The 115,343-nt window shown below is 67.9% G+C and carries 98 protein-coding genes, 1 tRNA gene and 1 pseudogene (2 of these 100 cut by a window edge); 58 read left to right on the forward strand and 42 right to left on the reverse strand.

Annotated features, from left to right (window positions below; translation table 11 throughout):
* Positions 1–1,043: the start of an AAA family ATPase gene (locus G6N26_RS24015; protein ID WP_169925511.1), read on the reverse strand. The gene continues 1,075 nt to the left of window position 1, outside the view; the window shows 1,043 of its 2,118 coding nt (coding positions 1–1,043); its start codon is at positions 1,041–1,043; the stop codon falls past the left edge of the window.
* A gap of 87 nt (positions 1,044–1,130) precedes the next feature.
* Between G6N26_RS24015 and G6N26_RS24020 the strand changes: the two genes are divergently transcribed.
* The 7 genes from G6N26_RS24020 (at position 1,131) to G6N26_RS24050 (ending at position 6,941) form a co-directional block, all read left to right on the forward strand.
* Positions 1,131–1,694, forward strand: coding sequence for an LOG family protein (locus G6N26_RS24020; RefSeq protein ID WP_083016849.1), 564 nt, complete (start codon positions 1,131–1,133; stop codon positions 1,692–1,694).
* Between the two features lie 83 nt (positions 1,695–1,777).
* Complete coding sequence (gene fadD6 / locus G6N26_RS24025; RefSeq protein ID WP_067169445.1) at positions 1,778–3,556, forward strand: long-chain-acyl-CoA synthetase FadD6; 1,779 nt, start codon at positions 1,778–1,780, stop codon at positions 3,554–3,556.
* 186 nt (positions 3,557–3,742) lie between these two features.
* Positions 3,743–4,609 carry a dihydropteroate synthase gene (folP, locus tag G6N26_RS24030; protein WP_083017057.1) on the forward strand — a complete coding sequence of 289 codons (867 nt, stop codon included), beginning with the start codon at positions 3,743–3,745 and terminating at the stop codon, positions 4,607–4,609.
* A complete protein-coding gene (locus G6N26_RS24035; protein WP_083016848.1) occupies positions 4,606–5,604 on the forward strand; it encodes a glucosyl-3-phosphoglycerate synthase in 999 nt (332 codons plus the stop codon). The genes folP and G6N26_RS24035 overlap by 4 nt, the downstream gene beginning before the upstream one ends.
* A 59-nt stretch (positions 5,605–5,663) precedes the next feature.
* A complete protein-coding gene (locus tag G6N26_RS24040) occupies positions 5,664–6,023 on the forward strand; it encodes a DivIVA domain-containing protein (protein WP_067169440.1) in 360 nt (119 codons plus the stop codon).
* Positions 6,020–6,601, forward strand: a complete 582-nt coding sequence (tag, locus tag G6N26_RS24045) for a DNA-3-methyladenine glycosylase I (RefSeq protein WP_083016846.1) — start codon at positions 6,020–6,022, stop codon at positions 6,599–6,601. The genes G6N26_RS24040 and tag overlap by 4 nt, the downstream gene beginning before the upstream one ends.
* A gap of 166 nt (positions 6,602–6,767) precedes the next feature.
* Positions 6,768–6,941: a DUF3117 domain-containing protein gene (locus G6N26_RS24050; protein WP_003878471.1), complete on the forward strand. Its 174-nt coding sequence runs from the start codon at positions 6,768–6,770 to the stop codon at positions 6,939–6,941.
* A 29-nt stretch (positions 6,942–6,970) separates the two neighbouring features.
* On the opposite strand, the gene glgA is transcribed toward G6N26_RS24050, so the two are convergent.
* Positions 6,971–8,143 carry a glycogen synthase gene (glgA, locus tag G6N26_RS24055; protein ID WP_067169467.1) on the reverse strand — a complete coding sequence of 391 codons (1,173 nt, stop codon included), beginning with the start codon at positions 8,141–8,143 and terminating at the stop codon, positions 6,971–6,973.
* Positions 8,144–8,299: 156 nt separating this feature from the next.
* Here glgA and glgC point away from each other — a divergent pair, with 156 nt between their 5' ends.
* Complete coding sequence (gene glgC / locus G6N26_RS24060; protein WP_067169434.1) at positions 8,300–9,514, forward strand: glucose-1-phosphate adenylyltransferase; 1,215 nt, start codon at positions 8,300–8,302, stop codon at positions 9,512–9,514.
* Positions 9,515–9,592: 78 nt separating this feature from the next.
* Here the strand turns inward: glgC and G6N26_RS24065 are convergent, their stop codons facing one another.
* From G6N26_RS24065 to G6N26_RS24090, 6 genes are all read right to left on the reverse strand, one after another.
* Complete coding sequence (locus G6N26_RS24065) at positions 9,593–11,275, reverse strand: CocE/NonD family hydrolase (protein ID WP_083016843.1); 1,683 nt, start codon at positions 11,273–11,275, stop codon at positions 9,593–9,595.
* Between the two features lie 23 nt (positions 11,276–11,298).
* Positions 11,299–11,973: a methyltransferase family protein gene (locus tag G6N26_RS24070; RefSeq protein ID WP_083016840.1), complete on the reverse strand. Its 675-nt coding sequence runs from the start codon at positions 11,971–11,973 to the stop codon at positions 11,299–11,301.
* Between the two features lie 7 nt (positions 11,974–11,980).
* Positions 11,981–13,624, reverse strand: a complete 1,644-nt coding sequence (locus G6N26_RS24075) for an ABC transporter permease (protein WP_139799108.1) — start codon at positions 13,622–13,624, stop codon at positions 11,981–11,983.
* A complete protein-coding gene (locus tag G6N26_RS24080) occupies positions 13,621–14,589 on the reverse strand; it encodes an ABC transporter ATP-binding protein (RefSeq protein WP_083016832.1) in 969 nt (322 codons plus the stop codon). Before G6N26_RS24080 ends, G6N26_RS24075 begins: the two co-directional genes overlap by 4 nt.
* Complete coding sequence (locus G6N26_RS24085; RefSeq protein WP_083017056.1) at positions 14,579–15,217, reverse strand: TetR/AcrR family transcriptional regulator; 639 nt, start codon at positions 15,215–15,217, stop codon at positions 14,579–14,581. Before G6N26_RS24085 ends, G6N26_RS24080 begins: the two co-directional genes overlap by 11 nt.
* Positions 15,218–15,290: 73 nt before the next feature.
* The gene (locus tag G6N26_RS24090) at positions 15,291–15,959 is read right to left on the reverse strand and encodes an O-methyltransferase (protein WP_067169418.1); all 669 of its coding nucleotides are present in this window, start codon (positions 15,957–15,959) and stop codon (positions 15,291–15,293) included.
* 201 nt (positions 15,960–16,160) lie between these two features.
* On the opposite strand from G6N26_RS24090, the gene sigE reads away from it, so the two are divergent.
* The 4 genes from sigE to tatB all read left to right on the forward strand — a co-directional run bounded on the left by sigE (position 16,161) and on the right by tatB (position 19,547).
* A complete protein-coding gene (gene sigE, locus G6N26_RS24095; RefSeq protein ID WP_067169415.1) occupies positions 16,161–16,916 on the forward strand; it encodes an RNA polymerase sigma factor SigE in 756 nt (251 codons plus the stop codon).
* Positions 16,917–17,059: 143 nt separating this feature from the next.
* On the forward strand, positions 17,060–17,455 hold the full coding sequence (gene rseA / locus G6N26_RS24100) for an anti-sigma E factor RseA (RefSeq protein ID WP_179960262.1): 396 nt from the start codon (positions 17,060–17,062) through the stop codon (positions 17,453–17,455).
* Positions 17,456–17,612: 157 nt separating this feature from the next.
* Positions 17,613–19,127: a serine protease HtrA gene (gene htrA, locus G6N26_RS24105; RefSeq protein WP_083016828.1), complete on the forward strand. Its 1,515-nt coding sequence runs from the start codon at positions 17,613–17,615 to the stop codon at positions 19,125–19,127.
* A complete protein-coding gene (gene tatB / locus G6N26_RS24110; RefSeq protein ID WP_067169407.1) occupies positions 19,128–19,547 on the forward strand; it encodes a Sec-independent protein translocase protein TatB in 420 nt (139 codons plus the stop codon).
* Positions 19,548–19,562: 15 nt separating this feature from the next.
* On the opposite strand, the gene G6N26_RS24115 is transcribed toward tatB, so the two are convergent.
* The 5 genes from G6N26_RS24115 to G6N26_RS24135 all read right to left on the reverse strand — a co-directional run bounded on the left by G6N26_RS24115 (position 19,563) and on the right by G6N26_RS24135 (position 24,786).
* A complete protein-coding gene (locus tag G6N26_RS24115; protein WP_120312682.1) occupies positions 19,563–20,717 on the reverse strand; it encodes an Mrp/NBP35 family ATP-binding protein in 1,155 nt (384 codons plus the stop codon).
* Positions 20,718–20,829: 112 nt separating this feature from the next.
* Positions 20,830–22,179 (reverse strand): lytic transglycosylase domain-containing protein, encoded by a 1,350-nt coding sequence (locus tag G6N26_RS24120; RefSeq protein WP_179960263.1) that lies wholly within the window; start codon positions 22,177–22,179, stop codon positions 20,830–20,832.
* A gap of 105 nt (positions 22,180–22,284) precedes the next feature.
* The gene (locus G6N26_RS24125) at positions 22,285–22,827 is read right to left on the reverse strand and encodes a DUF1003 domain-containing protein (RefSeq protein WP_067169404.1); all 543 of its coding nucleotides are present in this window, start codon (positions 22,825–22,827) and stop codon (positions 22,285–22,287) included.
* A complete protein-coding gene (locus tag G6N26_RS24130; RefSeq protein WP_067169402.1) occupies positions 22,824–24,131 on the reverse strand; it encodes a magnesium transporter MgtE N-terminal domain-containing protein in 1,308 nt (435 codons plus the stop codon). Before G6N26_RS24130 ends, G6N26_RS24125 begins: the two co-directional genes overlap by 4 nt.
* A gap of 58 nt (positions 24,132–24,189) precedes the next feature.
* Positions 24,190–24,786: a DUF4190 domain-containing protein gene (locus G6N26_RS24135; protein ID WP_179960264.1), complete on the reverse strand. Its 597-nt coding sequence runs from the start codon at positions 24,784–24,786 to the stop codon at positions 24,190–24,192.
* 172 nt (positions 24,787–24,958) lie between these two features.
* On the opposite strand from G6N26_RS24135, the gene G6N26_RS24140 reads away from it, so the two are divergent.
* From G6N26_RS24140 to G6N26_RS24165, 6 genes are read left to right on the forward strand one after another with little or no spacing between them, the layout of a single operon-like run.
* A complete protein-coding gene (locus tag G6N26_RS24140; protein WP_067169456.1) occupies positions 24,959–25,486 on the forward strand; it encodes a YflT domain-containing protein in 528 nt (175 codons plus the stop codon).
* Positions 25,487–25,509: 23 nt separating this feature from the next.
* Complete coding sequence (locus G6N26_RS24145) at positions 25,510–26,922, forward strand: extracellular solute-binding protein (protein WP_083020598.1); 1,413 nt, start codon at positions 25,510–25,512, stop codon at positions 26,920–26,922.
* A complete protein-coding gene (locus G6N26_RS24150) occupies positions 26,919–27,833 on the forward strand; it encodes a carbohydrate ABC transporter permease (protein ID WP_083020600.1) in 915 nt (304 codons plus the stop codon). The genes G6N26_RS24145 and G6N26_RS24150 overlap by 4 nt, the downstream gene beginning before the upstream one ends.
* The gene (locus tag G6N26_RS24155; protein WP_083020603.1) at positions 27,823–28,662 is read left to right on the forward strand and encodes a carbohydrate ABC transporter permease; all 840 of its coding nucleotides are present in this window, start codon (positions 27,823–27,825) and stop codon (positions 28,660–28,662) included. The genes G6N26_RS24150 and G6N26_RS24155 overlap by 11 nt, the downstream gene beginning before the upstream one ends.
* 4 nt (positions 28,663–28,666) lie before the next feature.
* Positions 28,667–29,845: an ABC transporter ATP-binding protein gene (locus G6N26_RS24160; RefSeq protein ID WP_083020605.1), complete on the forward strand. Its 1,179-nt coding sequence runs from the start codon at positions 28,667–28,669 to the stop codon at positions 29,843–29,845.
* Positions 29,842–30,435, forward strand: coding sequence for a suppressor of fused domain protein (locus G6N26_RS24165; protein ID WP_083020607.1), 594 nt, complete (start codon positions 29,842–29,844; stop codon positions 30,433–30,435). The genes G6N26_RS24160 and G6N26_RS24165 overlap by 4 nt, the downstream gene beginning before the upstream one ends.
* A gap of 79 nt (positions 30,436–30,514) precedes the next feature.
* Here the strand turns inward: G6N26_RS24165 and G6N26_RS24170 are convergent, their stop codons facing one another.
* The gene (locus G6N26_RS24170) at positions 30,515–31,717 is read right to left on the reverse strand and encodes an IS30 family transposase (protein ID WP_083020638.1); all 1,203 of its coding nucleotides are present in this window, start codon (positions 31,715–31,717) and stop codon (positions 30,515–30,517) included.
* A gap of 87 nt (positions 31,718–31,804) precedes the next feature.
* On the reverse strand, positions 31,805–32,905 hold the full coding sequence (gene corA, locus G6N26_RS24175; protein ID WP_083020537.1) for a magnesium/cobalt transporter CorA: 1,101 nt from the start codon (positions 32,903–32,905) through the stop codon (positions 31,805–31,807).
* Between the two features lie 189 nt (positions 32,906–33,094).
* Between corA and G6N26_RS24180 the strand changes: the two genes are divergently transcribed.
* The 3 genes from G6N26_RS24180 (at position 33,095) to G6N26_RS24190 (ending at position 36,226) form a co-directional block, all read left to right on the forward strand.
* On the forward strand, positions 33,095–34,084 hold the full coding sequence (locus G6N26_RS24180; protein ID WP_083020533.1) for a malate dehydrogenase: 990 nt from the start codon (positions 33,095–33,097) through the stop codon (positions 34,082–34,084).
* An 82-nt stretch (positions 34,085–34,166) separates the two neighbouring features.
* On the forward strand, positions 34,167–35,357 hold the full coding sequence (locus tag G6N26_RS24185) for an NAD(P)-dependent malic enzyme (RefSeq protein WP_067169379.1): 1,191 nt from the start codon (positions 34,167–34,169) through the stop codon (positions 35,355–35,357).
* Positions 35,354–36,226, forward strand: a complete 873-nt coding sequence (locus tag G6N26_RS24190) for a glycine betaine ABC transporter substrate-binding protein (protein WP_083020534.1) — start codon at positions 35,354–35,356, stop codon at positions 36,224–36,226. Before G6N26_RS24185 ends, G6N26_RS24190 begins: the two co-directional genes overlap by 4 nt.
* A gap of 9 nt (positions 36,227–36,235) precedes the next feature.
* Here the strand turns inward: G6N26_RS24190 and G6N26_RS24195 are convergent, their stop codons facing one another.
* The 4 genes from G6N26_RS24195 to G6N26_RS24210 all read right to left on the reverse strand — a co-directional run bounded on the left by G6N26_RS24195 (position 36,236) and on the right by G6N26_RS24210 (position 42,877).
* Positions 36,236–37,087 (reverse strand): SDR family NAD(P)-dependent oxidoreductase, encoded by an 852-nt coding sequence (locus tag G6N26_RS24195; RefSeq protein ID WP_083020535.1) that lies wholly within the window; start codon positions 37,085–37,087, stop codon positions 36,236–36,238.
* Positions 37,088–37,197: 110 nt separating this feature from the next.
* Positions 37,198–38,025, reverse strand: coding sequence for an SDR family NAD(P)-dependent oxidoreductase (locus G6N26_RS24200; RefSeq protein WP_067169371.1), 828 nt, complete (start codon positions 38,023–38,025; stop codon positions 37,198–37,200).
* 131 nt (positions 38,026–38,156) lie between these two features.
* Positions 38,157–41,900, reverse strand: coding sequence for a multifunctional oxoglutarate decarboxylase/oxoglutarate dehydrogenase thiamine pyrophosphate-binding subunit/dihydrolipoyllysine-residue succinyltransferase subunit (locus G6N26_RS24205; protein WP_095576725.1), 3,744 nt, complete (start codon positions 41,898–41,900; stop codon positions 38,157–38,159).
* 197 nt (positions 41,901–42,097) lie between these two features.
* Entirely contained in the window at positions 42,098–42,877 is a 780-nt protein-coding gene (locus G6N26_RS24210; protein ID WP_179960265.1) for a hypothetical protein, read from the reverse strand.
* A gap of 273 nt (positions 42,878–43,150) precedes the next feature.
* Between G6N26_RS24210 and G6N26_RS24215 the strand changes: the two genes are divergently transcribed.
* Positions 43,151–45,118 carry an MFS transporter gene (locus tag G6N26_RS24215; RefSeq protein WP_083020244.1) on the forward strand — a complete coding sequence of 656 codons (1,968 nt, stop codon included), beginning with the start codon at positions 43,151–43,153 and terminating at the stop codon, positions 45,116–45,118.
* Here G6N26_RS24215 and G6N26_RS24220 read toward each other — a convergent pair.
* Entirely contained in the window at positions 45,115–48,546 is a 3,432-nt protein-coding gene (locus G6N26_RS24220) for a TM0106 family RecB-like putative nuclease (protein WP_083020246.1), read from the reverse strand. The two genes, G6N26_RS24215 and G6N26_RS24220, sit on opposite strands and share 4 nt — an antisense overlap.
* A gap of 60 nt (positions 48,547–48,606) precedes the next feature.
* Positions 48,607–49,212 carry an LppP/LprE family lipoprotein gene (locus G6N26_RS24225; protein ID WP_067173930.1) on the reverse strand — a complete coding sequence of 202 codons (606 nt, stop codon included), beginning with the start codon at positions 49,210–49,212 and terminating at the stop codon, positions 48,607–48,609.
* Between the two features lie 132 nt (positions 49,213–49,344).
* Between G6N26_RS24225 and G6N26_RS24230 the strand changes: the two genes are divergently transcribed.
* On the forward strand, positions 49,345–51,051 hold the full coding sequence (locus tag G6N26_RS24230; protein WP_067173899.1) for a DEAD/DEAH box helicase: 1,707 nt from the start codon (positions 49,345–49,347) through the stop codon (positions 51,049–51,051).
* Positions 51,048–52,199, forward strand: coding sequence for an acyltransferase family protein (locus G6N26_RS24235; RefSeq protein WP_067173901.1), 1,152 nt, complete (start codon positions 51,048–51,050; stop codon positions 52,197–52,199). The genes G6N26_RS24230 and G6N26_RS24235 overlap by 4 nt, the downstream gene beginning before the upstream one ends.
* Before the next feature lie 5 nt (positions 52,200–52,204).
* Here G6N26_RS24235 and G6N26_RS24240 read toward each other — a convergent pair whose 3' ends face one another.
* The gene (locus tag G6N26_RS24240) at positions 52,205–52,786 is read right to left on the reverse strand and encodes a TetR/AcrR family transcriptional regulator (RefSeq protein ID WP_014941463.1); all 582 of its coding nucleotides are present in this window, start codon (positions 52,784–52,786) and stop codon (positions 52,205–52,207) included.
* Positions 52,786–54,027: a cytochrome P450 gene (locus G6N26_RS24245; RefSeq protein WP_163648873.1), complete on the reverse strand. Its 1,242-nt coding sequence runs from the start codon at positions 54,025–54,027 to the stop codon at positions 52,786–52,788. Before G6N26_RS24245 ends, G6N26_RS24240 begins: the two co-directional genes overlap by 1 nt.
* A gap of 234 nt (positions 54,028–54,261) precedes the next feature.
* On the opposite strand from G6N26_RS24245, the gene G6N26_RS24250 reads away from it, so the two are divergent.
* Complete coding sequence (locus tag G6N26_RS24250) at positions 54,262–55,245, forward strand: NAD(P)/FAD-dependent oxidoreductase (protein ID WP_067173907.1); 984 nt, start codon at positions 54,262–54,264, stop codon at positions 55,243–55,245.
* Positions 55,246–55,362: 117 nt separating this feature from the next.
* Here G6N26_RS24250 and G6N26_RS24255 read toward each other — a convergent pair whose 3' ends face one another.
* Entirely contained in the window at positions 55,363–56,730 is a 1,368-nt protein-coding gene (locus G6N26_RS24255; RefSeq protein ID WP_083020276.1) for an FAD-binding oxidoreductase, read from the reverse strand.
* 80 nt (positions 56,731–56,810) lie between these two features.
* Between G6N26_RS24255 and G6N26_RS24260 the strand changes: the two genes are divergently transcribed.
* From G6N26_RS24260 to G6N26_RS24270, 3 genes are read left to right on the forward strand one after another with little or no spacing between them, the layout of a single operon-like run.
* On the forward strand, positions 56,811–57,647 hold the full coding sequence (locus G6N26_RS24260) for a uracil-DNA glycosylase (protein WP_083020248.1): 837 nt from the start codon (positions 56,811–56,813) through the stop codon (positions 57,645–57,647).
* Positions 57,644–58,774, forward strand: coding sequence for an FAD-binding protein (locus tag G6N26_RS24265; RefSeq protein ID WP_067173915.1), 1,131 nt, complete (start codon positions 57,644–57,646; stop codon positions 58,772–58,774). Before G6N26_RS24260 ends, G6N26_RS24265 begins: the two co-directional genes overlap by 4 nt.
* A 45-nt stretch (positions 58,775–58,819) precedes the next feature.
* The gene (locus G6N26_RS24270) at positions 58,820–59,851 is read left to right on the forward strand and encodes an LLM class flavin-dependent oxidoreductase (protein WP_083020250.1); all 1,032 of its coding nucleotides are present in this window, start codon (positions 58,820–58,822) and stop codon (positions 59,849–59,851) included.
* Between the two features lie 8 nt (positions 59,852–59,859).
* On the opposite strand, the gene G6N26_RS24275 is transcribed toward G6N26_RS24270, so the two are convergent.
* Together G6N26_RS24275 and G6N26_RS24280 are read right to left on the reverse strand one after the other, a co-directional pair.
* Positions 59,860–63,792: a diguanylate cyclase domain-containing protein gene (locus G6N26_RS24275; protein ID WP_263643934.1), complete on the reverse strand. Its 3,933-nt coding sequence runs from the start codon at positions 63,790–63,792 to the stop codon at positions 59,860–59,862.
* A gap of 153 nt (positions 63,793–63,945) precedes the next feature.
* Positions 63,946–64,380, reverse strand: coding sequence for an HIT family protein (locus G6N26_RS24280; RefSeq protein ID WP_067173944.1), 435 nt, complete (start codon positions 64,378–64,380; stop codon positions 63,946–63,948).
* Positions 64,381–64,506: 126 nt separating this feature from the next.
* Between G6N26_RS24280 and G6N26_RS24285 the strand changes: the two genes are divergently transcribed.
* Positions 64,507–65,850: an amidase gene (locus tag G6N26_RS24285; protein ID WP_232067629.1), complete on the forward strand. Its 1,344-nt coding sequence runs from the start codon at positions 64,507–64,509 to the stop codon at positions 65,848–65,850.
* Between the two features lie 13 nt (positions 65,851–65,863).
* Here G6N26_RS24285 and G6N26_RS24290 read toward each other — a convergent pair whose 3' ends face one another.
* Complete coding sequence (locus G6N26_RS24290) at positions 65,864–66,361, reverse strand: DNA-deoxyinosine glycosylase (RefSeq protein WP_067173927.1); 498 nt, start codon at positions 66,359–66,361, stop codon at positions 65,864–65,866.
* A gap of 40 nt (positions 66,362–66,401) precedes the next feature.
* Here G6N26_RS24290 and G6N26_RS24295 point away from each other — a divergent pair, with 40 nt between their 5' ends.
* Positions 66,402–67,526, forward strand: coding sequence for an adenylate/guanylate cyclase domain-containing protein (locus G6N26_RS24295; protein ID WP_232067502.1), 1,125 nt, complete (start codon positions 66,402–66,404; stop codon positions 67,524–67,526).
* A 261-nt stretch (positions 67,527–67,787) separates the two neighbouring features.
* Positions 67,788–68,372: a hypothetical protein gene (locus tag G6N26_RS24300; protein WP_067164959.1), complete on the forward strand. Its 585-nt coding sequence runs from the start codon at positions 67,788–67,790 to the stop codon at positions 68,370–68,372.
* 74 nt (positions 68,373–68,446) lie between these two features.
* On the opposite strand, the gene G6N26_RS24305 is transcribed toward G6N26_RS24300, so the two are convergent.
* The 3 genes from G6N26_RS24305 to G6N26_RS24315 form a co-directional block, all read right to left on the reverse strand.
* On the reverse strand, positions 68,447–69,592 hold the full coding sequence (locus tag G6N26_RS24305; RefSeq protein ID WP_083020256.1) for a BTAD domain-containing putative transcriptional regulator: 1,146 nt from the start codon (positions 69,590–69,592) through the stop codon (positions 68,447–68,449).
* 124 nt (positions 69,593–69,716) lie between these two features.
* The gene (locus G6N26_RS24310) at positions 69,717–71,633 is read right to left on the reverse strand and encodes an ABC transporter ATP-binding protein (protein WP_083020258.1); all 1,917 of its coding nucleotides are present in this window, start codon (positions 71,631–71,633) and stop codon (positions 69,717–69,719) included.
* The gene (locus G6N26_RS24315) at positions 71,630–73,396 is read right to left on the reverse strand and encodes an ABC transporter ATP-binding protein (protein ID WP_083020260.1); all 1,767 of its coding nucleotides are present in this window, start codon (positions 73,394–73,396) and stop codon (positions 71,630–71,632) included. The genes G6N26_RS24310 and G6N26_RS24315 overlap by 4 nt, the downstream gene beginning before the upstream one ends.
* A gap of 181 nt (positions 73,397–73,577) precedes the next feature.
* Between G6N26_RS24315 and G6N26_RS24320 the strand changes: the two genes are divergently transcribed.
* Both G6N26_RS24320 and G6N26_RS24325 read left to right on the forward strand, forming a co-directional pair.
* Positions 73,578–74,135 (forward strand): DUF3558 domain-containing protein, encoded by a 558-nt coding sequence (locus tag G6N26_RS24320; RefSeq protein ID WP_067164947.1) that lies wholly within the window; start codon positions 73,578–73,580, stop codon positions 74,133–74,135.
* Positions 74,132–74,686, forward strand: a complete 555-nt coding sequence (locus G6N26_RS24325; RefSeq protein ID WP_067164943.1) for a DUF3558 domain-containing protein — start codon at positions 74,132–74,134, stop codon at positions 74,684–74,686. Before G6N26_RS24320 ends, G6N26_RS24325 begins: the two co-directional genes overlap by 4 nt.
* Before the next feature lie 112 nt (positions 74,687–74,798).
* Here G6N26_RS24325 and G6N26_RS24330 read toward each other — a convergent pair whose 3' ends face one another.
* Positions 74,799–75,302: a SixA phosphatase family protein gene (locus tag G6N26_RS24330; RefSeq protein WP_083020262.1), complete on the reverse strand. Its 504-nt coding sequence runs from the start codon at positions 75,300–75,302 to the stop codon at positions 74,799–74,801.
* A 1,235-nt stretch (positions 75,303–76,537) separates the two neighbouring features.
* Between G6N26_RS24330 and G6N26_RS24335 the strand changes: the two genes are divergently transcribed.
* The 3 genes from G6N26_RS24335 to G6N26_RS24345 all read left to right on the forward strand — a co-directional run bounded on the left by G6N26_RS24335 (position 76,538) and on the right by G6N26_RS24345 (position 81,648).
* Positions 76,538–77,689 carry a metallophosphoesterase family protein gene (locus G6N26_RS24335; protein WP_083020264.1) on the forward strand — a complete coding sequence of 384 codons (1,152 nt, stop codon included), beginning with the start codon at positions 76,538–76,540 and terminating at the stop codon, positions 77,687–77,689.
* Positions 77,686–80,307, forward strand: a complete 2,622-nt coding sequence (locus tag G6N26_RS24340) for an AAA family ATPase (protein ID WP_083020266.1) — start codon at positions 77,686–77,688, stop codon at positions 80,305–80,307. The genes G6N26_RS24335 and G6N26_RS24340 overlap by 4 nt, the downstream gene beginning before the upstream one ends.
* Positions 80,308–80,403: 96 nt before the next feature.
* Positions 80,404–81,648 carry an alpha/beta hydrolase gene (locus G6N26_RS24345; protein WP_083020268.1) on the forward strand — a complete coding sequence of 415 codons (1,245 nt, stop codon included), beginning with the start codon at positions 80,404–80,406 and terminating at the stop codon, positions 81,646–81,648.
* On the opposite strand, the gene G6N26_RS24350 is transcribed toward G6N26_RS24345, so the two are convergent.
* Genes G6N26_RS24350 through G6N26_RS24365 form a run of 4 tightly spaced genes read right to left on the reverse strand, consistent with a single transcriptional unit; the run spans position 81,635 to position 87,036 of the window.
* A complete protein-coding gene (locus tag G6N26_RS24350) occupies positions 81,635–83,269 on the reverse strand; it encodes an ABC transporter family substrate-binding protein (RefSeq protein ID WP_139799225.1) in 1,635 nt (544 codons plus the stop codon). The two genes, G6N26_RS24345 and G6N26_RS24350, sit on opposite strands and share 14 nt — an antisense overlap.
* Positions 83,270–83,303: 34 nt before the next feature.
* The gene (locus G6N26_RS24355; RefSeq protein ID WP_083020272.1) at positions 83,304–85,139 is read right to left on the reverse strand and encodes a dipeptide ABC transporter ATP-binding protein; all 1,836 of its coding nucleotides are present in this window, start codon (positions 85,137–85,139) and stop codon (positions 83,304–83,306) included.
* Positions 85,136–86,011 carry an ABC transporter permease gene (locus G6N26_RS24360; RefSeq protein WP_095578136.1) on the reverse strand — a complete coding sequence of 292 codons (876 nt, stop codon included), beginning with the start codon at positions 86,009–86,011 and terminating at the stop codon, positions 85,136–85,138. Before G6N26_RS24360 ends, G6N26_RS24355 begins: the two co-directional genes overlap by 4 nt.
* A 47-nt stretch (positions 86,012–86,058) precedes the next feature.
* The gene (locus G6N26_RS24365; protein ID WP_067176224.1) at positions 86,059–87,036 is read right to left on the reverse strand and encodes an ABC transporter permease; all 978 of its coding nucleotides are present in this window, start codon (positions 87,034–87,036) and stop codon (positions 86,059–86,061) included.
* Positions 87,037–87,248: 212 nt separating this feature from the next.
* Here G6N26_RS24365 and G6N26_RS24370 point away from each other — a divergent pair, with 212 nt between their 5' ends.
* The 5 genes and pseudogenes from G6N26_RS24370 to G6N26_RS24390 all read left to right on the forward strand — a co-directional run bounded on the left by G6N26_RS24370 (position 87,249) and on the right by G6N26_RS24390 (position 92,522).
* The gene (locus G6N26_RS24370; protein ID WP_083020274.1) at positions 87,249–87,740 is read left to right on the forward strand and encodes a beta-class carbonic anhydrase; all 492 of its coding nucleotides are present in this window, start codon (positions 87,249–87,251) and stop codon (positions 87,738–87,740) included.
* Positions 87,741–87,826: 86 nt separating this feature from the next.
* Positions 87,827–89,025 (forward strand): annotated as a pseudogene (locus G6N26_RS26635) (IS30 family transposase).
* Positions 89,026–89,198: 173 nt separating this feature from the next.
* Positions 89,199–90,128 carry a sulfate adenylyltransferase subunit CysD gene (cysD, locus tag G6N26_RS24380; RefSeq protein WP_083020339.1) on the forward strand — a complete coding sequence of 310 codons (930 nt, stop codon included), beginning with the start codon at positions 89,199–89,201 and terminating at the stop codon, positions 90,126–90,128.
* A complete protein-coding gene (cysC, locus tag G6N26_RS24385) occupies positions 90,128–91,978 on the forward strand; it encodes an adenylyl-sulfate kinase (protein WP_083020338.1) in 1,851 nt (616 codons plus the stop codon). Before cysD ends, cysC begins: the two co-directional genes overlap by 1 nt.
* 58 nt (positions 91,979–92,036) lie before the next feature.
* The gene (locus G6N26_RS24390) at positions 92,037–92,522 is read left to right on the forward strand and encodes an Rrf2 family transcriptional regulator (protein WP_067176214.1); all 486 of its coding nucleotides are present in this window, start codon (positions 92,037–92,039) and stop codon (positions 92,520–92,522) included.
* 17 nt (positions 92,523–92,539) lie between these two features.
* On the opposite strand, the gene G6N26_RS24395 is transcribed toward G6N26_RS24390, so the two are convergent.
* Positions 92,540–92,929, reverse strand: a complete 390-nt coding sequence (locus G6N26_RS24395; protein ID WP_083020337.1) for a VOC family protein — start codon at positions 92,927–92,929, stop codon at positions 92,540–92,542.
* Positions 92,930–92,975: 46 nt separating this feature from the next.
* Entirely contained in the window at positions 92,976–93,398 is a 423-nt protein-coding gene (locus tag G6N26_RS24400) for a VOC family protein (protein WP_067176247.1), read from the reverse strand.
* Positions 93,399–93,455: 57 nt separating this feature from the next.
* Here G6N26_RS24400 and G6N26_RS24405 point away from each other — a divergent pair, with 57 nt between their 5' ends.
* Together G6N26_RS24405 and G6N26_RS24410 are read left to right on the forward strand one after the other, a co-directional pair.
* Entirely contained in the window at positions 93,456–94,334 is an 879-nt protein-coding gene (locus G6N26_RS24405) for an LLM class flavin-dependent oxidoreductase (protein ID WP_083020336.1), read from the forward strand.
* A 56-nt stretch (positions 94,335–94,390) separates the two neighbouring features.
* Positions 94,391–95,257 carry a tetratricopeptide repeat protein gene (locus G6N26_RS24410; RefSeq protein ID WP_083020335.1) on the forward strand — a complete coding sequence of 289 codons (867 nt, stop codon included), beginning with the start codon at positions 94,391–94,393 and terminating at the stop codon, positions 95,255–95,257.
* 16 nt (positions 95,258–95,273) lie between these two features.
* Here the strand turns inward: G6N26_RS24410 and G6N26_RS24415 are convergent, their stop codons facing one another.
* Both G6N26_RS24415 and G6N26_RS24420 read right to left on the reverse strand, forming a co-directional pair.
* Complete coding sequence (locus tag G6N26_RS24415) at positions 95,274–96,992, reverse strand: potassium channel family protein (RefSeq protein ID WP_083020334.1); 1,719 nt, start codon at positions 96,990–96,992, stop codon at positions 95,274–95,276.
* A 194-nt stretch (positions 96,993–97,186) separates the two neighbouring features.
* Complete coding sequence (locus G6N26_RS24420) at positions 97,187–97,558, reverse strand: nuclear transport factor 2 family protein (RefSeq protein WP_067176198.1); 372 nt, start codon at positions 97,556–97,558, stop codon at positions 97,187–97,189.
* Positions 97,559–97,677: 119 nt separating this feature from the next.
* Between G6N26_RS24420 and G6N26_RS24425 the strand changes: the two genes are divergently transcribed.
* Complete coding sequence (locus G6N26_RS24425) at positions 97,678–98,157, forward strand: NUDIX domain-containing protein (protein ID WP_225323287.1); 480 nt, start codon at positions 97,678–97,680, stop codon at positions 98,155–98,157.
* A gap of 76 nt (positions 98,158–98,233) precedes the next feature.
* Positions 98,234–98,743, forward strand: a complete 510-nt coding sequence (locus tag G6N26_RS24430) for an Rv2253 family sensor-like surface protein (RefSeq protein ID WP_263643936.1) — start codon at positions 98,234–98,236, stop codon at positions 98,741–98,743.
* Between the two features lie 15 nt (positions 98,744–98,758).
* Here G6N26_RS24430 and G6N26_RS24435 read toward each other — a convergent pair whose 3' ends face one another.
* Positions 98,759–99,439 carry a glycoside hydrolase gene (locus tag G6N26_RS24435; protein WP_067176241.1) on the reverse strand — a complete coding sequence of 227 codons (681 nt, stop codon included), beginning with the start codon at positions 99,437–99,439 and terminating at the stop codon, positions 98,759–98,761.
* Between the two features lie 195 nt (positions 99,440–99,634).
* On the opposite strand from G6N26_RS24435, the gene G6N26_RS24440 reads away from it, so the two are divergent.
* Positions 99,635–99,994 carry a hypothetical protein gene (locus G6N26_RS24440; protein ID WP_067176191.1) on the forward strand — a complete coding sequence of 120 codons (360 nt, stop codon included), beginning with the start codon at positions 99,635–99,637 and terminating at the stop codon, positions 99,992–99,994.
* 81 nt (positions 99,995–100,075) lie between these two features.
* Here G6N26_RS24440 and G6N26_RS24445 read toward each other — a convergent pair whose 3' ends face one another.
* Both G6N26_RS24445 and G6N26_RS24450 read right to left on the reverse strand, forming a co-directional pair.
* The gene (locus G6N26_RS24445) at positions 100,076–101,266 is read right to left on the reverse strand and encodes a Fic family protein (protein ID WP_083020333.1); all 1,191 of its coding nucleotides are present in this window, start codon (positions 101,264–101,266) and stop codon (positions 100,076–100,078) included.
* Positions 101,267–101,542: 276 nt separating this feature from the next.
* Positions 101,543–101,615, reverse strand: a tRNA-Arg gene (locus G6N26_RS24450).
* 115 nt (positions 101,616–101,730) lie between these two features.
* Here G6N26_RS24450 and argS point away from each other — a divergent pair.
* The 12 genes from argS to G6N26_RS24510 form a co-directional block, all read left to right on the forward strand.
* Positions 101,731–103,383 carry an arginine--tRNA ligase gene (gene argS / locus G6N26_RS24455; RefSeq protein ID WP_083020332.1) on the forward strand — a complete coding sequence of 551 codons (1,653 nt, stop codon included), beginning with the start codon at positions 101,731–101,733 and terminating at the stop codon, positions 103,381–103,383.
* Positions 103,380–104,798, forward strand: coding sequence for a diaminopimelate decarboxylase (gene lysA / locus G6N26_RS24460; protein ID WP_067176177.1), 1,419 nt, complete (start codon positions 103,380–103,382; stop codon positions 104,796–104,798). The genes argS and lysA overlap by 4 nt, the downstream gene beginning before the upstream one ends.
* Before the next feature lie 3 nt (positions 104,799–104,801).
* Positions 104,802–106,127 carry a homoserine dehydrogenase gene (locus G6N26_RS24465; RefSeq protein WP_083020331.1) on the forward strand — a complete coding sequence of 442 codons (1,326 nt, stop codon included), beginning with the start codon at positions 104,802–104,804 and terminating at the stop codon, positions 106,125–106,127.
* On the forward strand, positions 106,124–107,206 hold the full coding sequence (gene thrC, locus G6N26_RS24470; RefSeq protein WP_083020330.1) for a threonine synthase: 1,083 nt from the start codon (positions 106,124–106,126) through the stop codon (positions 107,204–107,206). Before G6N26_RS24465 ends, thrC begins: the two co-directional genes overlap by 4 nt.
* Before the next feature lie 40 nt (positions 107,207–107,246).
* The gene (thrB, locus tag G6N26_RS24475) at positions 107,247–108,182 is read left to right on the forward strand and encodes a homoserine kinase (protein WP_083020342.1); all 936 of its coding nucleotides are present in this window, start codon (positions 107,247–107,249) and stop codon (positions 108,180–108,182) included.
* A 267-nt stretch (positions 108,183–108,449) separates the two neighbouring features.
* Positions 108,450–110,330 carry a transcription termination factor Rho gene (gene rho / locus G6N26_RS24480; RefSeq protein ID WP_083020329.1) on the forward strand — a complete coding sequence of 627 codons (1,881 nt, stop codon included), beginning with the start codon at positions 108,450–108,452 and terminating at the stop codon, positions 110,328–110,330.
* 182 nt (positions 110,331–110,512) lie between these two features.
* Complete coding sequence (gene rpmE / locus G6N26_RS24485) at positions 110,513–110,743, forward strand: 50S ribosomal protein L31 (protein ID WP_083020341.1); 231 nt, start codon at positions 110,513–110,515, stop codon at positions 110,741–110,743.
* Between the two features lie 98 nt (positions 110,744–110,841).
* Entirely contained in the window at positions 110,842–111,915 is a 1,074-nt protein-coding gene (gene prfA, locus G6N26_RS24490; protein WP_083020328.1) for a peptide chain release factor 1, read from the forward strand.
* Positions 111,916–111,943: 28 nt separating this feature from the next.
* A complete protein-coding gene (gene prmC, locus G6N26_RS24495; RefSeq protein WP_083020340.1) occupies positions 111,944–112,837 on the forward strand; it encodes a peptide chain release factor N(5)-glutamine methyltransferase in 894 nt (297 codons plus the stop codon).
* Positions 112,834–113,493: an L-threonylcarbamoyladenylate synthase gene (locus G6N26_RS24500; protein ID WP_083020327.1), complete on the forward strand. Its 660-nt coding sequence runs from the start codon at positions 112,834–112,836 to the stop codon at positions 113,491–113,493. The genes prmC and G6N26_RS24500 overlap by 4 nt, the downstream gene beginning before the upstream one ends.
* Before the next feature lie 26 nt (positions 113,494–113,519).
* Complete coding sequence (gene rfe / locus G6N26_RS24505; RefSeq protein WP_083020326.1) at positions 113,520–114,731, forward strand: UDP-N-acetylglucosamine--decaprenyl-phosphate N-acetylglucosaminephosphotransferase; 1,212 nt, start codon at positions 113,520–113,522, stop codon at positions 114,729–114,731.
* 216 nt (positions 114,732–114,947) lie between these two features.
* Positions 114,948–115,343 carry the 5' portion of an ATP synthase subunit I gene (locus G6N26_RS24510; protein WP_067174920.1) on the forward strand. Its footprint extends 99 nt past the window's final position, so the window shows 396 of its 495 coding nt (coding positions 1–396); its start codon is at positions 114,948–114,950; the stop codon falls past the right edge of the window.

Below are 115,343 nucleotides of genomic sequence, written 5' to 3' on the forward strand. Positions count from 1 at the left end.
TCGGCCAGCACCGCGTCGGCCTCGCGGCCGCGGCCCTGCCAGCCCAGCGCGTGCGCGAGCGTGAGCCGCGCCGCGAGGCCCCCGGAGCGCTCCAGCGCCGCGCGGGCCAGCCGCTCGCCCAGCGCCATGTCGCCCAGCCGCAGCGCCTGCTGCCCGGCGGCCACGACGTCGGCGGGCCGTTGGCGCACGTCGCTGTCCATCGCCAACGACATCAGCCGCAGCCGATCGCTGAGATGGTCGGACGGACGCTGCGACAGCAGCGTGACCAGCTCGGTGCGTCGTTGTCGTGCGTCGTCGGGGTCGAGCGCGGCCAGCGTTCGCTCGGCGAACAGCGGGTGGGCCGTATAGACGACCGGGTCCTCGGAGGTCCCGCCGCGCACCCGGGTCTCGGCGGCACCCCATTTCACCGCGTCGGCCACCGCGCCGTCGCCGGCCAGGACGGTCAGATCGGTGAGGGATAGCGGCTCGCAGACGGCGAGGTACTCCATCACCGACCGCGCCGGTGCGGGCAACTCGGCGAGGAAGGCGTCGACCTCCGCGGGCGGCGTGGTTCCGCCGGCCGGCTCGATATCGAGCCGGTCGAGCAGGCCGTCGCTCCACAGCGCGGCGATCGCATGGGGGGAGGAGTCGGCGCGGGCGGTGACGATCAGCCGCGCCGCTCCGGACCGCGCCAGCTGGTAGACCAGGGTGGCCGAGAGCACGTCCAGGTGTTGGGCGTCGTCGACGACGAGCAGCAGGTCATCGCCGCCCAGCGAGGCGCGCGCGGCCCGCAGCAGCGCCGCCGGCTTGCCGATGTCGGCGATCTGCACCAGGTGGCTGAAGGCCCCGAACGGGACCGCGCGTTCGGTCGGGGTGCCGGTGACCCAGCGGATGAGCGTGTCGGGGTGCTGACCGGCGAAGTGCTCGGCGGCCACGCGGGCCAAGGTGGATTTGCCGACACCGTCGGGCCCCAACACCGCCGCTCCCCGGCCCCCGTCGGCCAACGCCGCATCCAGCCGTTCTGAGGCCGTCGCGTGGTGGGGGACGTTCCATCGAATCGGCACTGCCGGATTTTATGGCGCATGGGTCGGTCGGCACGGCGAAAGCCCCAGATATGAGGGGCGATCACGGTTGGTCTACCTTTGGCGGATATGCCCGGGGAACGCGATTCGGCCCGCGAATGGGCGGTGTGTGTGTACTGCGCGTCTGGTCCGCAGCATCCCGAATTGCTCGGTGTCGCTGCAGAACTCGGTGAGGCGATCGCGGAGCGAGGCTGGACGCTGGTGTGGGGCGGTGGCCGTGTTTCGGCGATGGGCGCGGTGGCGAGCGCGGCGCGGGCGCGCGGCGGCCGGACCGTCGGTGTCATCCCTCAGATCTTGATGCGTCGCGAGATCGCCGACGCGGACGCCGACGAGTTGATCGTGAGCGACACCCTGCATGAGCGCAAGCAGATCATGGAGGACCGCGCCGACGCATTCATTGCGCTGCCGGGCGGCATCGGCACCCTCGACGAGTTGCTCGACACCTGGACGACGGCCTACCTCGGTCTGCACGACAAACCGATCGTGCTGCTCGATCCCGTGGGCCACTACGAGGGGCTGTGGACGTGGTTGTGCGGGTTGCTGGACAGCGGTTACGTCTCCCAGGTGGCGATGGACCGATTGGTGCTGGTCGACAAGGTGAGCGCCGCGCTGGACGCGTGCGCGCCCGGCTGAGGCCGCCGGCCGGTCCTAGAAGGTCCTAGCCCCTACTAGGCTGTCCGCCGAGCTTGACTTTCGAGACGAATCGAGGGGATCACGTGTCCGATCGTGACGGGGGAGCACGCACGGCGGTCAAACTGACCGACATCGCGTCCCGGGTGCCGGCCGTGCTGGCCGACCTGCCGGTGATCGCGCGAGGGATGCTGACCGGGCTGCTCGCCCAGCCGGGGTCGAAGAAATCGATCGGCACGGTGTTCCAGGAGCGCGCCGCCCGCTACGGCGACCGGGTCTTCTTGCGCTTCGGCGACCAGCAGCTGACCTACCGCGACGCCAACGCGGCCGCCAACCGATACGCCGCGGTGCTGGCCGCGCGCGGCGTCGGCCAGGGCGACGTCGTCGCCATCATGCTGCGCAACTCGCCCAACACCGTGCTGGCCATGCTGGCCGCGGTCAAGTGCGGCGCGGTCGCCGGCATGCTCAACTACCACCAGCGCGGCGAGGTGCTCGCGCACAGCCTCGGCCTGCTGGAAGCCAAGGTGCTCATCGCCGAGACCGATCTCGTCAGCGCCGTGGCCGAGTGCGGCGGCTCGGCCGGCACCCAGACGCTGACCGTCGAAGACCTGGAGCGGTTCGCCCTCAGCGCTCCGGCCACCAACCCGGCGTCCGCGTCGGCGGTCCGCGCCAGAGACACCGCGTTCTACATCTTCACCTCGGGCACAACCGGATTCCCGAAGGCGAGCATCATGACCCATCGCCGGTGGCTGGCGGCGCTGGCCGCGTTCGGGGGCATGGGGCTCCGGCTGAAAGCATCCGACACGCTGTACTGCTGCCTGCCGCTGTACCACAACAACGCGCTGACGGTCGCGCTGTCGTCGGTGATCACGTCAGGGGCGACGCTGGCACTGGGCCGCTCGTTCTCGGCGTCGAAGTTCTGGGACGAAGTGATCGCCAACGAGGCCACGGCGTTCATTTATATCGGCGAGGTGTGCCGCTACCTGCTCAATCAGCCCGCCAAGCCGACCGACCGCGCGCACAAGGTGCGACTGATCGCCGGCAACGGCCTGCGCCCGGAGATCTGGGACGAGTTCACCAAACGGTTCGGGATCGCGCGCGTCTGCGAGTTCTACGCCTCCAGCGAGGGCAACGCCGCGTTCATCAATATCTTCAACGTGCCGCGCTCCACCGGCATCTCGCCGACGCCGTTGGCCTACGTCGAGTACGACCCCGACACCGGCGCGCCGCTGCGCGGCGACGACGGGCGCGTGCGCCGGGTGCCGGCCGGGGAGCCGGGCCTGTTGCTCAGCCCGGTCAACCGGCTACAGCCCTTCGACGGCTACACCGACCCCGAATCGAGCGAAAAGAAGTTGGTGCGCAACGCCTTTCGTGAGGGCGACTGCTGGTTCAACACGGGCGACGTGATGAGCCCGCAGGGCCTGGCGCATGCCGCGTTCGTCGACCGGCTCGGTGACACCTTCCGCTGGAAGGGCGAAAACGTCGCCACCACGCAGGTCGAGGCGGCGCTGGCATCCGACGACTCCGTCGAGGACTGCACGGTCTTCGGGGTCGAGGTGCCGCGCACGGGCGGTCGCGCCGGGATGGCCGCGGTCAAGCTGCGCGACGGCGCCGAGTTCGACGGGAAGTCGCTGGCCCGTGCCGTCTACGAGCAGCTGCCCGGCTACGCGCTGCCGCTGTTCGTGCGGGTGGTCGAGTCGATCGAGCAGACCACGACCTTCAAGAGCCGCAAGGTGGAGTTGCGCGAGCAGGCCTACGGTTCCGACGTGGAGGATCCGCTGTACGTACTGGCCGGACGCGACGACGGCTATGTGCCGTTCTACGACGAGTACCCCGACGAGGTAGCCGAGGGTAAGCGCCCGTAGGGCCGACGCTGGTCGCCTGCGCCGACGGTGCGGCGAGCCGCGCACTCGGCGCCGAGTGTGCCGTTGGTCGCACACTCGCATCCCCGAGCCGCGGCCGACCCGGTGACCGGGCACCATATACGTGTGCAAGCGACATCGCCGGAGTCAGCCGGCCGCTCGACAGTGTCGGCGTCGGCCGGCCGATCGATGCTGTGCGGCCGCCCGGTCGCAGGCGATCGCGCGCTGATCATGGCGATCATCAACCGCACCCCGGACTCGTTCTACGACAAGGGCGCGACCTTCAGCGACGAGGCCGCCCGGTCGGCCGTGCGCCAAGCCGTGGCCGACGGCGCCGATGTCATCGACGTGGGCGGCGTCAAGGCCGGCCCGGGCCAAGAGGTCGACGCCGACACCGAGATCGCCCGGCTGGTGCCCTTCATCGAATGGCTCCGCGACGCCTATCCCGGCCAGGTGATCAGCGCCGATACCTGGCGATCCGAGGTCGCCAAGGTGGCCTGCGCCGCCGGGGCGGACCTGATCAACGACACCTGGGCCGGTGTCGACCCCGCCCTGCCGGAAGTCGCCGCGGAGTTCGGCGCGGGTCTGGTGTGTTCGCACACCGGCAACGCGCAGCCCCGCACCCGCCCCTTCCGCGTGAACTACGGAACCACCACGCGCGGCGTGGTCGACGACGTGATCGCCCAGGTCACCGCCGCCGCCGAGCGGGCGGTGGCGTGCGGTGTGGCCCGCGACCGGGTGCTGATCGACCCGACCCACGACTTCGGCAAGAACACCTTCCACGGGCTGCTGCTGTTGCGCCACGTCGGCGATCTCGTTAATACCGGGTGGCCCGTGCTCATGGCTTTGAGTAACAAGGACTTCGTCGGGGAGACTCTGGGTGTGGAATTGACCGAGCGGCTCGAGGGAACGCTGGCGGCCACCGCGCTGGCCGCGGCCGCCGGTGCGCGGATGTTCCGCGTGCACGAGGTCGCCGCCACCCGCCGGGTGCTGGAAATGGTGGCCTCCATCCAGGGGACACGCCCGCCGACCCGCACGGTGAGGGGGCTCGCATGACGATGTCGGACCTGGTCGCGGGTGACCTCGCCAGCGACGGGATGCTCGCCGCGAGGCCCGGGGACACCTGGCTGGCCGACCGCAGCTGGAGCCGTCCGAGCTGGACCGTCGCCGAACTGGAGGCGGCCAAGGCGGGGCGGACCGTTTCGGTGGTGCTGCCCGCGCTCGACGAGGAAGAAACCATCGAGTCGGTGATCGAAAGCATCTCGCCGCTGGTCGATGGGCTGGTCGACGAGCTGATCGTGTTGGACTCCGGCTCCACCGACGACACCGAGATCCGGGCCGTCGCCGCCGGCGCCCGCGTGGTCAGCCGCGAGCAGGCGCTGCCCGAGGTGCCGATACGGCCCGGCAAGGGCGAGGCGTTGTGGCGGTCGCTGGCGGCCACGCGCGGCGACATCGTCGTGTTCGTCGACTCCGACCTGGTCAACCCCCACCCGATGTTCGTGCCGTGGCTGGTCGGACCGCTGCTCACCGGCCCATCCTCCCGCGACGTGCACCTGGTCAAGAGCTTCTACCGGCGTCCCCTCAACGTCGCCGACGTGGGTGGCAGCGCGGGCGCCACCGGCGGGGGGCGGGTCACCGAGCTGGTCGCCCGGCCGTTGCTCGCGGCGCTGCGGCCCGAGTTGGGCGGGGTGCTGCAGCCGCTGGGCGGTGAATACGCGGCCACCCGCGAGTTGCTGACCTCGGTGCCGTTCGCCCCGGGCTACGGCGTGGAGATCGGGTTGCTGGTGGACACCTTCGACCGGCTGGGTCTGGACGCGATCGCCCAGGTCAACTTGGGGGTTCGGGCCCACCGCAACCGGCCGTTGGCTGAGCTGGGCGCGATGAGCCGTCAGGTCATCGCGACCCTGCTGTCGCGCTGCGGGATCCCGGATTCGGGGGTCGGCCTGACCCAGTTCGTCGCCGTCGGCCCCGACGGCGAGGGCTATACCCAGCAGACTTCGCCGGTGTCGCTGGCGGACCGGCCGCCGATGCAGGTGATCAGGCCCCGATAGCCGTCGCCACGGTCACGCTGGGCATCGCCGTGTCGGCGGCATAGGGCAATATCGATCCCGTGGCGTTGGTGTTGCTGTACCTGGTGGTGCTGGTGCTGGTGGCGATCGTCTTGTTCGGCGCGGCCAGCCTGTTGTTCGGTCGCGGTGAGCAGCTGCCGCCCCTGCCTCGGGGGACGACGGCAACGGTGCTGCCCGCCTACGGGGTGACCGGCTCCGACGTCGATGCCGTCAAGTTCACCCAGGTGCTGCGCGGATACAAGACCAGCGAGGTGGATTGGGTGCTGGATCGGCTCGCCCGCGAGCTGGAGGCCCTGCGCGGCCAGCTGGCCGCGGTGCACGCCGCGCCCGCCGCCGAACAGGACACCGAGGACGATTCGGCGGAACCCGGCGAGGGCGAGGATCGTCAGGACTCAATGTGAGCGAAGACGAGCTGGTGCGGTGCGGCTGGGCGTCCATTCGGCCCGGGCCGGACTTCGAGATGTACCGCGATTATCACGACCAGGAGTGGGGTCGCCCGCTGCGCGACGGGGTGGGCCTGTTCGAGCGGATGAGCCTGGAGGCCTTTCAGAGCGGCCTGTCGTGGCTGATCATCCTGCGCAAACGGGAAAATTTCCGGCGCGCGTTCGCCGGGTTCGACATCGAAACGGTCGCCGAGTACACCGACGACGACGTGCAGCGGCTGATGGCGGATCAGGGAATCGTGCGCAACCACGCCAAGATCGACGCGACGATCGCCAACGCGCGCGCGGCCGCGGAGCTGGGAACTCCGGCGGACCTGGCGGAGCTGCTGTGGTCGTTTGCGCCGTCGCCGCGGTCACGCCCGGCCGATACATCCCAAATTCCCTCGGCCACCGACGAATCGAAGGCCATGGCGCGTGAGCTCAAGCGGCGCGGGTTCCGCTTCGTCGGTCCGACAACCGCCTATGCGTTGATGCAGGCAACCGGCATGGTCGACGACCACATCCGTGGTTGCTGGGTGCCCGCGACCGCCCCCTGAGCACACAGTTGTGGGTCTTTGTACAAGGGGTGACCTCGATAGGGAACAATGGAGGGGTGATAAGTCAGTTCGATGCCGGGCATGGCTTGAAGTTCGCTGGCGGGGCGTGCTCGGCGCCGACCAGGTCCGCGCGGGCGGGCCAGCTCGAACCTGGAGGGAGCACTCGATGGCGGCGATGAAGCCCCGGACCGGAGACGGTCCTCTGGAAGCAACGAAGGAGGGGCGCGGCATCGTGATGCGGGTACCACTTGAAGGTGGAGGTCGACTGGTCGTCGAGCTGACGCCCGACGAAGCGGCTGCCCTCGGTGACGAACTCAAGGGCGTCACGAGCTCCAGCTAGGGCTTGCCGCCGAACAAGAGTCGGCGGTGCTACGCACACACCTTCCGATAGATCTCCAGGGTCTGCTCGGCGACGTGGGCCCACGAGAACTCCTCGACGCAGCGTTGGCGTCCTGCCTTGCCGTAGCGCTGCGCTTTTTCGCCGTCGGCGATGAGCTCGTTGACCGCCTCGGCCAATCCCGCCTGATAGCCCGCCACATCGGCGGGGTCGTAATGCACCAAAGTCCCGGTCAGCCCGTCGGCGACCACCTCCGGGATCCCGCCCACATCCGAGGCCACCACGGCGGCCCCGCAGGCCATTGCCTCCAAATTCACGATGCCCAATGGCTCATACACTGATGGACACACGAAAACCGATGCAGCCGACAGGATTTCGCGCAATTCACCGATGGGCAGCATTTCTCGGATCCAGAAGACACCGGTGCGGTCGCGGGCCAGGCGGGCGACCGCTTCCCGAATCTCCTCGGCGATCTCGGGGGTGTCGGGCGCCCCGGCGCACAGCAGCACCTGCGCCTCGGGGCTGAATCGGTGGGCGGCCGCCACCAGGTGCGCGAGCCCCTTCTGCCGGGTGATGCGACCCACGAACACCACCACGGGACGGGCCGGATCGACGCCGAGCGCGGCCAGCATCGACCCGGCCGGCGGTGGGGCCGCAGGGCTCCAGACGTCGGTGTCGACGCCGTTGCGGATGACGTGCACGGCACCGGGATCCAGCGCGGGGTAGACGCGCAGGATGTCCTCGCGCATGGCCGAGCTGACCGCGATGACCGCGTCGGCGGCCAGCACCGCGGTGTGTTCGACCCAGGTCGAGATCCGGTAGCCCCCGCCGAGTTGTTCGGCCTTCCACGGGCGCAGGGGTTCGAGCGAATGCGCGGTCAACACGTGCGGGACGTCATAGAGCAGCGCGGCCAGGTGCCCGGCCATGCCGGCGTACCAGGTGTGCGAATGCACGACGGTGGCCGCCGATGCCGCGTCGGCCATCGTCAGGTCGGCGGACAGCGTCGTCATCGCCGCGTTGGCGCCCTGCAACCGTGGGTCGGGCTGGTGCACGTGCACTCCCGCGACGCCCGGGCGGGGAGCGCCCATGCAATGCACGTCCACCGCGCACAGCCGGCGCAGCTGGCTGACGAGTTCGGTGACGTGGACTCCCGCCCCTCCGTAGACCTCTGGGGGGTATTCCCGAGTCATCATCGCCACCCGCATACCCGCACGGTAGTTCGGGGGCGACGGGGCGCGCGAGTCGGGCGGCACGGTCTGTTTGCGGGCACCGCCAAATACCTTGACGGACAGCCCTACAGAACGCGGGCAATAGCCCCGTCCCCCTGGCAGCGTCTCGCAACGGCCGATAGGTTTGACACCATGAGGGAAGCACCACACGTGCTGGGCATCGTCCTGGCCGGCGGTGAGGGCAAGCGGCTGTATCCGCTGACCGCGGATCGCGCCAAGCCCGCGGTTCCCTTCGGGGGCGCCTATCGGCTCATCGACTTCGTGCTGTCCAACCTCGTCAACGCCCGCTATTTACGGATCTGCGTTCTCACGCAGTACAAGTCGCATTCACTGGACCGTCACATTTCGCAGAACTGGCGGTTGTCCGGTCTAGCCGGTGAATACATCACGCCGGTGCCCGCGCAGCAGCGACTCGGTCCGCGCTGGTACACCGGTTCGGCGGACGCGATCTACCAGTCGCTCAATCTGATCTACGACGAAGACCCCGACTACATAGTTGTTTTCGGTGCCGACCACGTGTACCGGATGGATCCCGAGCAGATGGTCCGGTTCCACATCGACAGCGGGGCGGGCGCGACGGTCGCCGGCATCCGGGTGCCGCGCAACGAGGCCACCGCGTTCGGCTGCATCGACTCCGACGAGTCCGGTCGCATCCGCAAATTCGTGGAGAAGCCGCTCGATCCGCCCGGTACGCCGGATGACCCCGAGACGACGTTCGTGTCGATGGGCAATTACATCTTCACCACCAAGGTGCTCATCGACGCGATCCGCGCGGACGCCGACGACGACCATTCCGATCACGACATGGGCGGCGACATCATCCCGCGACTGGTCGATGACGGGATGGCCGCGGTGTACGACTTCAGCGACAACGAGGTGCCCGGCGCCACCGATCGTGACCGGGCCTACTGGCGGGACGTCGGAACGCTGGACGCGTTCTACGACGCGCACATGGACCTGGTGTCGGTGCACCCAGTGTTCAACCTGTACAACAAGCGCTGGCCGATCCGCGGCGAGTCGGAGAACCTGGCGCCGGCCAAGTTCGTCAACGGCGGGTCCGCGCAGGAGTCGGTGGTCGGCGCCGGCAGCATCATCTCGGCCGCCTCGGTGCGCAACTCGGTGCTGTCGTCCAACGTGGTGGTCGACGACGGCGCGATCGTCGAGGGCAGCGTGATCATGCCCGGCGCCCGGGTCGGCCGTGGCGCGGTGGTGCGCCACGCGATCCTGGACAAGAACGTCGTCGTGGGGCCGGGCGAGATGGTCGGAGTGGATCTGGAGAAGGACCGGGAGCGCTTCGCGATCAGCGCCGGCGGCGTGGTCGCGGTGGGCAAGGGCGTCTGGATCTAGGGCGCCGTCGCTCCGCGAGCAGACGCAAAAGCACCGAATTCTCCGGCGTGTCGGGTGCTTTTGTGTCAGCTCGGCGGCCTAGGGGATCTCCGGGACCAGCAGGTGCGCGCCGCGATCCGGGCCCCAATGCAGGGTGATGCGCCCCCGCGGTGAGCCCGGGTAGGCCGCCGGGAATTGGCCCGTCAGCGGGCTTCTCGCAGACAACCAGCGCCCGGCGACCACCAGGCGCAGTTGCTCGCCGGCGCGAAATAGCGTCGCCGACGGGCCGAGCGCGACGTTGACCTCGACCACCTCGCCGGCCGAGACTGGCCGAGGATCGGTGCCGGCGGAGACGGGTTCGGCCGGGCGGGAAAGCGCGGAATCCAGGCCGCGCAGCGCGACTCGCTGCCAGCCGGTGCTCACCCGGTCGCGACCGTAGCCATACGAGCCCTCGAATCCGACGAAACGGCCCCCGCGCCACTTCTCTACCCCGACGAACAGGTTCGCATCGTCGCAGCCGCTCAGCTCGACCCACAACCGGGCGGCCATCGGTCCCGTCAGCTCGATGTCGTCGGGCGCCGTCCAGGTGAAAGCCGCTGCGTGCGAACGTGTTCCGAAAGATACGCTGCCGGGGTGCGAGGGAGGTTCGGGGGCCAAAAACCCGCTGTTGACCAAATATAGTGGCCGCCAACGGGTTCGGGACAACGGCCAGTCGGCCTCTTCGCGTACCGCCGCGACGGTGTCGCGGTCCTCGCGTACCTCCAGGCGCACGCTGCGCGAGGGCGCCGCGCCGTCGAGCACACCGCGGAAGAACGTCAGCTGCTCGGCGAGCGCGGCCTCGGAATAGAAGGTGGCCCACTTGCCGCCCCGATGCGTGTAGAGCCGGGCGTGGCCGGACCCGCCGTGCGTGAACGCGCGGATGGAGCCGCGGCTGTGCAGGTTGTGGTCGGAGAAGCTCCCGCACACCAGCATGGGCACCGTGATCGAGGCCAGGTCCGGTGCCAGCGCGCGCCAGAACTCGTCACGCAGCGGGTGGACGTCCTGCATGCGTTCGAGGTCGTAGGTCTGCCGCGTCGCGCGTCGCACGTTTCGCGACCACATGCGGGTAAAGCCGCGCTCCCGGACGCCGCCGGGAAACGTCAGGTCGCGGTAGGCGTCGGTGAAGCCTTCCCACGGGCAGATCGCTCGCAGCGCCGGGGGCTGCAACGCCGCGACGGCGTACTGGCTGATGGCCAGGTAGGACACCCCGAGCATGACGACGTCGCCGTCGCACCAGGGTTGGCCGGCGAGCCACTCCACCAGGTCGTAGGTGTCTTCGGCCTCTTGCCGCGACAACAGGCTCCCGGTGCCGTCGGAGTGCCCGCAACCGCGTGAGTCGGCGTTGACCACGACGAAGCCCTGCGCGGTCCACCATGCCGGGTCGGGCGCCTCCCAACCGGTCAGCGCCGAGAAGGTCACCGGCCGCGGCTGGCGCAGCGCCCGGTACTGCGCGGAGAACGTCCCCTTGTCGCCGCGCCGCTGCGGCAGGTTGTCCTTGCCGTAGGGGTGGATGCTGAGGACGACCGGCCGTGCTGCGGTGCCGGCGGCACGAAACACGTTGATCCGCAACGTCGTTCCGTCGCGCGTGGCGACGGCGAGGTCACGCTCGACCTCGAGGTCGGCGGGCGGGTCGGACACGGTGACGGGTGGTCTGGCGATGCCGCGAATCCTGCTCAGCGCGTACCGCGGCCCGCCGGGCCGTCGCCACGGGCGGACCAGGGCCGGCGGCCGGTTGCGCGCCACGCCAATACCCTAGGCGCGGTGGGCTACCAGATGTAGGGAACCAACCGATAGCGCACGCGCTCGGCGTATTCGCGGTAGCCGGGCAATTCGTGAAAGAGAAGCTTTTCCTCGTCGAAAATGCGCAGCGTGAGCACGATGGTGCCGGGAATGACGAACAGCAGCCCCCAGTAGGAGCCCAGCGCCAAGGGGATACCGATCATCATGATCACGTTTCCGACGTACATCGGATGGCGCACGAATTTATAGAGGCCGCCGGACACCAGGGTCTGGTCCGCTTCGACGGTGACCGTGGCGCCCGCGTAGCTGTTCTGGACGATCACCAGCATGGCGATCCCGAGGCCCGTCGCCACCAGCACGTCACCGACCAGCGACAACCAGGGCGGCACCGACGACCAGCCGAAGCGATGATCGAGCGCGCTGAACACCATCGTCGCGAACAGCCCCAGGAACGAGCCGGTGATGATGAATTTCTGCGCGGTTCGGGGTTCGGCCCGCGGGCCCGCACGCATGCGCCGCTGCAGGGCCGCGGGGTTGGCCCGACTCAGGTAGATCGTGGGCACGATGGTCGCCAGCGTGAACACGGCGATGAAGACCCACGCCTGCCAGTAGTGCAGCGTGCCCGCCGGCAAGAGCAGGATCAAAACCCACGAGAGAATGCCCCCGAGCGATGTCGTCGTCACGCGGATCCCGGTTTTCATCACGCTCCTAGCAGCGTAGATCGCGGCGCCGAAAAGCCGAGGCACCCAGAACCACTAACCCTACGTCGAGGGCCAGTAGCCATAGCAAGGGCACGGCGGTGAAATCGGCGCCAATTCTCGGGATGTGCGCGAAGGGTTCCAGGTCGAGCAACCACTGCGGGAACTGGGCCAGCGACCCGATCAGGTACAGGGCGATAAAGCCGATCAGCACGCCCCAGGCCACCGGCGTGAACCTCGGCGCGACACCGAACACGCAGACCGTCACGGCCGACAACAGCCAGACGGCGGGCAATTGGACCGCCGCGCTTGAAACGACGGTCGCGAGTTTGCCGCCGACGTCGCCGGCCGCGATGCCGTAGACAACTCCGGCGACCACCCCGCTGGCCAGCATCGCCACCGCGGACCCGCCCAGCGCGGTCACCAAATGGCTTGCGAGCCAGCGGGTCCGCGACACCGCACCGGCCAACACCGTTTCCGCTCGCTGGGCGGACTCTTCCTGGTGCAACCGCAACGTGAGCGAGACGGCGAACGCGGCCGCCACCATGCCCATCATGGCGAATGCCACGGCGATGAAGGCCTGCTCGAGGGCGCTGGTGCCGCCCATTCGCGCGACGATGTCGCGGGCTGCGCCGCTGTCGCCCAGCTCGTCGCCGATCCCGTGCACCACACTGCCCACCAGCAGCCCGTACAGGCACAGTCCGACGGTCCACAGCAGCAGTGCGGCGCGGTCGAGCCGCCACGTCAGCCCGTATGCGGTGGCCAGCGTCGGCCTGGCGGTCCCGGGGCCGGGGCGCTCCGCGATGAGGCCGGCCCCGACATCGCGGCCGATGAGCAGCCGATACGCCAGGAGGGTCACTGCGGTCGCGGTCGCCAGGTGCAGCAGCAGCACCCACCAGCGATCACCCGCATACGGTTTGACCAGGAGCGACCATCCCAACGGAGACAGCCACGACAGCGTGCCCGACCCGGCGTCGCCGACCGCGCGCAGCGTGAATGCGGTTCCCAGGACGGCGAATGCGGCCCCGCGGGCGAACCTGGCGCTGGGCGACAGCTGCGCGGCGACCGCGGCGACCGCGGTGAACACCAGCCCGGAGCACGCCAGCGCCGCACCGAACGCCAGCGACCCGGCGGCCGGGACGTCGGTGCTCAGCAGGCCGGCGGCGCCGATCGCGCCGGTGCCGAGCGAGGCCCCGAAGGACAGCAGCAGCGCCGCGCTCAGGCTCGCGTAGCGGCCGATCGCGGTCGAGTCCACCAGTTCGGTCCGCCCGTTCTCCTCGTCGGCGCGGGTGTGCCGGATCACGGTGAGGATGACGGCCACCGCGATCAGCACGTGGAACATCCCGGCCTTCCAAATCCCCACGGCGCCAAGGCTGTCGCTGTAGACCTGCCCGTACAGCGCGCGCTGGGCCGGGCTGGCCATGATGGAGGCGGCGAACCCGGCCCGGCCGGCCGCGGTGGGGTAGATCTTTTCGATGCTGCCGACGTACACCGTGGCCAACGGCACCGACAGCAGAAACACCCACAGCGGCAACGAGACCCGGTCCCGGCGCAGGTAAAGCCGCAACATCGCGAGCGTGCCGGAGAAGTTCGAACGGCGCGGCGGCGCAGGCGATGCCGACGCGTAAGGCCGGTCCAGCGTGGTAGTGCTCATGACAACGACACCTTGTGCGCATCGCGCCCGTGCCGGCCGTCGCCGCCGGACGGGTCTCGGGATGTGTCATAGTGGCGCAAGAACAGCTCCTCGAGCGTGGGCGGTTGGCTGACGAGGCTGCTCACGCCGGCGTCGCCGAGCACGCGGATCAGCTCGCCCAGGCTTTCGCTATCGACCTGGGCGCAAAGCGTCTTGCCCTCGATGCTGATGTCCTCGACGCCTCTGATCCGGCTGAGATCGCCCGGATCGCCGATCATTTCGGCCCTGATCGAAGTTCGGCTCAGATGCCGCATGGAGTTCAGCGAGCCACTCTCGATGGTCTTGCCCGCCCGGATGATCGTCACCCGCTCGCACAACGCTTCCGTCTCGGCCAGGATATGGCTGGACAACAGCACCGTCGTGCCCCGGTCGCGGGCCTGCGCCACACATTGCTGAAATACGTTCTCCATCAGCGGGTCCAGGCCGCTGCTGGGCTCGTCCAGGAGCAGCAGCCTGGCATGGGACGAGAACGCCGAGATCAGCGAGACCTTCTGGCGGTTGCCTTTTGAATACGTGCGTGCCTTCTTGTGCGGGTCCAGGTCGAAGCGCTCGATCAGCTCCGCGCGGCGGCGCTTGTCGATGCCACCTCGCATGCGGGCCAGTAGATCGATGGTCTCGCCACCGGTCAGCGACGGCCATAGGGTCACATCGCCTGGGACATAGGCGATTTGACGATGCAGTGCGACGGATTGGGTCCAGGGATCGCCCCCCAGCAACCGCACGCTGCCGCTGTCGGCCTTCACCAGGCCCAACAGGATGCGGATGGTGGTGGACTTACCTGCGCCGTTGGGGCCGAGGAACCCGTGGACTTCCCCCTCCTGCACAGTGAGGTCGAGGCCATCCAGTGCCCGCACCGTGCCGAAATTCTTGGCGAGTCCCCGGATTTCGATCGGGGCGGCGGAGCCGACGGAATTTTCAGGTGCCATGGGATTCTCCTTGATCTTCGGCAGCCAGGAACGCGTCGTACATGGTCCGGTCGGTCAGCAATCCGTCGGTATAAACCTCGAGCGCGGGCAAGATCATGTCACGCGAGTAGTCGCGCAGTACCGCACGGAGATCCGTTGGCGTTTCGTGCATTTGCAGGTATAGGAGGAACCCGCCGCCTCCGGTGATCGCCAGATATTTGGTGCGGGCCTGGGGATCGCGGCTGGGCTTGATCGTGCCGGCGCGCACGCCCTCTTCCATGTATTCTTCCGCGTTGTCAATCATCCTGCGCCACAGCATGTTCGCCAGATCGCCACCGGCCTGCATGCTGCGTACCAGGAATGCCATCAGCGGTGCGTAGTCCTCGATCTCGGCCAATTGGGCGAACCAGGTGGCCGGGTCGTTGGATTGGAGCGCCTCGGACTTGGTGTTGCGGATCTCCTCGGCGATGTACTCCTCGCAGGCCTTCCGCAGGCCCTCCTTGGAGCCGAAGTGGTGGATTACCAGCGCGGCACTCACACCCGCCGCTTCGGCGATAGCGCGAAGCCCGACGCCGAACCCGTGCTCGCCGAACTGCTCGATGGCCGCATCGCGGATTCGGGCAGCGGCCGTCAGGTCGGCTGAACGCATGTTCAGCACACTAAACGCGCGTTCAGTCCGCGGTCAAGGATGACCCGCGTCAAGAATTCGTAAAAGTCTCGAATCAGTCGCGAACGGCGGCCAGGATGCCGTCGCCGAGGGGCACCAGGGCCGGGGTGAGCCGCTCATCCTCGGCGATGAGGCGGGCCGCCTCGCGCACCGCGGCCACCTCGGCGTCGCGGGCGGCCGGATCGCCGGCGCGGCCGCCCAGCGCGGCCCGGTGCACCACGATCACGCCGCCGGGGCGCAGCAACCGGATGCCCTCGACGACGTAGTCCGGCTGGTCGATCGGGTCGGCGTCGATGAACACCAGGTCATAGGACTCGTCGGCGAGCCGGGTGAGCACCTCCTGGGCGCGGCCCCCGATCAGCCGGCTGCGCGACGGGCCGATGCCGGCCTCGCTGAACGCCTGCTTGGCCAGCCGCAGGTATTCGGGCTCGATGTCGATTGTGGTCAAGACGCCGTCGTCGCTCATGCCCGACAGCAACCACAGGCCGCTGACACCCGCACCGGTACCCACCTCGGCGACGGCCTTGCCGCCGCTCAGCTTGGTCAGCATGCTCAACAACGCGCCGACGGCCGGCGTCACCGCGCCCGCGCCGATGTCCACGGCCCGCTCGCGGGCGGCCGCCAGCAGCGCGTCCTCCGATATCGATCCCTCGGCGTGGGCAAAGAGCGATTCGGCCCGGCTGGGCGCTGGTTGGCCAGGGGCTTCTGCGTCGGTGCCGTCCATGCCCGCAGCGTATTCCAATTCATCGGGCGAACCGACAGGCGCGCCTGAACTGCACACCGGCGACACGCCCAACCGGCCCGGCGCGTTTAGGGTCACCGCGCGATGGATATTTCCTGCACAGCGCAGGTAACGAAACGGTTTCTCAGGCTCAGCTCAGATTGTTCATATACCGCACATACGCCGGTACGCGACGGTGTCCGTATGGATCGCGGAACGCGTTGGACGGGGAATACCGAATGGCAGCTGCCTGTTGCCGTCAATGACGAAGTGCCACTGATTGGCGCACCCGATCCGGAGGAATTGATCATCACCACTCTGCTCAGCCCGTCCAGCATGTCGCACGCGCAAGAGCGCCCCACCGACGAGTGGGTGGAGACGTCGGATGCCCCGCAAGGGACCGCTGTTTTCGACGCGACCGGGGACAAGGCGGCCATGCCGTCGTGGGACGAGCTGGTGCGCCAGCACGCCGACCGGGTGTACCGCCTGGCGTACCGGCTTTCCGGCAATCAGCACGACGCCGAGGACCTCACCCAGGAGACCTTCATCCGGGTCTTCCGGTCCGTGCAGAACTACCAGCCGGGAACGTTCGAGGGGTGGCTGCACCGCATCACCACCAACCTCTTCCTCGACATGGTGCGCCGGCGCGCGCGCATCCGGATGGAGGCGCTGCCCGAGGACTACGAGCGGGTGCCTGCCGACGAACCCAACCCCGAGCAGATCTACCACGATTCACGGCTTGGGCCCGATTTGCAGGCCGCGCTGGATTCACTGCCGCCGGAATTTCGCGCGGCCGTCGTCTTGTGCGACATCGAAGGTCTGTCCTACGAGGAGATCGGGGCGACCCTGGGCGTCAAGCTCGGGACCGTCCGCAGCCGCATTCACCGCGGACGCCAGGCCCTGCGGGACTACCTGGCCGCCCACTCCGACCGGCAGGAGTTGCGCGCCCAATCGGCGTAAGTAGTGTCCGTCCCGTCTGTCTCGGCAGCGGAGCGATCAGGTAGATATTCAGCGGCTTTGCGCCCGTAGCTGCGGTATTGCGCACCGGCTCGCGCTACATTCGAGATGAGGTGGCAATAACAATGAGTGGCAAGGAGCTGGTGATGCCCGATCGAGGACATGTGTTCCGCCGCGCGTTCTCCTGGCTTCCCGCTCAGTTCGCCTCCCAGAGCGACGCGCCCGTCGGCGCGCCCCGCCAGTTCGGTTCCACCGAGCACCTGTCCGTCGAAGCAATCGCCGCGTTCGTCGACGGCGAGCTGCGGATGAACGCTCACCTGCGGGCCGCGCACCACCTGTCGATGTGCCCTCAGTGCGCGGCCGAGGTCGAGGATCAGAGCCGGACGCGTGCGGCGCTGCGCGACTCCCACCCCATCCGCATCCCCAGCACGCTGCTCGGCATGCTGGCCGACATTCCCTACGATTCGCGCGACGACGCGCCCGCGCCGGCGCCCGACCGGTTCGCCGACCGCGACGCCCGGGAGCGGCGCAAGCGTCGCTAGCGCCCGGGCCCGCTGCACAATCGCCCCACACGCGCGTTCATGTCGACCCACTGCGCGCCGTGGATACTAGGGTGGACACGGACAACGCCCGTGCCGCGTATATCGGCCGGTAAAGGCCCGTCTCGAGCGGTCAAGTAGAGGATCCAAAAGGGATAACGTGACGTCCGACCAAGGCTTCGACCGAAGCAATGACAGCGGCAACCGCCTGGCGCCGCGACCCGTCTCGCGTCCGCCGGTCGACCCCGTATCGCGTCGGGAGTTCAGTCGTCCCGACGGGCTGCGCGGATCGTTCGTGGCCGAGCGCGTCCGCCCGCAGAAGTACCGGGACCAGGCCGAATTCCGCCCGAGCGATCGTCCGGCCGACCCCGTCCTGCAGGAGGCGTTCCATCGGCCGGAGGGCAGCTCCGACTCGCTGCAGCGCCACCCCGTGGACGTCGGCGCGCTGGCCGCCGAGAGAAACGGCGGCGAGCCCGACGAGCTGGACGATCCCTGGCGGGACCCGGCGGCCGGGGCGGCCTTGGGAACGCCGGCGGTGGCGCCGTCGACCTCGCGCTCCGCCCTGGGCTACGGCGGCAGACTGGGCGTGCGCGACGTGCTGTTCGGCGGCCGGGTGTCCTACCTGGCGCTGCTCGTGTTGGCGCTGATCGCGTTGGTCATCGGCCTGATCGGCGGGGTGATCGGCCGCAAGACCGCCGAGGTCGCCGAGGCGTTCACCACCTCCAAGGTGACGCTGTCGACCAACGGGAACGGGGAAGGCCCGGCCGGACGCTTCACCAAGGTCGCGTCGGCGACCGCGAACGCCGTGGTGACCATCGAATCCAAGAGCGACCAGGAGGGCATGCAGGGCTCCGGCGTCGTCATCGACGGGCGCGGCTACATCGTCACCAACAACCACGTGATCTCCGAGGCGGCGAACAACCCCAGCCAGTTCAAGACCACCGTGGTGTTCAACGACGGCAAAGAGGTCCCGGCCAACCTGGTGGGCCGCGACCCCAAGACCGACCTGGCGGTCGTCAAGGTCGACAACGTCGACAACCTGAGCGTGGCGCGCCTGGGTGATTCCGACAAGGTGCGGGTGGGCGACGAGGTCCTCGCCGCGGGTGCGCCGCTGGGACTGCGCAGCACCGTGACGCACGGCATCATCAGCGCGCTGCACCGGCCGGTCCCGCTGTCCGGGGAGGGCTCGGACACCGACACGGTGATCGACGCCCTGCAGACCGACGCGTCGATCAACCACGGTAACTCCGGCGGCCCGCTGATCGACATGGATTCCCAGGTGATCGGCATCGACACCGCGGGTAAGTCGTTGTCCGACAGCGCAAGTGGGCTCGGTTTCGCGATCCCGATCAACGAGGCCAAGGAAGTTGCCCAGACCCTGATCCGGGACGGGAAGATCGTGCACCCGACGCTGGGGGTCAGCACCCGCTCGGTGAGCAACGCGATCGCCTCCGGCGCCCAGGTCGCCAACGTGAAGGCCGGAAGTCCGGCGCAGAAGGGCGGCATGCTGGAAAACGACGTCGTCGTCAAGGTGGGCAACCGCAAGGTCGCCGACTCCGACGAGTTCGTCGTCGCGGTGCGGCAGCTGACCATCGGTCAGGATTCCCCGATCGAGGTCGTCCGCGACGGCCGGCACGTCACCCTGACGGTGAAACCGGACCCGGACAGCGGCTAGATGTTCGCCAACGTCGGCTGGGGAGAGATGCTCGTCCTCGTCGTGGTCGGGTTGGTGGTCCTCGGCCCCGAGCGGCTCCCCGGCGCCATCCGGTGGTCGGCCAACGCGCTGCGGCAGGCGCGCGACTACCTGAGCGGTGTGACCAGCCAGCTGCGCGAGGATCTCGGGCCCGAGTTCGACGACCTGCGCGGCCCGCTCAGTGAATTGCAGAAGCTGCGGGGCATGACCCCCCGCGCCGCGCTGACCAAGCACTTGTTGGACGGCGATGACTCCTTCCTGACCGGGAACTTCGACAAGCCGGTGAACGGGGCCTCGCTTCAGACGCCGCCGCCCGCCCCGCCCACGCCGTCCAACGGGCAGACGCTCGGCGCAGAACAGCAGACGGGCGGCCGCACTCCGTTCGACACCGACGCGACCTGAACGCCGCGGCCGGGTTCAGCGGCCTTTCGGGTCGAGCCCCAGCGATACGCCGGCCAGCCCGCGCCGGCGCGCGGACAACGTGTCGGCCACGCCGCGCAGCGCCTTGCCCACCGGCGAATCGGGCGCGCTCAGCACCAGCGGAACGCCGGAGTCGCCCGCGGCCACCAGCTCGGGATCCAGCGGGATCTGGCCCAGCAGCGGCACATCGGCGCCGACCGCGCGGGACAACCGCTCGGCCACCTGCTCGCCGCCGCCCTCACCGAACACCTTCAGCGTGGAGCCGTCCGGCAGCGTGAGCCCGGACATGTTCTCCACGACGCCGGCCAGGCGTTGGCGGGTCTGCAGCGCGATGCTGCCGGCCCGCTCGGCGACCTCGGCCGCAGCCAGCTGTGGCGTCGTCACCACCAGAATCTCCGCGTTCGGGATCAGCTGAGCCACCGAGATGGCGATGTCGCCGGTCCCCGGCGGCAGATCGAGCAGCAGCACGTCCAGATCGCCCCAATAGACGTCGGCCAGGAACTGCTGCAGCGCGCGGTGCAGCATCGGCCCGCGCCACACCACCGGGGTGTTGCCCTCGGTGAACTGAGCGATCGAGATCACCCGCACCTCGTGAGCGATGGGTGGCAGGATCATCGACTCGACCTGGGTGGGGCGGTCGGTGGTGCCCATCATCCGGGGGATGGAATGGCCGTGGATGTCGGCGTCCAGCAGGCCGACGGACAGGCCACGCGCCGCCATCGCCGCGGCCAGGTTGACCGTGACGGTGGACTTGCCCACCCCGCCCTTCCCGGACGCGACCGCATAGACACGTGTCAGCGAATTCGGTTGTGCGAACGGGATAATCGGCTCGCGGGCGTCACCGCGCAACTGCTTGCGCAGCTCGGTGCGCTGTTCGTCGCTCATCACGTCCAGGGTGACCTTCACCGCGCCGGTGCCCGGGACGTCGGAGACCGCCTCGCTGACCCGTTCGCTGATCTCGTTCTTCTTCGGACAGCTGGCGGTAGTCAGGTAGATCGCGACGTGGACCGAGCCGTCGGGTTCGGTGTCGATGCTTTTGACCATCCCGAGATCGGTGATAGGACGCCGCAGTTCGGGGTCGATCACCTTTCCCAGTGAGGCGCGGATCGCCGCGCTCAGGTCGGCGGAATTAGAAGAGTCATGGCTGGACATCACCGCCGAGTGTAGGCGGCCTGCGAGGAGCAGTTCGGCGGTGACCCGCTCCGCCCGGCTTTGCCGCGCTTGCGATCGCCGCGGGGGCCGTTCGTCGGCCACCCGCCGCGGGTCAGCTGGCTTGGCCCGGCGCGGGCTTGTGCACCGCAGGCGCGTTCGGCGCCGCCGCTGGGCCGGCCGGCTTGGGCGACGGCACGGCTTGCGGCGCGGCGGCGGCCGGGGGCGCCGGCGGCGCGAGTGGCGCAGGAGGCGCGACAACGTCCGGGGGCGGCGGCGCGAACGGCGGGGGCGGCGCGAAGGGCGGCGGTGGCGCGAAGGGCGGCGGTGGCGCGAAGGGCGGCGGTGGCCCCGCGGGCGGTGAGCTTTGGGTGCCGATGCAAATCACGGTGCACCCGGGGAGCTGGGTGGGCGCCTGCTGAGGCGTCGGCGACATCCAGGGGAACATCGGCGGCGGGCTGACCATCGCGGGGCTGCTCAGGTCGATCAGCGGCACGCGCGCCAGCGGGTCGTCCAGCGGCAGGCCGTTGATGTTCATCGGCAGGTTCGGCCCGAGCCCTTCGGGATGCTCGAGGTGCGCGTCGCCCAGCGGCGGCGGCGGTCCGGTCATCGGCGGCAGGTCGACCGGGACGACGCCCGTGGCGTAGGCCGCCGCCCAGCCCAGCACGTTCTGCGCGTAGGGCATCGAGTTGTTGTAGCGCAGGATCGCGCCCAACACCTGCGACTGATCACGCAGGTTCAGCCCGCCGCTGCACAGGTACCGGGCGGCCGCGAGGGTGGAGTCGAAGATGTTCTGCGGGTCGGCGACGCCGTCGCCCTTACCGTCGGCGGCATAGCGCGCCCAGGTCCCCGGCAGGAACTGCATCGGTCCCATCGCCCGGGCGTAAGTGACGCGATTGCCGGCGCTGCTCTGGATGATGACTTCGTTGCCGGGCAGGGTGCCGTCCAGTGACGGGCCGTAGATCGGGGTGATCGCGGTACCGCGGGCATCGACCGCACCGCCGCCCGCGTGGCCCGATTCGATGCGCCCGATCCCGGCCAGCAGGTTCCAGCTGACGCCGCAGCCCGGGGCGGCGACGGCCATCTTCTGCTCCGCGTTGCGGTAGGCGGCCAGCGCGATGCTCGGAATGCCCAGTGCGCCACGCGCATTGACGATCATCGCCGGCGGCGGCGCGGACAGCGCGGGCTCGGCGACGTGAAAGGCGTTGGGGCTGTGTTCGATTGCGACGACGGCGGGCCCGGAGAGATCCGGGAAGGTGGGAGAGACCGCGGCCACCGGAGTGACGGCGGCATGGACCGACGGCAGGCGCGTCGGAAGTTCAGGTGCCGCCCCGCTGACGGCGCCCGCGAAGACCAGCGGAGTAATCATGGCGACGCCGAATATCGGCTTGCGCGTGTTCCGAAGTGCTCGCTGCCGCGCAGTTGCGGCGGCCGGGCTCGCACCCCGGCTTCCCCCTATGCGCACTCGACCGTCCTAGGTGTGAGCTGGGCGTACTTTCTGTTAGCTCGGTGAACCAGATCACCATACATAACTCTTGTGACTCGAGTGGCGCAATGGTCGAAGAGGTTCTCACCTGGATTTCTTAGCCGCGCGCTCCAGGTTTTCGCCCTGCTGGGTCGGCCCCGCGCCCAGCATGTCGGGCTGCAGATTGGCCAGCAGTTCGCGCAGGTCGTCCAGCTCGTGGCGCAGGTATTCGCGCGTCACCACCTCGCCGACGGCCAGCCGCAACGCGGCCAGCTCGCGGGCCAGGTATTCGGTGTCGGCCTTGGTCTGGGCGGCACGACGGCGGTCCTCCTCGAGGGCCACGCGGTCGCGGTTCTCTTGCCGGTTCTGCGCCAACAGGATCAGCGGCGCCGCGTAGGCGGCCTGCGTGGAGAACGCCAGGTTCAGCAGGATGAACGGGTAGGGATCCCAGCGCACTCTGAACGCGAACAGGTTCAACGCGATCCACACGAACACCACGATCGTCTGCAGCAGCAGGTAGCGGCCGGTGCCGAAGAACCGCGCGATCGATTCGGTGAACTGCCCGACGGTCTCGGGATCCAGCCGCGGCGAATACCGGCGCGATGTCCGCGGGGTGTACAGGCCTCGGGGAGCCGTGGATTTGCTCACGCGGAACCTCCCAATCCTTTGAACCGGCCGGCGGTGTCGAGTTCCTGCATGTCCACGCGCCAGTCGTGGGGGAGCAGGTGATCGAGTAGGTCGTCCACGGTGACCGCCCCCAACAGGTGGTTCTCGTCATCGACCACGGGACCGCACACCAGGTTGTAGGCGGCGAGATAGCGGGTGACCGCGACCAGCGGAGTCTCCGGTGTCAGGGTGAGCAATTCGCTGTCGACGATCCCGCCGACCAGCTCGGCCGGCGCCTCGCGCAACAGCCGCTGCAAGTGCACGCAGCCCAGGTAGCGGCCGGTCGGCGTCGCCGTCGGGGGTCGCGCCACGAACACCATGGACGACAGGGCGGTGCTGAGGTCCGGATCGCGGACCCGGGCCAGCGCCTCGGCGACCGACGTGTCCGGCGTGAGCACCACCGGGTCGGATGTCATCAGGCCGCCCGCGGTGTCCGGCGAATGCGTCAACAGCCGGCGCACCGGCGCGGACTCGTCGGGGTCCATCCGACGCAGCAGCATCTCGGCGTCGGTCGGGTTCAGCGCGCCGAGCAGGTCGGCGGCGTCGTCGGGATCCATCTCCTCGAGCACGTCGGCCGAACGCTCGGTGCCCAGCTGCGAGAGCACCTCGGCCTGATCCAGCTCCGGCAGCTCCTGCAGGATGTCGGCCAGCCGGTCGTCGTTGAGCGCCCTGAGCACCTCGTAGCGGCGCTTGGGCGGCAGCCCGCGGATCGCGTCCGCCACATCGACCGGCTTGCGGCCTTCGAACTGGCCCAGGAGCTGTGCCACCCCTTGCCCGGGCAAGGCCAGCGCCGACGGGGTCAACCCCTGCACGCTCTGCCAGTCCACGACGTGGACGGGACCGCGCCGACCCAACCGCCGGTGGGTACGCACGGCCACGCGGCTCACCATCCAGTCTCGCGTCCGGTTCTGCTCGATGCCCAGGTCGGTGACCACCACGTCGAGGCCGGCCAGCTCCGGCAGTTCGGGGTCGTTGACCTTGACCTGGGTGTCCAGCACCTGGCCCATCGCCAGGACCTCCCCGGGCCGCTGCACGAAGTGGCGCAGCGACACGTTCCCGGTGCTCAGCGTCACGGCGTTGGGCTCGATGGACGCGACCCGCAGGATGGGGATAAAGATGCTGCGCCGGGTCGCGAGGTCGACGACCAGGCCCAGGACGCGCGGCTGCTGGCGGACGATGCTGATGCTGATCACCACATCGCGGACCCGGCCGACGGATTCCCCGAGTGGACCCAGCACCAACATTCGCGCGAGCCGCGCGATGTACACCCTGTTGACCGATCCCATGGATGTAGAGCCTAGGCAGCCGCCGGCCCGATGGCAGACAACCCCGCGCGGGCAACCGCTAATGCGTGCCCAGCGCGAAAAGCACGACCACCAAAGTCACCACCAGAGTGGCGATTCCGATGACGATCCCGGCGACCGCCAAGCCGAAACCCTCCTGCCGGGTCCGCTTGATCTGATCCAGGGCGATCGCGCCCAGCACCATGGCCACGATTGAGCCGATGAAGCACAGCAGGCCGGTGAACGACGCGATCAGAGAGGCGATCGCCAGCGCGTTCGTCCCGGACACGGCGGCCTGACTGGGATAGCCACCCTGGTAGTCCGGCGGCGGGTAATAGCCGCCCGCATACCCGGGAGAACCGTACGGGGGCGGGCCGCCGTATGGCGGGGGCGCCATGGGGTAGGGCGGTCCGCCGTAACCGGGCGGTTGTTCGTACCCCGGCGGTGGGGGGACGGGCGGGGGATACGGCGGCGGATACCCGGCCGCGTAGTCGGTGGGGTAGCCCGGCGGCGGATACGCCGGGGGTGCCGGATCGGCGGCGGGCGGTTCCCAGGGAGCCGGCCGATCCTGCTGCTCAGAGGCCTCGCCGCCAGTGCGGGAGGAGTCGGCCTCGTCGTCGTGGCCGCTCTCGCCGAAGCCGCCGCCGGGAGCTGTCATGGTGTTCAACCTAACCCATGCGCAGCCGCCGGCCGCCGGTGCGAAACGCGAGCGCGCCACGGGCGCCCGGGATGCTTTCCTCGACCTGGTGCGCCGTGTTTTCGCAGGTGGCGAAAGGTCGCTGGATACCCTGAGATGAAACCATCCCCGAGGGGGAGGACAATGAACGGCGATGACTAATCCATTCCAGCCTGGGCAGGTTCCCGGCGCGACACCAGGAGGCGCGACGGGGCGTGGGCGCGCGGCGCCCGGACTGCCGACACCGCCCCGGGGCTGGCCAGTCGGGTCCTATCCCACCTACGCCGAGGCGCAGCGCGCCGTCGACTACCTTTCCGACCAACAGTTCCCGGTCCAGCAGGTGACCATCGTCGGGGTCGACCTGATGCAGGTGGAGCGGGTCACCGGCCGGTTGACGTGGCCCAAAGTGCTCGGCGGGGGCGTGCTGAGCGGGGCGTGGCTGGGCCTGTTCATCGGGCTGGTGTTGGGTTTCTTCAGCCCCAATCCGTGGGGCGCGCTGGTCACCGGCCTGGTCGCGGGCGTGTTCTTCGGTCTGATCACTTCGGCTGTTCCGTACTCGATGGCCCGTGGCACAAGGGATTTCAGTTCGACCATGCAGTTGGTGGCCGGACGCTACGACGTGCTCTGTGATCCGCAAAACGCAGAAAAGGCGCGAGACCTGTTGGCGCGCTTGGCGATCTGAGGCGCGCACGAGAGGTGTGATCTGTGGTGAGTCGTCGTGGGCGCGTACGCCGGGCAGGCGCAATCGCGCTGGCGACGCTCACCATCGCCACGGCGGTTCCGGCGTGCGCTTCGGGCACCCGCGGGCTGGTGCTCAGCTTCTATACGACGGCGGCCGACGGCGCGACGTTCACCGCGGTCGCGCAGGACTGTACCAAGCAATTCGGTGGCCGCTTCGCCATCCAACAGGTCAGTCTGCCCAGAGCCCCCGGCGAGCAGCGGCTGCAGTTGGCGCGCCGGTTGACCGGCCACGACCGCACGCTGGACGTGATGTCGCTCGACGTGGTGTGGACGGCGGAGTTCGCCGAGGCGGGCTGGGCGTTGCCGCTGTCCGACGACCCCGCGGGGCGTGCCGAACCCGACGCGACGGCCGATATCCTGCCGGGCCCGCTGTCGACGGCGCGCTGGGAAGGCAGGTTGTTCGCGGCCCCCGTCACAACGAACACCCAATTGCTTTGGTATCGGCCCGATTTGGTGCGTCAACCACCGCGCACCTGGGATGGGATGGTGCGCGAGGCCACCAGATTGCACGCCGCGGGGCGGCCCAGCTGGATCGCCGTGCAGGCCAATGAGGGCGAAGGCCTGGTGGTCTGGTTCAACACGCTGCTGGTCAGCGGAGGCGGACAGGTGCTCTCCGAGGACGGCCGCTACGTCACGCTGACCGATACGCCGGCGCACCGGGCCGCCACCGTCAATGCGTTGCGGATCCTCAAGTCCGTGGCGACGGCGCCGGGGGCCGATCCGTCCGTCACCCGCACCGACGAGGGCACCGCGCGGTTGGCGGTCGAACAGGGCAGGGCCGCGCTCGCGGTCAACTGGCCCTACGCGCTGGCATCGATGCTGGAGAACGCGGTCAAGGGTGGTGTGCCCTTCCTGCCGCTCAACCAGGATCCGCGGTTGGCCGGCAGCATCAACGACGTCGGGACGTTCGTGCCCTCTGACGAGCAATTCCGCATCGCCTATCAGGCCAGCCAGAAGGTCTTCGGCTTCGCGCCGTATCCCGGTGTGGCGCCGGGCCGTCCGGCCAAGGTGACCATCGGCGGGGCGAACCTGGCGGTGGCCAGCACCACCCGCCACCGCGCCGAGGCGTTCGAAGCCATCCGCTGCCTGCGCAGCCTGCAGCACCAGAAGTACGTGTCGATCGCCGGCGGCCTGCCTCCGGTGCGCACGTCGCTGTATTCCGACCCGCAGTTCCAGGCCAAGTACCCGATGTACACGATCATCCGCCGACAGCTCACCGATGCTGCGGTGCGTCCGGCCACGCCGGTCTATCAGGCGGTGGCCATCCGGTTGGCCGCGACGCTGAGCCCGATCACCAAGATCGACCCCGAGCGGACCGCCGACGAACTCAGCACCGAGGTGCAGAAGGCGATCGACGGGAAGGGGTTGTTGCCGTGACGGCCACTGCCCCCGTCGCACGACATTTGCGGGCCCGAAACCGGCTCTCCGAGAAGCGATTCGCTGCGTTGCTCGTCGCCCCGGCCGCGATTCTGATGCTCACGGTGACGGCCTATCCGATCGCCTACGCCGTGTGGCTGAGCTTGCAGCGCAATAACCTTGCCGTCCCCGACGACACCGCGTTCATCGGCCTGAGCAATTACGTGACGATCCTGGCCGATCGGTATTGGTGGACCGCGCTAGCGGTCACCCTGGGCATCACCGTCGTTTCGGTGACCCTCGAATTCGTCCTGGGCCTGGCGCTGGCGCTGGTAATGCACCGCACCCTCGTTGGAAAAGGCTTGGTGCGCACCGCGATCCTGATCCCGTACGGCATCGTCACGGTGGTCGCGTCGTACAGCTGGTACTACGCCTGGACGCCGGGGACGGGCTATCTGGCCAACCTGCTGCCGCATGGTAGTGCGCCCCTGACCGCCCAGATCCCGTCGCTGGCAATCGTTGTGATCGCCGAGGTCTGGAAGACGACGCCGTTCATGTCGCTGCTGCTGCTGGCCGGGCTCGCGCTGGTGCCGGAGGACCTGCTGAAGGCCGCCCAGGTCGACGGCGCCGGCCCCTGGCGCCGGTTGACCGGCGTCATCCTGCCGATCATCAAGCCGGCGGTGGTGGTCGCCCTGTTGTTCCGAACCCTGGACGCGTTCCGCATTTTCGACAACATCTACGTATTGACCAACGGCGCCAACAACACCGATTCGGTGTCGATCCTGGGCTACGACAACCTGTTCAAGGGCTTCAATGTCGGGCTCGGCTCGGCGATCAGCGTGCTGATCTTTTTGTGCGTGGGCCTCATCGCGTGGGTGTTCATCAAGGTCTTCGGCGCGGTGGCGCCCGGTGGTGACGTCGATGGCGGCTAACGGGCAGGACGCGCGGCGCACCGCGCTCTGGGCCGTCATCGACACGGTGGTCGTGGTGTACGCGCTGCTGCCGGTGCTGTGGATCTTCAGCCTCTCCCTGAAGCCGACATCAACGGTCAAGGACGGCAAGCTGATTCCGTCGTCGATATCCCTGGACAACTATCGCGGCATCTTTCGCGGCGACATCTTCAGCTCGGCACTGATCAACTCCGTCGGGATCGGGTTGATCACCACCGCGATCGCGGTGACTCTCGGGGCCATGGCGGGCTACGCGATCGCGCGTCTGAATTTTCCGGGCAAGCGAGCGTTGGTTGGCGCCACCCTGCTGATCACCATGTTTCCGGCGATTTCGTTGGTCACGCCGTTGTTCAACATCGAACGTTTCATCGGCCTGTTCGACACGTGGCCGGGATTGATCCTGCCCTACATCACGTTCGCGCTGCCGCTCGCGATCTACACGTTGTCGGCGTTCTTCCGCGAGATCCCCTGGGACTTGGAGCAGGCGGCCAAAATGGACGGCGCCACGCCGGCGCAGGCCTTCCGCAAGGTGATCGTCCCCCTGGCGGCGCCCGGCGTGGTGACCGCCGCGATCCTGGTGTTCATCTTCGCCTGGAACGATCTGCTGCTGGCGCTCACCCTGACCGCCACCAAGGCCGCCATCACCGCGCCGGTGGCGATCGTGAACTTCAGTGGCAGTTCACAGTTCGAGGAGCCGACCGGATCGATCGCTGCCGGCGCCGTGGTGATCACCGTCCCGATCATCGCTTTTGTTCTAATCTTCCAACGACGAATCGTCGCCGGGTTGACCTCCGGCGCTGTGAAGGGATGACGCGATGGCCGAGATTGTGCTGGACCATGTCAGCAAGATCTATCCCGACGGCGCGGTGGCGGTGCAGGACCTGAACATCACCATCGCCGACGGCGAATTCCTGATCCTGGTCGGCCCGTCGGGCTGCGGTAAGACCACGACGCTGAACATGATTGCCGGGCTTGAAGATATCTCCGCCGGTGAGCTGCGGATCGGCGGCGAGCGGGTGAACGAGAAAGCGCCCAAAGACCGCGATATCGCGATGGTGTTCCAGTCCTATGCGCTGTACCCGCACATGACGGTGCGGCAGAACATCGCGTTCCCGCTGACGCTCGCGAAGATGCCGAAGCCCGAGATCGCGCAGAAGGTCATCGAGACCGCCAAAACCCTTGACCTGACCGAGTTTCTGGACCGCAAGCCGTCGCAGCTGTCCGGGGGCCAGCGCCAGCGGGTGGCGATGGGCCGCGCGATCGTGCGTCATCCCAAGGCGTTTTTGATGGACGAGCCGTTGTCCAACCTGGATGCCAAACTGCGCGTTCAGATGCGCGGCGAGATCGCCAGGTTGCAAAAGAGGCTGGGCACGACGACCGTGTACGTCACCCACGATCAAACCGAAGCCATGACCCTGGGCGACCGGGTGGTGGTGATGCATTCGGGTGTCGCGCAGCAAATCGGCACCCCCGATGAGCTTTACGAACACCCGGCCAATTTGTTCGTCGCGGGCTTCATCGGCTCGCCGGCGATGAATTTCTTCCCCGCCACACTGACGCCCCTCGGGCTGACGCTGCCCTTCGGGGAGGTGATGCTGACCCCGGAAGTCCAGGACGTGATCGCCCAGCATCCCACCCCGGGCAACGTCATCGTGGGTGTGCGGCCCGAGCATCTGTCCGACGCCGCGTTGATCGACGGTTACCAGCGCATCAGGGCGCTGACCTTCGAGGTGAAGGTCGACCTGGTCGAATCGCTGGGCGCCGACAAGTACGTGTACTTCTCCACCGCGGCATGGGCCGCGCACTCGGCTCAACTGGACGACCTCGCCGCTGAGGGGGATGCGCACGAAAATCAGTTCGTGGCACGGGTTCCCGCCGAGTCCAAGGCGGTCATCGGGCAACCGATCGAGTTGGCGTTCGACACGACCCGACTGGTGGTCTTCGATGCCGACTCGGGGGCCAATCTGACGATACCGCCGTCGGGCCCGCAGTGACCCAAACGTTGGAACGCGTCCGCGCGCATGTACGCGCTCACTTCACCGACCTCGAACCCGATTCGGCGAGCGTGACATTTCTGGGCACAGAAACCATCGAAGTGCTGCGATTTCGCGACACACGCGGGTTGGTGCACTACGTCTCGCTGGGCTGCTCGCGCCACCCGATGACCGAACCGACCCTGGATATCGCCGACCCGGTGCGTGGCCCGCGTGCCGAAATCGTCCTGCGGCTACGCGATCCGGGCCCGATCACCGGAATCGCCCGCACGCTCGCGATCGTGGCCGCGACCCCAGCCGTCGAGGGCGCCGTGCTGAGCGCCGATGCGCTGATCGACCTCGGCTCCCCGCTGTGGGCGTCGCCGTCGCGGAAGGTGCCGTTCACCGCGGTGTTGCTGGGCCACAGCGAGATCACGGATCTACCGCTGGAACCGCCGCGCGACCCGGTGCGCTTCTTGTCGGCGACTCCGATCACCGCGACCGAAGCGGCGTGGGTGCGGCTGAAAGGCGCCGAGGCGATGCGGCAAGCGTGGGATAACGACGGCGTCGACGTGCTGAACACCAATCGTCCTGCCGCACAGCCCAGCTGACGCCCCGTCGCGTCGCCGAGCGTGCACTCACGGCGAGGATTCGGCGGGCATTGTCAAGCGGTGAATGCAACATTTTGGGTTAGGCGGCTTGGTCGAGGAGGGCGGTTAGGCGTTGGGCCGGGGTATCGAGGTTCAGCGTGGGTCGGGGGCGTTGGTTGAGGGTGTCTTGGATTCGTCTGAGGTCAGCTTTGGTGTAACCGCTTAAGTCGCTGCCTTTTTCGAACCAGAATCGCAACAGGCGGTTGGTGTTTTCGTTGCTGCCTCGTTGCCACGGTGAGTGGGGATCGCAGAAGTAGACCGGAGCGGCCAGCTGTAGCTGGATGTCGCGCCAGCTAGCCATTTCGCTGCCACGATCCCAGGTGATCGAGCGGCGCAGGTGCTCGGGCAGTTCGCTCATTGCCTCGATCATCGCGGCGGCTACCGTGGCCGCGGTGCGGTCACCGGGCAGGTGCAGCAGGATCGTGAAGCGGGTGCTGCGCTCCACCAGGGTGCCGATTGCGCTGTTGTGGGGTCCCACGATCAAGTCGCCCTCCCAGTGGCCCGGCACGGCGCGGTCATCAGCCTCAGGTGGGCGATCAGCGATGGTGAATTCCTCACCGGCGCTAAACACCCCACGACGATTGTCTGAGCCTCGATGCTTTCGTGCGGCCCGCTTCGTGGACAGGCATTTGTGCAGATCAGCGCGCAAACTGCCGCGAGTCTGCACATACAGGCACTGATAAATGGTTTCGTGGCTCACTTGTGCCAGCCTGTCACCGGGGTGATCGCGGGCCAACACCTCGGCGATCAGTTTCGGACTCCAGCCCTGATCCATCCAGCCTTCGATCATCGCGCACAACGGGTTATCGGCGAGCTTGAATTCCTTGGGCCGCCGCGCTTTCTGCGCGGCCCGCGCATGCGCCATCAGAGCGTGGTAGTCGCCGTCGGCATTGCAGTTACGCCGAATCTCGCGGTAGATCGTTGTGCGGTCGCGACCCAGCCGCTCGGCGATGTCGGCGGCGCTGAGTCCGCCGTCGCGGCCGCGCATGATCTCCACGCGTTCGCTGACACTGAGCCGATGACCCGCTCCACCGGGCAAGGACATGTTGCCCGGCTTGAGCAGGCCACGTTGACCCCGGCCTCCGATATGCAGTTTCATCGCTCCAGCGTCACGCCACCACACCCACGCCCTGGTCGTTGACACGCCCATACCTTGAGCCGCCACAACCAGCGGGGCTCCCCGACATACCCGGTCGAACAACTCCCGACGCACCGCCGGCGAATGCGGAAAACCACTCGGCATCGCAACTCCTAAATCCACGGATGTTGCATTGACCGTATGAATCCGCCGCGATTTTTTCGCCGTGAATACACGCTCGGCGAAAAAGGGTCACAGCCAGTTGCGGTTGCGGAACTGGAAATACAGGACCAGGCAGGCGACGACCATGATCGCCATGATCGCCGGGTAGCCCCACGTCCAGTTCAGCTCGGGCATGAAACGGAAGTTCATCCCGTAGATGGCGGCGACCATGGTGGGTACCGCCAGGATGCCGGCCCAGGCCGCCATCTTGCGCATGTCGTTGTTCTGCTGCATCCCGACGCGGGCCAACGCCGCCTGGATCAACGAGTTGAGCGTGTCGTCGTAGCTGGCGATCTGGTCGGCGGCCTCGGAGTGGTGGTCGGCGACGTCGCGCAGATAGCGCCGCAATTCCTTGGAGATGACGTCTTTGTTGTCCATCTGGATCCGGTGGAACGCGGCTGACAGCGGGTTGACGCAGCGGCGGAGCTCGACGACCTCGCGCTTGAGGAGATAGATCGGTTCGACGTCGATCTTGCTGCCCGGGGCGAACGCCAAACCCTCGATGCTGTCGATGTCGGACAGCATCAAACTGCTCACCTCGAGGTAGTGGTCCACCACATGGTCGGCGATCGCGTGCATCACCGCGAAGGGGCCCAGCCGCATCTGCTCGGGGTCGCCGTCCATCCGCTTGCGCACCTCGGACAGTCCGCCGTGTTCACCGTGGCGGACCGTGACCACGAAATCGCGGCCGACGAAGACCATGATCTCGCCGGTCTCGACGATCTCGCGGGCCAGCACCACCGATTCGTGGCGGACATAGTTGACGGTCTTGAGGACCAGGAACAGCGTGTCGTCGTACCGCTCGACCTTGGGTCGCTGATGGGCGCACACCGCGTCTTCCACGGCCAGGGGATGCAGGCCGAAAACGTCCGCCACTTCCTGCATCTGGGCCTGGCTGGGTTCGCGCAAGCCCACCCAGACGAACCCCTCGTGCCCCATGCTTTCGATCTCGCGCACTTTGTCCAAAGAGGCGGCGTAACCGATCTTGCCGGGCAGCCGGTGGCCGTCGGCGTAGACGGCGCAGTCAACCAGCGTTTCCTTGCGCGGTGGGGACTCCGCGCTCGGCTGCGGTTCGGGTTCCTGCGCGAGCGGTCGTAGCGCTTCGGGCAGTGCGTCGAATCCTTGGAACACATCCACCTCCTACGCAGCGCAGGTCCGACAGGCGGTGCTCAATGCTACGCGTCAACGCTGTCCAAAAGCTGACGATCAGGCGCCGGAGAAAGCCCTGGTAGCGGACCGGAGATTGTGTCCCGGCAAGGGTGCGCTAGTTTCGAGCCGAACCCGAATCTGCACGAACTTCTCCACAAGGAGTACATCGACGTGAGCGCAAGTCCTCTCAAGGTCGCCGTCACCGGCGCCGCCGGCCAGATCGGCTACAGCCTGTTGTTCCGCCTGGCGAGTGGCTCGTTGCTGGGCCCCGACCGCCCGATCGAGCTGCGTCTCCTTGAGATCGAACCCGCCCTCAAGGCGCTCGAGGGCGTCGTGATGGAGCTCGACGACTGCGCCTTCCCGCTGCTGTCCGGTGTCGAGATCGGCGCGGACGCGAACAAGATCTTCGACGGCGTCAACCTGGCCCTGCTGGTCGGTGCGCGGCCGCGCGGCCCGGGCATGGAGCGCAGCGACCTGCTGGAGGCCAACGGCGCGATCTTCACCGCCCAGGGCAAGGCGCTCAACTCGGTTGCCGCGGACGACGTCCGCATCGGCGTGACCGGTAACCCGGCCAACACCAACGCGTTGATCGCGCTGAGCAACGCCCCCGACATCCCCAAGGAGCGATTCTCGGCGCTGACCCGTCTGGACCACAACCGGGCGATCTCGCAGTTGGCCCAAAAGACCGGCGCCAAGGTCACCGACATCAAGAAGATGACGATCTGGGGTAACCACTCCGCGACCCAGTACCCCGACATCTTCCACGCCGAGATCGGCGGCAAGAACGCCGCCGAGGTGGTCAACGACCAGTCCTGGATCGAGAACGACTTCATCCCGACCGTCGCCAAGCGCGGCGCGGCCATCATCGACGCCCGCGGCGCGTCCTCGGCCGCGTCGGCCGCCTCGGCGACCGTCGACGCCGCCCGCTCCTGGCTGTTGGGCAGCCCGGAGGGTGACTGGGTGTCGATGGCCGTCTACTCCGACGGCTCCTACGGTGTGCCGGAGGGCATCGTGTCGTCGTTCCCGGTGACCACCAAGGACGGCAACTGGTCGATCGTGCAGGGCCTGGAGATCGACGAGTTCTCCCAGGGCCGCATCGACAAGACCACCGCCGAGCTGGTCGAGGAGCGCACTGCGGTCACCGAGCTCAAGCTGATCTAGCCGGCGGGCCCGGGGCGTTCGGCCGGATGAGATCTAGCTCACCAATTAGGCCTACTAATGGGTAGTCAGTACCCTGAACCCCGTGTCCGAATTGCTTGAATCGATACAGACGCAGGCCGAGCATGGCGTGATCACCGACGAGGAGATCTTCGAGGCACACCTGGGCGGCAAGCTTTCGGTAGGCCTGACGTCCCCGCTGGACACCCAGCGCGCTTTGTCGATCGCCTACACCCCCGGCGTGGCGCAGGTCAGCCGCGCGATCGCCGCCGACCACGCTCAAGCGGCCCGCTACACCTGGGCCAACCGGCTGGTGGCGGTGGTCAGCGACGGCAGCGCGGTGCTGGGCCTGGGCGACATCGGGCCCGCGGCGTCGCTGCCGGTCATGGAGGGCAAGTGTGCCCTGTTTCAGGCGTACGGCGGGCTGAACGCGATCCCGATCGTGTTGGACACCAAGGACCCCGACGAGATCGTGGAAACCCTGGTGCGCCTGCGCCCGACGTTCGGCGCGGTCAACCTCGAGGACATTTCCGCGCCGCGCTGCTTCGAGATCGAACGCCGCGTCATCGAGGCGCTGGACTGCCCGGTGATGCACGACGACCAGCACGGCACCGCCATCGTGGTGCTGGCCGCGCTCATGGGTGCCAGCAAGCTGCTCGGCCGGGACATGAGCTCGCTGAAGGTGGTGGTTTCGGGGGCCGGGGCCGCCGGCGTCGCGTGCACCAATCTCCTTATGGTGATGGGTGTTTCGGACATCACCGTCCTCGACTCGCGCGGAATTCTGCACACCGGCCGCGACGACATGAACGACGTCAAAGTGGCTTTGGCGCGGCGCACCAATCCCGATGGCCTGACCGGTAGCGCGGCGGAAGCCATCCGGGGCGCCGACGTGTTCCTCGGTCTGTCGGGTGGCGTGGTCCCCGAAGAGATGATCGCGACCATGGCGCCCAACGGAATCGTGTTCGCCCTGTCCAACCCCGATCCGGAGATCCACCCCCAGATCGCCGCCAAGTACGCGTCGGTGGTGGCCACCGGCCGCAGCGACTTCCCGAACCAGATCAACAACGTGCTGGCATTTCCCGGCGTGTTCCGCGGTGCGCTGGAAGCCGGCGCCCGCCGGATCACCGAGAAGATGATGGTCGCCGCGGCCGAGGCGATCTTCTCCGTCGTCAGCGACGACCTTGCTCCCGACCGGATCGTCCCCAGCCCGCTGGACCTGCGCGTCGGGGAAGCGGTTGCCGCGGCCGTGGCGATCGCCGCCGACACCACCGGGTGAGACTCGGCAGGCTGGCGGCACCGCTGCTCGCCGCCCTACTCGCCGTTTCCGGTTGCGCGACCGATACCGGGGGCGATGCTCGCGCCCGCGCGGAAGTGGTGGTCGGTTCCCGCTCTGATGCCGAGTCGGCGCTGCTGGCCGGCATCTACGTGGCCGCCTTGCGGTCCTACGGATTTGGCGCGCGATTCCAGGCGACCACCGACCCGAAGGCCCAATTGGATTCGGGCGCAGTCACCGTCGTTCCCGCCTACACCGGCCGGGTGTTGCAGCGCCTGCAGCCCGGCGCGACGGCGATGTCGGACAAAGACGTCTACCGCGCGATGATCGCTGCGCTGCCCGAGGGCATCGCGGCGGGCGACTACGCGACGGCCGCCGAGGACAAACCCGTGCTGGTGGTGAGCCGGGCGACCGCCAAGGCCTGGGGCGGCAGCGACGTCAGCGCGGACCTGAGCACGCTGCCCCAGCACTGCGCCGGCCTCGTCGTCGGGACCATCGCCGGCAGCGGGGCGCCGTCGGCCGTCGGCCCCTGCCGCCTTCCCGCTCCGCGTGAATTCCCGGACGCCACAACGATGTTCGCGGCGGTGGCGGCCGCGCAGCTGACCGCGGGATGGACGACGACGGCCGATCCCGGCGTCCCCGCGGACCTGGTCGCCCTGGCCGACGCCAAACCGGCACTGATCCGGGCCGAGAACGTGGTGCCGCTGTATCGCCGCAATGCGCTCAGCGAGCGGCAATTGTTGGCGATCAACGAAGTGGCCGGCGTGCTCGACACCGCCGCCCTGGTCGAGATGCGCCGGCAAATGGGTGCGGGCGCCGACCCGCAGGCGGTGGCGGCAGGCTGGCTGGCCGAACACCCGCTCGGGCGCTGAAGAGCGGGGTCAGCGCTTGGGCAGCAGCCGGTGCACGATCTGCTGTAGCCGGCTCATGATGGGGCCGCCCAGCAGCAGCTCCGGGCGCGAAGCCGTCAGCCGCACGACCAGGTCCATCGCCTTGACGTCCGGCCCCACCAGCACCCGGGCCTTGTTCTTGCGCACCCCTTCGAGGATGAGCTGAGCCGCCCGCTGCGGGGTGGTCTTGGCCTGCTGTTCCTCGAAGACGCTGGCCAGCTCGGCGTGGTCGAGACCCTCAACGCCGGTGGCGTTGCGGGCGAAGGCGGTCTTGATGCCGCCGGGATGCACCGTCGTCACCCGCACCGGGTGGCCGGCGCGCGCCATCTCCTGGTGCAGCGCCTCGGTGAACCCGCGGACGGCGAACTTGGCCGAGACGTATGCCGCCTGGCCGGGCGCGGAAAACAGGCCGAGCGCGCTCGAGATGTTGATGACGTGTCCGTCGCCGGAGGCGATCAGGTGCGGGAGGAACGCCTTGGTGCCGTTGACGACGCCCCAGTAGTCGACGTCAATCACGCGTTCGATGTCCTTGAACCGGCTGTCCTCGATGGAGCCGATGAACGTGATCCCGGCGTTGTTGTAGACCTGGTTGACCGCGCCGAAATGCTCGTGGACGGCGTCGGCGTAGGCCAGGAAGGCGCTGCGCTCGGTCACGTCGAGCTGGTCCACCTTGACCGGCGCGCCGATCGCCGCCAGTTGCTCGGCGGTCTGCGCCAGTCCTGCGGTGTCCACATCGCTGATCGCCACCTTGGCGCCGGCGCGTCCCAGCTCGACCGCCAGCGCCTGGCCGATGCCCGAGCCCGCGCCCGTGACCACCGCAACCTTGCCGGCGAACCCATCCATGCAACACTCCCTCGACCACGCTTGACGCGTTGACGCTAATCGTTACCAGTGATGGTGGCTAGTGCAGGGCGAAATGGTGAACGCGCGCGTCCGGAGCAGTGAGAGATCGATCACTGCTTAGGCAGCAGCCGTCCCATGACGGGCCCGAACAGCTGCTGATAACCCGAACCCGTCAGGCGAATCAAGATGTCCAGCACCTTGGCGTCCGCGCCGACGAGCACCCGCGCCTTCTTCTTCCGCACCGCGTCGAGAATGATCTGGGCCGCGCGGTGCGGGCTCGTCTTGGCCAGCCGCTTGTCGAACAGCTTGGCCAGCTCGGCCTGGTCGAGGCCCTCGGCGGTGGCGGCGTTGCGCGCGATCGCGGTCTTGATGCCGCCCGGGTGCACCGTGGTCACCGCCACCGGATGACCGGCCGCCACCATCTCCTGGCGCAGCGCCTCGGTGAAGCCGCGGACGGCGAACTTGGCCGAGTTGTAGGCCGCCTGCCCGGGCACCGAGAAGAGCCCGAACACACTGGAGACGTTGACGACGTGCCCGTCGCCCGAGGCGATCAGGTGCGGGAGGAACGCCTTGGTGCCGTTGACGACGCCCCAGAAGTCGACGTCCATGACGCGTTCGATGTCCTTGAACTGGCTGACTTCGACGTCACCGGTGAAGGCGATCCCGGCGTTGTTGTAGATCTGGTTGACCGTGCCGAAGTGCTCTTTGACCGCGTCGGCGTAGGCCAGGAAGGCTTCACGTTCGGTCACGTCGAGGCGATCCGCCTTGACCTGCGCACCGATCGCCTTGAGCTGCTCCTCGGTGTGGGCCAGGCCTTCGAGGTCGACGTCGCTGATGGCCACCTTGGCGCCCGAGCGACCCAACTCGAGGGCCAGCGCCTGCCCGATGCCCGATCCCGCGCCCGTCACCACCGCGACCTTGCCGGCGAACCCTTGCATGAGCGCCCCTTCCTGATTGGCCCGATAGCGTCGAGGCTAGCCGGTACCGGCGGTCCCACTCTCTTCGGGTGCGAACGTCGACGTGTTGCGCGAAACGCGACGCTTGCGCCAAGAAGTCGACGCTCGGCGAATCAGCCGAAGGCCGTGTCGATGATCTCCTGCTGCTCGACGGCGTGCACCTTCGACGAGCCCGACGAGGGAGCCGACATCGCCCGCCGCGAGATCCGCTTGAGCCCGGTCAGCTTGTCGGGCAGGAGCTCGGGCAGTTCCAGACCGAAGCGCGGCCAGGCACCCTGGTTGGCCGGCTCCTCCTGCACCCAGAAGTACTCCTTGACGCTGGGGTAGCGGTCCAGCGTTTCGCCCAGCCGGCGCTTGGGCAGCGGGGCGAGCTGCTCGATCCGCACGATCGCCACGTCGTCCCGGTTGTCCTTGGCCTTGCGGGCCACCAACTCGTAGTAGAGCTTGCCGCTGGTCAGCAGGACCCTGCTGACCTTGCTGCGATCGCCGATGCCGTCCTCGTAGGTCGGTTCTTCGAGCACCGAGCGGAACTTGATCTCGGTGAAGTCCTTGACGTCGCTGACGGCCGCCTTGTTGCGCAGCATCGACTTGGGGGTGAACACGATCAGCGGTCGCTGCACGCCGTCGAGGGCGTGCCGGCGCAACAGGTGGAAGTAGTTGGACGGCGTGGAGGGCACCGCGATCGTCATCGAACCCTCCGCCCACAGCTGCAGGAAGCGCTCGATGCGGCCCGACGTGTGGTCGGGGCCCTGGCCTTCGTGGCCGTGCGGCAGCAGCAGCACCACGTTGGACAGCTGGCCCCACTTGGCCTCACCGGAGCTGATGAACTCGTCAATGATCGACTGCGCGCCGTTGACGAAGTCCCCGAACTGGGCTTCCCACAGGACGAGGGCGTCGGGGTTACCGACGGTGTAGCCGTACTCGAATCCGACGGCGGCGTATTCCGACAGCGGGGAGTCGTAGACCAGGAACTTGCCGCCGGTGGGGGCGCCGTCGGTGTTGGTCGCCAGCAGTTGCAGCGGCGTGAACTCCGCCCCGGTGTTGCGGTCGATGATCACCGAGTGCCGCTGCGAGAAGGTGCCGCGCCGGGTGTCTTGCCCCGACAGCCGCACCAGCTTGCCCTCGGCCACCAGCGAGCCCAGCGCCAGCAGTTCGGCGAAGGCCCAGTCGATCTTGCCCTCGTAGGCCATCTCCCGGCGCTTCTCCAAAACCGGCTGCACCCGCGGGTGCGCCGTGAAGCCCTCGGGTAGCGCCAGGAACGCGTCGCCGATCCGGGCCAGCAGCGCCTTGTCCACCGCGGTGGCCAGGCCCGCGGGCAGCATCTGGTCGGCCTCCACCGACTCGCTCGGCAGCGCGCCGTGCTTCTCCAGCTCGCGAACCTCGTTGAACACCCGCTCGAGTTGGCCCTGGTAGTCGCGCAGGGCGTCCTCGGCTTCTTTCATCGAGATGTCGCCGCGGCCGATCAGGGCTTCGGTGTAGCTCTTGCGGACGCCGCGCTTGATGTCGACGACGTCGTACATGGCGGGATTGGTCATCGACGGGTCATCGCCTTCGTTGTGCCCGCGCTTGCGGTAGCACAGCATGTCGATGACGACGTCCTTCTTGAACTCCTGCCGGAAGTCGACGGCCAGCTTGGCCACCCACGCGCACGCCTCCGGGTCGTCGCCGTTGACGTGGAAGATCGGCGCCCCGATCATCTTCGCGACGTCGGTGCAGTACTCGCTGGAGCGCGAGTACTCCGGCGCGGTCGTGAAGCCGATCTGGTTGTTGGCGATGATGTGAATCGTGCCGCCGACCCGGTAGCCGGGCAGGTGCGTCAGGTTCAGGACCTCGGCGACCACGCCCTGACCGGCGAACGCGGCGTCGCCGTGCAGCATCATCGGCACCACCGAGAAGGCCTTGTCGTCCCCCTGGTCCTCGGCGCCCCGGTCCAGCAGGTCCTGCTTGGCCCGGACCAGGCCCTCCAGCACCGGGTCGACGGCTTCCAGGTGCGACGGGTTGGCGGTCAGCGACACCTGAATGTCGTTGTCGCCGAACATCTGTAGGTACACGCCGGTGGCACCCAGGTGATATTTGACGTCGCCGGAGCCGTGCGCCTGCGCCGGGTTGAGGTTGCCCTCGAATTCGGAAAAGATCTGGGAGTACGGCTTGCCGACGATGTTGGCCAGCACGTTGAGCCGGCCGCGGTGCGGCATCCCGATGACCACCTCATCGAGCCCGTGCTCGGCGCACTGATCGATCGCCGCATCCATCATCGGAATGATGCTTTCCGCGCCTTCCAGCGAAAACCGTTTCTGCCCAACGTATTTGGTCTGCAAGAAGGTTTCGAAGGCCTCGGCCGCGTTCAGTTTGCTCAGGATGAACTTCTGCTCGGCCACCGTTGGTTTGACGTGCTTGGTCTCGACCCGCTGCTGGAGCCATTCCTGTTGCGCGGGATCGAGAATGTGGGTGTACTCCACGCCGATGTGCCGGCAATAGGCGTCGCGCAGCAGGCCCAGCACGTCACGCAGCTTCTTGTACTCGGAGCCGGCAAAGCCGTTGACTTTGAACACCCGATCGAGATCCCACAGCGTCAGGCCGTGGTTGAGGATCTCGAGGTCGGGGTGGCTGCGGAACCGGCTGCCGTCCAAGCGCAGCGGGTCGATGTCGGCCATCAGGTGGCCGCGATTGCGGTAGGCCGCAATCAACTCCATCACCCGGGCGGTCTTGTCGACGATCGAGTCAGGGTTGTCGGTGCTCCAGCGCACCGGCAGGTACGGGTTGCCCAGCTCGCGGAAGATCTCGTCCCAGAACGCGTCCGAGAGCAGCATCTCGTGGATGGTGCGCAGGAAGTCACCGGATTCCGCGCCCTGGATGATGCGATGGTCATAGGTCGAGGTGAGCGTGATCAGCTTGCCGATCCCGAGCTCGGCGATGCGTTCCTCGCTGGCGCCCTGGAACTCGGCGGGGTATTCCATGGCGCCGACGCCGATGATCGCGCCCTGGCCGTTCATCAGCCGCGGTACCGAGTGCACGGTGCCGATGGTGCCGGGGTTGGTCAGCGAAATCGTCACGCCGGCAAAGTCTTCGGCGGTCAGCTTGCCGTCGCGGGCGCGCCGCACGATGTCTTCGTAGGCGGTGACGAACTGCGCGAACCGCATCGTCTCGCAGCCCTTGATGCCGGCCACCACCAAAGAACGCTTGCCGTCCTTGCCCTGCAGGTCGATGGCGAGACCCAGGTTGGTGTGCGCCGGGGTGACGGCGGTGGGTTTGCCGTCGACCTCGGCGTAGTGCCGATTCATGTTCGGGAACTTCTTGATCGCCTGAACCAGCGCGTACCCGAGCAGGTGGGTGAACGAGATCTTGCCGCCGCGCGTGCGCTTGAGTTGGTTGTTGATGACGATCCGGTTGTCGATCAGCAGCTTGGCCGGAACGGCGCGCACACTGGTCGCCGTCGGCACGTCCAGCGACGCCGACATGTTCTTGACGACGGCCGCCGCGGCACCGCGCAGCGTCTGCAACTCGTCGCCTTCGGCCGGCGGGGGAGTGGCGGCTTTCGCCGGCGCGGGCCGCGCCGGGACCCCATTGCCGGCGGCCGTGCTGACGGGGGGTGTCGTGCTGGCGGGCGGCGCGGGCTTGGGGGTCGGGGGGGCCGCCGGGGCCGCCGGGGCCGGCTTCGCCGGCGCGGGGGCTGCCGCCGCGCGACCATCGCCGCTGGTCCCCGACGCCGGCGCCGCCTCGCTCGTCGGCTCGGGGTTGTAGTCGACCAGGAACTCATGCCAGCTCGGATCCACCGACGAGGGGTCATCGCGGAACTTGCGGTACATCTCCTCGACCAGCCATTCGTTTTGACCGAATGGTGAACTTATGTTGCTCACGACCGCAGTTCGCCTCAATCCCTTTGTCCTACAGGGTCACCGCAGCGCTATCGCGCGGCACCTGCACCCTCCTCGGCCCGGCGGGCCGAGCACCTCATACCCATGGCGGTACCCAGTTGCTGCCGCCCTATAAAGGCTAACCTTTCGCTACCAATCTGCCAGGCGGACCGGTGGGCCTCGGAGAGGGCCGCCGCGGGCTAGCCGGCTTCGTGGATCGGCGGCACCAGATGCAGCGCGCGGGGCCAGCGCGCGGGCGGGGGACCGAAGGCCCGGTTGGCGTTGCGGACCATCTTCTTGCCGGCGAGGTAATTGCCGACGGCTCCCACCACGACCCCGATACCGACCGGCAGCAGTTTGCCGAACAGCAGGGCGCCCCGCCGCACGGTGTACTTCCTGACCCACGACTTGAGCAGCCGTGAGTTCAGTCCCGACATCGACGACAGCGGCAGCGCGGCCAGGCTCTCGGAAACCCAGCCGCCGTTGGTGCGCCGCGGACCGATCAACTGCGCGACGGCGCGCTCGCTGTTGTCACCGACGAGCACCGCCAGCACCAGGGCGCGGCGGCGTTCCCGGTGATCGGCCGGAATGTCGTGGACCACCGCGACCGCCAACACGAAGAACGCGGTGGCCTCCAGGAACGTCACCGTTTCCGCGGCCGCCGCGGACAGGGCACTCAGCGTGCCGATGCCGGGGACCGTCGCCGCGGCCCCCACCGCAACGCCGCCGGCCGTCACGATGGCGACGTAACGCTTCTGCAGCTTGGCCAGGATCTCGGCCGGGGTGGCGTCGGGATCGGCGTTGCGCAGCCGGGTCACGTAGGCCTCGGCGGCTGGGCCCTGTATCCGTGAGCTGCGCTCGATGACCTGCGCCAACGCCCGCGCGGACATCTTGGGCCGACCGTTCTTGCCGGTCGGCGCCTCTCCCGCGTTGGCCATGGTGAAAAACCGCTTCGGCGACCTGTTCCGTCGGGCCCGCATACTGTCTCTCCTGCAAATGGGGTTTCTTCAGGCTAACGTGCCGGCGGCAAATTCTGACGCGTTATCGATCCCCATCGGATCCGTGGCTGCCGGCCCTCTTGCGCCGCCGGGAATAATGCAGGCTGGATGTCTGCGACGGCCGTGCCGTCGGCCGGTCGTCGTGGTGAGCGGTTCGCCGTGCGCGTGCTCGATGACCTGGGAGTTCAGGCCCGTCGACCGGACGGGCCCGAGGCGGCGTGACGGCATCGTCGGGAGCGAAACGAGGTGGGGTGGATGACCACGGCTGCGCCCCGCACGCCCGGGGGTGAGCGGCGTGCGGGTGCCGGGCCGGCGCCGGCCGCCCATCGCTGGGACTTCATCACCCGGGGCTCGCCGCACTCACAGAACCCCTGGAACCCGCTCTGGGCGATGATGATCGGCTTTTTCATGATCATGGTCGACTCGACCATCGTCGCGATCGCGAACCCTACGATCATGGGCAGCCTGCGTATCGGCTACGACACCGTGGTCTGGGTGACCAGCGCCTACCTGCTGGGTTACGCCGTGGTGCTGCTGGTGGCCGGGCGCCTCGGGGACCGGTTCGGCCCCAAAAACCTGTACCTGATCGGCCTGGTGGTCTTCACCGTCTCCTCGGTGTGGTGCGGACTGGCGGGCAGCGCCGCCATGCTGATCGCGGCCCGCGTGGCGCAAGGTGTCGGAGCGGGCGTGCTCACCCCGCAAACCTTGTCGACGATCACCCGGATCTTCCCGCCGGAGCGACGCGGCATCGCGGTGAGCCTGTGGGGCGCCACCGCGGGCGTCGCCAGCCTGGTAGGGCCGCTGGCCGGCGGCGTGCTGGTCGACGGGCTGGGCTGGCAATGGATCTTCTTCGTCAACGTCCCCGTCGGCGTGATCGGGCTGGGGTTGGCGTATTGGCTGATCCCGGTGCTGCCCACCCAGTCGCACCGGTTCGACCTGATCGGGGTCGGGCTGTCCGGGGTGGGCATGTTCTTGATCGTGTTCGGGCTGCAACAGGGGCAGGCCGCGCACTGGGAGCCGTGGATATGGGCGTTGATCGTCGCGGGCTTCGGGTTCATGACGGTGTTCGTGTTCTGGCAGTCGGTGAACCCCAACGAACCGCTGGTCCCGTTGGTCATCTTCGGCGACCGCGACTTCAGCCTGTCCAACGTCGGTGTGGCCATCGTCTCGTTCACCGCGACGGCGATGATGCTGCCGCTGACGTTTTATGCGCAGGCTGTGTGCGGGCTGTCGCCGACGCGCTCGGCCTTGCTGATCGCGCCGATGGCGATCGCCAACGGGGTGTTCGCGCCGTTCGTCGGCAAGATCGTCGACAACTACCATCCGCGGCCGGTGCTCGGTTTCGGCTTTTCGGTGCTGGCGATCGCGCTGACGTGGATCACGTTCGAGATGTCGCCCACGACGCCGATCTGGCGGCTGGTGTTGCCGTTCTTCGCGATGGGCGTGGGGATGGCGTTCGTGTGGTCGCCGCTGACCGCGACCGCGACGCGGAACCTGCCCGCGCAGCTGGCCGGCGCGGGCTCGGCGGTGTACAACTCGGTTCGCCAGCTCGGCGCGGTGCTCGGCAGCGCCGGCATGGCCGCGTTCATGACCTGGCGGATCAGTGCCGAGATGCCGCGACGACCGTCCGGAGGCGGCCTCGACGAGGACGCCATCACGTTGCAGTTGCCCCGATTTCTGCGCGACCCGTTCGCCGCCGCGATGTCGCAGTCGGTGCTGTTGCCGGCGTTCATCGCGCTGTTCGGGATCATCGCCGCCCTGTTCTTGGTGGGCTTCGCGCCCTGGACCCGCACGGGCCGCGGCGGCGACCCCTTCGAGCCCGGCGGAGACGACATCGTCGACGACGACTATGACGACGACGAGTACGTCGAATTCGTCCTGCTTCGCGAATCCGATGTCGAGCGCGGCGACCCGCCGTCCGGGAAGCGAGCTGACGCGGCGTCCCGCGCGTTCGACGAGCCGGTCGCGCAAGCGCAACCAATCGGCTTTGCCCACAACGGGTCTCACGTGGACAGCGGTAAGCGCCTGCGTCAGGTCGCGGTGCGGCGCTCGGTCAAGCCCAGCCCGCCGGTGGACCGGTTTACCCGGCCGCCGCGCCGCCCCCACCGCGGGCCGGCGGGTCACCATTTCACCGACGGCGAGTCGCTGCGGGGCCAGCATCAGCGCCCCGACCCTGACGACGATCCCACCGGTTACGGTCGGCACTCACCGTCGGGCAATTAGGCGCCTCGACGCAGATCGGGCTGGGTGAGCGCCAGGAAAGCACCCAGGTCGGTCAGGCCCGCCGGTGTGGCGGGCAGGTACTCCGTCAGCGACGGCGACCGCACGATCACCGCGGCATACTGCGCCCGACTGACGGCGACGTTGAGTCGATTCCTGTTGAGCAGGAAGGAGATTCCGCGTGGCACCACGTCCATCGAGGAGACCGTCATCGAGATGAACACCACGGGCGCCTGGCCACCCTGGAACTTGTCGACGGTCCCGACCCGCACGCCGCCCAGCCCGGCGGCGCCCAACCGGCGACGCAGCAGCGCCACCTGGGCGTTGTAGGGCGCCAGCACCAGCACATCGGCGGCCGTCAACTCCCGGCGTCCGTGCTCATCGGTCCACGATGCGCCGAGGAGTCGCCTGATTTCGGCGGCGATCGCGTCGGCCTCCTCGGGGCTTTCGGTCGAATTGCCTTGGTGCTCAACCGAAAGGAGTTGCACGCCGGGCCGATACCCGTCCAGGCGGCGCGCGGCGGTGCATTCATCGGAATGCAGCCTGCCTTCATACGACAGTGCGGAGACCGCGGCGCACACGGCAGGGTGCATCCGGTAGGAGCGGTCCAGGAAGTAGCCACGTGCGTCGGGCAGGGTGCGTTGGCCGTCGACCAGCCAATCCAGCGCCGAGGTGTCCACCGGCTCGGGGTGGGTGCCCTGGCTGACTTGCGGCAACTGCTGGGGGTCTCCGAGCAGCAGCAGATTCGCGGCGGCCGGGGCCACGGCGATGGTGTTGGCCAGGCAGAATTGGCCGGCTTCGTCGATCACCAGCAGGTCCAGGCTCCCCGGCGGTATCCGGTTGGCATTGGCGAAATCCCATGCGGTGCCGCCGATCACGCAGCCCGGCGTGTCGGCGAGGAAGGCGGCGTACGCGCTGCCGTCGATCTCTTGCCAGCGTGGCGACTGGTGGTCATAGCGCTTCTTGGCGATCCGTTGCGGCTCCAGGCCGGCGTCGATCACACAGTCGAGCAGGTTCTCGACCGTGGCGTGCGACTGCGCGACGGCACCGACGCGCCAGCCGTGCTCGGAGACCAGGTGTTGGACCACCCGCGCGGCCGTGTGCGTCTTGCCGGTGCCGGGCGGCCCGTGCACCGCCAGGTACGACGAATCCAAATCCAGTAGTGCGCCGGTGATGTCGGCTGTGATGTTCGAGGCGTCGGTGCCGCGCGGCAGGGCAGCGCCGCTGCGCGTGCGGGGCGCGCGGCGCAGCAGGACGTCGACGATGGCGCTGTCGGGCAGGCGTGGCAGCCCCCCGCCGACCGCGGCGGCGGTCGCCTCGATCGACTCCCGCAGCGGCGTGGTCGGAATGGGTGGGCCGGGGGTCAGCGCGAAGGGCAACTGATGAAATGGCTTGCCGTCGCCGCCAACTCGTTCGAGGACGACCACCTTAGTGGGTACCGTCGGGTCGTCGGCCTCGACGACCGTGGCCCGCCCCGCCGCGCGCCGGTCCGGGCTATCGGTCATGCCGGGCGGCGCCGGCGGTTCGTACAGCGCAAAGACGTCGCTCTTCAGATCGCCGCGCGCCACCTCGCCGCGCAGCTCCAACCGTCGCTGAGGTTTGCGCGCGCGGGGCGGCGTATGCCAGTCGAGGCTGACGGAGGCGTTCTCGACGACGAAAACGTCGGTGTTGTCCGCCCATTCGTCGACGGGGAAGTTCAGCCGGTCGAAATGCGCCCACCAGAACGGCTTGTCCTCGCGACGGTGGTAGCCGCGCGCGGCGGCCACCAGCGCCACCGCCGTCTGTTCCGGGGTGCGCTCGTCGATGCCGGCGGCCCCGGTGAACGCCGACAGGGTTACCGCCAATCGGTCGCGGTCCTCGACGGTGTTGCCGTCGCCCACGGGCTGGGCGCCGATCGGCACGACGCCGGATTCATAGGCGCGCAGCATAAGCCAGTTACGCAATTCCTGCGTCGACCGGCAGTCGTAGTGGTTGTAGTCCTCGATCTCCTTGAGCACGGAGGAGGCCTCGTCCGTGCGGCCCTCTGCGCGCAGGTCGCAATACCGTGCGTAGGAGGTGATCGAACCGGTGGCCGTGGTCACGTCGCCCGCGCGCAGTTGGGAGCCCATGTAGAGCGGCTCGAGCGCCTTGAGGCTGAACGACTCCGCGCCGACGCGAATGCTCCTGCGCACCAACGGATAGAGGTCGACAAGCGTCCCGCTGCGCAGCAGCTCGTCGACTTCGTCCTCGCCGACGCCGTAGCGCCCGGCGAGCCGCAGCAACGCCGTCTTCTCGTAGGGCGCGTAGTGGTAGATGTGCATGTTGGGGCGACGCCTGCGTCGTTTGGCCACCATCGCCAGGAAATCGATCAGTGCTTGGCGTTCGTCGGCCCGGTTGTGCGCCCACAGCGGGCGGAACGTGCCCGTAGGCCCGGCCTCCAAAACGCCGAACAGATATTCCAGACCCCACTCGCGGCCATCGGTCGTCCACAGCGGGTGGCCTTCGAAGTCGAAGAACAGATCACCGGGATCCGGCTCGGGGAGCAACGCCAGCGGCTGCGCGTCGATGACCTCGACCTGCGGAACCCCGGTGTCGCGTTGGCGCACCTGCAGTTTCGCCTGGGTGGCCAAGGTGGTGACGACACCTTGGGGCAGCTCAGGCACGGGTCCGCTCTGGGCGGCCAGTTCGGCGACGGTGGTGATGCCGGCATCGAACAGCTTGTCCCGCTGGCTTACTCGCAAGCCGGCGACCAACAGCACGTCGTCGGCGGCCCGCAGCTGCTCGATGCACAACGGACAGTGGAAACAGGCAGCCACGCTTTCGTCGGCCCAGCGCACCGCCGTTCCGCCCGCATGGTGCTCGTCGAGCAGGCGCTGCAGCCGCGCCCGCTGCGCACGATAAACCGGGACCAGGTCGCAGACGCGGTGCCGCACGGCCGTTGCGTCACCGAGCCACAGTTCGGCCTCCGGCGCGACCGGCACGCCCGAGGCGGCCAGCACGTCGGCGTACGCGGCCAGTTGCAACAGCGCGGTCACCTTCTCCGAGCGGGCCAGCTTGGTATCGACGACCCGGTACTGCTCGCCGTCACGGATTAAAAAGTCGGCGAACCCGATGAAGCGGCCGTCGAACATCGCGGCCTGATACACGGCGGGGGCGCGGTCGGCGACGGCGCGCAGCGTCGCGTCGGTGGCCGACGCCAGCCCGGCGGGGGTGTAGGCGGGGCGGCCGATGACCGCGACGGCGTCGCCGAACCGCTCGCGCAACCGGTCGAGCTCGCGCCGCTCATGCTCGTCACCGAGGGCGGCTGTCCGCGTGAGCAGTTCGTCCTCGATGGCGGTCGCCGGTCCGCGGCCGAGTTTCGCGTCGAAATCCCGCAGCAGCGCGAACTCGCAGCGGGCGGCTGCGGCAAGGTCCGACGCGCTGTAAACGATGCTGTCGCCGGTCACGAACACTGGAGCCACTGTAGGTCAGGGCTCCGACAGGATGGTCGCGCCGGGCGCGCGTGCCCGGGATCAGTGCGCGGGCGTATTGCCGATCAGTTCGACCGTGCTGCCGTTCCAATGGAACTTCACGTTTGTGTTCAAGCCCTTGATCCCGCCCGGGTAGGTCAGCGCCACGGTGTCGCCCGTGGTTTGCGCCGGGTCAATCCCATTGAAGCCATAGGTGTCGGGGACGCCCTGCGGGATGAATTGGCCGAGGTGGAACAGCACCGCGCGCGTGGTGGGACTGACCGCGTTGGTGTTGGCCTTGATGATCACCGCCGACAGCTGCGCGCACTGGTTGTAGTTGCCGGCCAGCGGCTCGGGATTCCACGGCTGCTGACTGCGCGGGTCGCGCGGCAGCTCGGACACCACCTTCGCGATGGTGGGCGAGGCGAGGTTGACCGCGCACGGATCGGCCGGTGGCGCATTGCCGGGCTGGGCGGCCGGCGACAGCGTGGCCGGGGCCGTGATCGACGCGGTCTCAGAAGTCGTCCTCGCCTGCGGTGTCTTGGCGACTGTGGAATCTCCTGAACCGCAGCCGGTCAACGCGGCGGCGATCAATGCAATAGCGGCCGAGCAGGTCAGTGGCTCGGTACGACACGGTAGCGACCACACATCGACGCACCGTACCGTCATCGGCTCCGCGGGTGTGGCAGGCGTGGCCGGGTCCGGATCGGCTGTGCTGATGATCACGTGGACCGCCCGGCAGCGCTGGCCCACTGCGCTCAGGTCTGCTGAGCTGCCAAAGACCACTAGACTCCTTGGGCGATGACCCTCTCAGACAGCTCGACCGGGGCTGCCTCTACGACGTTTGCCGACCTGCAGATCCACCCCTCGGTGCTGCGGGCGGTCGCTGATGTCGGTTACGAATCACCCACCGGCATCCAGGCCGCGACGATCCCGGCCCTGATGGCTGGCTCCGACGTCGTCGGGCTGGCGCAGACCGGCACCGGCAAGACCGCCGCGTTCGCGATCCCGATCCTGTCCAAGATCGACGTCACCAGCACCGCCACCCAAGCCCTGGTGCTCGCCCCGACCCGGGAACTGGCCCTGCAAGTCGCCGAGGCGTTCAGCCGCTACGGTGCCCACCTGCCCAAGATCAACGTGCTGCCGATCTATGGCGGCTCGTCGTACAGCGTGCAGTTGGCCGGGCTGCGTCGCGGCGCCCATGTGGTGGTCGGCACTCCCGGCCGGGTGATCGACCACCTCGAACGGGGGACGCTGGACCTGTCCCACGTCGACTACCTGGTGCTCGACGAGGCCGACGAGATGCTCACCATGGGCTTCGCCGAAGAAGTCGATCGCATCCTGTCCGAGACCCCCGAATACAAACAGGTGGCGCTGTTCTCCGCGACCATGCCGCCCGCGATCCGCAAGCTCACCACCAAGTACCTGCACGATCCGCTCGAAGTCAGCACCAAAGCGAAAACCGCCACCGCCGAGAACATTTCCCAGCGCTACATCCAGGTCGCCGGCCCCCGCAAGATGGACGCGCTGACCCGCGTCCTCGAAGTCGAGCGGTTCGAGGCGATGATCATCTTCGTCAGAACCAAACAGGCCACCGAGGAAGTCGCCGAAAAGCTCAGGGCGCGAGGTTTCTCTGCGGCCGCCATCAACGGCGACATCCCGCAGGGCCAGCGCGAGCGGACCGTCAGCGCCCTGAAGGACGGCAGCATCGACATCCTGGTCGCCACCGATGTGGCCGCGCGCGGGCTCGACGTCGAGCGGATCTCGCACGTGCTCAACTACGACATCCCGCATGACACCGAGTCGTACGTGCACCGGATCGGGCGCACCGGCAGGGCCGGACGTTCGGGAACCGCGCTGCTCTTCGTCTCCCCGCGAGAGCGCCACCTGCTCAAGGCGATCGAAAAGGCCACGCGGCAGACGCTCACCGAAACCGAGCTCCCCACCGTCGAGGACGTCAACGCGCAGCGGGTGGCCAAGTTCGCGGATTCGATCACCACCGCGCTCGGGGCCCCCGGCATCGACCTGTTCCGCAAACTGGTCCAGGACTACGAGCGCGAGCACGACACCCCGATGGCCGACATCGCCGCCGCGCTGGCCTTGCAATCCCGCGACGGCGAGGCATTCCTGATGGCCCCCGAACCCCCGCCCGAGCGGCGCGAGCGGCGCACCGAACGGCGCGATCGTCCCGAAAAGCCAAGGTCTACACGGCCCTTCGCCACGTACCGCATCGCGGTGGGCAAGCGCCACAAGATCGGTCCGGGCGCGATCGTGGGCGCCATCGCCAACGAGGGCGGGCTGCATCGCAGCGACTTCGGCCACATCGCGATCGGACCGGACTTCTCGCTGGTGGAGCTGCCGGCGAAGTTGCCCAAGTCCACATTCAAAAGGCTTGAGCAGACCCGTATTTCGGGGGTGTTGATCAACCTTCAGCCGGACAGGTCTTCCGCCAAGGCCCACGGCGGCCGCGAGGGGGGCGGGAAGCCGCGCAGGAAACACGGCGGATGACGCTGTCCGAAGAACAGGACGCCCAGGGCGGGCTCGAGCAGACCTCTCGCGTCGACCGCGTCGCCTCGCTGACCGGCGTCCGCGCCGTCGCCGCGCTGCTCGTCGTCGGTACCCACGCGGCCTACACCACCGGCAAATACACGCACGGCTATTGGGGCCTGGTCGGTTCTCGGATGGAGATCGGGGTGCCGATCTTCTTCGTGCTCTCCGGTTATCTGCTGTTCCGCCCGTGGGTGAAATCCGCCGCGACCGGCGGCCCGCCGCCGTCGCTGAGTCGCTATGCGTGGCACCGGGTTCGGCGCATCATGCCCGCCTACGTCATCACCGTGCTGTTCGCCTACGTGCTGTACCACTACCGCGAGGCGGGGCCAAACCCCGGACACTCGTGGCTGGGGCTGGCGCGCAATCTGACACTGACCCAGATCTACTGCAACGGCTACCTGGGCAAGTATCTGCATCAGGGCCTGACGCAGATGTGGAGCCTGGCGGTGGAGGGTTCGTTCTACGTCATCCTTCCGCTGCTGGCCTACCTGCTGCTGGTGGTGCTCTGCCGACGGCAGTGGCAGCCGAAGCTGGTGCTGGGCGCCCTGGCGGGGCTGGCGTTGCTCAGCCCGGCATGGCTGGTGCTGGTGCACACCGACCACTGGTTTCCCGACGGAGCCCGGCTGTGGCTGCCCACCTACTTGGCCTGGTTCCTCGCCGGGATGATGCTGACCGTGCTGCAGGAAATGGGGGTGCGCGGCTACGGGTTCGTGGCCATCCCGCTGGCCGTCATCTGCTACTTCATCGCGTCCACACCCATCGCCGGCGCGCCCACGACGTCCCCGGCGACGCTGAGCGAGGCGTTGTTCAAGACGTGCTTCTACGCCGTCATCGCCGCGCTGGCGGTGGCACCGCTGGCTCTGGGCGGCGCGCCCGATGCCCAAGGCTGGTATTCGCGGCTTTTGGCCAGCCGCCCGATGGTATGGCTGGGGGAGATCTCCTACGAGATCTTCCTGATCCACCTGATCACCATGGAATTCGCGATGGACTACATCGTCGGCGCGCGCGTCTACACCGGTTCGATGCTGTACCTGTACGTCGCGACGCTGGTGGTGACGATCCCGCTGGCGTGGCTGCTGCACCGGTTCACCCGTGTGCGGGATTGAGCAGGTTAGTCCCGGGCGGAAACCGGCGTCACGATCGGGACGACGAATTCCTCGATCATCGCCCGCTCCTCGTCTTCGTCGCGGCCCGGATAGGTCAGCAGCGAAACGATCACCCGCACCATCCAGCGACCGCGGCGCTCGATGACGGCGGGATCGTCGGGTCCTAACGACTGCAGGAACGCCACCGCCAGGGCCGCGATGACATCCGACTGCCCGGCCAGTTCACCACCCACCGGCGGGCGGGTGGTGGCAAACCACGATGCCAGCGCGGGGCTTTCGCGAACCATTTCGAGTGTGACGAGAATGCTCGCGATCAGCCGTTCGCGCGGGTCCTCGATGCCGCCGGTGCGCGCGATGATCTTGCGGCCCAGCCGGTGGGTTTCGCGGTGAATGTAGGCGGTTCGCAGCGTCTCGCGGTTCTCGAAATACCGGTACAGTGTCGCGCGGGAACAGCCTGCCGCGCGGGCGATTTCGTTCATGCCGATCGAGTCCGAGTCGCGCTGCGTGTAGAGCTGCTCGGCCGCATCGAGGATCCGGTCGGCGGCCGCTTCGCTTCGGTGCGTACCCAGCCAGTCGTTGCCGGGCATCAGGACTTCATCCGAATCGGCACCGACAACGGGCGCCGCACGTAATTGCCGCCGGCCCAGACGATGCCGGATTCGTCCACCTCGAAGCTCGGGCAACGGGTCAGGAGCTCGGTCAGCGCGACGCGGGATTGCATCCGCGCGGCGGCGGCGCCCAGGCAATGGTGGGCGCCATGGCTGAAAGTCAGGATGTTGCGGGGGCATCGGGCCACGTCGAGTTCGCCTGCATCCGAACCATACTGGCGTTCGTCGCGGTTGGCCGAACCGTAGAGCAACAGCGCCCTGCGCCCAGCCGGGATGGTCGTCTCGCCCACGGTCACGTCCCGGGTCGCCGTGCGGGCCAGGCCCTGCACCGGCGAGGTCATCCGCAGCAATTCCTCGACCGCATCCGGAATGCGGCCGGGGTCGTCCACCAGCAGCTGACGTTGGTCGGGGCGTTCGTGCAGCAGCGGCATCGAACCGCCGAGCATGCCGGTGACGGTGTCGTTCCCGCCGGTGACCATGGTGAAGGTGAACGCCAGGATCGACAGGGTGCCGGCGATGTCACCGTCGGCGCCCACTCCGGCGGACACCAGGTGCGAGATGGTGTCGTCCTCGGGCTCGGTCCGGCGCCTTTCGATCAGCCCGGTGAAGTAGGTCATCATCGATCCGACCGCATCGCCGACGGTTTCCAGCGCGCCGGCAACGCCGCCTTCGGCGGTGTTGGCCGCGACGATTGCCTGGGTCCAGCCGTCGAACTGAGCCCAGTCCTCCTCGGGCACACCGAGATAGTGGGCGACCACCATCGACGGCAGCGGTTTGAACAGCTCCGCGACGATGTCGCCGCCGCCGGCCGAACGCAACCCCTCGATGCGCTCGACGACGAATTCGGTGACCTTGGGCTCCACGGCCTCCACCTGCCGCGGCGTGAAGCCGCGCGACACCAGCTTGCGGAACTCGGTGTGTACCGGTGGATCCTGCATCACAAACGGTGGATTATCCTGCAGCCCAATTAGTTCCAGGTCATCGTAGTTGACGGTCAGGCCCTTGGCGGAGGAGAAAGTCTCGTGGTCGCGGGCCGCGGCCCACACGTCGGCGTGCCGGGACAACACGTAGTAGTCATGTTCGGGGTGATTGGGTGGCACCACGTGGTGCACCGGGTCGTGATCGCGCAAGGCGCGGTACATCGGCCACGGATTGGGCCAGGTGTCGGCGGTGGCCAGCTGGAAAGCGACCGGTGCTTGGTGAGACATAACGACAGCCATGTCTCATTCGTACGACAATAGTTGCGCTCTGTCAACCCGTCGGGCTCAATCGGAACGCGCATGCATTGCTCACATTGCTCATTGGCCGCCCAGGCAGCGACTGTCACCAGGCGCGGAGGTGGACAAGCTCGCCGTGTCGCGACCTGCGGCGCACGCGGGCGTGGACAGAGTCCTCGTTTGCCTGCATGGCAAACAAGGTTGGCGTTTTCGCCGGTCGTAGGCAAGCTTGGATGCATGAGTGAGTCATGGGATTGCGTGATTGTCGGAGGCGGTGCCGCCGGGCTTAGCGCCGCACTGGTGCTCGGACGGGCTCGCCGACGCACACTCCTGGTGGACGGCGGCGCGCAAAGTAACAGGGCCGCTCATGGAATAGGTGGTCTGCTGGGCCATGATGGCCGCCCGCCTGCCGAGTTGTACTCTGCTGGCCGGGCCGAGTTGGCCGCGTATCCGAGCGTTGAGATTCGGGACGGTGAAGTCCTCTCCGCTGAGCACGGTTTCGTCGTCGGGCTGGCCGACGGGCGGCGCGAGCGTACCCGCACGGTGCTGTTGGCTACGGGGATGGAGTACCGCGCGCCGAACATTCCGGGGCTACAGGATCTTTGGGGACGGTCGGTGTTTCACTGCCCGTTCTGTCATGGCTGGGAGGTCCGCGATCAACCACTCGCTGTCGTGGCGAATGGTGAGCGGGCGGTGCATTCCGCGTTGCTGCTGCGCGGCTGGAGTGATGACATCGTTGTCCTCACCAACGGACCAGCCACGCTGGCTGCCGAGCACCATCGGCTGCTCGGGGTGGCGGGGATCGCCGTGGATGAGCGGCCTATTGCGCAATTCGCCTCGCATGCAGGTGACTTGACGGGGGTTGTGTTCGACGACGGCTCCCGCATGATGCGCGCCGGTGCGCTGGTGGTGGCGACGCTGCACCAGCGTTCCGCGCTGGCCACTCAACTGGGTGCCGCCGTCGCCCCGCCGGGACCGATGGCCGCCGACGCCCTTGCAGTTGATTCCTTCCAACGCACATCGGTGCCCGGCGTCTTCGCCGCCGGTGACCTCTGCGCCCAGATGCCGCAGGTGGCGGCGGCGGTGGCCAGTGGCTCGCTGGCCGGCGCCGCCGTCGTGCAGGGCTTGTTGGGCGGCGATGTGGGATTGCCGACGCCGCCATGGCCCACGGTCGCGGCGAAAGACAACGACTATGCCGATGCCTCAACACCGACACGGTGACCCTGGCACTGAGGGCCGAATCCTTCGAAGTTCGCGAGCGCCGAGTGTGCGTCCAGCCGCACGCTGGTGACCGAGTGTGCGGCCAGCCGCACACCCGAGCCGACTTCGGACAGGGAACTAGATACCCGACCCGGGGTTGAGGATGCCCTGCGGATCCAACGCCTGCTTGATCCGCCGGTTGAGGTCCATCACGTCGGGCCCGAGATAGCCCGCCAGCCACGGCCGCTTCAACCGGCCGACGCCGTGCTCGCCGGTGATCGTGCCGCCCAGACCGACGGCCAGGTCCATGATCTCGCCGAACGCCAGGTGAGCGCGTTCGGTCATGTCGGCGTCGGCGGGATCGTAGACGATCAGCGGGTGGGTATTGCCGTCGCCGGCGTGGGCGATCACCGAGATCATCAGGTCGCGTTCGGCGGCGATGCCCGCGATCCCTGTGACCAGCCGGCCCAGCGCGGGAAGCGGCACGCCGACGTCCTCGAGCAACAGCGATCCCTTGGCCTCGACGGCCGGGATGCAGAACCGCCGCGCGACGACGAACGCTTCGCCCTCGTCGGGATCGTCGGTCGAAAACACCTCCGTCGCAGCGCTTTCCGCGAACACCTTGGCCATGATTTCGGCGTCCTCGCTGCCGGCGCGGCCGCGTTCGTCGGACCCGGCCACCAGCATGGCCGCCGCCCCGCGGTCGAGGTCCATGCGCAGGGTGTCTTCGACGGCGTTGATCGCCACCGAGTCCATGAACTCCAGCATCGACGGGCGAAGCCGGGCGGTGACCCCGAGCACCGCCTCGACCGCGTCCTGCACCGACGCGAAGCTGGCGACCACGATGCTCGACGCGTTCTGCTTGGGCACCAGTCGCAGCGTCACCTCCGTGACGCCCCCCAGCGTGCCTTCGCTGCCGACGAAGAGTTTGGTCAGCGACAGGCCGGCGACGTCCTTGAGTCGCGGCCCGCCCAGCCGGACGGCGGTGCCGTCGGCCAGCACCACCTGCATGCCCAGCACATAGTCGGTGGTGACGCCGTACTTCACGCAGCACAGGCCGCCGGCGTTGGTCGCGATGTTGCCGCCGATGCTGCAGATCTCGAACGACGACGGATCCGGCGGATACCACAAGCCGTGTTCGGCGGCGGCTTTTTTCACCTCGGCGTTGAACAGTCCGGGCTGACAGACCGCGGTCCGGGTCACCGGGTCGACGGCGATGTCGCGCATCTTCTCCGTCGAGAGCACAATGCCGTTGTCCAGGGCGGTCGCCCCGCCGGACAGGCCGCTGCCGGCGCCGCGGGGCACGACGGGCACCCGGTTGGCGGTGGCCCAGCGCAGCACGGTCTGCACCTCCTCGGTGCGCCGCGGCCGCACGACGGCCAGCGGTTTGCCGGCCGAAGGGTCAAACGCGCGGTCCTGGCGATAGCCCTCGGTCACGGTCGGATCGGTGACGACCATCCCGTCGGGCAGGTCGGCGATCAGGCTGGCCAGGGCGTCAGAGCTCACGGCCCGATAGTAAGCCCGCCGCGCGGCCCGCGATGGCGCCATCGCACCGGCCGCCCGGGTCTGCGGGCCGCCGCGCCTGAATGCAGGATGTTCATGTGCTCGACCACCCGCGTACCGGCCAGCCGTTCGACTCTCCGGTTGGCGCGGGTACCGGATGGCCGGGCGATCCGGCCACGCCGCAGACGCCCGTAGCGGCCGATGCCGCTCGGGTCGTCGCGCTCGCGGAGCAGGCCACGTCGATCCCCGAACTCGATGCCCTGGTCAGCGTGTGCCGGGCTTGTCCGCGGCTGGTCGACTGGCGCGAGGAGGTCGCCACCGTCAAACGCCGGGCCTTCGCCGACCAACCGTATTGGGGGCGGCCGGTACCCAGCTGGGGAGCGGCGCGGCCCCGGCTGTTGATCGTCGGGCTGGCACCCGCCGCGCACGGCGCCAACCGCACCGGTCGGATGTTCACCGGCGACCGCTCGGGCGACCAGTTGTACGCGGCGCTGTTCCGGGCCGGGCTGGTGAACCAGCCGACCAGCGTCGACGCCGCGGATGGGTTGCGCACCAAGCAGATTCGCATCGTCGCACCGGTGCGGTGCGCGCCCCCCGCCAACGCCCCGACCCCGGCCGAACGGGACACCTGCTGGCCTTGGCTGCAGGCCGAATGGCAACTGGTGGCCGAGCACGTTCGCGTGGTCGTGGCCCTCGGCGGATTCGGCTGGCAGATCGCGCTACGACTGCCGGGTGCCTCCGGCAGAGCGGCGGGACCCAAGCCCCGGTTCGGCCACGGCGTCGTCGCCGACCTGGCGCCCGGCGTGCGGTTGCTCGGCTGCTACCACCCGAGCCAGCAAAACATGTTCACCGGTAGGTTGACACCAGCAATGCTCGATGACGTCTTCCGCGACGCAAAAGAACTGGCAGGGATCAAGTGAGCGAGATTCTCGTTTCCGGCGCCAGCGTGGCGGGCACCGCGGCAGCGTTTTGGCTTGGGCGACACGGTCATTCGGTGACCGTGGTGGAGCGCCATCGCGGCCCGCGGCCGGGTGGCCAGGCGATCGACGTGCGCGGCCCGGCGCTGGGCGTGCTCGACCGCATGGGTCTGCTGGCCGCCGCCCAGAAGCGCAGGACGCAAATCCGCGGCTCCTCCGTGGTCGACCGGGACGGCAACGAACTGTCCCGCGACACCGAATCGACGCCCACCGGGGGCCCTATCGACAGCCCCGACATTGAGCTGCTGCGCGACGACTTGGTCGAATTGCTGTACGGCGCAAGCCAATGGACGACCGAGTACCTTTTCGACGACACCATCACCGCGCTTGAGGACGATGGCGCGGGCGTCCGCGTCACCTTCGAGCGCGCCGCACCGCGCGACTTCGACCTCGTCATCGGCGCCGACGGATTGCACTCCACCGTACGGCGATTGGTGTTCGGGCCGGAGGAGGATTTCATCGAGCGGCTGGGCACGCACGCGGCGATCTTCACCGTGCCCAATTTCTTGGACCTGGACTACTGGCAGATGTGGCACTACGGGGACGCCACGATGGCCGGGATCTACAGCGCTCGCAACAACGCCGAGGCCCGTGCCATGTTGGGTTTCATGGACCCGGATCTGCGGATCGACTACCGCGACATCGAGGCCCAGTTCGACGAGCTGGAGCGGCGGATGGCCGGCGAAGGATGGATTCGCCCGCAACTGCTGCAGTACATGCGGACCGCGCCGGATTTCTACTTCGACGAGATGTCGCAGATCACGATGGACCGCTGGTCACGCGGCCGGGTGGCGCTGGTCGGCGACGCCGGGTACTGCTGCTCGCCCCTGTCGGGTCAGGGCACCAGCGTCGCGCTGCTGGGCGCCTACATCCTGGCCGGCGAGCTCGACGCCGCTGCCCAAGACGGGACAGCCGATCACGAACGCGGATTCGCCAACTACCAGCGCGAGTTCGCCGACTACGTGCAGCGCAATCAGTGGCTGGTCGTGGACAACATTCCCGGCGGCGCCCCGATACCCCAAGAGGTGTTCGACCGCATCGTCTCCTCGATCACGCTCAAGGACTACTAGCGCCGATCCGGGAACGTTTGCGGGCCCGCGCACGTTGTCGCCATCGTGCGTCTTTCCGTCCTCGATCTCATCCCGGTGCGCACCGACCAGACGACCGGCGACGCGCTGGCGGCCACCGTAGCGCTGGCGCAGGCCGCGGATCGGTTGGGTTTTACCCGCTACTGGGTCGCCGAGCACCACAACATGCCTTCGGTCGGTGCGACCAGCCCGCCGGTGGTGCTGGCCTATCTGGCCCCGCAGACTTCGCAGCTCCGGCTCGGCTCGGGTGGGGTGATGCTGCCCAACCATGCGCCGCTGGCGGTGGCCGAACAGTTCGCACTGCTGGAAGCGGCCGCCCCGGGACGCATCGACCTCGGCATTGGCCGGGCGCCCGGATCCGACCCGGTGACCTCCTACGCGCTACGGGGTGGGCAGGACGGCCGCGACATCGAGAACTTCCCCGAATACCTCGACGACGTCGCGGCGCTGATGAGCGCGCGCGGCGTGCGGGTTCCGCTGCGCTCGGGCGACTACACACTCAAGGCCACCCCGGCCGCCGCGACCGAACCGCGGCTGTGGCTGCTGGGTTCGTCGATGTACTCGGCGCATTTGGCCGCCGCCAAGGGGTGGCCGTACGTGTTCGCACATCACTTTTCCGGCAAGGGGACCGAAGAGGCGCTCGAGGTTTACCGCTCCCGATTCAGGCCCAGCACCGTGGCTGCGGAGCCGCGGACGTTTTTGACGGTCAACGCGGCGGTGGCCGAAACGCGGGAGGAGGCAACGGCTTTGATGCTTCCCAACCTGCAGATGATGGCCAGGCTGCGGACCGGGCAGCCGCTTGGGCCGGTGCCGCTGGTGGAGGAGGCGGCGGTGGCCGAGTTGACGGGCCAGCAGCAGGGGATCGTCGAGAGTGGCCTGCGCCGCGCCGTGCTGGGCGCGCCCGCGGAGGCCGCCGAGCAGATTCGGGCGCTCGCCGAGCGGTTCGGCGTCGACGAGGTGATGGTGAACCCGGTGGCCTCGGCCCGCCGGGGCACCGACCCCGCCGCCGCGCCGGCGCGCGTCGCGACGCTGGAGCTGTTGGCCAAAGAGCTGTTCTAAAGTCCCGCTCACGCCCGCCGGTTGGACTGGCTGGAGTGGGGTTCGGGTGCGTGGCTGGCGATCCAGTCCCGTAGTTCGTCCGGTGGCAAGGGCGCGGTGTGCACGAAACCCTGGGTGATCATGCAGCCATACCGGCGCAGGGCGTTCAGGGTGGCCTCGTTCTCGACGCCCTCGGCGACGAGGTCGGCGCCCAGGTTGTGCGCGAGCGCGACCGTGGACCGCACGATCGCGACTGACCGTGCGTCGTGAGCCAGGCGGGTGACGAAGATCCGGTCGAGTTTGAGCTCGTCGACCGAAACCTCTTGCAGGCGGGCCAATGACGACCAGCCGGTGCCGTAGTCGTCGAGCGAGATGCGAATTCCCAGGCGCTGCAATGCGGCGACGGTGTTGCGGGATCGCGCGGAATCCACCAGCGCGCTCTCGGTGATCTCGAGGATGAGCGCGTCCGCGGGCAGGTCATAGTTCGCGAGCAGCCGCTCGACGGTGCCGACGAGCTCGATGTCGAGCAGGTTGGTCGTCGACAGGTTCACCGCGACGGTGAGCGTGATGCCCTGCTCGCGCCAGCACCGGACCTGTTGCAGCGCCATGCTCAGGGTGCGGTTGGAGATCTTGCGCATCAGTCCGGCGCGCTCGGCGAGGGGCAAGAACTCCTCGGGCAGCAGCGTCCCGCGGGTGGGGTGCTGCCAGCGCAGCACCGCCTCGACGCTGTGAACGCTGCCGTCGCGCCCGTCGATCTTGGGTTGGTAGTGCAGTCTGAGCTCGTCGGTGTCGAACAATGCCGTGCGCAAGTCCTCGATGAGGTCGGGGTCGTTGTTCCGATATACCTCGAACGACGAGTCGTAGACCGCGATTTTGCTGCGGGCCGATTGGGCGTGCGCCATAGCGGTTTCGGCGCGGCTCAGCAGCTCTTGCGGGTGGTCACAGTGGTCGGGACACAGCGCGATGGCGATGCGGCCTTCGACCTGGACGGTGATCGGGTCCAAGGCGATCGGCTCACTCAATGCCTCCAACAGCCGGCCCGCCTGGGCGCTGGCGGCGGTGAGGTTCGCCCCGTCCGCGAGCAGCACGGCGAACTGGTCGTCACCTACCCGCGCCAGCATGTCGTCGCGACGGACACAGCCGGACAACCGGTTTGCGATGTGGCACATCAACTCATCGCCGAATTGGCGACCGATCGAGTCGGTGATCTCGTGAAAATCACTGAGGCTCAACAACAGCAATGCCCGACGCGCCTGCGCTCTGCCCGGCACCGACGCGGGCCCCGGCGATCCCGAAGCGGGCAACGCGGTCAGCGCGCTCGCCAGTGAGTGCCGGTTCGGCAGCGCCGTCAACTCGTCGGTCATGGCGTGCCTGTCGTTCGTGTGCAGCAGGCTCACGTCGCGGAAGGTCAGTGAGAAGCGCCCGGTCGCCACGACCAGGCTCAACGCCGCCAGCGTCGCGGCCGGACGCGAATGATGCGCCAGGACAATCACTCCCAGGGCGACAATGGAGGTCGTCACCGGAGTGATGTAGGAGCTGAAGCGGTGTCTGGGCAACGCCGTCGCCGCCGACGAGGGTGACCAGCTGGCCATCGCGATGAGTAACGACGACGCCGGCCAACACGCATCCAGCAAGGTGCCGACCCGATAGGAGCCGGCGGTCGTCTGGAACAGATACGCCACGTCCGCCACCGCGAACAACACCAATCCAGCCATCAGCAGCACCCAGCGAAACTCATTGCGCCAGCCGAGTATTGGCAGCATGCCGGCGGCCAGGGCCAAGAGCACCAGGTCGATCCACGGGTAGACCAAGCCCATCCACACCGTCGCCGGCGTGCGTAGCGCCGCCGCCCGCATGGGGCCCTCCGTCACGGCCGCGACCACTGCCGCCAACGTCAGGGCGCACACCACGGAGTCGAGCTGAATCGGGATGGGCAGCCGCTTGAACCGCGCCCGCATGAGCAGCAGCAGCCCGGCATAGACCAGTGGGTAGTACACCAGGTACACCGGGTCAGCTACCGACGGGGACCGACCGTTGGGCACCCACAAGGCGTAGACGATGTCGCCCGCGGCCGAGAACGCCATCGCGGCGGCGATCAGTGACCAGGCCAACCGGTCCGCCGCGACACGGCATGCGCGAAGGACAACCAGACCGGCGGCTAAGACCGTCAGCGCCGAATACAGCGTCGTGGCCGAGAACATGCCATGTCCCGCATCCGGATGCACGACGCTGGACGCGGCGAAGGCGATCACGCCAATCGCCAGCACCGCGAAGCCGACCCGGATACCTCTCGATGGCGGAAGGGCATCGTCCGCGGCCTGCTCGGCGGGCGCGTTCGTGGTGGGTGTCGCGACGTCGGGAACGGGCGCCTGCGGCGTCGCTTCGGCGCCGGCGCTGACGGCGACACGCGATGGGGCCGCCGCCGATCCCCGCGACCCGGGAGACGGCGGGAACGCATACGGCAGCGGCAGGTCGGGCATGAAGCTGCGGATGCATTGCCCGCCTTCGCGTTTGGCGGCGTACATGGCGAGGTCGGCGTGACGCAGCAGCTGGTCGACCGTGCAGGCCGACGCGCCGGTGCACACTGTGAATCCGATGCTGGGCCGGACGGTGATCGGAATGCCGTCGATCAGAATGGCGCTGGCGAATGCGTCGAGGATCCGGTGGGCGGCCGCCTGCGACTCCTTGACGGAAGCCTCGATGACGGCGGCGAATTCGTCGCCACCGAGGCGGGCGATGGTCCCGCTTTCCCCGAGTGCCGCCGTGAGCCGGCCGGCCACCCGGACGAGGAGCTCGTCGCCGGCCGGATGGCCCAGGGCGTCGTTGACCGACTTGAAGTTGTCGAGGTCCAGGCACAACACCGCGATCGGCATGCCGTTCGGATGCCGACGCCCCACGGCCTGTTCCAGCCGCTGCAAGAAAAGGGCGCGATTCGCCAGACCGGTCAGGTTGTCCCGAAACGCCTCCCGGGCGACTTCCGACAACAAATTCTGGTTGTCGATCAGGACGACGAATTGCCGGGCCAGGACGGCAGCGACCAGGATGCCCAGCGCGGCCAGCATGGGATCGTGCACCGAATTGCCCGCCGCGTGTGCCCAGCCCACGGCGGCGGCGAGGAGCAGCGGCAGGTAGGGCAGCCACAACCGAGCGCGGAACTCGACCTCCTCCGGCGGTGGCGGCGCGGGGCTCTCGTGCGCGGCGGCCAGTCCCGCGAGCGCCAGGAGCGCCAGGCCCGCCACTCGGACCAGGTCTCCGACCCCGCCCGTGTGATAGCTGGCGATACCGGTATGGAAGACCAGCACCATGTCGGCGAGGCAGATGGTGGCGACGCCGCCGGCGAGCAGGCTGCGGCTGGGCCGGTCACCGGGGCGAGCCCGGGACAGCATCAGGATCGCCGTTGTCACCTGGACGATGTCGGCGAAGACCTCCGCCAGCGTCACCACCCGCGCGCCGGAATGTTCCTGTAGCTGCGCTTCGACCACGAACACCCAGGCGATGACGAACAGCGACGTCGCCACAATAAGACCGTCGAGAAGCAGACGTCGGGGGGTGTTGCGAGACAGCTGGGAGAGCAGCGTCAGCGAGGTCATGGCGCCGATCGGCCACAACAGCAGCACGAAATCGGCGGCCGCGGGATGGGTGGCGTGGTCGACTTCTGGGCGTACGTCGTAAACCGCCCAGATGATCTCACCGGCGGCCCAGCCGAGCAGCGCCGTGACCAGCGCCAGCCAGCCGTAGCGTTGCCGTGGCGCCTTGAAGCGCGCCGCCCGTCCAGCGTATGCCGCCGTGATGGCAAGACACACCGCGATGACGAATCCATTGACCGGATGCGGGCCGCGCCATCCCTCGAACGAGGACAGCAGGATCGACAACGCGGCCGCGCCATACACGCCGGCGAGGAGCCACCCGGCGGACGCGGGCACCCCCGACCGCCGCCACGGATTCACCGCCCGCCGTCTCATCACCGCTCCAGCCGCTCCCCTGCTGTGTGGTGAAGAAACCGAACAACTTCACCACGAGTTACAGGGCATTAAACCGCTGCACACGTGCGTTAAGTGTGGCTTTTGCCAGGTTGGGCCGCGGCTGGTGCCTTCGAAGGACGGCCGCCGAGGAGCCTATTCCGGCTGACTTGCGTCGATACGAGCCAGCGCGTTGCGCAGAATCTGTCCGGTGGCGTCGCGGTCGGGGTCGCGACGCAGCAGCATTCCCTTGGCGACCGACAACTTGTCGCCATTGCGGCGCGGCAGGACGTGTAGGTGGATGTGGAACACCGTCTGAAACGCGGCGCTGCCGTCGTTGATGGCGATATTGGTCGCGTCGGCCAGTTCCGTCGTGCGCGCGGCCCGGGCGATGCGTTGGCCCAGGGTGACCATGCCGGCCAGCGTCTCCGGTGTGGTGTCGGTGAGATCGACGCTGTGGCGCTTGGGCACCACCAGCGTGTGGCCACGAGTGAAGGGGCGGATGTCGAGGATCGCCAGGTAATCGTCGTCTTCGTAGATCCGGATGGCCGGAGCTTCCCCGGCGACGACCGCACAGAACACGCAGGACATGTCGCCCACGGTACTTGTCGCCGCGCCGCGACCACGCCGAGACCAACGGCGGACCGGCCCGTTTTGGCGGGATAGGCTGCCGCGGTGAACGATCTCGCCTTCGCCGGCGCGGCGGCACAAGCGCGCATGCTGGCCAACGGTGAACTGACCGCGCCGGAGTTGCTCGAGGTCTACCTGGCGCGGATCGCGCAGTTCGACAGCCAACTGCGGTGTTACCGCGTGGTGCTCGCCGACAGGGCTCGCTACGAGGCCGCTGCGGCGCAGGACCGCCTGGACGCGGGCGAACGGCTGCCGCTGCTCGGTGTGCCGGTCGCGGTCAAGGACGACGTCGACGTCGCCGGGGAGGTGACGACCTTCGGCAGCGGCGGACACCGGCCGCCGGTGAGCGCCGACGCGGAGGTGGTGCGCCGGTTGCGCGCCGCGGGCGCCGTCATCATCGGCAAGACCAATGTGCCCGAGCTGATGATGATGCCGTATACCGAGTCGCTGACCTTTGGCGCTACCTGTAATCCGTGGGATCCCAGGCGCACGCCGGGAGGCAGCAGCGGCGGCAGCGCCGCCGCGGTCGCCGCCGGGCTGGCCCCGCTGGCGTTGGGATCCGACGGCGGCGGCTCGATTCGCATCCCGGCGACCTGGTGTGGCGTATTCGGCCTGAAGCCGCAACGCGATCGGGTGTCGCTGGAACCCCATGACGATGCCTGGTACGGGTTGAGCGTCAACGGCCCGATTGCCCGCACGGTGCTAGACGCGGCCGTGTTCCTGGACGCGACGTCGACGGTGCCCGGTCCCGAGGGGGAATTCGTGACCGCGGCGACGCGAAGGCCCGGCCGGCTGCGAATTGCGTTGAGCACCAAGGCCCCCACCCCGCTGCCGGTTCGGGTCGGCAAGCGGGAGCTGGCGGCGGTCGACCAGGCCGGCGCGTTGCTGCGCGATCTCGGGCATGACGTCATCACGGCCGACCCGGAATATCCGGCCTCGGCGATCCTCACCAACTACCTGCCCCGCTACTTGCGGGGCATCTGCGACGACGCGGACGCCCTGGCTCATCCGGAACGTCTGGAACCGCGCACCCGCAACCTGGCCCGCTTGGGGTCGTTTTTCTCGGATCGCCGGATGGAGTCCATCCGGGCGGCCGAGGGGGCCGTCGTCTCGCGCATCCAGGCGATCTTCGACGATGTCGACGTCGTCATCACGCCCGGAACAGCGACGGGCCCATCGCGTATCGGGGCCTACCAACGGCGCGGCGCAGTGTCGACTCTGCTGAGAGTGGGCCAATACGTTCCCTTCCAACAGGTTTGGAATCTGACCGGACAGCCCGCCGCGGTGGTTCCCTGGGACTTGGATCCAGACGGTCTGCCGATGTCGGTCCAACTGGTCGGCCGGCCGTATGACGAAGCGACGCTGTTGTCGTTGTCGGCGCAGATCGAATCCGCGCGACCGTGGGCACTTCGCCGGCCGCCGGTGTCGTGAGTGAACTTCGGCGCTACGCCGCGCCGGTAATCACCGCCCACGCCGCGAGCTTGGCACCCGGCCGTATCGCGTGGGCCGGGCTGGTCGACGGCAGCCGGTGGTACTGGATCTCGTCGGGGGATACCACCCGCCTGCGGTAGAGGTCGGCGGCCTTGACGCCGTTGAAGTAGACCGCCGTGATGGCGGGGTAGTCGGCGAAGAAATTGCCAAAGTCGTTGACCACCAAACTTGTTGGATCGATGGCCGAGTCGGCGCTGCCGCCGCGACGGCACGCGTGCAGCACGTCCCAGAGCGCGATTCCGTGGGTTTGCAGTTCGGCCAGCCGCCGGTCGTAGGGCGCGGCGGCCTCGAAGCCGAAAAGCTCACCGGTGATCGACCAGAACGCGTTGCGCGGGTTGGCGTAGTACTGGCCCGCCACCAGTGATTGCGCACTGGGAAACGAACCCAGGATCAGCGTCCTGGCGCGCCCGTCGACGACCGGCGGGAATCCCCGCAGCAGCGGTGTGCTCATCACCTCACATCATGACGCGCCGGCGTTGTACGTTGGCGACGTGCACGACGGGGACGACCGCACCATCAACGACCTGCTCGAAGGGCTCGAGGGAACCGCGCGCACGGAGCGGGCCGAACTGGTGCGGTGGCTGTTCGAGCAGGGCATCACCGCCGAGGAGATCCGGGCGACCAATCCTCCGCTGTTGCTGGCCACCCGCCACATCATCGGGGACGATGGCACGTACGTGTCCACGCGGGAGATCAGCGAGACCCACGGCATCGACCTAGGGCTGCTGCAGCAGGTGCAGCGCGCTATCGGTCTGGTCCGGGTCGACGACCCCGACGCGGTCGTTCATATGCGGGCCGACGGTGAAGCCGCCGCCTTCGCGCAACGGTTCGTCGAGGTGGGACTGGATCCCGAGCTCGTGGTTCTCGTGGTCCGGGTGCTTGCCGAAGGTCTGTCGCGGACCGCCGAGGTCATGCGGTACTCGGCGCTGTCGGCGATCATGCGTCCGGGCGCCAGCGAGCTCGAAATCGCCCAAGCCTCAAAAGCTTTGGTGACCGAGATTGCGCCCATGCTGGGCCCGATGATCCAGCACATGCTGTTCATGCAACTGCGCCACATGATGGAGACCGAAGCGGTCAATGCGGCCGAGCGCGCCGCCGGCAAGCCGCTCCCGGGCGCGCGCCGGATCAGCGTTGCCTTCGCCGACCTGGTCGGCTTCACCCGGATCGGCGAGGCGGTCACGCCCGAAGAGCTGGGGCATCTCGCCAACCGGCTGGCCATCCTCGCCCGCGACATGACCGTCCCCCCGGTGCGTTTCATCAAGACCATCGGCGACGCGGTGATGTTCGTCAGTCCCGAGCCGCAGCCGTTGCTCGACGTCGTCGTGAAACTGGTCGAAGCGGTCGATTCCGACAACGACTTCCCTCGGCTGCGGGCGGGCGTGGCCTCCGGCATGGCGGTGAGTCGGGCCGGCGATTGGTTCGGCAGTCCGGTCAACGTGGCGAGCCGTGTCACGAGCGTGGCGCGCCCGGGCACGGTCCTGGCGGCGGATTCGGTGTGGGACGTCATCGGGGAGCGCGGCGAATTTTCGGGATCCTTCGCCGGCGCCCGCCACCTCAAGGGCATCAAGGGCGAGGTCAAACTGTTTCGCATCCGGCGCGGCGACGCCGAGGACTGACGACCGATATGGGCAGGCCCGGTGCGACTCCTGGGGGCGTCTGACTCCGTCTTACGCGTGTCCTACGCGGCCGGATTCCTACCCCGTGTTCCGGCACTTCGAATTGGTCGCTTCCCGGGCCTGCTTCGCTACCCAAAATACGCCGTCGAACAGCCCGGATCAACGGGTTTTTGGGGCCCGGGGATGAGCTCGACGACCGGCCGGCTTTCGCCCCAGGCGAATGCCATTCCATTACAGGCGCAACGGTGTAATCATGTAATCATGAAACCCCATCACACCCACGGGCGGCGATACGGCCGCCCCGGCGGCTGGCAGCAAGCCCAGCAGCCCGACGCCGGCGACGCCGCGGAATGGTTCGCCGGACGTCTTCCGGAGGACTGGTTCGACGGCGACCCCACGGTGGTCGTCGACCGCGAAGAGATCACGGTCATCGGAAAGCTCGCGGACACGGCGAGCGCCGAAAACGCGGACAGTGAGGCCCGCGCCGCGGGGCGAGCCTCACGGTTCCGCGAGGACACGCGATCCGAGCGAATGCGTATCGCCGACGAAGCCCAGGATCGCTACGGACGCAAAGTTTCCTGGGGGGTCGAGGTCGGCTCGGCATCGGGCACGGAACGAATCCTGTTCACCCACATCGCGGTACCTGTCATGACCCGGCTGAAACAACCCGAACGTCAGGTGCTCGACACGTTGGTCGATGCCGGTGTCGCGCGGTCCCGCGCCGACGCGCTGGCGTGGTCGGTGAAGCTGGTCGGTGAGCATGCCGAGGAGTGGCTGGCCAAATTGCGCGACGCGATGACGGCGGTCGACGACCTGCGCGCGCAGGGACCGGATCTGCAGTCGTAGCAAAGCCGCAGTGCCCTAACGGTATTGGCGCGTAACCGTCCGACAATTGCCGGGTTCCTCAGCGCGGAAGGGTTCTACGTGTCGGTGGGGTCGCCTGAGGCGAGCCGAAAGGTGAATTCGTCGTCGCAGATGCGGATGCGGTCACCGTTCCGCAGACCGGCGGCCGCGACGATTCGTTGGCCCTGCACGTGCACGCCGTTGGAGGACCGCAGGTCGTTGATCATGTAACTGTTTCCCGTGTCGACGATGACGGCGTGGTGGCGGCTGACTTTGGGGGAGTCGAGGACGATGTCGTTGTCGCTCAGGCGCCCAATGGTTGTCGACGCGTGCAGCGGATACCTGCGCCCCGAGGCGTCGTGCAGATGCGCGACCGCGTTCTGGTCCGACGCGACGGCGTATTGCTCGAGAACGGTGATCGTGACCGCCGCGGTCGTCATCGCGGTCTTCTTGGCGTCCAGCGGTTCCTGCCGCAGGATCCGGTCGTTGAGGGTGCGCAGGTTGTGGCCCGGGTCGATCCCGAGGTCATCGGCGAGCGATTTCTGCACGCGGCGGTAGGCCGCCAACGCGTCGGACTGGCGGTCGGTGAGGTAGTAGGCGGTCATCAACTGAGCCCACAGCTGCTCGCGGTAAGGGTGCTCCTGGGTCAGCGATTCCAGTTCGGTGATGACGGTAAAGCCTCGCCCGCAGGCAATCTCGGCCTCGGCCTTGGCCGTGTGGGCGAGGACCTTCTCCTCGACGAGGGAGGTGGTGAACGGGTCGACGAACCGAAAGTCCGCCAGGTCCTCGAGCACCGGGCCGCGCCATTGGTCGAGCGCGGCCGAGAGATGCTGACTGGCCTGTTCGAATCGGCCGGCCGCCGCCGCCTGCAACCCGGCGGCGTTCTCGGCGATGAACCGGCCGAGATCGCACGCGTCCTTGGCGACATTGAGCCGATAGCCCGGCGGCGCCGCGACCAACACCGCGCGCGGGTCGACTCCGGCGCCGCTCAGCAGCTTGCGCAGGTTGGACACGTAGGAGTGGATGCTGGTCCGCGCCCCCGAGGGTGGCGCCTCGTCCCACAGGGCGGTGATCAGCCGGTCGACGCTGACCGGGTTGTTGCGGTTCATCAGCAGCACGGCCAGCACCGCCCGCTGCTTGGGCGTGCCCAACGGAACCAGCACGCCGTCGACGCTCATCTCCAACGGCCCGAGCAGCCCGAAGTCGAGACGTTTGTCCGCCATCGCGCCTACCGGCCCTTCCCGGCCGCGGCGTCGGGTGCCAAAGAGGTCACGAGTGTTGATTGTGCCGCCAAGCGGGCGGATTCGTTGGGAATCCCGGCTTGGCCTGCCTCGGATGCGTTCGGTCTCAGGCCCGCGTCATCGCGTAATAGGCGCCGCGCCGGGCCAGCAGTTCGGCGTGGTTGCCTTGTTCGACGATCCGGCCGGCCTCGACAACCAGGATCCGGTCGGCGTCGCGGATCGTCGAAAGGCGATGCGCGATAATGAAACTCGTCCGATCCCGGCGCAGTTCGCGCATGGCGTGCTGGATCAGGACCTCAGTGCGGGTGTCGACCGAGCTGGTCGCCTCATCCAGGATCAGCAGCTGCGGGCGGGCGAGGAATGCGCGCGCGATGGTGATGAGTTGCTTTTCGCCGGCGCTGATGTTGGCGCCGTCGCCGCTGACTCGGGTTTGGTAGCCGGCCGGCAACGAAAGCACGAACCGGTCGACGTGAGCCGCCTCGGCGGCGGCTACCACCTCGTCGTCACCCGCACCGGGCCTCCCGTAGGCGATGTTCTCCGCGATCGTGCCGTCAAACAGCCAGGTGTCCTGCAGCACCATGCCGATCCGCGACCTCAGCGAATGCCGGTCCAAGGTGGTGATGTCCACCCCGTCGAGCAGGATCTGGCCGGCGTCGACGTCATAGAACCGCATCAACAGGTTCACCAGCGTGGTCTTGCCGGCCCCGGTCGGTCCGACGATCGCCACCGTGCTACCCGGTTCGGCCACCAGCGACAGGTCTTCGATCACCGGCACGCCGGGGAGATAGGCGAAGCTGACGTGCGCGAATTCGACCCTGCCGGCGCAGCGCTGGGCGTCGCCATTAGTTGGGCGCCCCGCGGGTTCGGGATCCGGCGCCTGATCGGGTTCGTCGAGCAGTGCGAAGACGCGTTCGGCACTGGCCACCCCGGACTGCAGGGTGTTGTACATCCCGGCCAGTTGGCTCAGGGGCGAATTGAACTGTCGCACATACTGAATGAATGCCTGGATGTTGCCCAGGGTGATGTGCCCGGTGGCCACCCGCAGGCCGCCCACCACGGCGACGGCGACATAGCCGAGGTTGCCGATGAACGTCGTCGCCGGTGCCACCAGCCCGGAGAAGAACTGGGCACCGAAACTGGACCGGTAGACGTCGTCGTTGAGGGCGCGAAACTGCTCGCGGGCCGCGGCCTGGTGGCCGAACGTCTTGACGACCGTGAATCCGCTGTAGGTCTCCTCGATGTGGGCGTTGAGGCGCCCGATGCTCCTCCATTGGGCGAGGAACAGGCGCTGGGAACGCCGCGCGATCGCCCGGGTCGCCAGCAGCGACAGCGGCACGGTCAGCACGGTGATCCCAACCAGCAGCGGCGAAATGGACAGCATCATCGCCAGCACCGCCACCACGGTGAGAACTGCGGTCAGCAGCTGGCTGATCGTCATGGACAGTGACGATTGGACGTTGTCGATGTCGTTGGTGACCCGGCTCAGCAACTCGCCGCGCTGGTGTCCGTCGAAGTACGACAACGGCAACCGGTGAATCTTGTCCTCGACATCGGAGCGCAGCGCCACCATGGTGCGCTGCACGGTGAGGTTGAGCAGCCGCGCCTGCGCCCAAATGAGCACCGAGGAAACGAGATAGAGGACCAGCGCCAAACTCAGCGTTCGTCCGACGGCACCGAAGTCCACCCCGTGGCCCGGTGTCACATGCATCCCGGACAGCAGGTCGGCGAAGGTGTTCTCCCCCCGGCTGCGTGCGGCGGAGACGGCTTGTGCCTTGCTGATGCCGGCGGGGAGCTGGCGCCCGATGACGCCGTTGAACAGCAAATCGGTGGCATGGCCCAGGATCCGCGGAACGATCACGCCGATCGCCGTGCCCGCGAGTCCCAGCGTGATCACCGCGATGCTCAGCTTGCGTTGCGGCGCAAGTTGTTTCACCAACCGGACGGCCGAGCTCCAGAAATCGCGGGACCGCCCGGCCGGCGGCGCCGCCACGCCGCGGGTCGCGATGCCGGTCGACGAGGTCATGGGGCACCCCCGACCGGACCTGACGGCACGGCGCCCACCGCTTGTGAGTCGGCGAATTCCGCGTAGGTGGCGCTGTCGGCGAGCAGCGACTCGTGCGTGCCGACGCCGACCAGTCTTCCGCCGTCGATGACGATCACCTGGTCGGCCTGGGCGGAGGTCGAAACCCGTTGCGTGACAACGATGACGGTGGCTTCCCCCGATATCTGCTTGAGCGCGGCGTGCACCCGCGCGTCGGTGTGCACATCGAGGGCGCCGAAGGAGTCGTCGAACAGATAGACGGCGGGGCGGCGGATGACCGCGCGGGCGATGGCGAGTCGTTGCCGTTGCCCACCGGAAAAGTTGATACCGCCCTGACCCACCCGCATGTCCAACCCGTCCCCGTGCGCGCACACGAACCCGTCGGCGTCGGCCACCCGCAACGCTTTCCACATGTCCTCGTCGGTGAGCTCCTGCCCCGGGGCGGCGCCGTAACGCAGGTTGTCGGCAACCGTTCCGGAAAAGAGGTAACCGCGCTGGGGAACCAGACCGAGCGCCGACCACAGCCGCTCGGTCGGGTAATCGCGGACGTCGATGCCGTCGACCAGGACAGCCCCGTCGGTCACGTCGTAGAGCCGGCAGATCAACGAGACCAACGTCGACTTTCCCGAGCCCGTGCTGCCGACGATCGCTGTGGTGGTCCCGGGCCGCGCGGTGAACGAGATGTCTTGCAGCACAGGGCGATCGGCGCCCGGATAGGTGAATGTGGCGTGGTCGAGGCGGACCGCGCCGCTGATTCCACCCGAGGGAGCTGCCGGACCTGGCGGGTCGGTGACGGCGGGACGGGTCGAGAGCACCTCGGTGATGCGTTCGGCGCATACCGCCGCGCGCGGCAACACCACCAGCGTCATCGTCGCCATCAACACCGACATCAGGATCTGGGTGAAGTACGCCAGGAAGGCGGTCAACGAGCCGACCTGCATCTGGCCGCGATCGATGCGCAGCCCGCCGAACCAGATCAGCGCGATGCTGGACAGGTTGATGGTCAGCGTGGTCACCGGCAGCATCAACGCCTGCCAGTTGCCCGCGGTCAGTGCGGTGTTCGACAGCGCGGCGTTGGCGCGCGCGAAGCGGTCCCGCTCGAACCCTTCCCGGGCGAACGCGCGGACCACCCGTACGCCGGCCAGCTGGTCGCGCATCACCCGGTTGATGCCGTCGATCAGCCCCTGCATTCTGCGGAACAGGGGCAGCATGTGCGACATCACCCAGTAATTGGCCACCGCCATGATCGGCACACTGACCAGCAACAGCCACGTCAGCGCAGCCTCCTGGTGGAGGGCCATGACGATTCCGCCGAGGCACATGATCGGCGCCGTCACCAGCACCGTGGCCGTGATCTGGACCAGGTACTGGATTTGGCGCACGTCGTTGGTGCTGCGCGTCAGCAATGTCGGCGCACCGAATCGGGCGCTCTCGCGCTCGGAAAAGGTGAGGACGTGTTCGAATATCGCCGCGCGCAGGTCGCGGCCGAATCCCATCCCGGTGCGAGAGCCGAAATAGAGGGCCCCGACCGAGCACAACGCCTGCAATCCGGTTGCCCCGAGCATCACGATGCCGAGCCTGACGATCGCGGCGGTGTCACCCTTGGCGACGCCCTCGTCGATGATGGCCGCGTTGACGGTCGGCAGGTACAACGACGCCAGGTTGCTGATCAGCTGCAGCACCATCAGCACCGCGACCAGCCGGCGATACGGCTGGATGTACTGGCGCAGCAGTGCCAGGAGCATGGGGTAACTGTCGCACACCGTCGGCCCGGGCGTCCTTGCCAACCGCCGATGGCCGACGCGCGCACCGCACTCGTTGGCGGCGTTGAAATACCTGCTCAGGCGCGTCGGTGGTTGACCCGCTGGGCTGCCGCTACAGTGCATCGTGTGGACCAGCAGCGGGCGGAACGGAAGCAGAGTAGCGGTGCGGCGTAGCGCGAGGGCGCTGGCTCTTGTGGCGTCAGCATTGACGATCCTGATTCCCGCGGTTGCCGCCTGCTCCGATTCCGGCGGCAACAAACCCGGGGCGACGGCGTCCTCGACGCCGCAGAAGGGGCAAGGCAACCACGGGCCGATGTTCCCGCAGTGCGGCGGCATCAGCGACCAGACGGTGGCCGAGCTGACCAGGGTCACCGGACTGATCAACACCGCCCGCAACTCCGTGGGGTGTCAGTGGCTCGCCGGCGGCGGCATCCTGGGGCCGCACTTCTCCTTCTCCTGGTATCGCGGCAGCCCGATCGGACGCGAACGCAAGACCGAGGAGCTCTCACGTGCCAGCGTCGACGACATCAACATCAACGGCCACAGCGGTTTCATCGCCGTCGGGAACGAGCCCAACCTGGGTGACTCGCTGTGCGAAGTAGGCATCCAATTCCAGGACGACTTCATCGAGTGGTCGATCAGTTTCAGTCAGAAGCCGTTCCCGCCGCCGTGCGACATCGCGAGAGAGCTGGCTCGTCAGTCGATTGCGAACTCGAAATGACGGCCCCGAGCAGGACGACTGCCCGTGCCGCCGCAGCGGTTTTGGTGGTTGCGCTGCTGGTGCTGACGGGCTGCTCCAGGTCGATCGGCGGCAACGCGGTCAAGGCGGGCGGCAACATGCCCCGCAACAACAACTCCCAGCAGCAGTACCCGAACCTGCTCAAGGAATGTGAGGTATTGACCAGCGACATTCTGGCCAAGACCGTGGGCGCCGACCCGCTCGACATCCAGAGCACGTTCGTCGGCGCGATCTGCCGGTGGCAGGCGGCCAACCCGGCCGGCCTGATCGACATCACCCGGTTCTGGTTCGAGCAGGGCAGCCTGAGCAACGAGCGCAAGGTCGCGGAGTTCTTGAAGTACAAGATCGAGTCGCGGCCCATCGCCGGGATCGACTCGATCGTGATGCGCCCCGACGACGCCAACGGCGCGTGCGGCGTGGCCAGCGACGCCGCCGGGGTGGTCGGCTGGTGGATCAACCCGCAGGCGCCGGGCATCGATGCGTGCGGGCAGGCCATCAAGCTGATGGAGCTGACGCTGGCCACCAACTCCTAGGCCTTCGACGGCCCCACACCGCGTCGCGCCCCTCACCACGCCGCCGAACGTGGAGTTGTTGTCGACGATCGCGTGTTTTGAGCTCAACAAGTCGACGTTCGGCGCGGCGCGCTTAGCGCGGAACGACGAAGTCGAGCAGCGTCGCACCACCGAGTTCGAGCCCATTCCACGCGCACGGCACCGCGAGGACCGCGATCGCCGACGTCGGGAACTTGGCCGAAATGCGTTCGGCCGCAGCCGTGTCGGACCCCATGGCGCGGCCCAGCCCCAGCGCGAGCGCCGACATCGTCGGTTCGTGTCCGATGACGAGCAGCGTGTTGATGCCGTCGTCCACCGTGTTGATCTCGTCGATCATCGTGCCCGGGGTGCTGGCGTAAAGGCGCTCGCTGTAACGCACCGGCGCGTCGATGCGGGTGTGCCGCAACGTCTCGCGGGTCCGCGTCGCCGTGGAACACAACACCGCGTCGATGGCGGGCGCATGGGCACACAGCCAGTCGCCGGCGAGGCCGGCCTGCCTGACGCCGCGGGGTGCCAACGGCCGCTCGTGGTCGGCGACCCCGACCGGGTAGTCGGACTTCGCGTGCCGCATCAGCAGCAAGGTGCGCTCGGCAGTCACGAGCAATCAGATTAATCATTGGGGCAAGTCGTCATCATCCCCGCCGTCGTCGAGCAGTTTCTCGGGGTGGTGGTTGGCAGACGAAGTCGCCGAGCTCGGTTGTATCCGGTAGGCCTAGTGAATGGAGACGATCGGTCGACTGGCAGCACGGTCTCGGCGCCGACGGCCAGCACCGGCCTAAGCGGACGAATCCTAATTTCTCTGCGAATTTGTCCCGGGCGTTGTAGAACTTGGAATAGCAGTCCCCGCTCGAGGCACGCGCTGCCATTTGCCTAAGCCAGAAGGCGTTACAGTGAAAGAGTCGTTGCGCACGGGAATTAGATTACTTGTGGCACCGGGAGTTACCTTCTGGGTAACCCTCAATTCGCAGGTAGCCTGGGCCGGGCCGGGCGGCAACCTTCCGGGTCCCGGCGTGTGCGACTATCCCGGTGTTGGCGGAAGTACTTTCGAGGCGGGGGCCACGACGTACTACTGCGATTTTCCTATCGAAGAGAACAGCACGCACTGGCACTGCGAATATGGCGGATGGAACATGGGCGGTCCAGGTGGCAACGCCCCCATCGGTGGAAGTTTCATGGGTTTTGGGTTGACCATTCCCGCAGGCGATTTCGGGGGTGCTTCCGGTAGCTGTTCATGGCGCTGGCCGGATAACACCATCGGCCCTGCGCCGAATCCACCGGGCGCGTGGAAGAACTATTTGGTGCCCAAGCCGCCGCCGCCCGAACATCGGGCACCCCCGCCTCCATCAGCTGAGCCAGAGTCCGGGCCACCACCAACCATGAATCCGAATCCCGGCGATGAGCCACAGACGCCGGCCTACACCAACCCGGCGTTTCCGAATCCCGGCAGGCCTGTGAACCCGCCAAGTTAGCTTGCGTCGCAGCCATCTACTATTTCGCTTCTCCAGCGTGGTGCGATGGCACCTCGACCTGGTCGATCTCCAGATATTGCGGCAGTTCCCGAGTACCAGCATGCGAGACTGACTGCAGCGGCTTGTGCAGGCCTTCTGGTCTTGATTCACACTGGCGCAACTCATCTGAGACATGGTCGCGAGGGTTTCTGACCGCGACCTCGAGTCGGTTTCGGTCCGGACTCGATCCGCCGATCAAGAACTCCAGGATCTGGCCCGATTTCTCACACCAAGACCTGCCGATCGAGGTCCCGCGTCTTGTCGGTGCACAGACCTAAACTCGCGATGCCCCGGTAAACACGCAGTTCGAAAGGGGGTCGCCCACATGCGATTCCTGCACACCGCCGACTGGCAACTGGGCATGACCCGGCACTTCCTCGCCGGCGACGCCCAGCCACGCTATTCGGCGGCCCGCCGCGACGCGGTTGCCGGTCTGGGTGCGCTTGCCGCGGAAGTGGGCGCCGAGTTCGTCGTCGTGTCGGGCGACGTCTTCGAGCACAACCAGCTTCCGCCGAAGGTCGTCGGGCAATCCCTGGAAGCCATGCGCGGCATCGGAATTCCGGTGTATCTGCTTCCGGGTAATCACGACCCCCTGGACGCCTCGTCGGTGTACACCAGCGCGCTGTTCACCTCCGAGCGTCCCGACAACGTGGTGGTGCTCGACCGCGCCGGGATCCATCAGGTTCGCCCCGGTCTGGAGATCGTCGCTTCGCCGTGGCGGTCGAAGGTACCGACCACCGACGTGGTCGCCGACGTCCTGGACGGCCTGCCGCAGGCCACGGGTACCCGGATCCTCGTCGCGCACGGCGGGGTCGACGTCCTGGATCCCGACCGGGACAAGCCCTCCCTGATCCGGCTCGCCAAGCTCGACGACGCGCTGTCCCGCGGCGCGGTGCACTATGTGGCGCTGGGGGACAAGCACTCTCTGACCCAGGTCGGCGGCAGCGGCCGGGTGTGGTACTCCGGGTCGCCGGAAGTCACCAACTTCGACGACGTGGAATCCGACCCGGGCCACGTGCTGGTCGTGGACATCGACGAGGCCGACCCGCGGCGCGCGGTCTCCGTGACCGCACGGCACGTCGGCCGTTGGCGCTTCGTCACCATGCATCGGCAGGTCGACAGCAGCCGCGACATCGCCGACCTCGACGTGAACCTGGACCTGATGACCGACAAAGACCGAACCGTGGTGCGCCTGGCGCTCACCGGTTCGTTGACGGTCACCGACCGCGCCGCGCTGGACGCGTGCCTGGACAAATACGCGCGATTGTTCGCCTGGCTGGGCCTGTGGGACCGGCACACCGAGCTGGCGGTGATCCCGGCCGACGGCGAGTTCAGCGATCTCGGTATCGGGGGATTCGCCGCCGCGGCGGTCGACGAGCTGGTGGCCACGGCGCGCGAGGAGGATTCCGCCACCGCCGTCGACGCCCAGGCGGCGTTGGCACTGCTGCTGCGTCTAACCGATCGGGGCGCGGCGTGAAGCTGCACCGGCTGATCCTGACGAACTACCGCGGCATCTCGCACCGGGAGATCGAATTCCCCGACCACGGCGTCGTGGTGGTGTGCGGCGCCAACGAGATCGGCAAGTCGTCGATGATCGAGGCCCTGGACCTGCTGCTGGAGTCCCGGGATCGGTCGACGAAGAAGGAAGTCAAGCAGGTCAAGCCCACCCATAGCGACGTGGGTTCCGAGGTATCCGCCGAAATCAGCTGCGGCCCCTACCGTTTCGTGTATCGCAAGCGTTTTCACAAGAAGTGCGAGACGGAGCTGACGGTCATCACGCCGTGCCGCGAACAGCTGACCGGCGACGAAGCCCACGAACGGGTACGGGCGATGCTGGCCGAGACGGTGGACAGCGACCTGTGGCACGCCCAGCGCGTGCTGCAGTCGGCGTCGACCGCCGCGGTGGATCTGTCCGGGTGCGACGCGCTGTCGCGCGCGCTCGACGTCGCCGCCGGTGACAGCGGCGGGCTCTGCGGCACCGAGCCATTGCTGATCGAGCGGATCGACGCCGAATACGCGCGGTACTTCACCCCGACCGGGCGTCCGACGGGCCAGTGGGCCGCCGCCATCGCCCGCCTGGCCGATGCCGAGGCCGCGGTCGCCGAGTGCGCGGCCGCCGTGGCCGAGGTCGACGACCGGGTCTCGCGCCACGCGGTGTTGACCGAGCAGGTGGCCGACTTCTCCCAGCGTCGCATCGCAGCCGGCCCGCGCGTGGCGGCCGCGCAGGAGGCCGCCGACCGGATCGCCGAGCTCACCGCGCAGCAGCGCGAAGCCCAATTGGTGGCCGCGGCCGCGGCAGCCACCAGCGCCGCCGCGGCCGGCGCCCACGCCGGACGTTTGCAGCTGCTCGCCGAAATCGACACCCGCACCGGCGCCGTCGGCGAGACGGAGGCCCAGGCGCACCAGGCCGCGGCCGCCGCTTCGGCTGCGCGTGCCGAGGCCGAGGCGTGCGACGCCGCGCTTCAACAGGCCACGCAGGCCGTCGCGGACCTGCAATGCCGGGTCGCGGCCGCACGCCGCGCCGTCGACCGGCTCGCCGACCGCGAGGAGGCCGACCGGTTGAGCACCCGGCTGGCCAAAATCGATGCCATTGAGCGGGACCGTGAGCGAATCCGCACCGAGCTCAGCATGATCGCCGTCACCGAGGAATCGCTGCGGCGAATCGAGGACGCCTGCGCCGCCGTTGATCGCATCGGAGACCAGTTGGCGTCGACATCGGCGGCGATCGAATTCACCGCTGCCGCGGATATCGACCTGGTGGTCGGCGGCGAGCGGATCTCGTTGTCGGCGGGGCAACGTTGGTCGATCACCGCCGTCGGGTCCACCGTGGTCGAGGTGTCCGATGTCCTGACCGCCCGGGTCGACCCGGGCACGACCACACTGGACATTCACTCGAAACATGCTGCGGCGCAACAAGAGATGACCGCGGCGCTGACGGCGGTCGACGTGGCCGATCTCGCCGCCGCTCGCTTAGCCGACCAGCGACGCCGCGAGCTGCAGAGCACCCGCGATCAGCTCAGCGCCACGCTGGCCGGTCTGTGCGGTGACGAGCAGATCGACGAGATGCGCTCGCGCCTGGCGCAGCTACGCGCCGAACACCCGGCCGAGCCGGAGCCTGGTGTCACGGACATCGGCACCGCCCGAGCCGAACTCGACACCGCCCAGCAGAGTCACGCGGCCGCCTCGACCGACTGCGAGGCGCACCGTCAGGCCGCCACCAGCGCCGCCACCGCGCTGGCCGAGTTGTCCACCCGGGCAACGGTTCTGCAGAACACGTTGGAAGCCCAACGCGCCGAGTCCCAGGCCACCGCCGTCCGGCTGGCCACCGAGCGCGCCTCGGTCAGCGACGAGGAGCTCGCGGCCTCGGCGGACACGGCGTCGCGGGACGAGCAAGCCGCGGACCAACGCGTCGGCGAGCTCGCCGCCGCCCTGGCCGCCGCGTCCCCCGATGCGGTCGCCGCCGAATTAGCCGAGGCCACCAAGGAAGCCGAATCGCTGCGGGAGCACTACGAAGAAGCCGCCCGCGCGTTGCGCGAGATCACCATCGAACTCTCGGTGTTCGGCAGTGAGGGGCGCCAGGGCAAGCTGGACGCCGCGGAGACGGAACGCGAGCACGCCGCCACGGAGCACAGCCAGATCGGCGCGCGGGCCCGGGCCGCGCAACTGCTGCGCTCGGTGATGACGCGCCACCGCGACACCACCCGGCGACGCTACGTCGAGCCCTATCGCGCGGAGCTGCAGCGGCTCGGACGTCCCGTGTTCGGCCCGAGCTTCGAGGTCGACATCGACAGCGACTTGTGCATCCGCAGCCGCACGCTCAACGGCATCACGGTGCCGTACGAATCCTTGTCGGGCGGCGCCAAGGAGCAACTGGGCATCCTGGCCCGGCTGGCCGGTGCCGCGCTGGTCGCCAAGGAGGACGCCGTGCCGGTGGTCGTCGACGACGCGCTGGGTTTCACCGACCCCGACCGGCTGGCCAAGATGGGGCAGTTGTTCGACAGCGTCGGCACTCACGGGCAGGTGATCGTGCTCACCTGCAGTCCCGACCGATACGACGGGGTGCGGGGCGCGCATCGCATCGATCTGAGCGCCTGACGTGGTCTGCTGACCTCAGCCGATACCGCGGCTGTGACGATTCGGCGCTGCCGGGATGCCGTGCCTGCAGAATGGGACCATGGCGGTCCGACACGAATGACGATGAACGCGAAGCGCAGCCGGGTGCAGCAGAAGCTGGCGGAATTGCCCGGCGTGCGCGCCGTGCGCCGGCCGATCTCGCCGCACAGCGCCGACGAGTTCGATCTGTACTACGTGCGGACGGGCCGCAAGTCCCCCCATCCGCTGGTCATCATCCCCGGCGGGCCCGGGGTCGCGTCGGTGCAGATGTACAAGGGACTGCGGAGACGCGCGACGGCGGCCGGCCTGGACGTCATCATGATCGAACACCGCGGGGTGGGGATGTCGCGGCACGACGACTCTGGTGCCGATCTGCCTCCGCAGTCGATGACCGTGAACCAGGTCGTCGACGACGTGGCGGCGGTGCTCGACGACGCCCACGTGGACTCGGCCATCGTCTACGGCGCCTCCTACGGCACCTACATCGCGGCCGGAGTCGGTGTCCGCCACCCCGATCGCGCGCACGCGATGGTGCTCGATTCGCCCCTGCTGTCGCGGCACGACATCGTCATCGTGCGACGGGCGATCCGCCGGCTGCTGCTCAGGGGCGACAGTCCCGAAACCGTTGCGCTGGCGCCGAAAATGCGCAAACTCGTCGACGCCGGCGTCATGACCCCGGCCGCAACACAGGTCGTCGCGACCATTTACGGCTACGGTGGGGCCGACCTGCTCGAGCGTCAACTCGATCTGCTGCTGGAGCGCCGGAAACTCTTGTGGTGGACACTATCCCGCTTCACCACCCTGAGTAACCTGCCGTACCGCTACGAGGAAGATCTGGTGAGCCGCATCGCGTTCCGCGAACTGGACTACGCCGCCGAACCCGACGGCCTGCCGCTGGACCCCGCGGTGGCCGAAAGCGAAGCACGCACGCAGCGAGTGAGTTTCGAGGACGAGCCCTACGACCTGGCCGCCGAACTGCCGAACTTCACCTGGCCCACCGCGGTGATTTCCGGCGGCCGTGACCTGATCACTCCACCGGCGGTGGCCGATCGCGTCGCGTCGCTGCTGCCCAATGCGGTGCTCTTGAGCCTGCCGAGCATGGCGCACAGCGCGCTGGATTTCCGGGAACCCGTCGCGCTCGCCGCTGCCGACGCGGTTCGCCGCGGCGACCTCAAAGGGCTTGCCGCCCAGGCATCGGCGCTCGACGCGCTCCCGCCGCGCCCCGAGGTGCGTCTGCTGTGGAAGTTGATCGAGACGGCCGCCGCCGCCGAAGCGGCGCTGCCGATCCCGACGCCGCTCTTACGCCGGCTCAGCTCCGCGTGAAACCGATGGCGGTGTAGTTCAGGTCGCCAAGGCCCGCCGCGCCGAAGTTCGCCAGCGTGCTGCGCACCGCGATATCGCCGGGCGACTGGGTCAGGGGAAGGCTGAACCCCTCCGCCCAGATCAGCTTGTCGAGGTCGTTGGCCAGCGCCCGCGCCTTGTCGGGGTCGAGTTCTTCCAATGTCCGCTCGATGGCCGCGTCGATCTGCGGGCTGCCGATCTTGCCGAAGTTACTTTCCCCATCGGACTTGTAGATCTGGGTCAACGACGACAGCGGGAAAGCGTCTCCGAGCCAACCGAATTGCGCGAGATCGAAGGCTCCGACGTTGATGTAGTTGGTGAAGAAGCCACTGCCCGCGCGGGCGACAAGTTCGAGCTTGACCCCGATTTGAGCGAGGCTGTGCTGGGCGATCTGCGCGAACTGTCTGCTGCCCTGGGCGTCGTAGAACAGGTCACGAATGACCAGCTGGCGACCGTCCTTCTGCCGGAACTGGCCGACCCGCTTCCAACCCAAGGCGTCGAGTTCGCGCTTGGCGGCCGCCGGGTCGTAGGGCATCACGGTGCTGTTGTCCTGGTAGCCCTGCTGTCCCGCGACGTAGATGTGATTGCCCAGCGCGACCGGGTTACTCGTGAGGCCGTATTGAACCACCTCGGCGATGGTCTGCCGGTCGATGCCCTTGGACACCGCGACTCGCAACGCCTTGTCGGCCAGGATCGACCCGGGGGCTCCGTTGAACGTGATGTGAGACCAGGCGGGGGCGGGGGCGCGCCGGATCGTGATCCCCTTGGTGCGCTGCGCGATGGTCAGTTGATCGATCGTGCCGACCCCGGTGGCGTCGATCGTGTTGTTCTGCAGCGCCGGCAGCCGTGCGGCATCGTCGAGCACCAAGTAGGTGATGTTGTCGAGGCGGGGCCGTGGCCCCCACCATTTCGGGTTGCGGCTCAAGACAATCCGCTGGGTCGTCCGATCCAGCGAGGTGGCGATGAACGGGCCGGCGGATGGCCCCGGGCCGTCCAGCTGGCCCTTGTTGAACGCCTCCGGGGTGGCCGTCATGCTCTTGGGCAGCAGCATTCCGTTGCCGGCGAACATGCCGCGCCACTCCGCGTACGGCTTGGCGAAGGTCATGACGGCCTGCCGGTCGTCGACTCCCCGGGTCACCGAGGCGACGCGGTCGGCGCCGCTGGGCCCGGCGATCTCGAAATTCTTGTCGGCGCCGCTCAGGGCGTGAACCTGGCTGGCGATGTCCTCCCAGGTGATCGGTGTGCCGTCCGACCACACCGCCTTGGGGTTGATCGTGTAGGTCACCACTTGCGGTGCGGTGCCGGTCAGTTCGATGCTGGTGAAGTAGTTGGTGTCGACCGTCGTCGAGCCGTCCGGCCCGATGACGAAGGCCCGCGGCAAGGTGGCCTTCATCATCGCGGCGACTTCGGCGGAATTGCCGTCGATGTGCAATATGTTGAAGTTCGGCGGGAAGGCGGTGAGCGCGAGTCGTAGGTCGCCGCCGTCTTTTAGTGTGGCCGGATCGCGCGGGTTGATGTCGCTGGACGTACCGATCCGCGCGTTTTGCCCCGTTTCCGGAATCACGTTGATGGCCGGTGAGCAGCCCGACAGCACCAGCGCCATCGTGAAAAGCGCTGCCGCGAAACGGATACCGCGACTAGCCACGTTTGCCCGGATCCGGTTGCGGCACCGCGTTCAGCAGCTGCCGGGTGTATTCGTGTTGCGGGTCCTCGAAGACCTGCCTGCTGTCGCCCTGCTCGACGATCGTGCCGGCATGCATCACAGCCACGTCGTGGGCGAGGTGCTTGACCACCGAAAGGTCGTGGGAGACGAACAGATAGGACAAGCCGAAGAGCGCTTGCAAATCGAGCAACAGGTTGATGATCCCGGCCTGGATGGACACGTCGAGCGCGGAGACGGGTTCGTCGAGCGCCAGGATCTTCGGTTGCAGCGCCAGCGCACGGGCGATGCCGACGCGCTGCTTTTGCCCGCCGGAGAACTCGGCGGGGTAGCGGATCGCGTCGGCGCGGCGCAGTCCCACGATCTCGAGCAGCTCGGCGACGCGCGCGTTGGTGCGGCCCTTGTCGAACCCGTTGGCGCGCAGGGGTTCGGCGAGAAGCTCGAACACCGGCAGGCGCGGGTCCAGCGAGGCGACCGGGTCTTGGAACACGACCTGAATGTCGCGCCGCAGCGATCGTCGGCCGGCCGCATTCAGTGTGGTGACGTCGGTGCCCAGGACTTCGATCGAACCGGATTCGGGCCCGGTGAGTTCCAAGATCTCGTGCAACGTGGTCGATTTCCCGGAACCGGACTCGCCGACGATGCCCAGGGTGCGGCCCTGCCGCACCTCGAAACTGACGCCGTCGACGGCGCGCACCTCGCCGACCCGGCGGCGCAACATGCCCTTCGTCAGCCGGTAGGTCTTGGTCAGGTCACGCACCCGGACGACGATCGGCGAGTCACCGGGCTCCGCCGACGGTGCCGCGGTGCTGACGCCGTAGATGTCCGCGGCGCTGCGGCCGCCGACCCGTTCGGTGCGGATGCACGCCGCCAAATGATCGGCGCCGACGGGAAGCAGTTCCGGCTCCTCGAGCCGGCATTCATCGATCGCCAGCGGGCAGCGCGGGGCGAAGGGACAGCCGGGCTCCAGCCCGGCCAACGACGGCGGTGCGCCGGGGATCGGCACCAACCGGGTGCCCTGTGCGGCGTCCAGCCGTGGAACCGAGCCCAACAGCCCGACGGTGTAGGGCATGCGGCGGTCCCGGTAAAGGTCGCCCACGCCGGCGGATTCGACCACCCGCCCCGCGTACATCACCAGCGCGCGGTCGGCGAACTCGGCGACCACACCGAGGTCGTGCGTGATGATCAGCACCCCGGCGCCGGTGACGTCGCGCGCGGTCTTGAGGACGTCGAGGATCTGCGCCTGCACGGTGACATCCAGTGCGGTGGTGGGCTCGTCGCAGATCAACAGATCCGGGTCGTTGGCGATCGCGATCGCGATGACGACCCGTTGCCGTTCGCCGCCGGAGAGCTCGTGGGGAAACGCGCGGGCGCGTCGCTCCGGCTGGGCGATGCCCACCAGCTCGAGCAGTTCCACCGCGCGCTGTCGGGCCGATTTCCGTCCCAGCCGCGGCTGGTGAATCTCGATCGCCTCGGCGATCTGGTCGCCGACGGTGTACACGGGTGTGAGCGCCGACATCGGATCCTGGAACACCATGCCGACGGTCTTGCCGCGGAACCGCGACATCGCGTCGTCGTCCAGACCCAGCAGCTCGGTGTCGTGCAGCCGGACCGAGCCGCGGACCCGCGCGTACTCGGGCAACAGGCCCACGACCGCCATCGCCGAAACCGACTTGCCCGAACCGGATTCGCCGACCATGGCGACGACTTCGCCCGGCTCGACGCGGTAGTTCACCCCCCGCACCGCCGTCACCGGGTCGGCGCCCGTCCCGAAGGTCACGGCCAGGTCGGTCACCTCGAGCAGCGGGCTCATCGGCCACCGCCCCGCACCGGCGTGCTGCCGGGGTCCAGCGCGTCCCGCAGGCCGTCACCGGTGCGGTTGGCGCACACCAGGATCAGCACCAGCACTCCGGCGGGAAACAGGAACACCCACGGGAACGTGGTCGCGGACTGGGTGCCATTGGCGATCAAAGTGCCCAGCGACACATCGGGTGGCTGGATACCGAAACCCAGGAAGCTCAGGCCGGTTTCGGCCAGGATGGCCGAGGCGACGTTGAGCGCCGCGTCGATGATCAGGATGGAGGCCACGTTGGGTACCACATGACCGACGATGATGCGGCGGCTGGACACGCCCATATACCGTGCGGCGCGGATGAATTCGCGCTCGCGCAAACTCATGGTCATGCCGCGCACCATGCGGGAGCTGACCATCCAGCCGAAGCCGGCCAGCAGCAGAACGAGCATCACGATGTTGGCCGAGTCCTTGGTGCGCGGCGTCATGATGGCGATCAGGATGAAGCTGGGCACCACCAGCAGCAGGTCGACCACCCACATCAGCACGCGGTCGCGCCAACCGCCGAAATAGCCCGAAACCGTCCCGACGGTGGCGGCGATGCCGGTGGAGATGACCGCGACGCAGACGCCGATCAGCATCGACTTCTGCATTCCCCGCAGGATCTGCGCCAGCAGGTCTTGGCCCAGCGCGTTGGTGCCCAGCCAGTGGCGCGCGCTCGGTGGCTGCAGCAGCGCGGTGAAATCGAGGTCCTCGTAGGAATAGGGCAGCACCGCGGGCAGCGTGTAACAGCCGACGAACAGCAGGACCAACACCGTCAGCGACGCCACCGCGAACCGATTGCGCGCAAACCTGCGCAACACCAGGGCGCGGCGCGAGGTGAAGCCCGCCACTTCGTGACCCGAAAACCCGTGGGCGCCATCGGTGTTCGCCTGCGCTGTCATGACACCCGGACCCTCGGATCGAGAGCCGCGTAGAACACGTCGGAAAGCAGGCCGGCCAGCAATACCACCGCGCCGGAGAACAAGGTGATGGCCGCGACGATGTTGGTGTCCTGCGTCGCGATGCCCTGCACCAGCCATTCGCCCATGCCGTGCCAGCCGAAGATCTTCTCCACGAACACCGCTCCGGTGACCAACCCGGCCACCCCGTAGGCAAACAGGGTGGCCAACGGGATCAGCGCGGTGCGCAACCCGTGCTTGACCAGCGCGCGCCGGCGGGTCAGCCCCTTGGCCCGCGCGGTGCGAATGAAATCTTGGCCGAGGACGTCGAGCATCGCGTTGCGCTGATAACGGCTGTATCCCGCCGCGGCCGCCAACGCCAGGGTCAGCGACGGCAACACCAAATGCCGCAACCGATCGAGCAAGTGCGCGCCGGCCCCGCCGGACACACCCGGTGAGGTCTCGCCGGTGTAGTCGAAAATCTGCAGGCCCACCGCCCAGTTCACCCGCAGCGCGGCCAGGATCAGCAGGTTGGCGATCACGAACGTCGGGGTGCTCAGGACCAGCAGAGCCACCATGGTGACGACACGATCGCTGAGTCGATACTGCCGAATGGCCCCCCACGCCCCGGCCGCGATGCCCGCGACGGTGCCCACCAGCGAACCGATCACCAGCAAGCGCAACGTCACTCCGACGCGGCGCCACAGTGACTCGCCGACGGGCTGACCGGTGACAGACTTCCCGAAGTCACCGCGGACGGCGTGTGAAGCCCAGTGCGCGTAGCGGATCGGTATCGGCTCGTCGAGGCCGAGCGTGTGGGCCTTGGCGTCGATGACGGCCTGTGGTGGGCGCGGGTTGCGCTGCAACAGGCTGTCCAGCGGCTTGAAGGCGACCGACGTCAGGCAAAACGTCAGAAACGATGCCAGCGCCAGCAGCACGATGTAGTTGAGCAACCGGCGTGCGAGAAACCGAGTCATACCCGTCCGCACAGCCCACGTCGCATTGGGACAGGTTATCGAGCCGGCAACACGGCGTCGCGCGTGCAGCGGCCGGCGCCTTCGGTGACTTTCAAATCTGCGTGATTCTCATGCGTGAATCGCGTGTGACCAGTTGTTAGCATCCACCGCGGTACCGAACCGTGCGGCGATTGCGGCACGCCTGTTACCGCGACACTGCCGAGGAGGCTTGCGTGACGGTTACCGATGATTTCCTGGCCAACAACGCCGACTATGCGAGCACCTTCAAGGGGCCGCTGCCGATGCCGCCGGGCAAACATGTGGCGGTCGTCGCGTGCATGGATGCGCGGCTCGATGTGTATCGCCTCCTCGGCCTCAACGAGGGCGAGGCCCACGTCATCCGCAACGCCGGGGGAGTCGTCACCGACGACGTCATCCGCTCGCTGGCCATCAGTCAGCGGCTGCTGGGAACGCGGGAGATCATCCTGATTCACCACACCGACTGCGGCATGCTCACGTTCACCGACGACGACTTCAAGCGCGGCATCCAAGAGGAGACCGGAATCAAGCCGTCGTGGGCGGCCGAAGCTTTCCCGGATGTCGCCGAGGATGTCCGGCAGTCGCTGCGCCGCGTCGAGGGCAATCCGTTCGTCACCAAGCACGTCTCCCTGCGCGGCTTCTTCTTCGACGTAGCCACGGGCAAGCTCAACGAGGTCAAGATCTAGAGGCCTGCGCCGAGCGTGTAGCCACGGCGAAAAATCTGCGGCGGATTCATACGGTCAATGCAACATCCGTGGATTTAGGAGTTGCGATGCCGAGTGGTTTTCCGCATTCGCCGGCGGTGCGTCGGGAGTTGTTCGACCGGGTATGTCGGGGAGCCCCGCTGGTTGTGGCGGCTCAAGGTATGGGCGTGTCAACGACCAGGGCGTGGGTGTGGTGGCGTGACGCTGGAGCGATGAAACTGCATATCGGAGGCCGGGGTCAACGTGGCCTGCTCAAGCCGGGCAACATGTCCTTGCCCGGTGGAGCGGGTCATCGGCTCAGTGTCAGCGAACGCGTGGAGATCATGCGCGGCCGCGACGGCGGACTCAGCGCCGCCGACATCGCCGAGCGGCTGGGTCGCGACCGCACAACGATCTACCGCGAGATTCGGCGTAACTGCAATGCCGACGGCGACTACCACGCTCTGATGGCGCATGCGCGGCCGCGCAGAAAGCGCGGCGGCCCGGAATTCAAGCTCGCCGATAACCCGTTGTGCGCGATGATCGAAGGCTGGATGGATCAGGGCTGGAGTCCGAAACTGATCGCCGAGGTGTTGGCCCGCGATCACCCCGGTGACAGGCTGGCACAAGTGAGCCACGAAACCATTTATCAGTGCCTGTATGTGCAGACTCGCGGCAGTTTGCGCGCTGATCTGCACAAATGCCTGTCCACGAAGCGGGCCGCACGAAAGCATCGAGGCTCAGACAATCGTCGTGGGTGTTTAGCGCCGGTGAGGAATTCACCATCGCTGATCGCCCACCTGAGGCTGATGACCGCGCCGTGCCGGGCCACTGGGAGGGCGACTTGATCGTGGGACCCCACAACAGCGCAATCGGCACCCTGGTGGAGCGCAGCACCCGCTTCACGATCCTGCTGCACCTGCCCGGTGACCGCACCGCGGCCACGGTAGCCGCCGCGATGATCGAGGCAATGAGCGAACTGCCCGAGCACCTGCGCCGCTCGATCACCTGGGATCGTGGCAGCGAAATGGCTAGCTGGCGCGACATCCAGCTACAGCTGGCCGCTCCGGTCTACTTCTGCGATCCCCACTCACCGTGGCAACGAGGCAGCAACGAAAACACCAACCGCCTGTTGCGATTCTGGTTCGAAAAAGGCAGCGACTTAAGCGGTTACACCAAAGCTGACCTCAGACGAATCCAAGACACCCTCAACCAACGCCCCCGACCCACGCTGAACCTCGATACCCCGGCCCAACGCCTAACCGCCCTCCTCGACCAAGCCGCCTAACCCAAAATGTTGCATTCACCGCTTGACAATGCCTGCCTGATTCCCACCATCAGTGCACGTTCGGTGGCGCTCCAGCACCCCAGGTTGACAGGCCCGGCGCCAGCTGGTCTTATATATCGCTAAGATGCTAAATATGGTCAGTTCTGCCAGGTTTTAGCCAAGCGAAGGAAGCTATGACCAGTGATCTGAAGACGGCGCCCGCCGTCGGACAGTACGAATTGAGCCATCTGCGCTCGCTGGAGGCGGAGGCGATCCACATCATCCGCGAGGTGGCCGCCGAGTTCGAACGGCCGGTGCTGCTGTTCTCGGGCGGCAAGGACTCTATCGTCATGCTGCACCTGGCGCTGCGGGCATTCCGTCCCGGCCGGTTGCCGTTCCCGGTGATGCACGTCGACACCGGGCACAACTTCGACGAGGTGATCGCGACCCGCGACGAGCTGGTCAACGAGCACGGGGTGCGCCTGGTCGTCGCCTCGGTCCAGGAAGACATCGACGCCGGACGGGTGGTCGAGCCGCGCCAGGGACGCAATCCGATCCAGACGGTCACCCTGCTGCGCGCCATCCGGGAGAACAAGTTCGACGCCGCGTTCGGCGGGGCGCGCCGCGACGAGGAGAAGGCCCGCGCCAAGGAGCGCGTGTTCAGCTTCCGCGACGAGTTCGGTCAATGGGATCCGAAGGCGCAGCGGCCCGAGCTGTGGAACCTCTACAACGGCCGGCATCACAAGGGCGAGCACATCCGGGTCTTCCCGCTGTCCAACTGGACCGAATTCGACATCTGGTCCTACATCGGCGCCGAGAACATCGCCCTGCCGTCGATCTATTACGCGCACCGGCGCAAGGTGTTCCGCCGTGACGGCATGCTGCTGGCGGTCGACCGGAACATGCAGCCGAACGCCGACGAGCCGGTGTTCGAGGCGACAGTGCGCTTCCGCACCGTCGGTGATGTCACGTGCACGGGTTGCGTCGAATCCGAAGCCGCCACCGTCGACGAGGTCATCGCCGAGACCGCCGTGTCCCGGCTCACCGAACGCGGGGCGACCAGAGCCGACGACCGCATCTCGGAGGCCGGCATGGAAGACCGCAAACGACAGGGATACTTCTGATGGCCCCGCCCACCACGCTATTGCGCCTGGCAACCGCAGGCTCCGTCGACGACGGCAAGTCCACCCTGATCGGTCGCCTGCTCTATGACTCCAAGGCCGTCATGGAAGACCAGTGGGCCGCGGTGGAGCAGACGTCCAAGGACCGCGGCCACGACTACACCGACCTGGCGCTGGTCACCGACGGCTTGCGGGCCGAACGCGAGCAGGGAATCACGATCGATGTCGCCTACCGCTACTTCGCCACTCCCAAGCGGAAATTCATCATCGCCGACACCCCCGGGCACATCCAGTACACCCGCAACATGGTCACCGGAGCGTCGACCGCCCAGCTGGTGATCGTGCTCGTCGATGCGCGGCACGGACTGTTGGAGCAGTCACGCCGGCACGCCTTCCTGGCGTCCCTGCTGGGCATCCAGCACATCGTGCTTGCGGTCAACAAGATGGACCTGATCGGTTGGGACAGAGAGAAATTCGAGGCGATCCGCGACGATTTCCACGCGTTCGCCGCTCGGTTGGACGTGCACGACGTGGCCACCATCCCGATGTCCGCGCTGCACGGCGACAACGTGGTGACCAAGTCGGACCAGACGCCGTGGTATGACGGGCCGTCCTTGTTGTCTCACCTCGAAGAGGTGTACATCGCCGGTGATCGCAACATGGTCGACGTGCGGTTCCCGGTGCAGTACGTCATCCGCCCGCACACGCGCGAACACCAGGACCACCGCAGCTACGCGGGCACCGTCGCCAGCGGCGTCATGCGCGCCGGGGATGAAGTCGTGGTGCTGCCCGTCGGCAAGCACACCCGCATCACCGCGATCGAGGGCCCGAATGGCCCGGTGGAAGAGGCGTTCCCGCCGATGGCCGTCTCCGTGTCCCTGGCCGACGAGATCGACATTTCGCGGGGGGATCTGATCGCCCGCACGCACAACCAGCCCAGGGTCGCGCAGGAGTTCGACGCGACGGTGTGCTGGATGGCCGACGGCGCGGCGCTCGAGCCCGGCCGCGATTACGTCATCAAGCACACCACGCGCACCACGCACGCCAAGGTGACCGCGCTCGACTACCGGCTCGACGTCAACACGCTGCACCGCGACAAAACCGCGACGGCGTTGCAGCTCAACGAGCTTGGCCGCATTTCGCTGCGCACCCAGGTTCCGCTGCTGCTCGACGAGTACACTCGCAACCCCAGCACCGGGTCATTCATCCTCATCGATCCGCACACCAACGGCACCGTGGCGGCCGGCATGGTATTGCGCGACGCGTCGGCGCAGGCGGCGAGCCCAAACACGGTGCGGCACAAGCCCTCAGCCATCGCCGAGGCCAGGTCCCGCGGCAAGACGGTGTGGTTCACCGGCCTGTCCGGTTCCGGAAAGTCGTCGGTAGCCATGCTGGTCGAGCAGAAGCTGCTCGAAAGCGGGTCTCTGGCTTACGTTCTCGACGGGGACAACCTGCGGCACGGTTTGAACGCCGACCTGGGCTTCAGCATGGCCGACCGCGCCGAAAACCTGCGCCGGCTCGCGCATGTGGCGGCGCTGCTCGCCGACTGCGGCAACGTCGTGCTGGTGCCGGCGATCAGCCCGCTGGCCGAACAACGCGAATTGGCGCGCAAAGTGCACGCCGACGCCGGATTCGACTTCATCGAGGTCTTCTGCGACACCCCCATCGACGAATGCGAAAAGCGTGACCCCAAGGGTCTGTACGCGAAGGCGCGCGCCGGCGAGATCACCCAGTTCACCGGCATCGACAGTCCGTATCAGCCGCCGGCGAATCCCGACCTGCGGCTGACGCCGGACGGCACCATCGAGGAGCAGGCGCAGCGGGTCCTCGACCTGCTCGAATCGCGCGGGTAGCACGCCGGTCCCGCCCGGCTGCGCCGAAAAGCCCGCACCGGATGGCACAATCCTGAGAGTGCGCATGTCAGCGAAGGCGGAGTACGCCGTGCGGGCGATGATCCAGCTCGCCACGGCGCCCGACGGGACGCTGGTGAAGACCGACGACTTGGCCCAGGCTCAGGGCATCCCGCCGCAATTTCTCGTCGACATCCTGACCAACCTGCGCACCGACCGGTTGGTGCGCAGCCATCGCGGCCGCGAGGGTGGCTACGAATTGGCCCGTTCCGGCAGCGACATCAGCATCGCCGACGTGCTGCGCTGCATCGATGGGCCGCTGGCCAGCGTCCGTGACATCGGACTCGGTGACTTGCCCTATTCGGGGCCGACCGCCGCGCTCACCGACGTCTGGCGGGCGCTGCGGGCCAGCATGCGATCGGTGCTCGAACAGACGACCCTGGCCGACGTCGCCACCGGCGGCCTGCCCAAGCACGTCGCGCAACTGGCCGACGACTATCGGAAACAGGAAAGCCAGCGGCACGGCTCGGCGCGCGCCGGCGACTAGGCAACGCGGTCAACGGCTCAGCCGGCCGACCCGTAGGGTCGGGTGAGGATCTCCATGGCATGGCCGGAGGGATCGGTGAAATACACCCCGCGCCCGCCGTCATTGTGGTTGATCTCGCCGGGACGCTGGGCGCCCGGATCGGCCCAGTGCTGCAGGCCGCGCGACCGGATCTTGTCGTAGATCGCGTCGAACTCCTGCTCGGACACCAAGAAGGCGTAGTGCTGACGCGGGATGTCCGCACCCCCGGGGGCGTCCGCGTAGTCCAGATTGGCGCCGTGCTCGAGTTCGACAACCATGAAGTGGCCGAACGGCTTTGGGCCGGGCAGCCCGAACAGCTCGGTGAGGAACTCGGCGGACTCCCGCTTGTCGCGTGACGCGACGATGGTGTGGTTGAAACTGATGCTCATAGTTCTGTCCAGTCAACCACCGGTCGCCCGGCCCGACAACGCCGCACTATTTCGGGGCGGTTAGCTCCAGGGCGATGTTGTCGGGATCGCGGAACTCCAGGATGTAGGACGGTCCGATGTCCTTGACGGGCTCATGGATGACGCCGAGCTCGTCGAGATGTGCTGCCGCCGAATCCAATTCGTCTCTGCTGGCGAGCCGGAACGCGATGTGGTCGAGGCCGACGCGATCCTCGTCGAAGCGGTCCGCGGCGACCGGGCGCAGCCCGAGCAGCGTGCCGCCGAGGTCGTAGATGACACCCCCGAACAAAAAGCTCAACTGGTTGCGGGTGGCCTCGTCGGCGTTGTCGGGGACCTCGAGCAACACCGGCCAGCCGAACACGCTCTCGTAGAACTGCCGCGACCGCTCGATGTCGGTCACCGTCAGCCGGACATGCGCGATGGAACTACTGGTGAACGCCACCCGGTCCATGGTTCCACTGATGGGCCGCATGTTAAACATGCCAGAATCGCCGTCGTGCAGATAGCGATGACCATGCCGGTGATGGAACCGGATCTGGATGCGGCGGTACTCGAGACCTGGGCACGCACCATTGACGAGGGGCCGTTCTCGTCACTGTGCTGGGGCGAGCGCATCGCATTCGACAACCCGGACAACCTGACGCTGCTGGGCGCGCTGGCCGCGTGGACGAACCGGGTGCGGCTGTTGACGACCGTGATCGTGCCCCAACTGCACGACCCGGTCATGTTGGCAAAGGGTCTGGCGACGGGCGACATGCTCAGCGGCGGCCGGTTGACAGTCGGCATCGGGGTGGGCGGCCGGCACGAGGATTACCACGCCGTCAGCGCCGACCCGGCCACGCAGACCATGCGCGGCATGGCCGAACGGGTGGCCGTGATGAAGCGCGTCTGGGCGGGGGAGAAGACCACCGACTCGGTGCTGCCCGTCGGGCCGGCGCCGGTGCAGCCCGGTGGTCCACCGCTGTTCGTCGGCAGTATCGGTCCGAAGACCATCCGCAGCGCCGCGGCGTGGGCCGACGGGCTCGCCGGCACCACCCTGGACCTCGACGTCGCCAAGCAAAACGAGCTGTTCGACGTCACGCGAGACGCCTGGGCGCGCGCCGGCAAGCCCAAACCCCACCTCATCACCTCGTTCTGGTTCGCGTTCGGCCCGCCCGAGGAGTCCCGCGCCCAGGTGCACAGCCACCTGCGGCGCTACATGAACTGGATACCGGCCGAATACGTCGACGCCATGGCGCCGATGACCGGCTGGGCCGGCAGCGAAGACGAGCTGCTGGAGGTCTTGCGCCGGTTCGAGGAGATCGGCACCGACGAGGTTCAGCTCATCCCGACGAGCTCGGATGTCGATCAGGTCCGCCGCGCCGCGGAGGTGGCCGCGCGGCTCTAGCTCGTCCGACTCAGGGTGAATTGCCGCATCGGCGCCGCGGCGTTTTCATTAGCGTCATGACGCAGCAGGAGTTGCCCGCCCCGCTGGCCGAAATGACCGGGCTGATGGCGCGGTGCGCGAACAACGGCGATTTCGCCGGCGCCGCGCTGCAGGCCAACGAGCTGGTGACCCTGTGCCGGGCAACGCTGGGGGAGCGCGATCCCAACGTCCTCGAGCTCAAGGTGGCGCTGGCCACCGTGCAGCTGCGGGCCGGCGAGGACGCCGCCGTCTACGCCGACCTCGAAGGGTTGATCCCCGATCTCGTCGAGGTGCTCGGTCGCGATCACGTGAGCACGTTGACCGCTCGTCACCTGCTGGCGGCTCGCCAGCAGCCCCCGGTGTCGTCGCTGTCCGAATGGTCGCGGCTCGTCGCCGACGAACAGCGCGTTCTGGGTGCCGACCACGAGAGCACGCTGATGGCCCGCGAGAGGGTCGCCGAGAAGCGCTGGGAGACCGGTGATTTCGCCGGTGCCATGACCGATGGCCAACTCGTGCTCGCCGCGCGGCGGCGGGTGCTCGGCGACGACCACGCCGACACCCTCGGGACGCGGTTGATGCTGGCGATCTGGCGGGGCCGCGGCGGTGACATCCCCGGGGCGATCACCGAACTGGAGTGGTTGATCGGGGAGCTGCGCGACAAGTTGGGAAGCGACCACGTGCACCTGCTCATGGCGCGGCACATGTACACGCTCTGGGCCCCGCACCGGGCCGGCGTGACGGACGGGGTCGCCGCCTGGGAAGCGCTGGTCGAGGAAGAGACCCGCGTCCTCGGTGACGAGCACCCGGTGACCGTCGCCGCCCGCCAGGAGCTAGCCGGATGGTGCGCCCGGCATGGCCGCCCCGGGGACCAACCCGGCACCCCAGCGGACTGGTCTGCTTCCTGACCTGGATCCGCCGGAGTCAGGTCGCCGCTTTGTCCGCCGGGCGCTCGTCGTCCACCGCAGGCTCCTGCGGTGGCTGCCCCTTGCGCAGCGTCTCTAGCAACTCGCGGTACGGCCCGACGAGGTAGACGGTGTCGCCGCCGCGAAGCCAGGCGTCCCGGCGCGGGTGGAGCTCGACCGGGGTATCGCGGCGGGTGATCGCGATGACCCGGGTTTGGGTGGACATTTCGAACATGCGCAGCCCGTCGAGTTCGCTGCCGGGCGCCACGTGCATGGCGCCGACCATGAAGGAGCGCTGCCCGACCGAGAACGTGCCCAGCACCTGCAGGCCCATCGCGGCGCCGATGAACCAGGGGGCGGCCAGGTCGACCGTCGACCGGACGTTTTCGAACCCGAACCGCTTGGCCACCGCGTCGCCGAGGGTGCGGTCGTAGATGCGCAGCACGATCGGCACGTCGGGCCGGTTGACCTCCGGCATCACCCGCGGGCCCAGCATCTCGCGCAGCACGATGCCGATCTCGATGTTGACCATGTCGTCCTGGGTCAGCACGGCGACCGCCCGGGCGCGGTCGACGCGCGCCGACTCCAGCGTCTGGCGCAGCGTCGCGTCCCCGAAGATCACCGGCACGTCGAGTTCGGCCGCGGTCGACAGGAACCGGTTGTTCTCGTCGCGTTCGATGACCGCGACGTCGTAGCCGGCCGCCGTCAGATCGCCGACGACGCGGCTGCCGAAGGAACCCAGTCCCACCACGATGATGTGGTCGCGCAGGTGGCGTGCGCGGCGGACTCCGGCCGATTGCAGGACGCGGCGCGACAGGAGCAAGTCCGCCACGAAGGCGACGAGCAGGGCCGTGGTGGTCACGCCGGCGAACATCAGGGCGACGGCGAAGATGCGTAGCCACGCGGATTGTTGGGCGAACGTGAATTCGCCGTATCCCACGGTGGTGATGGTCTCGGCGGTGAAATACATTGCGTCCAACCAGGACAAGCGCGGCTTCGTATAGGAGAAGTGCACGACGATCGTCGACGCAAGTAGCAGGCTGAGCGCGAGCAGCATGGCGGGGAAGAGCATGGGGTTCACGTCGTCGCGCATCGCGCGTGCGGCGTCCGAGGCCCGCCGCACCCACGAGCGACGAGAGCGTGTCACCGTCGGCCGGGGCGTCTTGATGCCGCGCGCGGCCAGCTCGTCGGCGCTGCCGATCATGGCCGTCCAATCACCGGCGCGCACTTGATGGTCGCGGCCCGGACAGGGCACCACCTCGTCGGGGGTGGCGGCGTCCTTGCCGTGGATCACGGCCACCGGCGCCAGGTCGCCGTAGATCTCTCGAAGGGTCGCGTCGCGCGGCGCCTCGGCCCCCGACACGACAAAGTCGATGCCGGCCGCCTCGACCGGATGGGTGTTGCTCGCCAGGCAGGCCTCGACGACCGAGGGTGCCGCGAGGTCGGCGACGTCGAGGATGGCGCCGGGACCGTTGTCGGCGGCGACCGCACCCCGCAGCACGTCGTTGCCCAACCGGGCGACCACGCGCAGATTTGGATTCGTTTTCCTTGCCAGCAAGGCGTTTTCGAGATTCTTCGCATCGTCATGCCCGGCGCAGACGATGGCGCTCGCTCGGGCAAGGTCGGCGGCGGCGAGCTCCCCGCTCGGCAGCTTGACGACGGTGGCGCCCGCGCGGTTCAGTTCCTTGGCGATCGTGGTCGCGAGCACGTCGTCGCCGCTGACGATGATGTCACCCATAAGCCCCACCTCTGATGACACTGGCGCTCTTGTTGTTATGACTATCGGGCACCGTGCCGATTGACGCCAGTGCGACATGTGCTCAAGCCCGCATCGAATCAGCAGGCTGCGCCGAGGCGGGATGTGACCGACGGCGCTGCGCTCGTGGGCGTAAACCCGAGTCACGCCAGATGCCAACACATTTGGCGATGGGCTTACAGAACCTGAACGTCAGCGGGTGACCAGAACGCCCGCATCGACGTGATCTTGGCGTCCGCGTCGAACGACATCGTCGAGATGGGGGAGATGCGGGTGCGGCTGTCACCGGCGTCGAGCGTGAGGTGCCATAGGAAGGCGGCTTCGCTGCCAGAGACCCGTAATTCGGCGAGCTCGGTGTCCTTCTTGGCGTCTTGGAATCCCGCATAGAACCCGCGGATGGCGTCATGGCCGCGGCGGATATCGGCTCCGATCGGATCCTCGATGGTGGCGTCGGCGGCGTACAGGGTCACGATGTCGTCGGCGGTGCCCGTGGCGACGAGCGCGAGGTAGCGATTGACGGTCTCGGTGATGGCTTCTGGGGACGGCATGGATCGGGACGCTACTCCGTTGCCCTGGCCGCCGCTTCGGTTGCGGTATTCACGGCAATACTGGCGGCGTGACTTTCATCGAATGCCTCGCGAGTCGCGAGATCTACCGGAATCCGTGGATGGTGCTGCGCGAGGATGACATCCGCCGCCCGGACGGCAGCACGGGGCTGTACGGCGTCGTCGACAAGCCGGCCTACGCGCTCGTGATGCCCTACGACGGGCACCGCTTCCGGTTGGTCGAGCAGTTCCGCTACCCCGTCGGGGAGCGTCGGTGGGAATTCCCGCAAGGCACGGCTCCGGACCTGGCCGACGTCGAGCCGGCCGAGTTGGCCGAGCGTGAGCTGCGCGAGGAAACCGGGTTGCGCGCAACGACGTTCGAGGTGCTCGGCGAGCTCGACGTGGCCCCGGGGATGACGAGTCAGCGCGGCCGGGTGTTTCTGGCCACGGGGATCATCGAGGGCGAAGCCGACCGCGAACACGAGGAGCAGGACATGCGCAGCGCGTGGTTCGCGCGCGACGAGGTGGAGCGGATGATCCGCGGCGGAGTCATCGCCGACGCGCAGTCGGTCGCCGCCTACGGCCTGTTCCTGTTGCGCTGACGACCACCGCCGCGAAACACCGCGATCGTGTCCTCGCCGAGATCGCACCGCGTCATCGAACGCCCACTATTGACCGATGCGACCGAGGTTTCGGGTAGTTGCGGTGCTCGTCGCCGTGACTGCCTCGGTCGCGGGGACGCCCGCGATCGGCGCGCAGGCGGTGTCGCCGTCGTGGAACGGGAAATACTCATTGGTGCGGTACGCGGCCGGCAAATCCGGCACCAGCGTCGCCGCGCGGCAAGCCGAGCCCACCTTCAGCGCCGACTACGTCTTTAGCACCGCATGCTCGTCGGGGACGTGCGTGGCCACGGCCACCGACGGGCCCACGCCCAAGAATCCGACGCTGCCCCAGCCGTCGCACTACACCTGGGATGGGGCGAAATGGGTGGAGCGCTTCGACTTCCAATGGGATTGCTATAGGGGCGAAGGCGTTCCGAAGGTGTGGGCCCCCGCGCGGTCGTGGGCCTTTTACACGCCGCAGGCGGACGGATCGTTGCGCGGTGTGTGGCACACCGACATCGACGGCGGCCCGTGCCGCGGCACCGTCGAAATGCCGGTGGCGGCGTTCACCGCCGGGCCGGGCTGACGGAGACGTCGTCGATCAGTCCGGCGGCGCGCTGGTCATGGACGCGATGTAGTAAACCTCGTGACCGGTCGGATAGCCGCCGCCGTCGGTGGCGATGTGGACGTGGTCGTAGTGGTTGGCGGTCTCTGAGCCCAGGTCGGCCGTCCAGTTGCCCCCGCCGACGCCCGGGTAGATCTTCTGCCGCCAGATCACGTGGTTGATGCCCCACCGCTTCGCGTTCGCCAGCGCATACCCGGCGATCTGATTGCCGAGCTCGATGCCCTCGGGGGTGTGGAAGTTCGGGATCATGACGTCGATCGCCAACCCCTTGGGATGCCACGGCAGCGGGTCTTCCCGGTACCCGTAGATCGTCTTGATCTGGGGAAAGAGCACCCCGATCACGCGGGCCGCCCAGATGGTTTTGACCTGCAGCCGATCCTCGGACGCGACCCCGTGGGGCAATGCGAGCTGGAACTGCTGGCCGGCGGAGGGGGCCGGTGGTGCCAGCGCGGTGAGCGCCTCCACCTCGGCGGGACTGGCGGTGTGTGGCGGCCGCGGAGTTGGTGTGGCCGCGGCGCTGGTGGGGGCCGCCGTCGGTGTCTCGACGCAACACCGTGGCTTGGTGCCCTGGGCGTGGATCATGGCGGCCGAGACGACGAGCGACGCCGCGACCGCCATCCATCGGCCAGCACCCTTGGTGAACACTTTCACGCCCACGGCCAGCAGCTTAATGTCGCGTGTGACGCGTGTGGCGGTGTTTGCACAACACTGATGCCGCCGGCGGGATTTCATCGGCCGCAACGTGTCGCTCAGCAAAGCTGACCGTCTGGACTGCAGCGGAAGTGGGTAAACAACGCGCAGCCGCGGCGCGTCAGCTTCGGGATCGAGTCACCAGTCGAAAGGCGGCAACACATGGTTCGTCACGAGGGGGGCCGATGGGACGTCGGCATCAAGGACGCCGCGGTCTATGTCGAGCGTGTCTCTGACAGCGACGATCGCGTATTCGAGGATTCGTTGACCGCTCAGGAGGCCCGCGACCTGGCCGGGCTGCTGACAAAGTATGCGGACAAGCTCGACGAGGCCCGGGATGCCGACAAGGCCAAGGAGTCCGGGAAATCCGACGAGCCCGAGGATTCCGAGGATTCCGGCAAGGCCGAGGAGTCGGAGAAATCCGACGAGCCCGAGGATTCCGAGGATTCCGGCGAGGCCGAGGAGTCGGAGAAATCCGACGAGTCCAAAAAGTCTGACGAGTCAGACGAATCCGACAACTGACTTATTTGGCCCAGATGGCCGTCCGCCGACCGAGGTAACGCTCTCTAGCGTTGTGCCACAGTGCAATAGCGCCCTCGGAAATCAGGCTCGCCGGCCGGCCCGTTCGGCGAATGCGTCGAGCGCGGCGAGCACTTCAGGGGAACGCCACACTCGGTTGCGGGGTCCACTGGTCGTCTCGACGAGGATTCCCGCCTTGGCGAGCGGGTTGAGGTAGCGATGAGCGTTGGTGGACTCTATGCCGAGTTCCTGTGCCAGTAGCGCAGCGTTGACGACTGGGCGGCGGCTCAACAGATCGGCGACCTTCCACACCGCCGAGTCGGACCGCGCGGTGATCACGCCTTTCCAACTCTCCCGGATAGCGCGAAGATCGGCGACCAGCTGACGCCCGTTCGCGATAGCCAGGACGCTGGCCCGCGAGAAGCGCTCGACAATCGGCGCGGCGTCGCCGTCGTGGTAGGTAGTCAGCGCGGCGAAGTATGCCCTCGTGTCGGCCAGCAGCCCGGCCGAGACCGGCACCGTCACCTGGCGTGTGAGGCCCTTGTTGCGCAGCATGGCTTGCACCAGTGCGCGGCCCGTTCGTCCGTTCCCGTCGGTGAAGGGATGAATCGTCTCGAACTGTGCATGGGCCACCGCGATCTGCGGCAACGGGGCGACGTCGGCGCGCTGCGCGAAGGCGATCAGGTCGCCGATCGCGCCGGGAATGAGCTCGTGGCGCGGGCCGACGAATGTCGCGCCGATGGGAGTGGAACCGCCGCCGATCCACACTGGCTCCGTGCGGAATTCGCCTGGCGTATGGCGTGGCTCGTTGGCCATCAACGCGCGGTGCATCGTCAGGATGGCGTCGGCGTCAACGGTGTCGGACAGTGCGACCGCTGCCTGCATCGCGGCGGTGTTGGCGACGATCATCTCGGCGTTGCGCTTGGCCCTGCCGCCGGGCAGTTCGGCCTCCGCGATAGCCCGGGCTGATGCGCTGAGGTTCTCGATCTCCGAGCTGGCGGCGGATTCCGACCGCAGCAACACGGCGGCAAACGGTGCGATCTCGCCTCCGAGCTCGGCGTCGAAACGCGTGATCTCGCGGCTGGCGGATTCGGCTTCCGCCAAGACGAGCGCGGGTAAGTCCAGGACCAGGTCGGCAATCTTGGCCGGCACGGCGGGGTGGTAGGTGCCGTACTTCGGCAGCGTCGCGCTTGCGTACCGCACCCCCCGCGGTTCCCAACGGACGTCCTCGTAGGCGAGGGGGCGAAGTGAAGTCACCGCTCCATTTAACCTCATTTAAATGATTAAGTGAAGTTAATGATGACGGTTCACCTCACTTAGCGAGGCATTGTCGCGCCAGGTGGGGTTAAGTGAGGGCGCGATTGCGCTTTGACCTCACTTGCGCGCTTATGTGACGCTAGCAGCGTCCATCGGCTTCACTTACAGATGTGGCGTCGCTTCGGGCGCGCGACCCTCGGGGCTTTGCGTGGTGGTTAAGCAAACAATCTGACGACGCCTGAGAAAGAGGCGGGCTGAAACGGCCGAAACGAATCTGGCCTGCGATAACAGCGGTGCCCCCGGCAGGATTCGAACCTGCGGCCTTCTGCTCCGGAGGCAGACGCTCTATCCCCTGAGCTACGGGGGCGCTACAACTTTGTCGTTGCACCATTGGGCTCCGACAGACTAACGCATCCGGGCGGCTGCCCCGCCACCGCAATGGATTCGGGGCGCGGGCACCCCAGCCAATAGGATGGACGCTCGTGACCCCCGCTGACCTCGCTGAGCTGCTCAAAAACACCGCCGCCGCGGTGCTGGCCGAGCGTGGGCTGGACGCTGCCGTGCTGCCGGCGACGGTGACCGTCGAGCGGCCCCGCAATCCCGAGCACGGCGATTACGCCAGCAACCTGGCGATGCAGCTGGGCAAAAAGGTGGGCACCAACCCCCGTGAGCTGGCCGGATGGCTCGCCGAGGCGCTCGCGCAGGCCGACGGCATCGCGTCTGCGGAGGTGGCCGGACCTGGCTTCATCAACCTGCGCCTCGAGGCGTCGGCGCAGGCGGTCGTCGTCAACAACGTCCTCGACGCCGGTGCTCGCTACGGCCACTCCGACGCGCTGGGCAGCCAGCACATCAACCTGGAATTCGTCTCGGCCAACCCGACCGGCCCGATCCACATCGGCGGAACCCGCTGGGCCGCGGTCGGCGACGCGCTCGGCCGGCTCCTGTCCACGCAGGGCGCCGACGTGGTGCGCGAATACTATTTCAACGACCACGGCGCCCAGATCGACCGGTTCGCGAGCTCACTGATCGCCGCGGCCAAAGGCGAACCCACCCCGGAAGACGGCTACGCCGGCGCCTACATCAACGACATCGCCGCCCAGATCATGCAGAAGGCGCCCGACGCGCTGCGCCTGCCCGGCCCCGAGATGCACGAGACCTTCCGCGCCATCGGCGTCGACCTGATGTTCACCCACATCAAGGAGTCGTTGCACGAATTCGGCACCGACTTCGACGTCTACACCCACGAAGACGCGATGCACACCAGCGGCCGGGTCGACGAGGCCCTCGCCAAGCTGCGCGAGACCGGCAACATCTACGAGAAGGACGGCGCAACATGGTTGCGCGCCAGCGCTTTCGGCGATGACAAGGATCGCGTCGTGATCAAAAGCGACGGAAAACCGGCCTACATCGCCGGTGACATTGCCTACTACCTGGACAAGCGGCACCGCGGCTTCGACCTGTGCATCTACATGCTCGGCGCCGATCACCACGGGTACATCGCCCGCCTCAAGGCCGTGGCGGCGGCCCTCGGCGACGACCCGGCCACCGTCGAGGTGCTCATCGGCCAGCTGGTCAACTTGGTCCGCGACGGCCAGCCGGTCCGGATGAGCAAGCGCGCCGGAACCGTGCTCACGCTCGACGATCTCGTCGAGGCGATCGGCGTCGACGCCGCGCGCTACAGCCTGATCCGGTCCTCGGTGGACACCCCGATCGACATCGACCTGGCGCTGTGGTCGTCGGCGTCCAACGAAAACCCGGTCTATTACGTGCAATACGCGCACGCCCGGCTCTCGGCGCTGGCCCGCAACGCCGCCGAACTCGGCCTGATCGCCGACACCGGCAACCTCGGGCTGCTCGACCACGACAAGGAGGGGGCGCTGCTGCGCACCCTCGGCGAATTCCCCCGGGTGCTCACGACGGCGTCGTCGTTGCGCGAACCGCACCGGATCTGCCGCTACTTGGAAGACCTCGCGGGCGACTACCACCGGTTCTACGACTCCTGCCGGGTGCTGCCGCAGGGCGACGAGCAACCCACCGATCTGCACACCGCGCGCCTGGCGCTGTGCCAAGCGACCCGCCAGGTGATCGCCAACGGCCTGGCGATCCTCGGCGTCACTGCCCCGGAGCGAATGTGAACGTTCATCCCGCCGGACCCCGGCACGCCGAAGAGACCCGCCACGCCGAAAGCCCGCCACGGCCCCAATCCGCCGAGGAGCTGCTGCTGCTGGCGCCAAACGTGTGGCCCCGCAACACGGCTCGCGACAACGCCGGCGTCGCCAGCATCGCGGGGGTCGCAGTGACCGACCTCGCCCAGGAGTACGGGACCCCACTGTTCGTCGTCGACGAGGACGACTTCCGCTCCCGCTGCCGAGAGATCGCGTCGGCGTTCGGCGGTGGCAAGAACGTCCACTACGCGGCCAAGGCCTTCCTGTGCAGCGAGATCGCCCGCTGGATCGACGAGGAGGGCCTGTCGCTCGACGTGTGCACCGGCGGCGAGTTGGCCGTTGCGCTGCACGCCAACTTCCCTCCTGAGCGAATCACCTTCCACGGCAACAACAAATCGGTCGCGGAGTTGACCGCGGCCGTCAAAGCCGGTGTCGGCCATGTCGTTTTGGACTCGATGACCGAGATCGAGCGGCTGAACACCATTGCCGGCGAGGCGGGCATCGTCCAGGACGTCTTCGTCCGTCTCACCGTCGGTGTCGAAGCGCACACCCACGAGTTCATCTCGACCGCGCACGAGGACCAGAAGTTCGGGCTGTCCGTGGCCAGCGGCGCGGCGCTGGCCGCCATCGGCCGGGTATTCGAAACCGAACACCTCCGGGTGGTCGGTCTGCACAGCCACATCGGTTCGCAGATCTTCGATGTCGACGGCTTCGAACTTGCCGCGCGCCGTGTCCTCGGCCTGCTGCACGAGGCCGTCGAGCAATTCGGTGTCGAGAAGGCCGCGCAGATCTCCACCGTGGACCTCGGTGGCGGACTTGGTATCTCGTACCTGGCAGCGGACGACCCGCCGCCGATGGACGAATTGGCCGGCAAGCTGAGCGCGATCGTGAAGAACGAGTCGGAGGCCGTCGGGCTGCCGACACCCCGGCTGGTGGTCGAGCCCGGACGTGCCATCGCCGGACCCGGCACCATCACCCTCTACGAGGTGGGCACCGTCAAGGACGTGGACGTCAGTGCCACGGCTCACCGGCGCTACGTCAGCGTCGACGGCGGCATGAGCGACAACATCCGCACCGCGCTCTACGACGCCCAATACGACGCCCGGCTGGTCTCCCGACTCAGCGATGCGCCCGCAGAGCTGGCGCGCGTCGTCGGAAAGCATTGCGAGAGCGGCGATATCGTCGTGCGCGACACGTGGGTGCCCGGTGATCTGCATCCCGGCGACCTGATCGGGGTGGCCGCGACGGGCGCCTACTGCTACTCATTGTCGAGTCGTTACAACATGATCTGCCGTCCCGCCGTCGTCGCGGTGCGTGACGGGCGCGCGCGCCTGCTCCTGCGCCGCGAGACGGTCGACGATCTACTGAGTCTGGAAGTGAGGTGAACTGTGCCCCGTGACGAAAAGCCGGTCGGTGTAGCGGTACTCGGGTTGGGCAACGTCGGAAGCGAAGTTGTCCGAATCATCGAGGACAGCGCCGATGACCTCGCGGCTCGTGTCGGTGCGCCCCTGGTGCTCCGTGGCGTCGGAGTGCGCCGCGTCGCCGACGACCGCGGCGTCCCCGCCGAGCTGCTCACCGACGACATCGAAGGTCTCGCCGCACGCGACGACGTCGACATCGTCGTGGAGCTCATGGGGCCGGTCGAGCCGTCCCGCAAGGCGATCCTGTGCGCCCTCGAGCACGGCAAGTCGGTTGTCACGGCGAACAAGGCGCTGCTGTCCATCTCCACCGGCGAGTTGGCGCAGGCAGCCGAAAGTGCGCATGTCGACTTGTATTTCGAGGCCGCGGTCGCGGGCGCCATTCCCGTCATCCGGCCGCTCACCCAGTCACTGGCCGGTGACACCGTGCTGCGGGTCGCCGGCATCGTCAACGGCACCACGAACTACATCTTGTCCGCGATGGACAGCACCGGCGCCGACTACGACACCGCGCTGGCCGAGGCCAGCGCGCTGGGCTACGCCGAGGCCGACCCCACCGCCGACGTCGAGGGCTACGACGCCGCGGCCAAGGCCGCGATCCTGGCGTCCATCGCGTTCCACACCCGGGTGACCGCCGACGACGTCTACCGCGAGGGCATCACCAAGGTCACCCCAGCCGACTTCGAATCAGCCCGGGCGCTGGGCTGCACCATCAAGCTGCTGTCCATCTGCGAGCGCATCACGGGCGACGATGGCCAGGAACGGGTCTCGGCGCGCGTCTACCCGGCACTGGTGCCGCTGTCGCATCCGCTGGCCACGGTCAACGGCGCATTCAACGCGGTCGTGGTCGAAGCCAAGGCCTCCGGAAGGCTGATGTTCTACGGCCAGGGCGCCGGCGGCGCGCCGACCGCGTCCGCCGTGGCCGGTGACCTGGTGATGGCCGCACGCAACCGGGTGCTGGGCAGCCGCGGGCCGAAGGAATCCAAGTACGCCCAACTCCCCGTCGCCCCAATGGGTTTGATCTCCACCCGCTACTACGTCAGCATGAACGTGGCGGACAAGCCCGGCGTGTTGTCCTCGGTAGCCGCGGAATTCGCCAAGCGCGAGGTCAGCATCGCCGAGGTGCGGCAGGAGGGCGTCGCGGACGAGGGCGGACGACGGGTGGGGGCCCGCATCGTCGTGGTCACCCACCGCGCCACCGACGCCGCGCTGTCCGAAACCGTCGACGCGCTCGCCGATCTCGATGCCGTGCAGAGCGTGACAAGCGTGCTGCGATTGGAAGGGACCACCCTATGAGCGCGCCGCGCACCGCCGTCCATCAACCCTGGCCCGGCCTCATCGAGGCCTACCGGGACCGGCTGCCCGTGGGCGACGACTGGACCCCGGTCACCCTGCTCGAGGGCGGCACCCCGCTGATCGCGGCGACGCGCCTGTCGGAAAAGACCGGCTGCACAGTCCATCTCAAGGTCGAGGGCCTCAACCCCACCGCCTCCTTCAAAGACCGGGGTATGACGATGGCGGTCACCGACGCGTTGGCGCGCGGCCAGCAGGCCGTGTTGTGCGCCTCGACCGGCAACACCTCGGCGTCGGCGGCGGCGTATGCCGCCCGCGCCGGCATCACCTGCGCGGTGCTGATCCCGCAGGGCAAGATCGCCATGGGCAAGCTGGCGCAGGCGGTGATGCACGGCGCCAAGATCATTCAGATCGACGGCAACTTCGACGACTGCCTGGAACTGGCCCGCAAGATGGCCGCCGACTTTCCGACGATCTCGTTGGTCAACTCGGTGAACCCGGTGCGCATCGAGGGCCAGAAGACGGCGGCCTTCGAGATCGTCGACGCGCTCGGCGTCGCGCCGGACGTGCACGCCCTTCCGGTCGGCAACGCGGGAAACATCACCGCGTACTGGAAGGGATACACCGAATACCACCACGAGGGCCTGATCGACAAACTGCCGCGCATGCTGGGCACCCAGGCGGCCGGTGCGGCCCCCCTGGTAAACGGTGCGCCGGTCAAGAACCCGGAAACGATCGCGACCGCGATCCGCATCGGCGCGCCCGCCTCGTGGACGGCCGCGGTGGACGCGCAGCAGCAATCCAACGGCCGCTTCCTGGCGGCCACCGACGAAGAGATCCTGGCCGCCTACCACCTGGTGGCCGAGTCCGAAGGCGTCTTCGTCGAACCCGCTTCGGCGGCCAGCATCGCGGGTCTACTCAAGGCCGTTGACGACGGCTGGGTGGCCCGCGGGTCGACGGTCGTGTGCACGGTGACGGGCAACGGCCTCAAGGACCCCGATACGGCACTACGCGATATGCCCACCGTGACTGCGCTGCCGGTCGACCCGGTCCTGGTGGTCGAAAAGCTGGGGTTGGCCTAGTGCTGGAAGCTTGCGCAACGAAGGGCTGTCGGTGACCTCGATGCTGCCCGCGGGGCTGGTGACCACCGCCGTGGTGTCGGCGTCCAGCGCAAACCTCGGCCCCGGCTTCGACAGCATCGGCCTGGCGTTGAGTCTTTGCGACGAAATCACCGTGGAGACAACTTCTTCCGGCTTGGTCGTCACGGTCGAGGGGGAAGGAGCCGGCCAGCTGCCGGTGGGACCCGACCATCTGGTGGTGCGCGCCCTCGAGCGCGGCCTGCAGGCAGCCGGAGTCCGCGCTCCCGGCCTGGCGGTGCGCTGCCGTAACGCCATCCCGCACTCCCGCGGCCTGGGTTCGTCCGCGGCGGCGGTGGTCGGCGGCCTTGCGGCCGCGAACGGCCTTGTCGCACAGACGGATTGGAAGACGCTCGACGATGCCCAGCTGATACAGCTGTCCTCGGACTTCGAGGGTCATCCCGACAACGCGGCGGCTGCCGTGCTGGGCGGTGCGATCGTCTCGTGGGTCGATCGAAGCGGTGATCACCCGCGGTACGCGGCGGTGCCGTTGCGGCTTCACCCCGACATCCACCTGTACTGCGCGGTTCCCGAAGAACGTTCCCTGACCGCGGAGACCCGCGTGCTGCTGCCGGCGCAGGTCAGCCACGACGATGCCCGCTTCAACGTCAGCCGGACCGCGTTGCTGGTGGTCGCGCTCACCGAACGCCCGAACCTGCTCATGGCGGCCACCGAAGACGTGCTCCACCAGCCGCAGCGCGCACCGGCCATGCCCGCCTCGGCGGAATATTTGCAGCTGTTGCGGCGTCATAAAGTGGCAGCGACGCTTTCCGGGGCCGGTCCCTCGCTGATCGCGATGACCACGGCGGCGGAGTTGCCCCCGGAGGCGGTGGAATACGGCGCCACAAACGGATTTGCCCTCATCAAGATGGCTGCCGGCGAACGAGTTCGCTGGAGTCCGGGAGTCACCGTCGCGGGTTGATCAACAGCGTGGCCGGAGGGTTTGCTTGCTTCCAGCAGGGATGGGGGCTATCCTCGGAGCCGTCCAGCAATCGCAGCATCTGCATCTGCATCCATACTGCCTTGCCGCTAGGACAACACCAATTCTTCTTGTGGACGAGGTTCGCCGTTTACTCCGCCGATCCAGGCGATCACCGTTGCAGAGTCGATGATTGGGCGCACTCGGCAATTTGGCTGAATGCAACGAACCCCCCGTATGACGTGATCAGCGGGGGAAGAAAGGAACTCCGTGACTGATACGGACCTGTTCACGGCTGGCGAAAACACTGACGCCAATCAACTGTCTAAAGCCGTGACCACCGACACCCCCGACGCGAAGACGAACGCTTCGACCGGTGCCCTGTCCACCATGGTGCTGCCCGAACTACGCGCGCTGGCTAACCAGGTTGGCGTCAAAGGGACGTCGGGTATGCGTAAGAACGAACTGATCGCCGCGATCAAGGAAGTCAGGGGACAGGCCAACGGCGCTCCCGCCAACGGCACGAAGTCCGCTGAGGACAGCGGCAAGTCGGACATCAAAGACAACGACACCAAAGACAAGAACGACAGCGGCGCTGACGCACCGGCGGCCAAGGAAGGCCAGAACGGCGCGACCACCGAGGCGCCCCGCCGCGAACGACGCGGCGCTTCCCGCGACGCGGGATCGGCCGGCCGCGGCAACGACGACGCCGAGGGCGAGCGCACCGGCGGCGGTCGAGACGGTGGCGCCACCGGCGAGACCGAGAGCCGCGAGCAAGGCAAGCAAGGCAAAGACAACCAGAAAGACAACCAGAACGAAGACCGCGGCCAGGGCGGCGGCAACGACGATCAACAGAACTCCGGCGGACAACAGAGCCGTGGCGGGTCGAACCAGCAGGACGACGACGGCGAGGGACGTGGGGGCCGGCGCGGACGCCGCTTCCGTGACCGCCGGCGCCGCGGCGAGCGATCCGGCGACGGCGGCGATGCCGAACTGCGCGACGACGACGTCGTTCAGCCCGTGGCCGGCATTCTTGACGTCCTCGACAATTACGCCTTCGTGCGTACGTCCGGCTACCTGGCCGGCCCGCACGACGTGTACGTGTCCATGAACATGGTGCGCAAGAACGGCCTGCGCCGCGGCGACGCCGTCACCGGCGCGGTTCGCGTGCCCAAGGAAGGCGAACAGCCCAACCAGCGGCAGAAGTTCAACCCGTTGGTCCGCCTGGACAGCGTCAACGGCGGCTCGGTCGAGGACGCCAAGAAGCGGCCCGATTTCTCCAAGTTGACGCCGTTGTACCCCAACCAGCGACTTCGGCTGGAAACCACGCCTGACCGCCTGACCACGCGGGTCATCGACCTGATCATGCCGATCGGCAAGGGCCAGCGTGCGCTGATCGTGTCGCCGCCCAAGGCGGGTAAGACGACGATCCTGCAGGACATCGCCAACGCGATCACCAAGAACAACCCGGAATGCCACCTCATGGTCGTGCTCGTCGACGAGCGGCCCGAGGAGGTCACCGATATGCAGCGTTCGGTCAAGGGCGAGGTCATCTCCTCGACCTTCGACCGGCCGCCATCGGACCACACCCAGGCAGCCGAGCTTGCCATCGAACGCGCCAAACGGCTCGTCGAGCAGGGCAAGGACGTCGTCGTGCTGCTGGACTCGATCACCCGCCTCGGGCGCGCCTACAACAACGCGTCGCCGGCATCGGGCCGCATCTTGTCCGGTGGTGTCGACTCCACCGCCCTGTACCCGCCCAAGCGGTTCCTGGGCGCCGCCCGCAACATCGAGGAAGGCGGATCGCTGACCATCATCGCCACCGCGATGGTCGAGACGGGATCCACCGGTGACACGGTCATCTTCGAAGAGTTCAAGGGCACCGGTAATGCCGAGCTCAAGCTGGACCGCAAGATCTCCGAGCGCCGGGTCTTCCCGGCGGTCGACGTGAACCCGTCCGGCACCCGTAAGGACGAACTGCTGCTGTCGCCGGACGAGTTCGGCATCGTGCACAAGCTGCGCCGCGTGCTGTCGGGCCTGGATTCCCACCAGGCCATCGACCTGCTGATGTCGCAGCTGCGCAAGACGAAGACCAACTACGAGTTCCTGGTCCAGGTGTCCAAGACGACGCCTGGGATGGACAACGACTAGCCCGTTCGGAAAGACCCGAGGGTACCCGGGAATGCACGGGCGCGGCTCTCTGTTTGGGATGATGGTGGTTGACCTGGCATAATCGGGGCTCGATTATCCGCCAACCGCCTGAGGTTCGCAGTGCACGCCCTACCGTCTGATGCGTGGACGGGGGCGGGCGACAAACGATCGAAGAGGACACCATGAAAGTTGACATTCACCCCGCTTACGCGGAGACCACGGTGCTCTGCGGGTGCGGCAACACCTTCCAGACACGCAGCACCAAAGAGGGCGGTCACATCACCGTCGAGGTCTGCTCGCAATGCCACCCCTTCTACACCGGCAAGCAGAAGATCCTGGACAGCGGTGGCCGGGTCGCCCGCTTCGAGAAGCGCTACGGAAAGCGCAGCGCCGGAGCTGCTGCCGACAAATAGCTCGGTTACCGACGCCCGAACTGTGCGTGCAATCGCACAGGCCGGGCGTCGGTTTGCGTTTGCGGTACTGACAGGCGAAAAGGGGCAGGAGGTGTGGCATGACGAAGCCGGTACAGACCATTGACGTGCTGCTGGCCGAGCACGCCGACCTCGAGCAACGGCTGGCCGACCCCGAACTGCACAGCAACCCCGACGAGGCCCGCAAGGCCGGACGCCGGTTCGCCCGGCTGGCCCCGATCGTCGGCGCCTACCGCAAGCTGACGGCCGCGCGCGAGGACCTCGAGGCCGCGCGCGAGCTGGCCGCCGACGACGATTCTTTCGCCGCCGAGGCGGCCGACCTGGAATCCCGCGTGGCCGAGTTGGACACTCAGCTCACCGACATGCTGGCCCCGCGCGACCCGCATGACGCCGACGACATCGTGCTCGAGGTCAAATCCGGTGAGGGCGGGGAAGAGTCGGCGCTGTTCGCCGCCGACCTGGCACGGATGTACATCCGCTACGCCGAGCGGCACGGCTGGAATGTCACCGTGCTCGACGAAACCACTTCGGACCTCGGCGGGTACAAGGACGCGACGTTGTCCATCGCCAGCAAGGGCGATTCGGCCGACGGTGTCTGGTCGCGGATGAAGTTCGAGGGCGGGGTGCACCGGGTGCAGCGCGTCCCGGTGACGGAATCCCAAGGCCGCGTTCATACTTCGGCGGCGGGTGTGCTCGTGTATCCCGAGCCCGAGGAAATCGGAGAGGTGCAGATCGACGAGTCGGATCTGCGCGTCGATGTCTACCGCTCCTCGGGGAAGGGTGGCCAGGGCGTCAACACCACCGATTCCGCGGTGCGGATCACGCATTTGCCCACCGGCATCGTGGTCACCTGTCAGAACGAGCGGTCGCAGCTACAGAACAAGGCGCGGGCGCTGCAGGTGCTGGCGGCGCGCCTGCAGTCGTTGGCCGAAGAGCAGGCGCTGGCGGATGCGTCGGCGGACCGGGCCAGCCAGATCCGCACGGTGGACCGCAGCGAGCGCATCCGCACCTACAACTTCCCGGAGAACCGGATCGCCGACCACCGCATCAACTTCAAGTCGCACAATCTCGACCAAGTGCTCGACGGCGACTTGGACGCCTTGTTCGATGCCCTGGCCGCGGCCGACAAGCAAAGCCGGCTGCAACAGGCATGACGTCGCGGCGACGATGCAGAGTGAAGCGATGAGGAGCGGGACAATCGAGCTCAGTCTGCGGCGCGCGATCGACGATGCGACGGCCACCCTCGCCGAAGCCGGAATCGATTCCGCGCGTTGGGATGCCGAGGAGCTGGCCGCGCATGTGGCGGGCGTCGACCGTGGCCGCCTGGCCTTGCTCGACTCACCCGGCGAGGACTTTCTCGGACGGTACCGCGACGCCGTGGCCGTCCGTTCGCGACGTGTGCCGCTGCAACATCTGCTGGGGACGGCGGCGTTCGGTCCGGTGCTGCTGCGCGTGGGCCCCGGCGTGTTCACGCCGCGGCCCGAAACCGAGGCGATGATCGAATGGGCCGGCGCGCAACAACTTCCGCCGCGGCCGGTGATCGTCGACCTGTGCACCGGCTCCGGCGCCTTGGCGGTGGCGCTGGCCCACCAGCGGGCCGAACGGGGTCAGGAGGCACGAATCGTCGCGCTCGACAATTCCGATGCCGCCCTGGAGTACGCGCGCCGCAATGCCGAGGGCACGGCGATCGAGATCGTGCGGGCCGACGTCACCGAACCCGGCCTGCTTCCCGAGCTGGACGGATGGGTCGACTTGGTCGTGGCCAACCCGCCCTATGTTCCCGACGGTGCGGTACTGGATCCTGAAGTCGCCCAGCATGATCCCCACCAGGCGGTGTTCGGCGGTCCGGACGGCATGGCGGTGATCGTTCCGATAGTGCGCCTCGCCGGCCGTTGGCTGCGTCCCGGAGGGCTGATCGGCATCGAGCATGACGACACCACCTCACGCGAAACGGTGGAATTGTTCAATCGCACGGGACTTTTCGAGGACGTCCGGGCGCGGCAGGACCTGACCGGCCGGCCGCGGTTCGTGACGGCGCGGAGGAAGGGCAGCGACGAGGGGGAGTGGCGCCCATGACCGACGTCTTTGACTGCGCCGATCCCGACCAGCGCGCGCTCGGAATCGCCGCGGCGGCAGGGGCTCTCAAGGGAGGGCGCCTCGTGGTCATGCCGACCGACACCGTGTACGGCATCGGTGCCGACGCGTTCAACAGCGCCGCGGTCTCGGCGCTGCTCTCGGCAAAGGGGCGGGGCCGTGACATGCCGGTGGGCGTGCTGGTCGGGTCCTGGCACACCATCGAGGGACTCGTCTACACCATGCCGACGGGCGCCCGCGATCTGATCCGCGCGTTCTGGCCCGGCGCGCTCAGCCTGGTGGTGACGCAGGCGCCGTCGTTGCAGTGGGACCTCGGCGATGCCCGCGGCACGGTGATGCTGCGGATGCCGCTGCACCCAATCGCGATCGAGCTGCTGCGTGAGGTGGGCCCGCTGGCGGTCTCGAGCGCCAATATCTCCGGCCGAGCGGCCGCCGTGGACGCCGGCGAGGCGCGCGATCAGCTCGGCGATCTCGTCGACGTCTACCTGGAAGCGGGTCCGTCCGAGCAGGGTGCCGCCTCCACGATCGTGGACCTCACCGGTGCCGCGCCACGCATCCTGCGGCAGGGCCCGGTGAGTGCGGAGCGCATCGCCGAAGTGCTCGGTATCGATCCTGAGAGCCTGACCGCGCAGGCCTGACTGGAGCGGTTGTCGAGCTCCCAGGTTTGTGCACTACGGTCTCGTTGGTGTCCAGCGACGTGACCAACCTTGCCGGTGGTTTACTCGCCCTTTCCGATCGCGGCGCCGGTGTTCCGCTCCGCGAGCTGGCCCTGGTGGGATTGACCGCCGCGATCATCACCTATTTCGCCACCGGACCGGTACGCGTGTTGGCGACCCGGCTGGGTGCGGTCGCCTATCCGCGGGAGCGCGACGTCCACGTGACGCCGACCCCGCGCATGGGCGGGCTGGCGATGTTCCTCGGCGTCATCACCGCCGTGTTTTTGGCCTCCCAGCTTCCGGCGCTCACGCGTGGCTTCGTCTACTCCACCGGCATGCCCGCGGTCCTGGTGGCCGGCGCGGTCATCATGGGGATCGGACTGATCGATGACCGGTGGGGCCTGGATGCCCTGACCAAGTTCGCCGGCCAGATCACCGCGGCCAGCGTGCTGGTCACCATGGGCGTGGCCTGGAGCGTGCTGTACATCCCCATGGGCGGCGTCGGCACCATCGTGCTCGACCAGGCGTCGTCGATCCTGCTGACCCTGGCGCTGACGGTGTCGGTGGTCAACGCGATGAACTTCGTCGACGGGCTCGACGGTCTGGCCGCCGGGCTGGGCCTCATCACCGCGTTGGCGATCTGCATGTTCTCGGTCGGGCTGCTCCGCGACCACGGCGGCGACGTCCTCTTCTATCCGCCGGCGGTGATCTCGGTGGTGCTCGCCGGGGCGTGCCTGGGCTTTCTGCCGCACAACTTTCATCGCGCCAAGATCTTCATGGGCGACTCCGGCTCGATGCTGATCGGCCTGATGCTCGCGGCCGCCTCCACCACGGCGGCCGGCCCGGTGTCCCAGAACGCCTACGGCGCCCGTGACGTGTTTGCCCTGCTGTCTCCCTTCCTGCTGGTGGCCGCGGTGATCTTCGTGCCGATGCTCGACTTGCTGCTGGCGATCGTGCGTCGCACCCGCGCGGGACGCAGCGCGTTCAGCCCCGACAAGATGCACCTGCATCACCGGTTGCTGCAGATCGGCCATTCCCACCGCCGCGTGGTCCTGCTGATCTATGTATGGGTCGGCATCGTCGCGTTCGGCGCGGCGAGCACGATCTTTTTCCGTCCGCGCGACACCGCCGCGGTCATGCTGGGCGCCATCGTGGTCGCCGGCGTCGCGACGGCGATCCCGCTTTTGCGCCGGGGCGGCGACTACTACGACGAGGAGTAGTAGTAGGGCCCCGTTGTGTGGTACGGTCCAGGTAGAACCCCAAAAAGCCGCACAGGCGACCGGCCCCTCGGAAGCACATCCGATCGGGCTGGTTCAAGACCGGCCTCGGGAGATACCCCTTGGGTGATTCAACTGTGACGTGCGATACGCTCGGCGGGCCACCGATCAGTCGGTCGGGGGGTTCCCGTTTCACCAACCTGGGATTGAGGTGCTGCAGTGACGACACCAGCGCAGGACGCGCCGTTGGTGTTTCCCTCTGTTGCTTTCCGTCCGGTTCGGCTCTTCGCGATCAGCATTGGCATCACCGCGGTAGCGGTGCTCGCCGCCGGACTGTCCGGCCACCTGATGGTCGGCGTCTTCTTCGGGATCGGGCTGCTGCTGGGTTTGCTCAATGCGGTACTGGTGCGTCGCTCCGTTGAGTCGATCACCGCGAAAGACCACCCGCTGAAAAGGTCGATGGCGGTCAACTCGGCGTCCCGGCTGGCCATCATCACCGTCGTCGGGCTGATCATCGCCTACGTGTTCCGGCCCGCCGGCCTGGGCGTGGTGTTCGGATTGGCGCTTTTCCAGATCCTTTTGGTGGCATCGACAGCGCTGCCGGTATGGAAGAAG

The sequence above is a fragment of the Mycobacterium marseillense genome, assembly GCF_010731675.1.
Taxonomy (GTDB): domain Bacteria; phylum Actinomycetota; class Actinomycetes; order Mycobacteriales; family Mycobacteriaceae; genus Mycobacterium; species Mycobacterium marseillense.

Coding starts and splice junctions, on each gene's coding strand:
- G6N26_RS24070 (WP_083016840.1), bottom strand. CDS start 11,973: ATGAAAACCGGGATCCGCGTGACGACGACATCGCTCGGGGGCATTCTC.
- G6N26_RS24365 (WP_067176224.1), bottom strand. CDS start 87,036: ATGACTCGGTTTCTCGCACGCCGGTTGCTCAACTACATCGTGCTGCTG.
- G6N26_RS24315 (WP_083020260.1), bottom strand. CDS start 73,396: ATGCTCCTGGCACTGCTGCGCCAGTACATCCAGCCGTATCGCCGGCTG.
- G6N26_RS24260 (WP_083020248.1), top strand. CDS start 56,811: ATGCAGGATGTTCATGTGCTCGACCACCCGCGTACCGGCCAGCCGTTC.
- G6N26_RS24420 (WP_067176198.1), bottom strand. CDS start 97,558: ATGCCGTCCCCAGAAGCCATCACCGAGACCGTCAATCGCTACCTCGCG.
- G6N26_RS24405 (WP_083020336.1), top strand. CDS start 93,456: ATGACCATGCCGGTGATGGAACCGGATCTGGATGCGGCGGTACTCGAG.
- G6N26_RS24325 (WP_067164943.1), top strand. CDS start 74,132: ATGACGGCCCCGAGCAGGACGACTGCCCGTGCCGCCGCAGCGGTTTTG.
- G6N26_RS24440 (WP_067176191.1), top strand. CDS start 99,635: ATGGTTCGTCACGAGGGGGGCCGATGGGACGTCGGCATCAAGGACGCC.
- G6N26_RS24250 (WP_067173907.1), top strand. CDS start 54,262: ATGAGTGAGTCATGGGATTGCGTGATTGTCGGAGGCGGTGCCGCCGGG.
- cysC (WP_083020338.1), top strand. CDS start 90,128: ATGGCCCCGCCCACCACGCTATTGCGCCTGGCAACCGCAGGCTCCGTC.
- G6N26_RS24350 (WP_139799225.1), bottom strand. CDS start 83,269: ATGGCGCTGGTGCTGTCGGGCTGCTCACCGGCCATCAACGTGATTCCG.
- G6N26_RS24020 (WP_083016849.1), top strand. CDS start 1,131: ATGCCCGGGGAACGCGATTCGGCCCGCGAATGGGCGGTGTGTGTGTAC.
- G6N26_RS24195 (WP_083020535.1), bottom strand. CDS start 37,087: ATGGATGGGTTCGCCGGCAAGGTTGCGGTGGTCACGGGCGCGGGCTCG.
- G6N26_RS24335 (WP_083020264.1), top strand. CDS start 76,538: ATGCGATTCCTGCACACCGCCGACTGGCAACTGGGCATGACCCGGCAC.
- G6N26_RS24395 (WP_083020337.1), bottom strand. CDS start 92,929: ATGAGCATCAGTTTCAACCACACCATCGTCGCGTCACGCGACAAGCGG.
- tatB (WP_067169407.1), top strand. CDS start 19,128: ATGTTCGCCAACGTCGGCTGGGGAGAGATGCTCGTCCTCGTCGTGGTC.
- rseA (WP_179960262.1), top strand. CDS start 17,060: ATGCCCGATCGAGGACATGTGTTCCGCCGCGCGTTCTCCTGGCTTCCC.
- G6N26_RS24170 (WP_083020638.1), bottom strand. CDS start 31,717: ATGCCGAGTGGTTTTCCGCATTCGCCGGCGGTGCGTCGGGAGTTGTTC.
- G6N26_RS24500 (WP_083020327.1), top strand. CDS start 112,834: ATGACCGACGTCTTTGACTGCGCCGATCCCGACCAGCGCGCGCTCGGA.
- folP (WP_083017057.1), top strand. CDS start 3,743: ATGCTGTGCGGCCGCCCGGTCGCAGGCGATCGCGCGCTGATCATGGCG.
- G6N26_RS24355 (WP_083020272.1), bottom strand. CDS start 85,139: ATGAGCCCGCTGCTCGAGGTGACCGACCTGGCCGTGACCTTCGGGACG.
- G6N26_RS24285 (WP_232067629.1), top strand. CDS start 64,507: ATGCTGGCCAACGGTGAACTGACCGCGCCGGAGTTGCTCGAGGTCTAC.
- sigE (WP_067169415.1), top strand. CDS start 16,161: ATGGATCGCGGAACGCGTTGGACGGGGAATACCGAATGGCAGCTGCCT.
- G6N26_RS24400 (WP_067176247.1), bottom strand. CDS start 93,398: ATGGACCGGGTGGCGTTCACCAGTAGTTCCATCGCGCATGTCCGGCTG.
- G6N26_RS24410 (WP_083020335.1), top strand. CDS start 94,391: ATGACGCAGCAGGAGTTGCCCGCCCCGCTGGCCGAAATGACCGGGCTG.
- G6N26_RS24085 (WP_083017056.1), bottom strand. CDS start 15,217: ATGCGTTCAGCCGACCTGACGGCCGCTGCCCGAATCCGCGATGCGGCC.
- G6N26_RS24290 (WP_067173927.1), bottom strand. CDS start 66,361: ATGAGCACACCGCTGCTGCGGGGATTCCCGCCGGTCGTCGACGGGCGC.
- prfA (WP_083020328.1), top strand. CDS start 110,842: ATGACGAAGCCGGTACAGACCATTGACGTGCTGCTGGCCGAGCACGCC.
- cysD (WP_083020339.1), top strand. CDS start 89,199: ATGACCAGTGATCTGAAGACGGCGCCCGCCGTCGGACAGTACGAATTG.
- G6N26_RS24280 (WP_067173944.1), bottom strand. CDS start 64,380: ATGTCCTGCGTGTTCTGTGCGGTCGTCGCCGGGGAAGCTCCGGCCATC.
- G6N26_RS24430 (WP_263643936.1), top strand. CDS start 98,234: ATGCGACCGAGGTTTCGGGTAGTTGCGGTGCTCGTCGCCGTGACTGCC.
- thrB (WP_083020342.1), top strand. CDS start 107,247: ATGCTGCCCGCGGGGCTGGTGACCACCGCCGTGGTGTCGGCGTCCAGC.
- G6N26_RS24200 (WP_067169371.1), bottom strand. CDS start 38,025: ATGCAAGGGTTCGCCGGCAAGGTCGCGGTGGTGACGGGCGCGGGATCG.
- G6N26_RS24305 (WP_083020256.1), bottom strand. CDS start 69,592: ATGGCGGACAAACGTCTCGACTTCGGGCTGCTCGGGCCGTTGGAGATG.
- G6N26_RS24235 (WP_067173901.1), top strand. CDS start 51,048: ATGACGCTGTCCGAAGAACAGGACGCCCAGGGCGGGCTCGAGCAGACC.
- glgC (WP_067169434.1), top strand. CDS start 8,300: ATGAGGGAAGCACCACACGTGCTGGGCATCGTCCTGGCCGGCGGTGAG.
- G6N26_RS24035 (WP_083016848.1), top strand. CDS start 4,606: ATGACGATGTCGGACCTGGTCGCGGGTGACCTCGCCAGCGACGGGATG.
- G6N26_RS24160 (WP_083020605.1), top strand. CDS start 28,667: ATGGCCGAGATTGTGCTGGACCATGTCAGCAAGATCTATCCCGACGGC.
- G6N26_RS24225 (WP_067173930.1), bottom strand. CDS start 49,212: ATGACGGTACGGTGCGTCGATGTGTGGTCGCTACCGTGTCGTACCGAG.
- G6N26_RS24240 (WP_014941463.1), bottom strand. CDS start 52,786: ATGCCCGGCAACGACTGGCTGGGTACGCACCGAAGCGAAGCGGCCGCC.
- G6N26_RS24130 (WP_067169402.1), bottom strand. CDS start 24,131: ATGGGATCGGTCAACAGGGTGTACATCGCGCGGCTCGCGCGAATGTTG.
- thrC (WP_083020330.1), top strand. CDS start 106,124: ATGAGCGCGCCGCGCACCGCCGTCCATCAACCCTGGCCCGGCCTCATC.
- G6N26_RS24135 (WP_179960264.1), bottom strand. CDS start 24,786: ATGACAGCTCCCGGCGGCGGCTTCGGCGAGAGCGGCCACGACGACGAG.
- G6N26_RS24210 (WP_179960265.1), bottom strand. CDS start 42,877: ATGCGGGCCCGACGGAACAGGTCGCCGAAGCGGTTTTTCACCATGGCC.
- G6N26_RS24310 (WP_083020258.1), bottom strand. CDS start 71,633: ATGACCTCGTCGACCGGCATCGCGACCCGCGGCGTGGCGGCGCCGCCG.
- glgA (WP_067169467.1), bottom strand. CDS start 8,143: ATGCGGGTGGCGATGATGACTCGGGAATACCCCCCAGAGGTCTACGGA.
- G6N26_RS24245 (WP_163648873.1), bottom strand. CDS start 54,027: ATGGCTGTCGTTATGTCTCACCAAGCACCGGTCGCTTTCCAGCTGGCC.
- G6N26_RS24425 (WP_225323287.1), top strand. CDS start 97,678: ATGGTGCTGCGCGAGGATGACATCCGCCGCCCGGACGGCAGCACGGGG.
- G6N26_RS24415 (WP_083020334.1), bottom strand. CDS start 96,992: ATGGGTGACATCATCGTCAGCGGCGACGACGTGCTCGCGACCACGATC.
- G6N26_RS24230 (WP_067173899.1), top strand. CDS start 49,345: ATGACCCTCTCAGACAGCTCGACCGGGGCTGCCTCTACGACGTTTGCC.
- G6N26_RS24300 (WP_067164959.1), top strand. CDS start 67,788: ATGAAACCCCATCACACCCACGGGCGGCGATACGGCCGCCCCGGCGGC.
- G6N26_RS24445 (WP_083020333.1), bottom strand. CDS start 101,266: ATGAGGTTAAATGGAGCGGTGACTTCACTTCGCCCCCTCGCCTACGAG.
- G6N26_RS24140 (WP_067169456.1), top strand. CDS start 24,959: ATGACTAATCCATTCCAGCCTGGGCAGGTTCCCGGCGCGACACCAGGA.
- G6N26_RS24090 (WP_067169418.1), bottom strand. CDS start 15,959: ATGGACGGCACCGACGCAGAAGCCCCTGGCCAACCAGCGCCCAGCCGG.
- G6N26_RS24275 (WP_263643934.1), bottom strand. CDS start 63,792: ATGAGACGGCGGGCGGTGAATCCGTGGCGGCGGTCGGGGGTGCCCGCG.
- G6N26_RS24050 (WP_003878471.1), top strand. CDS start 6,768: ATGGCGGCGATGAAGCCCCGGACCGGAGACGGTCCTCTGGAAGCAACG.
- rpmE (WP_083020341.1), top strand. CDS start 110,513: ATGAAAGTTGACATTCACCCCGCTTACGCGGAGACCACGGTGCTCTGC.
- prmC (WP_083020340.1), top strand. CDS start 111,944: ATGAGGAGCGGGACAATCGAGCTCAGTCTGCGGCGCGCGATCGACGAT.
- G6N26_RS24075 (WP_139799108.1), bottom strand. CDS start 13,624: ATGAGCACTACCACGCTGGACCGGCCTTACGCGTCGGCATCGCCTGCG.
- G6N26_RS24115 (WP_120312682.1), bottom strand. CDS start 20,717: ATGTCCAGCCATGACTCTTCTAATTCCGCCGACCTGAGCGCGGCGATC.
- G6N26_RS24345 (WP_083020268.1), top strand. CDS start 80,404: ATGACGATGAACGCGAAGCGCAGCCGGGTGCAGCAGAAGCTGGCGGAA.
- G6N26_RS24215 (WP_083020244.1), top strand. CDS start 43,151: ATGACCACGGCTGCGCCCCGCACGCCCGGGGGTGAGCGGCGTGCGGGT.
- G6N26_RS24080 (WP_083016832.1), bottom strand. CDS start 14,589: ATGGCACCTGAAAATTCCGTCGGCTCCGCCGCCCCGATCGAAATCCGG.
- G6N26_RS24155 (WP_083020603.1), top strand. CDS start 27,823: ATGGCGGCTAACGGGCAGGACGCGCGGCGCACCGCGCTCTGGGCCGTC.